Genomic DNA, 110,325 nt, shown 5'->3' with positions numbered 1-110,325 from the left:
GCCAACCGTATCTCCAAAATTTCCTTCGCCTTCAGTCTCTTGCGATCCCTTCCGGCGCCCCGTTGCGGTGTGTGCCGCTTCGGTGAGGCGGTATTTACGGATCACTCCGCGGAGTCGCAAGTGCCTTTTTCGAAAAACTGTCACTTTTCCCGAAAGAACAACGCAACACACTGAAATCGCTATACTTTCAACACCACCGCAAATGCACCCAATTCACCCCAAACCAGCGCAGGGAAGAATCTTGCGCAAATCACCCGCCCCCGCGAAACCTCCTGAGGACCATGCCCCAGGGGCAGCACCCCAAACGCCCCGAGTCACCAGCGAAACGTACGGAATCGAACAGCCATCAACGCGATGAAGACGCCGAGCCAGAGCCACCCCTCGCTGGAAATCACCTTCATCTGCCAGAGGTAGTGAATCACGCCGAGCGCCACCGCCGGGTAAACCAGCATGTGAACCCGCCGCCAGTTTTTCCCCAACTTGCGGATCGAGGCGTTGTTCGACGTCACCGCCAAGGGGATCAGCAGCACAAAAGCCGTAATGCCGAAGAAGAGGTAGGGGCGCTTGATGAGATCCGCCGCGGCTTGTGCCCAGAGCATCCCCATATCCAGCACCACCCAGGCGATCAGGTGCAGCGCCACATAGAAGAAGGCCAGCAAGCCAATCGCGCGGCGATACTTGATCAGGTTAATGCCGAGGAATCGGCGGGCGGGCGTGATGGCCAACCCGCCGATCAGGAACCACAGGGCGATCTTGCCCAGCCGATGCTCGATCGCTTTCACGGGGTCGACGCCGATGCCGCCGGTCAGTGTCAGCCAGACCACCCATGCCAGCGGGATCAGCCCCGCCAGATAGACGGCCCAGCTGGGCACACGACGCAGTGCGGTGTTGATCGGGGCGGAGAGGGTTGCGCTGATCATCAGTAATACTTCGCGAGGTCCATGCCCTTGTAGAGCTGCGCGACCTCGTCACCGTAGCCGTTGAACATCAACGTCTCCTGACGGCCGGCAAAGAGGCCCGCACCCACGCGGCGTTCGGTGGCCTGCGACCAGCGTGGGTGATCCACTTTCGGGTTCACATTGGCATAGAAGCCGTATTCACGCGGCTGCAGCTGGTTCCACGTCGTCGGCGGCTGCTTATCGGTCAGCGAGATCTTCACGATGCTCTTGATCGATTTGAAGCCGTATTTCCACGGCACGATCAGACGGACCGGCGCGCCGTTCTGGTTCGGCATCTCTTCGTCATAGAGACCGGTCGCCAGAATGGTCAGCGGGTTCATCGCCTCGTCGATGCGCAGCCCCTCGACATAGGGCCAGTGAATACCGCCCTGTTTCTGCCCCGGCATTTGCTCGGGACGGTAAAGCGTCTGGAAGGCCACGTATTTCGCGGACGGCTGCACGCCCACGCGGTTAAGAAGGCTGGACAGCTCGAAGCCGATCCACGGCACGACCATCGACCACGCCTCCACACAGCGGAAGCGATAGATACGCTGCTCGAGCGTCACGGGCTTGAGAATATCGTCGAGCGGATAGGAGCCGGGCTTGTCGACCATGCCGTCGATCTCGATCGACCACGGGTCGGTCACCAGTTGGCCCGCATATTGCGCGGGGTCCGACTTGTCCCAGCCGAATTCGTAGAAGTTGTTGTAGGAGGTGATCTCCTTGAGGGTGTTCGGCTTGGCGTCGGTCGAGAATTTCGAGGGCTTGGCGTCGATGCTGGCAAAGCTGGGGCCGGCAATCGAGCCAAGCGCCATGGCCCCCGCGCCGGCCATGATTTGGCGGCGGTTCAGGAAGTCGGCCTTCGGCGTCACATCGGCCCAGCTCGGATCGTTCGGTCTTATCTTGCGCATGGAAATCTCCTCTCTGCCCCTACATATGGGGCGGTGCCCGTCGCTTACACTTCGGAGCTTACAGCGACATTGTTACCTCTAGGCACGTATAAAAATACGCGCCACTATCGAGACTGGATCAACGGACGGCGCAAAGTTGTCCGATCGGGAGACAAGGGAGAGAGAGAGATGAAACGCTTCATCGGCGCCGCACTCGCGGCGGTCATCACAGTGGGGGCGAGCGCGGCAACGGCTGAGGACGCCCATACCTGGACCACCGAAGACACCTTCGACAACGTCACCTTCGCAGTGCAGAACGCAATCATCGGCGCGGGGCTCGTCGTGGATCACGTCAGCCATACTGGCGACATGCTGGAGCGCACGAAAGACGCGGTCGGCAGCACCAAGACGCTGTTCACCGGCGCGGACGTGTTCTCCTTCTGCTCGGCGCAGACATCGCGCGAGGTGATGGAGGCCGACATCACCAACTTCCAGTACTGCCCCTACACGATCTTCGTCTACCAGACGCCCGAGGACACGGATCACGTGACGGTGGGTTTCCGCTCCTATGACGAAGAGTCGATGCAGCCGGTGACCGATATGCTGACCGGGATCGTCAAAGACGCGCTGATGCTCGACTGACGGATATATAGCTCGCGTGCGCACCCGCGCGCGCGAGCACTGCAGTTCAGCTCGCGCCGCGCTCAGCCCGGGCCTCCAGTTGGCTCTTGCGCACATGACGGATCACCTCGACCAGCAGCGCGGTCAGAAGCCCCACATTCAGCAGCCCGTTCGCCGCCGCCATCCCGCCAAGGATGCGCCATTGATGCGAAAGCAGGATGTCGCCGTATCCCAGCGTGGTGAAGCTCACGAGGGAGAAGTAGACCGACTGCTCCATCGTGTTGAACACGCCCAGAATGCGGAAGCAGAAGGCCCAGAGCCAGACGCCCGCCGTGACCATCGCCAAGGCCCAAAGAGCGGCGACGACGACCATCAGCATCAGCTTCGGGCGGTGCGGCTCACGCAGCATCCACCAGTGCAGCCGCGAGAATGTCGCCTCGATCGCCCAAGCGCTGAGCGCGGCGATGCAAACGGTCAGAAGCATCATTACCGAACCGATGGCGATCTGGATGATCATGGGCGTTTCCTCCTGCCCTAGCTATTTCGCGCCGCGGCACGGGCGTCAAGCGTAGCGGTGCCGCACTGGACAGAGCCGCTTGCCTGCCCTATCTCGATGCGACTATGGCAAAGCATTCAGACCCCAATTCCAAGCTGATCGCCGAGAACCGGCAGGCCCGTTATCACTACGCCGTCGAGGACACGCTCGAGGCGGGCATCGTGCTGCAAGGCTCCGAGGTGAAATCGATGCGCGTCGGTCAGACGAACATCGCCGAGAGCTACGCCTCGGTCGAGGATGCCGAATTGTGGCTGATCAACTCCTATATCGCGAGCCTGAACCAAGCCTCGCATTTCGGCCATGAGGAGCGGCGCAAGCGCAAGCTGCTCGTCTCCAAGCGCGAATTGGCGCGCCTGTGGAACGCGACCCAGCGCGAGGGCATGACCATCGTGCCGCTGAAGATGTACTTCAACGAGAAGGGCATCGCGAAGGTCCTGATCGGGATCGCGAAGGGCAAGAAGCAGGCCGATAAGCGCGAAACCGAGGCGAAACGCGACTGGAACCGCCAGAAACAGCGCCTTCTGAAGCAGAATTACTAGGGACACGGGGCGGATTTACCCGCCCTGCCCTTGCGTCTTGCGCGCCGCTGAGTCTAAGCAATCCCGACCGGCAAAAGAGGCGCATGACGATGGATGACCCGAAAACGCTCGTATCGACGGATTGGCTTGCTGCCCATCTGAAGGACCCCGACCTGCGCATTCTGGACGCTTCGTGGTTCCTGCCGCAGATGGAGCGGGATGCGAAGGCGACCTATGACGCCAAGCACATTCCCGGTGCGCGCTTCTTCGACATCGACGATATCGCCGACAACCGCTCGGATCTGCCGCATATGGCGCCGCCGCCCGAGAAGTTCATCAGCCGCATGCGCGCGATGGGCGTCGGCGACGGCCATCAGGTCGTGATCTACGATCAGCACTCGATCTTCTCCGCGCCGCGCGTCTGGTGGACCTTCCGCCTGATGGGCAAGACGGATGTGGCGGTGCTCGACGGCGGTTTGCCGAAATGGGAGGCCGAAGGCCGCCCGCTCGAAGACATGCCGCCGATGGTGCGCGACCGTCACATGACGGTGCAACGCCACCCCGGTCTGGTGAAGGACGTCACGCAGGTCGCCCATGCCAGCAAGCTCGGCGATCACGAAATCATCGACGCGCGCCCGAACGAGCGCTTCCTCGGCAATGGCACCGAGCCGCGCCCGGGGCTGCGTTCGGGTCATATCCCCGGCTCGCGCAACCTGCCCTTCGGCGAGTTGCTGACCCCCGAGGGCACCTTCAAATCCCCAGAAGAGATCAAGGCCCTGTTCGAGGCCGCCGGCGTCGACCTGTCGAAGCCCGCGATCACGACCTGCGGCTCCGGTGTCAGCGCCGCGATCGTGTCGCTCGCGCTGGAGATCATCGGCAAGTCCGACTGGTCGCTCTATGACGGGTCCTGGTCGGAATGGGGCATGTATAACGACCTCAAGGTCGCAACGGGAGAAGCATAATGCTGAACAATCTCAAGCCGCAGGCGCCGGACAAGATCCTCGCGCTGATGGAAGAATACCGTGCCGATGAGCGCGACCAGAAGGTCGATCTCGGCGTCGGCGTCTACAAGAACGCCGAAGGCGAAACCCCGATCATGCGCGCCATCCACAAGGCGGAAAAGCAGGTCTGGGACAACGAGACCACCAAGAAATACGCGGGCCTCGCCGGCCAGCCGGAATTTCACGCCGCAATGGCCGAGATGGTTCTGGGCAAGGGCTACCCGGCCGATCGTCTGGCCTGCCTGTCGACCGTGGGCGGCACCGGCGCTTGCCGCATGGGTTTCGAGCTTGCCCGCATGGCGAACCCCGGCACCAAGATCTGGGTCTCCGATCCGACCTGGCCGAACCACCTGTCGATCCTGAAATTCATGGATCAGGACTTCACCACCTATCGCTATTTCGATGCCGAGACCCGCTCGGTCGATTTCGATGCGATGATGGAAGACCTGAAGGGCGCCAAGGAAGGCGACATCGTGCTGCTGCACGGCTGCTGCCACAACCCGACCGGCGCGAACCTGACGCTCGAGCAATGGGGCAAGGTTGCGGACCTTCTGAAAGAGACCGGCGCCGTGCCGATGATCGACCTCGCCTATCAGGGCTTCGGGGACGGTCTGGAAGCCGATGCGGCAGGCACCCGCCTGATCGCCGAGCGTCTGCCGGAAGTGCTGATCGCGGCGTCGTGCTCGAAGAACTTCGGCATCTATCGCGAGCGCACCGGCTGCCTGATGGTTCTGGGTTCGGAAGAGACCAAGAAGACCGTTCAGGGCAACCTCGCCTATCTCAACCGTCAGACCTACTCCTTCCCGCCCTATCACGGGCAGGCGCTGGTCACCCGCGTGCTCACCGATCCCGAGCTGCGCGCCGATTGGGAAGCCGAGCTGGAAGAGGTTCGCACCGGGATGCTGGAACTGCGCCAGCAACTCGCCGACGAACTGCGCAAGCTGTCCAATTCCGACCGCTTCGACTTCGTGGCAGAGCACCGCGGCATGTTCTCGCGCCTTGGTGCGACGCCCGAGCAGGTCGCTGCGATGAAGGAAGGCAACGCGATCTACATGGTCGGCGACTCGCGTATCAACATCGCGGGCCTCAACAAAAACAGCGTGCCGCTGCTGGCCCGCGCGCTGATCGACGCTGGCGTCTAACCGCTTCCGACAACACGAAAATTCGAAACGGCGGTCCATTCGGGCCGCCGTTTTTCGTCGCGGATTTTTCCGCATTGCGCCCTTGAAATAATAAGCAGGCTCATAATATAGAGGCTTACTTTAATTTCAACGGAGCCACGGATGCCCGATCAGAGCCTAGGTTTTCTCCTGCATGACGCGACGCGGTTGATCCGCCGTCGCTTCGAGGCACGCGCCAACGAGTTCGGCCTGACGACCGCGCAATGGCGGCTTCTCGTCTACCTCAAGAAGGAAGGCGCGCTGCCGCAGGCCCGGCTGGCCGAGCTGCTCGAAATCGAACCGATTTCGGTCTCGCGCCTCGTCGACCGCATGGAAGAAGCCGACTGGGTCTGCCGCAAACCTGATCCGAACGATCGACGCGTCAAGCTCGTGCATCCCTCGGCCAAGGCGCGCAACGCGTTCGAGAATGCGCGCTCCATCGCGGATGACATCTACGAGCAGGCGCTGGCCGGGCTGAGCGATGACGAAGTCGCGACCGCACTGAACACCCTGCGGGCGATCATCCGTAACCTCTCCGAAGACACCTCCTCCACGTCAGAGACAAATCATGAGTGACCAGAACCCGAGCGCGGACAGCGCGGCAAACCAACCGAAACAGAAACAGAAGAAGGGGCCGAAATTCTGGCTCCTTATTCTCGTGCCCGCCCTCATCGTACTGGGCGGCGCGTGGTACTGGCTGAGCGCCGGTGGCTCGCAAAGCACCGAGAACGCCAATTTCCAGATGGCGCGGATTCCCGTGGCCTCGCAAATCTCGGGCCGTGTGACCGAGGTGTTCATGCATGACAACGAGCATGTGAAAAAAGGCGCACCGCTGTTCGAGCTCGACAAGAAGCCTTACGAGCTGGCGCTGGCAAAGGCCGAGGCCGCACTGTCGCAGGCCCGCCTGCAGGTCGAACAGCTTCGCGCCTCCTACAAGGCCGCGCTCGCCGACGAGAAACAGGCGGCGGATAACGCGGCTTATCAGGAGAAACAGCTCGACCGTCAGGAAAAGCTGATCAAATCCGGCACCACGACGCAGCAGGCGCTCGACCAGCAGCGCACGGCGACGCAAGCCGCGCAGAACACGCTGGCCGCCGCGAAGCAGAAAGTGGCGTCGGCCAAGGTTGCGCTCAACGGCAATCCCGAGATTCAGGTGGACGAGCACCCTTCGGTGAAATCGGCGATCGCGGCGGTCAATGACGCCAAGTACAACCTCTCACAGACCGAGGTCGATGCGCCCACTGACGGCATCATCTATCAGGCCTCCTCGTTCAAACCGGGCGAGATGGTCGGTGCCGGTGCCAGCCTCTTCACGCTGGTCGACACCAGCGACGTCTGGGTGATCGCGAACTTCAAGGAAACTTCGCTGACCCATATGCAAGCGGGCCAGTCGGCCACGGTCGAATTCGACGCCTTCCCGGATCGCGAATATCACGCGACGGTCGATGCCGTCGGCGCGGGCACCGGGGCCGAGTTCTCGATCCTTCCGGCACAGAACGCGACCGGCAACTGGGTGAAAGTAACCCAGCGTGTTCCGGTGCGCCTGCGTCTCGACGACGACGCGAAACTCGACGGCCTGCGCGCGGGTCTGTCGGCCAGCGTCACCGTCGATACCGCCTCGCAGCCGCGTTACAAACGCATCCTCGACAAGGCGAACAGCTCGGCCGCAGTCGCTGGCACGACCGATCAGGGGCAGTAAGTCATGGCCGAGGCCGCAGAGAAAGAACCCAAGGGGATCGACCCGCATAACGTGCCGCATCGCGCGCTGATCATGGCGTCGCTGATGCTGGCCGTGATCATGCAGGTGCTCGATACCACGATTGCGAACGTGGCCCTGCCCGACATGCGCGCCGACCTCGGCGCGTCGCGCGATACGATCAACTGGGTGCTCACTTCCTATATCGTGGCCGCGGCCATCGTGACCCCGCTGTCGGGTTGGCTTGCCAACCGTTTCGGACGGCGCGAGATCTTCATGGTCGCGGTGATCGGCTTCGTCGTCTTCTCGATGCTCTGCGGGATCGCGTGGTCGCTCGACGTGATGGTGATCTTCCGCCTCATGCAAGGCGTGTTCGGCGCGGCCATCGTGCCGCTCGCGCAGAACTTCATGCTCGACATCAACCCGCGCGAGAAGCACGGGCAGGCGATGGCGATGTTCGGAGCGGGCATCATGCTCGGCCCGATCATCGGCCCGACGCTGGGCGGCTATCTGACCGAGGTGATCAACTGGCGCTGGGTGTTCTACATCAATGTGCCGCTCGGGATGATCGCGATCGCGGGCTCTGCTTTCTTCCTGCCCGAGACACCCAAGAAGAAGATCGGCTTCGACTTCTTCGGCTTCGCGGCACTGGCGGTGGCTATCGGGTCGTTGCAGATGATGCTCGACCGTGGGTCCGATCTCGACTGGTTCGCCTCGCGCGAGATTTGGATCGAGGCCGCGCTCGCGATCAGCGGGTTCTGGGTGTTTCTGGTGTGGATTCTCAGCGCGAAAAAGCCCTTCCTCGAGCCGAAGATGTTCCTCGACCGCAACCTCTCGATGGGGCTGCTGTTCATCTTCGTGATCGGGATCATCCTGCTCGCCTCGCTGGCACTGCTGCCGCCGATGCTGTCGAACATCTTCAGCTACCCGACGCTGACGACGGGCTTGGTGATGTCACCACGCGGTGTGGGGGCGATGATCATGATGCTGCTGATCGGGCGGTTGGTGAAGGTCATCGACCTGCGCATCCTTGTGGTGGTCGGGCTGTCCTTCACGGCCTATTCGCTGCACATCATGTCGACCTTCTCGCCGCAGATGGGGCCGAAATGGATCATCATCTCGGGCGTGATTCAGGGCTTCGGACTGGGCTCGGTCTTCGTGCCGATCTCGACGCTCGCTTTCGCTACGCTCGCCCCGGAATATCGCGGCGACGGCACGGCGCTGTTCTCGCTTCTGCGCAATATCGGCTCGTCCATCGGGATCTCGATCGTGACCGCGCTGCTCACCCACAATATCGCGGTGAACCATTCCGAGATCGTCTCTGCGATCAATCCGCAGAATCTCTCGGGCGTGATGAACGGCGCGAGCGGTATGTCGCGGGAAGCGGCCCTGACGGTGCTCAACAACCTCGCGACACAGCAGGCGGCGATGATCTCTTACGTGGACGATTTCAAGTTCATGATGTGGGTCACGCTGGCGGCCATCCCGCTCGTCTTCTTCCTGCGCAAGCCGGATTACCAGAACAGCGGCGGAGGCCAGAAGCCGCAAGGCGCTCCGGTCACCGAGTAAGCCGAAACCAGACGCAATGAAAAAGGCCCGGGATCGCTCCCGGGCCTGTCGCTTTGTCTTGGATGCGGCGTCTTAGTTGACGAACTCCGGATAGGCTTCCATGCCGAGTTCCGCCTTGTCGAGACCCATCATCTCGTCCTCGGCCGGGGCGCGGATGCCCATGACGGCTTTGAGGATGAACCAGATGATTGCCGAGACCACGAAGACGAAGATGCCGACGATGATGATCGAGACGATCTGGCCGTAGAAGGTGCCGTCCGGGTTGGTGATCGGAACAGCCAGCGTGCCCCAGATACCAGCGCCGAGGTGGACCGGGATAGCGCCCACGACGTCGTCGATCTTCAGCTTGTCGAGCATCGGAACCAGCAGGACCACGATGATACCGCCGATCGCGCCGATGATGGTCGCTGCACCGAGGCTCGGGGTCAGCGGCTCAGCCGTGATCGACACGAGGCCAGCCAGAGCGCCGTTGAGCACCATGGTCAGATCCGGCTTCTTGTAGAGGATCTGGGTCAGGATCAGCGCTGCGATCGCGCCACCGGCAGCTGCCGTGTTGGTGTTGGCGAAGATGCGCGAGATATCGGCGACGTTGCCCACGGTGTTCATGTAGAGCTGCGAACCGCCGTTGAAGCCGAACCAACCGAGCCACAGGATGAAGGTACCGAGCGTGGCGAGCGTCAGGTTCGAACCGGGCATAGCCTGGACCTTGCCGTCCTTATACTTGCCGATACGCGGGCCGAGGATCAGAGCGCCTGCGAGAGCTGCCCAGCCACCGACCGAGTGCACGACGGTCGAGCCAGCGAAGTCGAGGAAGCCGAAATCGGCATCCAGGAAGCCACCGCCCCATTTCCACGAAGCCTGGATCGGGTAGATGAAGCCCGTCAGGATCACGGTGAAGATCAGGAACGGCCACAGCTTGATGCGCTCGGCCAGGGTGCCCGAAACGATCGACGCGGTGGTGGCGCAGAACATCAGCTGGAAGAAGAAGTCCGAACCGACCGAAGCATAGGTCAGGTCGACCGAATCCGCGCCGACGCCAACGGGCTCGAGCGAGGTGGTCGAGAAGGCACCGAGCACGCCGTTGATCGACCAGCCGTCGCCCGGATACATCAGGTTGTAGCCGATCAGGTAGTACATGATCGCCGCGATCGCGAAGAGCGCGATGTTCTTCAGCGACTGCATGGTCACGTTCTTCGAACGCACGAGGCCAGCCTCGAGCATCGAGAAGCCCGCGCCCATCCACATCACCAGGAAGCCGGTGACGAGGAACATGAAGGTGTTCAGGATGAAGCCGATCTCATTGGCCGGCGGATCGACCGGGGCGGCGTCTTGCGCCAGCGCCGGCAGGGCCACCGCGGTCATCGCAACCGCAAGGCCAGTGATTTTCGAAAGCTTGTTCATTTTCCTACTTTCCCCCTGTCGCGCCTTAAAGCGCGTCGTCATTGGATTCGCCGGTGCGCACGCGAACCGCCTGCCCGACATCGAGAACGAAGATTTTGCCGTCGCCGATCTTGTCGGTTTTCGCGGCTTTCATGATCGTGTCGACAACCTCGTCGGCGAGGCCGTCAGCGACGACGATCTCCAGCTTGACCTTCGGCACGAAGTTCACGGCGTATTCGGCACCACGATAGATTTCCGTGTGACCCGACTGGGCACCGAAGCCTTTGATCTCGGTCACCATCATTCCGCGCACGCCGATGGTGGTGAGCGCCTCGCGCACCTCCTCCAGCTTGAACGGCTTGATTGCTGCAATGATGAGTTTCACCTGACATCCCTTCCTTGTTCAGCCCTTTCGATGCCCGCTTGGTGACATCGCACGGTGTTAAAAGGCCCGCTGTGCCCCTTTCGCACAAGGAAACGAGGTTCCGTCCGAGTGGCAGCCTCAGCGGATTCTGGCTCAAATTTGCACAATTTGTGCGCTTTGCCGCTTTTTTAATCACATTGCAAATCTGAAACGTGATTTTTCGCGGGTGCACATCTCGGGTCGGCCCGTGTAGATTGCGCGCAATTAAAACGCAGGCAGCGGAACAGGCAGATGACTCAGAAAGGCGGAGGGCGCGGGCGCCTCGTGGCCGACAAGCGCTATTCCTCGTCGAAGCAGCCTCCCAAGGCATCGAAACCCACCAAGCCGCGCAAGAATGCGCGCCGGGGTGGCGGTAACTGCGGAGGTGGCGGTGGCGGCCGAGGCAAGCCGCCGCGGCGGAACGGGCCGGTCACCGGTCTGATCATCGGTCTCGCTCGGTTGATCTGGCGGGTCGTCTGGGGCGTCGGCTGGCGCCTCGCGATGATCGTCGCCCTCGTGGTGGGCGCAGCGACGCTGTATTTCTACTCGACCCTGCCTGACTACACGAAGCTGCTCGATGGCCGCACCCGCGGCTCGGTGACGATGCTCGACGATCAGGGCAAGGTCTTCGCCTGGCGTGGCGAGACCTTCGGCGGCCAGATCGACGCGAAAAACGTCTCGCCCTATCTGCGCGACGCCGTGGTCGCGACCGAAGACCGCCGCTTCTACCATCACTTCGGCATCTCGCCGCGCGGCATCGCCTCGGCAATGGCGATCAACATGCGCGAGGGGCGCGGACCGTTCGACGGCAACGGCGGCTCGACAATCACGCAGCAGACCGCGAAGCTCCTGTGCCTCGGCGTGAAGTTCGACCCGAAGAAATGGAAGAACGAAGCCGCCTATGAGAATGACTGCCGTTCGGGCGGGCTGCGCCGCAAGATCAAGGAAGTCCCCTACGCCTTCGCGCTGGAACTGAAATACTCGAAAGATGAAATCCTTTCGATCTACCTCAACCGCGCCTATCTCGGTGCGGGCGCGCGCGGCTTCGAGGCCGCGTCGGAGCGCTATTTCGGCATCTCGGCGGCCAATGTCGATCCGCAGCAGGCCGCGATGCTGGCGGGCCTTCTGAAAGCCCCGAGCTACTACGCCCCGACCTCGAGCCTCAAACGCTCGCAGGAACGCGCTGAGACTGTGCTCAGCCTCATGCATGAGCAAAACTACCTGACGGACCGGCAATATCTCGACGCAAAGAACAACCCCGCCACCCTGAGCCAAGCGGCCCAGAAACGCGCGGGCGGCTATTTCGCGGATTGGGTGATGGACACGATCCCCGACTTCCTGTCGCGCGACACGACCGAGGATGTGGTCATCAACACCACGCTCGATCAGCGCATCCAGTCGGCGGCCGAAGACGCGATGAAATCGGTCTACGACAACAAGGTCTCCAAAGGCTCGAAGGCCGAATCCGCGATCGTCGTGATGAGCGCAGATGGCGCCGTGCGCGGCATGGTTGGCGGTCGGGCCACGAAGGTCTCGGGTGCGTTCAACCACGCGACCATGGCGCAGCGGCAGACCGGCTCGACCTTCAAGCCCTTCGTCTACGCGACCGCGCTCGATCTGGGCTACACCCCAGATTCGATGGTGGATGACGCGCCGGTCACGGTGAAAATGCCCGGCTCACCCGATTGGAGCCCGCGCAACTACGAGCGCAGCTACATGGGGCCGATCACACTGACCACAGCGCTCGAGCATTCGGTGAACGTGGCGACCGTGCGCGTCTCCGAAGCAGTGGGGCGCGAGAATGTCATCAAGGTCGCGGAAGGCTTCGGCTTCGCGCAGGACCTTCCGAACCTCCCCTCGGTGGCGCTCGGCGTTGGGGAATCGGACCTGCTCGACATGACGGGGGCCTATGCGGGCATCCTGAATGGCGGCTCTTCGGTGCAGCCCTATGGCCTGACCTCGCTGACGCTGAAAGGCGACGACCAGCCGCTCTTCGGCAAGCCCGGCGGGATCGGCGAGCGCGTGATCTCGAAGAAAGCGGCGCAGGAACTGACCTACATGATGCGTCAGGTCGTGCTGCACGGGACCGGCCGCCGCGCCAACATCGACGGCTACGAGATCGCAGGCAAGACCGGCACCACGCAGAGCGCGCGCGATGCCTGGTTCGTGGGCTTCACCTCGGATTACGTCGTCGGCGTCTGGATGGGCAATGACGACAACACGCCGCTGAAAGGCACGACCGGGGGCGGCCTGCCCGCCGAGATCTTCCACGAGACGATGAAGCGTGTCCTCAACGGCGAAGATCCCAAGCCGCTGCCCATGGCCCATCCGGGCGACTGGCAGGTGCCGGCTCAGCAATCTCAGGGGCAAAGCCAGAGCGCGGGGCAAGCCCCCGCCCAGCCCCAGCGGCAGCGGCGCGACCCGTCGCAGTCGATCCTCAACGAGCTGCTCAACATCTTCGGCAGCAACTGAGCGACCGACCCGAAACAAAAGAAACGCCCGGGCCACTGGCCCGGGCGTTTTCATTTGGTACGGCATATTGCCGGGCCGAAGCCCGCGCCGGTTACCCCGCCCGTTTCAGATCCTCGATCATCGCGTTGATATTGCCGCGACGCCGGTCGAGCATCGCGCCGATCTCGGCCCGTTCGGAGGCGAGCATGTTCACGCCCTCGACGATCAGGTTGAAGAACTTGTCGCTGCCAGAGCGATCCGAGACCTGCCACAGCACCTCGAACGGCGCCTGCCCCGGCAGGGTCGCGAGCGTCTTCACCTCGTAGAAGGTTTTGATCGGGCGGGCGCCCTGAATCTGGAACTTCGCGCCCTGGAACTCGCGGAACCGCTTGCCGTATTTGCGCGAGAGGTAGCCCTGGAACGCCTTGGTGAAGGCCGCAAGCTGCGCCGGGCTCGCTTGCCGCGCCGCCACGCCCAGCGCCGAACGCGCGATGACGTTCACATCCGCATATCGCGCGAAAATCCGTTCGAACATCGCGTAGAGCGCGGGCCCGGTGCGCCCCGAGGCAATGGCTGCGTTGACCTCGTTCACCGCTTTCTGGATCAGCGCGCGCGCCTGCGCATCGGTCAGCGCATATGCCGACCCCGGCACCATCGCCGCCGCCAGACCCGCCGCGCCGAGGCCCAGAACCTGCCGCCTATTGCGGCAGAAGGTCTTCGTAGGGATCGTAGGCATTCGCATCGGTGGCCTCCTCGCCATTGAGTTCGTAGCGTCGGTTCTGCAGGTACAGAAGCCGGCTTTGAGCATAGCTGTCGGCACTGTCATACAAGATCGAATCGACAGTGGTGCCATACATGTTGCGCTTCGCGACATTGCCTCCGAAGCGTAGCGCCCCTGCGGCGATGCGCTCCTTGTCGGGCAGCGCGCCCAGCGGGTCGATCACGAAATCGACGACCATCCCGACTGTATCACGCGTCGTGGACGGCCCGAAGACCGGCAATTCCTGATAATTGCCTTCGCCCACGCCCCAGACATGCAGCGTCTCGCCGAAATCGGTATCCGTCTCGGGCAACGAGAAATCCGTCCCCGCCGGATCGAAAATCCCTCCCAGCCCGATCGTCGAGTTGATGAAGAATCGGAAAGTGTTCTTCACCGCCGGCTCGGGCCGTCCTTGCAGCAGAGAGTTGAGCACTTTGCCCGGCAAGCTGAGATTGCTGCCGACATTATAGAGCGTTTTCGTCACCGGCCCGGGGCCACTGCCATCGGTCAAATCGGAGCGGAAGAAGGCTGAATCGAGCTTCTTGTTGAACTCGTGCGTCTTGCGATTGGTAGCCTCGTAAGGGTCCTGAATGCCGGTCGCGGGCGGCGCAGGCGCGCAGGCGGCCAACCCCAGCGCAAGCGCCGTCATCGTAGCCACCGCCGACCACCGCACGCCGATGCGCGCCGAGGCCCTCTTTTCTAATTCCTGCGCCAAAGTCGCTCCCCCCTGCGTTGCGGCTTAGGTCCTGAAATAGATAGGGCGCATCCGGTCTTGCCGCAACGCGAGTCGCTCAGAACTCCGGAGTTCCGGAAGAAATGGATCGAATTGACGGGAAAAGGCGCGGGGAAATTAACGCCCCGTTCAGCGCCCTCGCATCACCCTTGCCAAGCGCGGCGCTCCGATCAGCGCCCGTCATCGCGGGGAGAGCACGATGCCATATTCCAACACCGATCAAGCCATCATCAAACGCAACATCGTCAAAGGGCGACGGGAGATGGCCCGGCTGCTGGGCCGGGTACGAAGGCAATTCGTGCTGGTCGCAACATTCGCGGCTTTCATCAATCTGCTCGTTCTCGCGGGGCCGCTGTTCATGCTGCAGGTCTATGATCGCGTGCTGCCCGCGCGGTCCTTGCCGACGCTGAGCAACCTGTTCCTGCTGGTCGCCTTTCTCTTCACGATGATGGGCGTCATCGATTGGGCGCGAGGTCGCCTGCTCGCCCGAATCGGAGCGGATCATCAGCGCGGTCTCGAACGGCGCGTGTTCGACGCCGCCATCATCGACGCCACCATCAACACGCAGGAGCGGTCCTCCAACAACGCCCTGCGCGATCTGGAAATCGTCCAGCGCTATTATGCCTCCCCGGTCGCGGCAGCGGTGTTCGATCTGCCCTGGACGCCGCTCTATCTCGGAGTGCTGTTCGTATTCCACCCGTGGCTCGGCGCTCTGGCCTTCGCCGGGGGTGCCACGTTGATCCTGCTGTCTCTTGCTACGCAATTCGTCACGCGCGGACGTATGGAAGAGACGACGCAGCTCGAGAACAAAGCCCGGTATCTCGGAAACGATTTTCTCCGCCAGATCGAAACGGTCGTTTCGCTCGGAATGCGCGAAAGCGGCTTCAAACGCTGGCAAGCGGCGCGGCATGAATCGATGGACAACGCGATTCGAGCCACCGATCTCAGCGGCAGCTTCCATGCCTCGATGCGCGCGCTGCGGATGCTGCTGCAAACCTCGATGCTGGCGCTTGGCGCCTATCTCGTCCTGCAAGGCGAGTTGAGCGCGGGGGCGATGATCGCCGCCTCGATCCTGATGGGTCGATCGCTCGCGCCGGTCGAGCTTGCCGTGGGCGGATGGACGCAATGGCAGCGCGCCTCCGTCGCCCGCGACCGGCTGGCGGCCCTGCTCGGTGCTCACCCGCCCGAGCAAAAGGGCACCGAATGGGTGAGCCCGAAGGCGCGCCTCGCCGTCGAAGACATCACCGTCCGGCCCGCCAATTCCGACAGAGCGGCAATCGAGATGATCAGCTTCTCGCTCGAACCCGGGGAGGCGCTCGGGGTGATCGGCCCGCTCGGCGCAGGCAAATCCGTTCTCGCGCGCAGCCTGTGCAACTTCTCCCACCCAAGCTCGGGCACGATCCGCCTCGACGAGGTGCCGCTGGATCAATATGACCGCGACAATCTGGGGCGGCTGATCGGCTACCTGCCGCAATCGGTCACCTTTTTCCCCGGCACCGTGGCCGAGAATATCGCCCGGCTCGACCTCGCGCCCGACATGGACCGGGTCATCGCCGCAGCCAAGCGCGCCGGCGCGCACCAGATGATTCTCAAAATGCCCGCGGGCTACGACACGCCGATCGAGTTCGAGGGGGCTTCGCTCTCCGATCGCCAGCGCCAGCTCGTCGCGCTTTCGCGGGCGCTCTATCACGACCCGATCCTTCTCATTCTCGATGAGCCAAACCTTTTGCTCAGTGGAGATGCCGGGGCCTGTCGGCACACGATGCTGAGCGATCTGAAGGCGCGCGGCGGCGCGGCGATCGTGATGACCAACAGTCCCGGCGCGCTCGCCGAATGCGAACGCATCCTCGTACTCGATCACGGGGCGCAGCGCGCCCTCGGCGCGCGTGACGACGTTCTCAAGCGCATGATCGCCTCGGCCACGAAGGCCCGCGTGGTTCCACGCGCGGACAGCGCCGCGTGAGCGACGCCTGCATCCATTCCGGGCAAGGGGGCACCTGCTGCACCCCTTCGCAACATGGCGTCCCGATCAGCTTCGGCCTCGCGGCGATCGTCGCCCTCTTTATCGGATGTGCCCTTTGGCTCACCGTCACCCGGCTTGCCGGATCGATCCAGGCCTCAGGACGGATCGAAGTCGACAGCTCCCGCCATGTGATCGAGCATCCGAGCGGCGGGACCATCGAACAGATCTATGTCAAAAGCGGCGATCACGTCACCCGCGGCCAAGTGCTGATGCGGCTTGCCTCGGACGACATACGGACCGAACTGGCCATCGTCGAAGCCTCGGATTTCGCCCTGCAGGCCCAGCGCGCGCGGCTGCAAGCCGAACGGGACGGCGCGAACACGGTCCCTTACCCGAGGCAGCTTTTGGAGGCGGCCAAGCTCCGCGCGGATGTCACCGATCTGGTCGAGCGGCAGAATTCCCTGTTCGAAGCCCGCAAACAGTCCTTCGCTCAGCAACGCGCCGAAATGGCGCGGCAGCTGCAGCAAATCCGCGCGCAGCGCGACGGGCTCGATGCACAGGTCACAGCGCTGGAACGCGAAGAGCGGTTGATCGAAAAAGAACTCGCCCTCCGCGAACGGCTGAAGGATCGCGGCCTCGCCACATCGGCGCAAATACTCGGCCTCACCCGCGAGCAGGTCTCGCTGGAGCGACAACTCGGCGCGTTAAGCGCCCAGAAAACGCAGCTCACGGTGCAAAGCGGCGGCGTGGTGCTCACCGCGTCGCGGCTGCAATGGCAACGCCGGGAGGAAATCGAGTCACAACTTGAATCCAGCAACGCCCGCGCCATCGAGCTCTCTGCGCGCACCACACATCTGCGCCACGAATTGGCGCGGCGCACCCTACGCGCGCCAGTCAGCGGCACGGTGCACGATGTGCGCCTGCGCGGCGCGCATGCGGTGCTGCGCCCGGCAGAGATGGCGATGGCAATCGTAGAGACCGGGCGGCCACTCATCATAAATGCGCAGGTCGATCCGACCAATATCGACGGGGTGGCGGCAGGCCAAACTGCGATCCTCCGCTTTCCGGGACTGTCGCGGCGAATCTCGAGTGACGTGACAGGCACTATCACGCGTATTTCCCCGGACACACTGACCGATCCGGCGACCGGGAAAAGCTATTTCGAAGTGCGGATCACCTTCGATATGGACGAGCTCGACGCGGAAGAACGCAGGCTGCTCGTGCCCGGCATGCCCGCCGAGGTCTTCCTGCAGACCGCACCGGTCTCTCCGATCCGCTACCTGCTAAGCCCGTTCCTCGATTTCTTCGCACTTGGCGGCGCAGCGGGGTGACCTCCCGCGCCGACGCGGTCACAACCGATCGAGCAAGGCGCGTGTCGGCCATCCATCCGCGGGCAGTCCGAACTTCTCTTGCGCCGTCTGGACCGCGTTGCGGGTGTTGGCGCCGAGGATGCCGTCGACCGCACCCACGTCATAGCCCTTCGCGACCAGCTTCTCCTGCAACCGCTTCATCTGCGACACGCTCAGCCCCGGTTCGGGCGCACCGGGATCAAGGCGCGGCGCCCCTTCGAGGCGCGTCGCGAAATAGGCGGCGCTGGTGACGTAGACGAAGCTCTTGTTCCATTCGAACAGCACACGGAAATTCGGATAGACGATAAAGGCTGGCCCCTTGCGCCCCATCGGCAAAAGGATCGACCCGCGCAGGTTGCGCGCAAGCTGCCCCTGTCGCGCACGCACGCCGCGCGCCGCCCATTCGGAAACCGGCAATTCGGTGGTGAGCCCGGTCTGGGACCAATCGAGATCGTTGGGCACAGTCACTTCCTGCATCCACGGCTCGTTCGGGCGCCACCCCAAATCGCGCAGCATGTTGGCCCCCGACATCAGCGCATCGGGCGCCGAGGTCTTCAGGCGCACATGCCCGTCGCCATCGCCATCGACCCCGTTGTGCAGGATGTCCTCGGGCAGCATCTGCACCTGCCCGATCTCTCCCGCCCAGGCACCGGTGGTTCGCTTGGGATCGAAATCGCCGCGCCGGAACAGCTCGCCCGCGGCAATCACCTGCGGGCGGAACAGCTCGGGCCGGCGGCAATCATGGGCCAGCGTCAGCAGCGCGTCGCGCGTGTTGAAATCGCCCTGCACCGCGCCGTAATCGGTCTCGAGCGCCCAGAAGGCCAGCAGCACCCCGCGCGAGACGCCGTAGGTCTGCTCCATCCGGTCGAAGGTTTTCGCATAACGCTTGGCGTTCTTCGCCCCGTTCACCATCCGGTTCTTGCTGATCACCGCGCTCGCGAATTCGAGAAAGGTTTTGCGAAACACCCCCTGCGCCCGGTCCGCCCGCAACACGGCCTGATTCTGCCGCGCACCGGCGAGGAACGCATCGGCCTGCTGCGCGTTCAATCCAGCCGCCTGCAGATCGCTGCGAATCCCGGACAAAAAACCGGACCAGCTTCCGCCGCACTCGGCATGGGCAATACCGACGTTGAACATGGGCGAGAGAGCGAGGGTCAGGGTGAGCAGAGCTTTACGCATCAGTGCCTCCGGGTTGCGCGGTCACCCTCGACGCTATCTCGCGCGGTCCAGCGCGACAACCCGATGCGGCGGCCATGCAAGCCGTTGCAATTTCAGCACTCTTTGCAGCCGCAGAATCGGATCGTCTGAATGGTTAACTTGCTTTTTACATTGAGGTGATCAGCATGGATCACGGGGAAGCTGTTGGAGGATGTCATGGAATTCCTGCCTAAGGAGGTCCTTGAAGGACTGCGCGCCGCGCAGAAGCGCGATGCGGCGAAAAAGGCACGCCTGCGTGTTCTGGCGGGCGGTCAGATCTGGCCGGTGCTGCGCCGGGTGCCCGGAGGATTCGCGTTGGATGCAGACGAGGTCACGCATTTGCGCGGCCATGTCGATCTTTACGACGGCGCCAAGCACGTCGCGACCTGCCTGATCGTGGCCTCGGAAATTCAGGGGAACGAACTGATCTGCACGGTGAAGCGCGAAACCCCTGTCAGCGATCGCGCGGCGCTCGATTTTGCGCAGGAAGGGCCGACGCTATCGGGCTACCTGACGAAGATCTGAGCGCGACCGAGATTGCAAAGGAAAGGGCCGGAAAACCGGCCCTTTTTCATTGTAGATCAGAGAAAGCGGCCTGCAGGCGATCGACCGCTTCGCGCACCCGCGCACGCGGCGTGGCGAGGTTGAAGCGCAGGAATTTCTCTCCCCCCGCGCCGAAAGTCGCCCCGAAATTCACCGCGATCTTCGCGTCCTTCAGAACACGCGACTTGTATTCCTCGGGCTCCATTCCAGTGCCGGAGAAATCGACCCAAGCGAGATAGGTCGCTTCGAGTGGCATCGAATGCAGCCCCGGGATCTCGGCGATCCCCTGATCGAAAATCCGGCGGTTCTCGTCGAGATAGGCGTTCAGCTCATCGACCCACGCCGCCCCCTCGGGGCTATAGGCCGCCGTCGCCATCGCGATGCCGAAACTGTTGGGCGAGATCCCCAAGGCGGCCATCCGCGTCGCGAATCGGGCGCGCAGATCCGGGTCCGAGATGATGACGTTACCCGTATGCGTGCCGGCAATGTTGAAGGTCTTCGTGGTGGCCGTCATCATCACCAGCGGCAGATCGGGCGCGGCATTCGCCATCGGGATATGAGTTTCGCCCGGCATCACGATGTCATGGTGAATCTCGTCCGAGACCAGCACCAGCCCATGGCGCTTCGCGAACGCTGCCGTTGCCTCAAGCTCCGCGCGGGTCCAGACGCGCCCGCCGGGATTATGCGGCGAGCAGAGGACGAGCATTTTCTCGGAGCCGGTCATCAACCCGTCCCAGGCGTCGAAATCCATCTCGTAGCGGCCATCGACCAGTTTCAGCGGGCATTCGCGCACCTCGCGCCCGGCCGCGCGGATAACCCGCGCGAAGGCATGGTAGACCGGCGTCATCAGAACGACCGCATCGCCCGGGTCGGTATAGGTGTCGACGCAAAGCGCCGTGCCGTTGACCAGACCGTGGGTCGTGAAGATCCAGTCCGGCTCGATTTCCCAGCCGTGGCGCTCGCGCATCCACCACTGGATCGCGGCGCGATACTCATCCTCGCCGCCCCAGTACCCATAGATACCCTGCGCGACCATTTCCTCGAGCGCGCGCTGCACGCAGGTGGGCGGGCGGAAATCCATGTCCGCGACCCACATCGCGATCCCGTCTTCCGGAGAGACCCCGTAATACTTTTCCATCCCGTCCCATTTCTGTGAATGGGTGCCTACGCGGTCGATGATTTCGTCGAAGTCGGGTTTGCTCATCTGGGCCTCTCATTGGTCGGATCGGGCGCATCTGAGCAAAAGCAAAGCCGGGTTACAAACGGCGTTTTGTCACTGGCACAATCACCGCTGCCATTGCACAGACGCATTGCTTCGCCTAAATCCCTGCCCATGACGCTACGACCGATCCTGATCCATCCCGATCCGCGCCTGAAAAAGGTTTGCGAGCCGGTGCCCGAAGTTAACGACGAGATCCGCAAGCTCGCCGATGACATGCTCGCGACCATGTATGACGCGCCCGGCATCGGCTTGGCCGGGCCGCAGGTCGGCGTGATGAAGCGGATCTTCGTGATGGATTGCGTGAAGGACAAGGAAGCGGCCCCCGAGCCGATGGTCCTGATCAATCCCGAGATCAGCTGGACTTCGGAAGAGACCAATGTCTACGAGGAAGGCTGCCTGTCGATCCCGGATCAATATGCCGAGGTGACGCGCCCCTCCGAGGTGCGAATGAAGTGGCTCGGCCTCGACGGGCAAAGCCATGAAGAACAGTTCGACGCGCTCTGGGCGACCTGCGCGCAGCACGAGTTCGACCACCTCAACGGCAAGCTGTTCATCGACTATCTCGGTCCGATGAAGCGCAAGATGATCACCCGCAAGATGGAGAAGCTCAAGCGCGAGCGCGCCCGTGCGGGCGCCGCCAAGGATCCGATCCTCTGATGGCTTCGCGCGCCTTCATCCCCTATGACGACCGCCGCCTGCATCGCCCGGCCGAGCCGGTCGAGACGATCACCGAGACCGTTCGGATGATCTGGGACGACATGGTCGAGACAATGGACGCAATGCCCGGCGTCGGGCTTGCAGCTCCCCAGATCGGCATCATGATGCGGCTCGCGGTGGTCGATGCATCCGACAAGCGCGGTCAGGCCGTGCGGATGGCGAATCCGGAAGTGCTTCATGCGTCGGTGCAGATGCGCAAGCATGAAGAGGCCTCGCCGAACCTGCCGGGCATCTCCGCCCCGATCGAGCGGCCTCGCGCGGTGACGGTGCGCTTCCTCAATGAGGACGGCGAGATGGAGGACCGCGATTTCGTGGGCCTCTGGGCGACCAGCGTCCAGCACCAGATCGACCACCTCAACGGCAAGATGTATGTCGATCATCTCTCGCCCTTGCGCCGCAAGATGCTGGTGCAGAAGTCGAAGAAACTCGCGAAAGGCTAAGCGATGCGCGTCATCTTCATGGGAACGCCGGAGTTCTCCGTCCCCGTTCTGGAGGCGCTGGCCGGCGCGCATGAGGTTGTCGCCGTCTATAGCCAGCCGCCCCGCCCTGCCGGTCGCGGCAAGAAAGAGCGCCCCTCTCCGGTTCATGCCAAGGCTGAGGAACTGGGGATTGAAGTGCGCACCCCGCGGAATTTCAAAGCCCCCGATGATCGCGAGGCCTTCGCCGCGCTGAACGCCGATATCGCAGTCGTGGTGGCTTACGGGCTGATCCTGCCGCAGGCCATTCTGGATGCGCCCGCGAAGGGCTGCCTGAATATCCACGCCTCGCTTTTGCCGCGCTGGCGCGGGGCGGCCCCGATCCACCGGGCGATCATGGCGGGCGACAGCCAGACGGGAATCTGCATCATGCAGATGGAGGCCGGGCTCGATACCGGGCCGGTTCTGCTGCGTGAGGCGACCGAGATCGGCGCGACCGAGACCACCGGCGAGCTGCATGATCGGCTGAGCGCGATGGGCGCGCGGCTGATCCTCGACGCGCTGTCCGAGATCGACTCGCTGATCCTGCAACCGCAGCCCGAGGATGGCGTCACCTATGCCGCGAAGATCGACAAGGCGGAGGCGCAGGTCGATTGGACGCGCCCGGCGGATGAGGTGATCCGCCATATCAACGGGCTCTCGCCCTTCCCCGGCGCCTGGACCGAGATTGCGGACGAACGGATCAAGCTACTGCGCGCCGCCCCGGCAGAGGGAAGCGGCGCACCGGGCGAGATCCTCGACGGGTTTACCATCGCCTGCGGCACGGGCGCGCTGGAAATCCTCGAAGCCCAACGCCCGGGCAAGCGTCCGATGTCCGGCGCCGACGTATTGCGCGGCCTGCGCCTGCCTGCACGCCTAGGCTGAGCGCAACAGCCTTCCCAAATCGCGGAAGTTGCGGCAAACTTGTGGAAAAACCACAAGGAGCAGTCGATGACCCCCAATTTGATGGAATTCGCCTGATGGGCGTGCTGTTCGGCTTTCTCGCAACGGCGAGCAGTCGTATCGTCGGGATAGGCTTCGCGCTCGCGGTCTGGCTCATCTCACGGCCCGGTGGCTGGGCCGTGCTCGTGGTGCTGACGCTGCTCGCCTTGCGCGTCTTTCCCGGTAATCAAGTGTGAGTTCAGAAGGTCGAGGCCCAGATGTATTTCCTTAATTCCCTAACCGGCAGCGATATCGTGATGATCGCCGTCGCGGTTCTGTTGATCCTGTCGGTCTTCCTCGGCGTGCGGATCGTGCCGCAATCCGAGAAGCACGTCGTGGAGCGCTTCGGGCGGCTGCGCGCGGTCCTTGGCCCCGGCATCAACTTCATCGTGCCGTTCCTCGACCGGGTGCCGCACAAGATCTCGATCCTCGAGCGTCAGTTGCCCAACGCGATGCAGGACGCGATCACCGCTGACAACGTGCTGGTGAAGGTCGAAACCTCGGTCTTCTACCGGATCACCGAACCGGAAAAGACCGTCTACCGCATCCGAGATGTCGACGCCGCGATCGCGACGACCGTTGCGGGGATCGTGCGCTCCGAAATCGGGGTGATCGAACTCGACGAGGTGCAATCGAACCGCGCCCGCCTGATCGAGAAGGTCCGCGAACAGGTCGCCGTGATGGTCGACGATTGGGGGATCGAGGTGACGCGCGCAGAGATTCTCGACGTCAATCTCGACGAGGCGACCCGCGCCGCGATGCTGCAACAGCTCAACGCCGAGCGCGCGCGCCGGGCGCAGGTGACCGAGGCCGAAGGCAAGAAGCGCGCGGTCGAACTCGCCGCCGAAGCCCAGCTGTTCCAGGCGCAGAAAGAGGCCGAGGCGCGCCGCATCTCGGCCGATGCCGAAGCCTATGCTACGGAAGTCGTCGCGCTGGCGATTGCGAAGAACGGCTTGGAAGCCGCGCAATATCAGGTCGCGCTGAAACAGGTCGATGCGCTGGCTCAGGTGGCCAAGGGCGAAGGCAAGCAGACCGTGATCCTACCTGCAGCAGCCCTCGAGGCCTTCACCGACGCCTTCCAGCTTCTGAGGAAAGCGTGATGGACCTCTGGCAACTTCCGTGGGTCTGGGTTCTGGCCGGTCTGGTGCTGGGCGGAGCCGAGATGATCATCCCCGGCTTCATCTTCCTCGGCTTCTCGATCGGGGCGGTGATCACCGGCGGCCTGATCTGGATCGGCATCGTCGGAAAGTCGGTGCCGATCACGCTGATCACCTTCGCGGTTCTGTCGATCATCGCATGGCTCGCGCTGCGCAAACTGATGGGCGTGCGGCGCGGTCAGGTGAAGCAATGGCATGACGATATCAACGAGAACTGAGGACCTGTGACGAAACCGCTGCCGGCGACTTCCCGCGCATCGCGGGAACTGGAAGCGGCCTATCGATGTTCTCTCGCCAATACAGAGAGATGAAAATCGACAGGAGATCATCATGTCTGACACGCATAATCACGAACGCTCGGGTCTGGGCGGCATCTATTTCGTTCTGGGCGCGGTCGTCGTCGCCCTAGGCATCGTCCTTTGGCTCATGATGTCGCCCGGGGACGAAAGCGCCAGCACTGCGCCCACCGAGAGCGATGCGAGCGCCACCTCGGTCACGATCGAGAACAACGACAACGCAGCCCCGGCGGATTCGTCGAGCGCCGACGCCTCGGGCGATGCGGCAGCCAGCGACAGCGGCAGCACCGACACGAGCGGCGCGTCGGCTGAGGCCACCACGCAAAGCGGCGGCTCGAACTGATCCCGCTTTCGAAGATCACGTGCAAGTGAAGCGGCGTCCTGCGGGGCGCCGTTTCATTTTGCGCCATGCTCCGCCTATCTGATGACGGGAGGAGGAACGCAGGTCAAAGCCTCGCGTTTCCTTTACCGACGGATCAAAGCGAAGAGGCGAGCAAGAATGGCCAAGGATTCGAACCGACAGAGCAGTATCGGCGGCCTGATACTCACCCTAGTTGCGCTGGTCGCGGCACTGGGTGTCGTGGTCTGGCTCGTTGCCGATACGCCAATCGACGGGGGTGACGACGCCGCCACCGATCCGCCGAGCGAGCAGCAGATGTCCGACCCGAACGCCGCGAAGGTCGACGTGGCGCCCGAATCGAAGACGAGCGGCCCGGCGACAGGCGGCGACGGCCAGTAAGAAATGTTAATCAGCCGCGCAGCTCTTGAAGGATCGCTTCCGCCGCAGCCCGCGGATCGGGCGCGCGGTGGATCGGGCGACCGACGACGATATGGTCGGCCCCTGCGCCCACGGCCGCCGCCGGGGTCGCGATCCGCTTCTGATCGCCAAGATCGGCCCCGGTCGGACGCACGCCCGGCGTCACGATCAGACGGCCCTCCGCCTCGGGCAGCGCGCGGATCATGGCGGCTTCCTGCGGCGAGGCGATCACGCCATCCGCACCCGCCTCAAACGCGCGCCCCGCACGTTCCGCCACGAGATCGCTGATCGCGCCATCCTTGATCAGCGCACCGTTCAGGTCCTCGCGGTCGAGCGAGGTCAGGATCGTCACGGCGAGGATTTTCAGATCGGTGCCCGCCGCGCCTTCCTTTGCGGCCTTCACCACATAGGGGTCGCCATGCACGGTGAGGAAATCGAGGTCGAACTGCGCCAGCCCGCGCACGGCGTTCTCGACCGTCGCGCCGATATCGAACAGCTTCATGTCGAGGAAGATGCGCTTGCCCTGATCCTGCTTCAGCTCGCTGGCCAGCGCGAGGCCGCCGCCGGTGAGCATTCCCAGACCGATCTTGTAGAAGGACACCGAGTCGCCCAGCTGGTTTGCCAGCACGAGGCCTTCATAGGCGCTCGGCACGTCGAGGGCGACTATGAGACGGTCGTCGGCGGGCAGGGTCATGTCGGTCATCGCGGGGCGCTCCTTTTCAAGATCGCCCCCTGATGCGGATCAATCACCGCTACGTCAAGCCGTTCGGGGAATCACAGCCCGCCGATGCCACGACGTTGCGCTTCGCGGGTCAGCGCGCGGGCAAGCTGGCGATGCGAAATGTCGGGGCTGGCTTCTACCCGAACGGGCACCCGCAGCGGCTGCGCGATCCCGGGGGTGAAGAATTCAACGACCGCCTCGAAACGGCGCTGCGCGGCGTTGTAAATCAGGCGCGCGATGCGCGTGGCGCTGGCATGATGCATCCTCGGAGCCTCCTGCGTGGGTGTCCTTGCGTAAACGCTAAACCTTGCGTTTTGGTTTCCACCTGCGGCGAAATGGTCGCCATAAAGCTCTTGAAGCGGGATGCGCCACATCCCATTTTTCATATCGAGACCCGGTCAGGACGGCGCCTAATATAGGGCCAGACACATCCCGGGGGCTTTAAAAAAGGAGAATGCCGATGAACATGGAGAAGTTCACGGAGCGGTCTCGCGGTTTCCTTCAGGCCGCGCAGACGATCGCGATGCGCGAGGGTCATCAACGTGTGGTGCCCGAGCATCTTCTGAAGGCTTTGATGGATGACGATCAGGGGCTGTCGGCCAATCTGATCAAGCGCGCCGGCGGCGAGCCTGCCCGCGTACTCGAAGCCGTCGATCTAGCGGTGTCGAAACTGCCGAAAGTGTCGGGCGGCGACGGGCAGGTCTATGTCGAGCAGAGCCTTGTGCGCGTGCTCGACGAGGCCGAGAAGATCGCCAAGAAAGCGGGCGACAGCTTCGTCCCGGTGGAGCGTGTGCTGATGGCTTTGGCCATGGTGAACACGCGCGCCAAGGATGCGCTCGATGCGGGCGCTGTGACGGCGCAGAAGCTCAACGCCGCGATCAACGATCTGCGCAAGGGGCGCACGGCGGATTCGGCCTCGGCCGAAGAGGGCTACGAGGCGCTCAAGAAATACGCGCGCGATCTGACCGATGCTGCCGAGCAAGGCAAGATCGACCCGATCATCGGTCGTGATGACGAGATTCGGCGCACCATGCAGGTGCTGAGCCGTCGGACCAAGAACAACCCGGTTCTGATCGGTGAACCCGGCGTGGGTAAGACCGCGATCGCGGAAGGCCTCGCGCTGCGCATCATCGACGGGGACGTCCCGGAGAGCTTGCGCGACAAGCGGCTGCTCGCACTCGACATGGGCGCGCTGATCGCCGGTGCGAAATATCGCGGCGAGTTCGAAGAGCGTCTGAAAGCGATCCTCAAGGAAATCGAGGCTGCTGCGGGCGAGATCATCCTCTTCATCGACGAGATGCACACGCTCGTCGGCGCCGGGAAATCCGATGGTGCGATGGATGCGGCGAACCTGATCAAGCCGGCGCTGGCCCGTGGTGAGCTGCATTGCGTGGGGGCGACGACGCTCGACGAGTATCGCAAATATGTCGAGAAGGACGCGGCTTTGGCCCGGCGTTTCCAGCCCGTGATGGTGGAAGAGCCGACGGTCGAGGACACGATCTCGATCCTGCGCGGTATCAAGGAGAAATACGAACTCCACCACGGGGTGAAGATCTCCGACTCGGCGCTGGTGTCGGCTGCGACGCTCTCGCATCGCTACATCACCGACCGCTTCCTGCCCGACAAGGCGATCGACCTCGTGGACGAGGCCGCCTCGCGTCTGCGCATGGAAGTGGACAGCAAGCCCGAGGAGCTCGATGCGCTCGACCGTCAGATTCTGCAGATGCAGATCGAAGCGGAAGCGCTGAAGAAAGAGGACGACACCGCGTCGAAGGACCGTCTCGAGAAGCTCGAGAAGGAACTGGCCGATCTGCAGGATCGCGCTTCGGAAATGACTGCCAAATGGCAGGCCGAGCGGGACAAGCTGGAATCGGGTCGCAACCTCAAGGAGCAACTCGACAAGGCCCGGGCCGAGCTTGATCAAGCGAAGCGCGAAGGCAATCTCGCCCGCGCGGGTGAGTTGAGCTACGGCATCATCCCGAGCCTCGAGAAGCAACTCGCGGCAGCCGACGAGGCCGAAGGCGAGGAGCTGATGGTCGAGGAATCGGTGCGCCCCGAGCAGATCGCCGAAGTGGTCGAACGCTGGACCGGCATCCCGACCTCGAAGATGCTGGAGGGCGAGCGCGAGAAGCTCTTGAAGATGGAAGACGAGCTGCACAAGCGCGTCGTCGGTCAGGATGCAGCGATCACCGCCGTGTCGAACGCCGTGCGCCGTGCGCGTGCGGGGCTGAACGACGAGAACCGCCCGCTGGGCTCGTTCCTCTTCCTCGGCCCGACCGGCGTGGGTAAGACCGAGCTGACCAAGGCCGTCGCGAATTACCTGTTCGACGACGATCAGGCGATGGTGCGGATCGACATGTCCGAGTTCATGGAGAAGCACTCCGTGGCGCGGCTGATCGGTGCCCCTCCGGGCTATGTCGGCTATGACGAGGGTGGCGTTCTGACCGAAGCGGTCCGGCGGCGTCCCTATCAGGTCGTGCTGTTCGACGAGGTCGAGAAGGCGCATCCGGACGTGTTCAACGTGCTGCTGCAGGTGCTCGACGATGGTGTGCTGACCGACGGTCAGGGCCGCACGGTCGACTTCAAGCAGACGCTGATCGTGCTGACCTCGAACCTCGGCAGCCAAGCGCTCAGCCAGCTGCCGGAAGGCACGGATGCGGGCGAGGCCAAGCGTCAGGTGATGGATGCGGTGCGGGCGCATTTCCGCCCCGAATTCCTGAACCGTCTCGACGAGATGGTGATCTTCGATCGCCTGAACCGCGAGAACATGGACGGGATCGTGGAAATCCAGCTCAAGCGGCTGGAGAAACGTCTGGCGCAGCGCAAGATCACGCTGGATCTGGACGAGTCGGCCCACAAGTGGCTTGCCGATGCGGGCTACGACCCGGTCTATGGCGCACGTCCGCTGAAGCGGGTGATCCAGCGCGCGCTGCAGGACCCGCTGGCCGAGGCGATCCTTGGCGGCGATATCATGGACGGTGCGACGGTCGAAGTCACGGCAGGCCCGAACGGCCTGATCGTCGGCGGCCACAGTGCGCCTCTGGGTGGCACGAAGCCCGCCGATGGCGTGCCGCTGCACTAAACCCAGCTGAAAACCGATTGAGAGGGGCGGAGCGATCCGCCCCTTTTTCATCAGCGTCAGGGGCGCTGCCCCTCTTGGCTGCGCCAATTCACCCCGGGATATTTCCGCCAAGAGGAAGAAGGAGTATCTAGGGGATATTCCCCGGATCGAGTCCCCATGCCTGCCCTTTGCCGCGATTGCCTGAAGAGTTTTGACGAGGCGCCGAAGCGTTGCCCTGCCTGCGGCAAGGCGCGGATCGTGGCGCATCCGGAGCTGTTCGACCTGCCCATCGCGCATATCGATTGCGACAGTTTCTATGCCTCGGTCGAGAAGCGCGACAATCCCGAACTGTCTTCGCAGGCGGTCATCGTGGGCGGCGGCACGCGCGGGGTGGTGACGACCTGCTGCTACATCGCGCGAATCTCCGGCGTGCGCTCGGCGATGCCGATGTATCAGGCGCGCAAGCTTTGCCCGGACGCGGTGATCATCAAACCGAGGATGGAGCATTACGCCAGCGTCTCGCGCGAGATCCGGGCGAAGATGGTCGAGCTGACGCCGCTGATCGAGCCGCTCTCGCTCGACGAGGCGTTTCTCGATCTGGGCGGGACGGAGAGGCTGCACCATGCGCCGCCCGCGCCCCTGATGGCGCGGCTTGCGCGTGAGATCGAGACGGAGATCGGCGTGACGGCCTCGGTCGGTCTGTCGCATAACAAGTTCCTCGCCAAGATCGCCTCCGATCTCGACAAGCCGCGCGGGTTCTCGGTGATCGGGCGTGGCGATACGGAAGAGTTTCTCCGCGACAAGCCGGTGTCGATCCTTTGGGGCGTGGGGGCGGCGACGCGCTCGGCCCTGGGGCGCGCGGGCATCCGCACGCTCGCCGATATCCGCCGCGCGGGGCTGTCGCGGATGGAGGACCGTTTCGGCGCATCGGGGCGGCGGCTCTTTGAGTTGGCCAGCGGCCAAGATGCGCGGCGCGTCTCTCCAGACTCGCCGATGAAATCGGTGTCGAACGAGACCACCTTCAACACCGACATCGCCGATCGCGAGGCGCTGATGGGCAAGCTTTGGCATCTAGCCGAGAAGGTCTCGGCCCGGATGAAGGCGCGCGATCTGGCGGGGCGGACGGTGACGCTGAAGCTCAAGAAGGCTGATTTCGCGACCGTGACCCGGCAGACCCGGCTGGAGGAGCCGAGCCAATTGGCCGACACGCTCTATCGCGCGGGCGAGACGCTGTTCGACAAGCTGCCGAAGGGCCAAGCCTACCGTCTGATCGGGATCGGGTTTTCGGACCTCTCGGCGGCCGATGGGCGCGATCCGGCGGGCGACCTGCTCGACCCTTACGCGGGCAAGCGCGCGGGGGCGGAGCGGGCCAAAGATGCGATCCGGGCGCGATTCGGGACGGATGCGATCCGCAACGGGCGCGGCTGGGACGGGGAGTGACTTACTCCGCCGCGTGGCGAAGCGGATGCGCCCCGAGATCGGCGATCTGACGCGCCGCCCGGCTCATCAGCGCCGCGAACGCATTGAAATTCTCGTTCGGCGCGATGCGGTGCTGATCCATGTAGAGGGCGCGGTCGATCTCGATCTGGATCGCGTGATAGCCCTCGCGCGGATGCCCGTAGCGCTGGGTGATATAGGCCCCGGCAAAGGGGCTGTTGCGCGCCACGTTCAGCCCCTCGCCTTCGAAGATCAGTTCGATCTCGCGCACGATCTCGCGGTCGGCACTGGTGCCGTAGCGATCGCCAAGCACGATCTCCGCGCGGCGCGGGCCGGTCGTGGCCAGCGCCTCGGAGGGCATCGAATGCATATCGAGCAGAATCGCCTGCCCGAAAGCCCCATGCGCCTCGGCCATCAGCGCCTCGAGCTGCGCGTGATAGGGCCGCCAGACATGGTTGATCCGCGCCTCGGCCTCGATCATCGAGATCTTGCCGCGATAGATCGCCCGCGCACCGGACACCACGCGGGGAATCACCCCAAGACCGGCAGCGACGCGCGGCCCCGGATGCGCCCGGTCCAGCCCGGCGATCAGCGCCGAATCAAGTTCGTCCTCCGCCCGGTTGAGATCGACCCAGGCCCTCGGATACTGCGCGCAGAGAAGCGGCGCGCCGAATCGCGGAACGTCCGCCAGCAGCTCATCGACGAAAGCGTCTTCGGAAGACCGCAGGCGCAGCATGTCCAGAACGGCCCGTTCCTGCAGGCTATGCGGGTATTGCGCACCGGAATGGGGCGAGGCGAAGACCGCAGCCGTCCGCAACGCCTTGGGGCGAACCAGCCGGAACGGCGGCAAAAGGGCTGGGCTGTCGGACATGAAACCTCTTATGATCGCCTAATATCTTACACTGGAACGCTTTCGCGCCAAAACCCTCTTGAAAGCCGTTTCGACTCTTTATATAGACCCCCAGACCGACGCGACACCGCGCCTTTCGGTTCCCTTCGCGGCCTAGCCGCAAGCGCGAATCAAAGGCATCAAACGGGATCGCACGGGTGTGGGCGGTTAGCTCAGCGGTAGAGCACTACGTTGACATCGTAGTGGCCACTGGTTCGATCCCAGTACCGCCCACCATCTATTCACCGCCCCCGGCTTGCAAGCCCGGGGCATTCGTTTTTCAAGGCGCACCGCGCGCCGCGATACAGGAGAAGGCCGATGAAGGTCCGCAACTCGCTCCGCTCGCTCAAGCAGCGTCATCGCGATTGCCAGGTCGTGCGCCGCAAAGGCCGCGTCTACGTGATCAACAAGACGCAGAAGCGCTTCAAAGCCCGTCAGGGCTGAGGCAGCCGAGCCGAAACGAATAAAGGCCGCGCCAGGGATTTCCCGGCGCGGCCTTTTCCTATGTTCAGCGCGTCGAGGCTGAGAGGGATCGGCGCTTAACGCGCGCCGATCGCCCCGGCCAGAAGCTGCGCCACGGTGGCCTGATCGAGGTAGCCGGTGGCTTCCAGCCCGCCTGCGGTCTGATAGCGGCGAATCGCGCGGCGCGTATCCTTGTCGAACACACCGTCGACCTTGCCGGGCTTGAGACCCATCTGGGCAAGGCGTTGCTCCACCAGCGATTTCGCGACGCCGGGCAGGTTGAGGGCGGCCTCTTTCGCGGCGGCCGCGTCCATCGCGTCGCTTTGCTGATTCTGTTGCTGCAGCTCGGCGATGCGTGCCTCGGCCTCGGCTTTGAAGGCCGGGTCGGAGCGGCTTGCCAGATAATCGCGGTAGCTGGCGATGGTGTCGGCTTTACGCGCGGCGTCCCAGTCTGCGCGATCGGCCGACTGCGCTTCATCGCGGCGATCCGCTTCGATCTTGTCGAGCCGCTCCTGCGCGAGTTCCGCAAACAGCCCGTCGGGATATTTCTTGAGATAGGCGCGCAGCCCGGCCTCGTCACCCGCCTTGCCGGTCTGCTCCCAATAGGCGCGGTCTTCTTGATCAATCTTGGCCTGACGGGCCTCGGCCTCGGCCTTCAGCTCGGCGGCGCGTTTCTCACCCTGCGCCGAGAGCGCAGTCAGCTGGGCGCGGGTCAGATAGCTGGTGTCGTCGAAGCCGTTGGCCTTCTGCCAGCGCGCGATCGCCCCGCGCGAGCCGGGCCCGAAGATACCATCGACGCCTTTCGGGTCGAATTTCAAGATCGTCAGGTTCTGCTGCACCTCGCGACGCTGATCGCGGCTGAGGTTCAGCGCCTCTTCCGCAGCCTTCGCTTGCCGCTGAGGCTCGTCACGCAGTTGCTGGATACGCTGCTTCGCCTGAGCGGCATTGGTGCCATTCGGATAGCGGTCGAGATAGAGCTGATAGGCGGTGATCGTGTCCTCGGATCGCGCCATGTCCCAATACGGGGCCGACGGGTCAGCCTCGGGGGTTTTCACCGGGGCGGGTTTCTTGCCCGTCGGCTCGGTGACAAGTACGAAATCCCGCGGCATGTAGCCACTCGCGCGCAGGTCTTCGGACTGCGCCGACTGCATCAGCGAAGCGCCGGGCTCGGTCAGGTTGCCCGACATGAGGCTGGCCACATCCTTAGGGCTGCCGCGCAGCACCGTCACGCCCTGCGGAATGTCGAGCGTGCCGATCCCAGGCTGGGTGAGGCCCTGGCCGTTGCCCTCTTCGTCCGCCGCGCCGAGAAGCAGCACGGCACGCCCCGGATGGGCGGCGAGCACGGTCATCACTGCGGACAGCGGCAGCGCCTCGCTCACCGCTTCGGGCAGCGAGGTGTCGCGGGCGTCGACCGGCAGATACCATGTCTCCCCGTCGGAATGGACAAAACGGCCCGAGAGCGCCACGACCAGCCGCTCGGCCTCGGGTGCGCGGGTAACGAAATCACGGAAGCGGGACCGGATCTCGGCCGCATCGGCGTCATCCTCGATCAGCACCGAGAAGCCCGCCGTCTGCAGCTTTGCTTCGCTATCGGTCAGGGCAGTGCCCGAGCGAAGATCGTCGATCCGTTGATAATCGGAATTTCCCAGCACCAGCGCCAGATCGGCGGCATGGGCGGGAAGGCCAAGCGCCGCGATTGCGGCACCTGTCAGAAGAAGTTTACGCATGGGTTCCTCCACTCTCTTTCCGGAGAAACCCCTCGAGTGCGCGCGCGGTTCCTCAGTCGTATTTGCGCTGGTCGTCGATGACCTTCCCATCATTGGGCAAAGAGCCGGGCGACACCAGTTCGATCACGCCCTTCATCTTCAGCGCCTCGCGGATACCACCGTCGAAGCGGGCGGGATCGTCGGCCTCGGTCTCGATCTGCACTGTCATCACGTCCATCTCGCCGTCGCGGGTAGCGATGACGCGGGCTTTTTGCACCTCTGCATGGGCCGAGACGAAGCTAGCCACCTGCTCAGGACGGACGAACATGCCCTTGATCTTGGTGGTTTGATCGGCGCGGCCCATCCAGCCCTTGATGCGCATATTGGTGCGCCCGCAGGGGCTGACGCCTTCCATCACCGCCGACAGATCGCCGGTGGCGAAACGGATCAGCGGGTAGTCGGGATTGAGCGTGGTCACGACGACTTCTCCAACCTCGCCGGGGGCAACCGGATCGCCGGTGCCGGGGCGGACGATCTCGACGATCACGCCCTCGTCGACGATCATCCCCTCCATCGCGGCACTCTCATAGGCGATATTGCCCAGATCGGCGGTGGCGTAGCATTGCAGGCATGCGATGCCGCGATCCGCATAATCCTGACGCAGGCTCGGGAAGAGCGCACCGCCCGACACGGTGGCCTTCGTGATTTTCAGCGCCTCGCCCATCTCCTCGGCCTTCTCGAGAATGATGCGCAGGTAATCGGGCGTGCCCGCGTAAGTGGTAGTGCCGATATCGACGGCTGCGCGGACCTGCAATTCGGTCTGGCCGGTGCCTGCGGGCAGAACGGCCGCACCCACCGCACGCGCGGCATTCTCGAACATCATGCCCGCGGGGGTGAGGTGATAGCCGAAACAGTTCTGCACGATATCGCCGGGACCGACGCCCGCCGCATGGACGAAACGCCCCAGCCGCCACCAGTTGTGACTGGCATCGCCGGGCTCATAGATCGGGCCGGGCGACTGGAAGATATGCGCGAAGGCATGGGCGGGTTTCGTGACCAGCCCCCCGAAGGGCGGCGCGCCTTTCTGCGCGGCCCCGAGGTCGGACTTGCGCAGCACAGGCAGCTTCGCGAGCGCCTCGCGCGAGGTGATCGCGCTCGGGTCGACGCCTTGCAGATGCGCCGCAATCCCCGGAGCCTTCATCGCCGCGCCGATCAGCGCCGGCAGGCACTCCGCCAGAGAGGCCTCACGCGCGTCAGCGCTGCGGGTTTCCAATTCGTCGAAATGTTCGCCCATCTCTCGACCCTTTCCGTTCAGCGGACAGACCGCTCCTGTGCCGCGGCGAAAATGCTGCGCAGCAATTCAATTGAATCAATAAGTTACCGTTACGCCAGCCAGCGCTTGCGGCGGCGGTAGCTGCGCACGTCGCGGAAGCTCTTGCGGCCTTCGTCGGACATGCCGAGGTAGAATTCCTTCACGTCCGGGTTCTCGCGCAGCTCGGCTGCGGGACCGTCCATCACGATGCGCCCGCTCTCCAGAATGTAGCCGTAATGGGCGTAGCGCAGCGCGACGTTGGTGTTCTGCTCGGCCAGAAGGAAGGTCACGCCCTCGTTCTCGTTGACCGATTTCACGATCTCGAAGATCTGCTCCACCAGCTGCGGCGCGAGACCCATCGAAGGTTCGTCCAGCAGGATCGTCTCGGGGCGGCTCATCAGCGCGCGACCCATCGCGACCATCTGCTGCTCCCCGCCCGAGGTATAGCCCGCCTGCGATTTGCGGCGCTCCTTGAGGCGCGGGAAGTAGTCGTAGACCATCTCGAGGTCGGCCTGGATCGCGGCGCGCCCGTCCTTGCGGGTATAGGCGCCGGTCAGCAGGTTTTCCTCGACGGTCAGGTGTTCGAAGCAATGGCGCCCCTCCATCACCTGGATCACGCCCTTGCGGACCAGATCGGCGGGGGAGCCGTCCTGCACCCGTTCGCCGCGATAGGTGATCGAGCCTTTCGTCACCTCGCCGCGCTCAGATTTGAGCAGGTTGGAGATCGCCTTGAGCGTCGTCGTCTTGCCCGCGCCGTTGCCGCCCAGAAGCGCGGTGATCCCGCCCTTGGGCACGCTCAGGCTCACCCCTTTCAGCACGAGGATGACGTGATTGTAGATCACCTCGATATTGTTGACCTCGAGAAGGGTGTTATCGGTTTTCGAAGCGTCGAGCATGGTTCTCTCCGGGACGTTGGGGTGGCCCCCGGCGGCGCGCGCCGGAGGCCGTTTTCGATCAGTTACACTGGTCGGTGATGTTGTTTTCCGAAGCGAAGGCTGCGGAATCTTCTTCGATCAGCGGGTTCAGCACGTCCTTGTCGGATTCGATCCAGTCGGAGGCTTCGTTCCACTTCTTCGCACCGGCATCCCACTGGAAAACCTTGGCGGAGCCGGGGCCCCCGTGGTTCTCGCAGCTCGCCTTGATCGGCTGGGCGAAGTTCGGCAGGCCGAGCTCTTCCAGACGGGCTTCGGTGAGATCGAGGTTCTCGAAACCGTCGCGCACTTCAGCGGCGTTGACGTTCGACTTGCCGGCCATCTCCTGCGCCTTGCGGATCGCTTCCGAGATGATCATCGCCGCGTACATGCCGCGCGAATAGAGCATCGTGCCAACCTGATCGCCTGCGCCCGACGCCTTGCCGGCATCGACGACATATTGCTTGAGGTCCGCATAAACCGGGTAATCCATGCCGGTGCCGTGGAACGACAGCGCCTTGTAGCCAGAGGCCTTGTCGCCTGCCGGAGCCACGTCGTTCTCCGAACCCGACCACCAGACGCCGATGAAGTGATCCATCGGGAAGCGGATGTTCACGGCTTCCTGGATGGCGACCTGGTTCATGACGCCCCAGCCCCACATCAGGACATAGTCGGGCTTGTCACGACGGATCTGCAGCCATTGCGACTTCTGCTCTTGACCGGGGTGGTCGACGGGCAGGGTCGACAGCTCGAAACCGTGCTTCTTGGCCAGCTCTTCGAGCGTGCGGATCGGCTCCTTGCCATAGGCGGAGTTGTGATAGACCAGCGCGATTTTCTTACCGCTGATATCGCCGCCTTCCTGATCAATGATATGTTTGATCGCGACCGAAGCGCCGTCCCAGTAGTTGGCCGGAAAGTTGAAGACCCACTTGAACACCTTGCCGTTCGCAGCCGAGGTGCGGCCGTAGCCCGGGGTGTAGAGCGTGATGCCGTCAGCGGTGACCTTCGGGATCAGCTGATAGGTGATGCCGGTCGAGAGCGGGTTATAGGCCAGCGCGCCTTCGCCCTTGGTCGACTCGTAGCATTCCACGCCCTTCTCGGTGTTATAGGCGGTTTCGCATTCGGGAGTGGCAACCATCTCGCCGCCGATGCCGCCGTCACGCTCGTTGAGCAGGGTGAAATAGTCGTTGAAGCCATCGGCGTAAGGGATGCCGTTCGCGGCATAAGGTCCGGTGCGATAGCTGAGGTTCGGCACCACCAGTTCGGCGAAAGCCGGGGCCGTGGTCAGCGTCATCGCCGCCGCGACCAGTGCGGTTAGGGTCTTCTTCATTCGGTTCTCCTCCCAGAATGTTCGAGTGTTGCGCCGGGCGTGTCCCGGTTCTTTGTGTTGGGCGGCCCGGCCGTCAGTGCGGGAAGGGCCAAAGCCGGAGTTTCTCTTTCGCGACGCGCCAGAGCTGCGCGAGGCCATGCGGTTCCGCGATCAGGAAGGCCACGATCAGCCCGCCCACGATCATCAGCTCGATATGCGCGGCGAGGTCCGTCGGCCAACCGAGCGTGCCGACGAGCACGTTCTTGAGGAAGACCGGCAGCAGCACGAGGAAGGCAGCGCCCGCAAACGAGCCGAAGATCGAGCCCAGACCGCCGATGATCACCATGAAGAGGATCAGGAAGGACTTCTGGATGCCGAAGGCTTCGCCCACTTCTGCCGCACCCAGATAGACCGCGAAGAACAGCGCGCCGGCGATGCCGATGAAGAACGAGCTGACCGCAAAGGCCGACAGCTTCGTCGTCAGCGGGTTCACCCCGATGATCTCGGCGGCGATATCCATGTCGCGGATCGCCATCCATTTACGCCCCACCGTGCCACGCGTCAGATTGCGCGCGACCAGCGCCACCAGCGTCAGCATCACGAGGCAGAACATGTATTTCGCCATGGCCGAGGTCTGCGCGCCGGTCACGAAGACGCCGAACACGGTGCGCTCGGGCGCGTTGATCTGACCCGAGGCCGAGTAGTTGTAGAACCACGGCACCTTGTTGAAGAGCCAGACGAGGAAGAACTGCGCCGCCAGCGTCGCCACCGCGAGGTAGAAACCTTTGATGCGCAGGCTCGGCAGGCCGAAGATCACGCCTACGGCGGCGGTGATGAACCCCGCGATGATGACGTGGAAGAAGATGTTGACGTCCGGGAAGGCCGTCATCAGCTTGTAGACGGCATAGGCGCCCACTGCCATGAAGCCCCCGGTGCCAAGGCTCACCTGCCCGGCATAGCCCACGAGGATATTCAGCCCGATCGCCGCGATGGCGTAGATCAGGAAGGGTACCGCGACCGCGTTCGCCCAGTAGTCGTTGATGAACAGCGGAACGATCCCGAAGGCGACCACCAGCACTGCATAATAGCGCAGCCGGTCGAACTTGATCGGAAAGGTCTGACTGTCCTCCCGGTAGGATGTCTTGAAATCACCTGCTTCGCGGTAAAACATCAGCCTCTCCCTTTCGTCAGGGAGAGCGCGTCGTCCCCCGTCAGCAGTTGCCGCGCCGGATCCTCACCCAGGCCCAGAGCCCGGCTCCCGCCCCCAAGGCGGCCAGCACGATATTCAGTGTTTGCAAGGTGGTCGGTTCTTCCGGCGGAGCGGCCAGCGCGATCCATCCGAATGCCAGCGCAGCTCCCCAGCCAATCGTGAACACGGTTGCACAGGTCTTCATCGGTAACGGTCCTCCCAATGATCGTCACATCAGCGCGACGACACTGGGCTCCCCTCCCCTTGACGCCACGACATGTGGCAGCTTGTCGCACCCCTGCGGCTCGATCAAGGAATTTTTCACCGTGGCGTGAAAGCGTCGTGATCATCGGTCAGACCCTCTCGATGATCTTCTCGCCGAACAGGCCCTGCGGCCGGAACACGAGGAAGACGAGCGCGAGGACATAGGCGAACCAGTTCTCGGTCGCACCGCCAAGGAAAGGCGCCCCGATCAGCAGTTCGAACAGTTTCTCGCCGACACCGATGATCAGACCGCCGACGATGGCGCCCGGGATCGAGGTGAAGCCGCCCAGCATCAGCACCGGCAGCGCCTTGAGCGCGATCAGCGACAGCGAGAACTGCACGCCCGATTTCGAGCCCCACATGATGCCCGCGACCAGCGCCACGAAGCCCGCGATGGACCAGACGAGGATCCAGATGAAGCGCAGCGAGATCCCGACCGACAGCGCGGCCTGGTGATCGTCGGCCACCGCGCGCAGCGCCCGGCCCTGCTTGGAGTATTGCGAGAACACGGTCAGCGCCGACACCAGCAGCACTGCAACGATGGCCGCCACGATATCGAGATTGTCGATGAAGAAGCCGTAGCCGAACATGTTGAAGGTGACGGTGTCGATGGTCTCGTTGATGCCCTGCGGCAGCCCCACATCGAGCGTCTTGATGTCAGAGCCCCACATCACATCCCCGAAACCTTCGAGGAAATAGGCCATCCCGATCGTCGCCATGAAGAGGATGATCGGCGCCTGGTTCACCAGATGCTTGAGCACCACTTTCTCGATGATGATCGCGAGCACGACCATCACGGCCGCCGCCAGCAGGATCGCGACGATTGCCGGAACCTCCCACGGGAAATTCGTGTAGTGATTGCCCGTCATCGCGTTGATGAGATGGGCGAAGGGCACTTGCCCCTTCTGGATGCCGACCAGCGTCAGCGCGGCAAAGAGCGCGAGAACGCCCTGCGCGTAGTTGAAGATGCCAGAGGCTTTGAAGATCAGCACGAAGCCCAGCGCCACGAGCGCATAGAGCACCCCTGCCATCAGGCCATTCAGCGTCACCTCGGCGGCATAGAGAACGATATCAGGCATGACGCGCCTCCGATGTCTGAATTGCGATGCGGATGGTCTCAGTCATGGGCCACCCCCAGATAGGCGTCGATCACGTCTTGATTGCTGCGCACCTCGTCGGGCGTGCCGTCACCGATCTTCTTGCCGTAATCCATCACGACGACCCGGTCGGAGAGGTCCATCACGACGCCCATATCGTGTTCGATCAGGACGATGGTGGTGCCGAACTCGTCATTCACGTCGAGGATGAAGCGGCTCATGTCCTCTTTCTCTTCGACGTTCATCCCCGCCATCGGCTCGTCGAGCAGCAGGATCTTCGGCTCGGCGGCCAGCGCACGCGCCAGCTCCACCCGCTTCTTCAGGCCGTAGGGCAGACGCCCCACCGGCGTTTTCCGGATATTCTGGATCTCGAGAAAGTCGATGATCTTCTCGACCTTCTCGCGGTTCTCGTGCTCTTCGGCGGCGGCACCCGTCCACCACCAGCCCGCCTGCGACATGAGACCCTTCTTCATATGGGTCAGCCGCCCGGTCATGATGTTGTCGAGCACCGACATGCCGTCGAACAGCGCGATGTTCTGGAAGGTGCGCGCGATGCCGAGGCGCGCGACCTGATAGGGTTTCATCGGCCCGCGCTTGATGCCCTTGTAGAACACCTCGCCCTCGGTCGGGATATAGAAGCCCGAGATGACGTTCAGCATCGAGGATTTCCCCGCGCCGTTCGGACCGATGATCGCACGGATCTCGCCCTCGCGGATGTCGAAGGAGATATCCTTGATCGCCACCACCCCGCCGAAGCGCAGCGTGATGTTCTTCATCTCCATGATGACCCCGCCGATCTGGCGGCCGTCGGCGGTGACGTAACCTTCGTTCATGTCTTTCATTCCGCCGCCTCCGCCATCTGTTTCGGGGCCACGACCTTCGCGTCAGCGATCTTCAGCGTCGCCTTGATCGAGCCTTTGCGCCCGTCCTCGTAGGTCACTTCCGTTTCGGTGTAGATCTCGTCACGCCCGTCATAGAGCGCCTCGATCAGGTCGTTGAACTTCTCGGCGATCACGTTGCGACGCACCTTGCGGGTGCGGGTCATCTCGCCGTCATCAGCGTCGAGTTCCTTGTGCAGGATCAGGAAGCGATGAACCTGACAGCCCGAGAGCATCGGATCTTCGGCGATGCTTTCATTCACCTCTTCGACATGCTCGCGGATCATCTCATAGACGCGCGGATGGCCCGCAAGCTCCTGATAGGAGGCGTAGGAGATGTTGTTGCGCTCGGCCCAGTTGCCGACCGCGGTGAGGTCGATATTGATGAAGGCCGTGCACCGGTCCTTGCCCGCACCGAACACCACCGCCTCGAGGATCGAGGGGTAGAACTTCAGCTTGTTCTCGACATATTTCGGCGCGAACAGGCGACCGTCGGCCATTTTGCCCACGTCCTTGGCGCGGTCGATGATCCGGAGATGCCCGGTGTCTTCCTCGAAGAAGCCTGCATCGCCCGTCGCGACCCAGCCTTCCGGGTCCTTGGTCGAGGCCGTGCTCTCGGCGTTCTTGTAGTACTCCACGAAGGTGCCGGGGCTGCGATAGAAAACCTCGCCATTGTCGGCGATCTTCACCTCGACGCCCGGGGACGGCACGCCCACCGTATCGGCGCGCACTTCGCCATCGGGCTGCTGGGTGATGAAGACCGAAGCCTCGGTCTGACCGTAGAGCTGCTTCAGGTTGATCCCGAGCGAGCGGTAGAAGGAGAAGATCTCCGGCCCGATCGCCTCGCCCGCCGTGTAGCCCACGCGGATGCGCGAGAAGCCCAGCGTGTTCTTGAGCGGGCCATAGACGAAGAAATTGCCCAGCGCATAGGACATCCGCTTGCCGAAGCTGACGGGCTTGCCGTCGAGAATGTCGGGGCCGACTTCGCGCGCGACCTTCATGTAATGGTCGAACAGCTTCTTCTTCAGCTTGCCCGCATCTTCCATGCGGATCATCACCGAGGTCAGCTGGTTCTCGAAGACCCGCGGCGGGGCGAAGAAATAGGTCGGCCCGATCTCGCGCAGGTCGATCATCATCGTCTCGGGGCTTTCCGGGCAATTCACGGTGAAGCCCGACCAATAGGCTTGCCCGATCGAGAAGATGAAATCGCCCACCCATGCCATCGGCAGGTAGGCGAGAACCTCGTCGTTATGGTTCAGGTGATCGAATTCCGAGGACGCCTTGGCGGTCTCGATGATGTTGCGGTTCGACAGGACAACGCCCTTCGGCTTGCCCGTCGTGCCCGAGGTGTAGAGCATCACGCAGGTGCTGTCATAGGTCAGCTCGGCGATGCGCTTGTCCAGCTCGGCCTCGTAGCGCGAATGGCCCGCGCGGCCCTCGGCCTGCACGTCCTCCAGCGCGTTCATGCGCGAGTGGTCGTATTTCCGCATGCCGCGCTTGTCGGTGTAGGTGACATGGGTGATCGCGTGGATGCGGTCCTCGATCTCGACGATCTTGTCGACCTGCTCCTGATCGCCGCAGACGACGAAGCGCGCGCCGCAATGCTCCATCACATAGGCCATCTCGTCGGCCGCTGCGTCCTGATAGAGCGGCACCGGAATCGCGCCGCACATCTGCGCCGCGACCATCGACCAGTAATGCATGGGGCGGTTGCGCCCGATGATGGCGATATAATCGCCCCGTTCCACGCCGAGGCTCAGGAAGCCCAGCGCCATCGCGCGGATTTCCTCGGCCGCTTCGGCCCAGCTCCAGCTCTGCCAGATCCCGAATTCCTTTTCGCGATAGGCGGGGTAGCCACCATATCGGGCCACGTTCCGCGCCAAAAGCGCAGGAATCGATTGGGCAGATTCCTGCCCCTTCGCGACTGCGTCAGCCAAATTTTCCTCCCTCGCGCCGGTATGTCCGGCGTCCCTCGACCGCCCCGGGCGCTCCTCCGCGCACAGTTCGGCATGGCTCGACAGTCCATGTCAAAGTTTTCGTGATCTTTTCGTGATTGTAACGAATTCTTACGACTTCGCTGCGCAGCGAAACACGCTTTGCCGCGCCGCCTGCCGGTGGTAGCAAAAGCCAAGGAGCGGGAGGGGCGAGGTGAGCGAAACGAGCCGCGAGCGGCTGACACAGGCGGGGCTGAACCTGATCGGACAGGCGCTGTCGATCTTCGACAGCGATCTGCGGCTGGCCGTGTCGAACCGGCAATATCAGCTGATGTTCGACCTGCCCGACACGCTGGCCCAGCCGGGCACTACCTTCGAGGATACGATTCGCTTCCTTGTCACGCGGGGCGAATATGGCGAGGTCGACGATATCGAGGCCGCCGTCCGCGAGCGGGTCGAGACCGCGCGCGCCTTCGAGGCCCATTACATGGAGCGCCAGCGGGCGAACGGGCGCACGATCTCGGTCGAAGGCGCGCCGCTGCCCGAGGGCGGCTGGGTCACGGTCTATACCGACATCACGCCGGTGAAGCGGCAAGAGGCGCTGTTGCGCGCGCGGTCCGAGGAATTGTCGGACCAGCTCCTCGACCATGCCGAGGCGCTGGCGGCGGCGAACCGGGAACTGGCCGCGACGAACATGGCGCTGGAGGAAACCTCGCGCCAGCTGGCGATCACCGAAGCTCGCACGCGGCAGGTGACCGAGATGATGCCCGCCCATATTGCGCGCGTCGATCGCAACCTGATCTACACCTTTTCCAACCGCCGCCTGTCGACCGTTATGCCCGGCTCGCTCGCCAATGCGGTCGGCCATCACGCGAGCGAGGCGCTCGGCCCCGAGACCTATCGCAAGATCACACCCGGCTTTCGGCGCGCGCTGGCGGGCGAGGCGAGCGTCGTCGAAATCACACATGACCCGTCGGGTCGGCGCATCCGCGTCGCGCTGACCCCCGATCTTGCCAGCCAGAACGAGGTGAGCGGGGTCTATATCCTCTCCACCGACGTCACGCATGAGGCGCAGGCCCGCGCAGCACTCGCGCAATCGGCGAAGCGCGAATTGGCCGCGCAGCTGTCGTCGGGGCTGGCGCATGACTTCGCCAATCTCCTGACCATCATCCTCGGACTGCAGGGGCGGCTCGAACGGATGGAGGGGCTGCCCGCCGACGCGCAGGACGCAATCCGGGCGACCCTTGGTGCTGCCCGGCGCGGCGGCACGCTTCTCGACCGGATCGCCGCAATCTCCGGCCCGCGCGAGCTGCGCCCGCAGGCCGTCGTGCTGGACGACCTCTTCGACGATCTCGCCGCGATGGCAGGACCGACCCTGCATGATCCGGTGACGCTCGATTTCGACAATAGCGATCTGAAAGACCCGATCCTGCTCGATCCCGGCCCGTTGCAGGACAGCCTGCTGAACCTGATCCTGAACGCCAATCACGCGATGCGCGGCGAGGGCGGCACGATCCGGATCGAGGCCCGTGCGGTGCGCGATACATGGGTCGAGATCGCCGTGACCGATCAGGGCGGCGGATTCTCGGAGGAGGCGCTCGAACATGCGCTCGATCCGTTCTTCACGACCAAGGGCAATGAAGGCTCCGGGCTCGGCCTGTCGATGGTCTATGACCAGACCAAGCTCGCGGGCGGCACGCTGCGGCTGGCCAATACCGAGGACGGCGCGCGCGTCACGATGCGCCTGCCGCTGAAACCCGCCGCCCGCCAAGCCGAGCCGATGATGGTGCTCTTGGTCGAGGATGACGAGGACATTCGCGCCAGCACCCGAGACATGCTGCGCGCGATGGATCACACGGTCGTCGAGGCGGGCACGATCGCCGAGGCCGAAGCCCTGCTGAACCTGCCCGACATCGCGCTGGTCCTGTCGGATATCCAGCTGCCCGGACCGCGCAGCGGGGTGGATCTCGCCCGCAAAATCCGCAATCAGGTTCCGATGATCCTGATGACCTCGCTGCCGCCGGGCGATGCGCTGCGCGCGCAGGCCCCCTGCCCGGTCCTTCAGAAACCCTTTACCGCCGCGCAGCTTGCGGCGCTGCTTGCGGGAGTGCCTCGATGAGTGCCGACCATCCCCTTGTCGCGATCCTCGACGACGAGCCCGAAATCCGCCGGATGCTTTCCGACGCGCTCGAAGAGGCCGGGTTCCGTACGACCTGCTATGGCCGCGCGACCGAGTTCGAAGCCGGGCTGAAGCGCTCCTCGCCCGATGTCTGCCTCGTCGATCTGGGCCTGCCCGACCGTGACGGGCTGGCGCTGGTGCATCGGCTGGCGCTGGAATCGGGCGCTGCGATCATCATCATCTCGGGCCGCGCGCAGGTGCAGGACCGGGTGACGGGGCTGGAGCTTGGCGCGGATGATTACATCATCAAACCCTTCGATCCGGCCGAGGTCGTGGCCCGAATCCGTGCGCGGCTGCGCAAGGGGCGAAGCGAGGGGCCGGCGCAGGCGCAAACCGCCCATTTTGCAGGCTGGACCGCTCATTTCGACCGCTACCTGCTGGTGGCGGAGGATGGGGCCGAGACGTCGTTCTCCCATGCCGAAGGCGAAGTGCTGCGGCTGTTTCTCGAGAGCCCCAACCGGCTGATCACCCGCGCGCAGATGCAAGAATCTTTGGGTGGTGCCGCAGGCGAGAGCTTCGACCGGGCCATGGATGTGCGGATTTCGCGGCTGCGCACGAAGCTGGGCGAAGATCCGAAAAACCCGCGTCTTATCAAGACGATATACGGCGCGGGCTATATCTTCCTGGGCGAGGTCCGCTGGAGCTGACGAAACCACCTCTAGCGCGGATATCAAGGCGTTAACCTCTTTTCGCTGGCCAAAACCGCCCCGCTCTGATTCACTTCACGAAATCGGGATACAGGGGCACTGCCATGCTCAATCTCCTTCTTCACACGCCGACGTCGCGACGGTTCTATCGCGTGGAAGTCTCCGACAACCTGTTCGGGGAATATACCGTGCTGCGCGAATGGGGCCTGCAGGGCCAGACCGGCGCGTCCTGTCTGCGGTGGTTTTCCAACCTGCGCGAAGCCGTCCATGCGGCCGAGAGGTTTCGCCGCCGGGCGCAGCGACGCGGTTATGCGCTGAGCGAAGCGGGCGCAGGCGAAGCGCAAAGCTGACGCCAGCGACTGCGGCTCAGTCCTCGGGAGTCTCGGACTTCCCGGCCGCCGCGCGTTCTTCGCGCTTGATCTTCGCTCGCATTTTCTCCAGCCGCGCCTTCAGCTTGCTGCGGCGACGGTTTTGATAGGCGGTGATGATCGGCAGCGACACGTAGTAGCAAATCGTCGCCGCGATCACGCCAGGACCGATCCCGCCGATCAGATAGGGCAGCCAGACATCGGTGAAGAACCGCTCCAGCCCGCTCCATTCCGCGTGCTCGGGGGTGAACATCGCCCAGAAGTTATGCAGCAGATCGTGGCTCGCCGCCTGAAAGGTCTGCAGCAGGCTTTCGGGCGCGCCGCCATGGTCGAGGCGATCCCCAAGGATCTTGTGCCCCAGCTTCGTCGAGAAGACCGCGATGATCGGGAAGGTGACCGGGTTGCCGAAGAAGGTGGCGAGGATCGCGGCGAGGATATTGCCGCGCATGATCCAGGCCACGGCCGCGGCGCTGACGAAGTGAAATCCGAAAAGCGGCGTGAACGAGACCAGGACCCCGGCCCAGACGCCGCGCGCGATCCGGTGCGGGCGGTCGGGAAGCCGGTTGACCCGGTGCTTGACGTATTGAAAAGCCCGGGACCAGCCCGAACGCGGCCAGATCGCCTCGCGCAGGTTGGCCCAAACCCCCCGTTTTTCGCGCCGTCTGAAGACCACGCTGCCGTCCTTTCTCCCCCCTGCGCCGTGTGCGTCAGGGTTTGCGCGACAGGTTTCTGATCCGCTCCACCTGCGCCACGTCGCTCTCCGCCTCCAAGGCGGTAAGCAGGCGATGCATATGTTCTGCATCGCACAGTTCGACCTCGACGAGAACCGAATAGAAGTCCGGCTTGCGCTCCACAAAGTCGAGGTCCGAAATATTTGCCTTCTGCTGGCCGATCAATGTGCAGATATGTCCCAGCACGCCCGCGTCGTTCGAGATCGTGACCTTCAGGGTCGCGGTATAGGCGGGCGGGTGTTGCCCGGTCTTCCAATGCAGATCGACCCAGCGTTCGGGCTGATCCTCGAACTCTTCGAGCGCGGGACAGTCGATGGCGTGGATCACCACGCCCTTGCCGCGATAGGTGATGCCGACGATGCGCTCGCCCGGCAGCGGCTGGCAGCAATCGGCGCGGCGGAAGCTTTGATCGGCGCCGAGGCCCAGAACGGCGCGGGTCGGCTCGATCTCGGTGCCTTCGCGGCGTTGGGCAAGCTCCGGATACAGCGCGTCGAGCACATCCGAGGCCGCCAGTTCGGCAGAGCCGAGCCGGGCGAGAACCTCGTCCTGATCGCCGATCCCCAGCGCCTTGCCGGCGGTGCGCAGCGCCTTGTCGGTCACGCGGCGACCGACATGCTCGAAGGCCACCCGCGCCAGTTCCTGCCCCAGCTTGATGAAGCGGTCGCGATCTTCCTCGCGCAGCGATTTGCGGATCGCGGCCTTGGCGCGCCCGGTCGCCACTATATCGAGCCAGGTCAACTGCGGACGCTGGCCCGAGGCGGTGATCACCTCGACCGACTGGCCGTTCTTCAACCGGGTCCAGAGCGGCACGCGGATACCGTCGACCTTCGCGCCGACGCAGCTATTGCCGATCCGCGTGTGGATCGCATAGGCGAAATCGATCGGAGTCGCGCCCTTGGGCAGCTTCACCACATCGCCTTTCGGGGTGAAGCAGAAGACCTGATCGGAATACATCTCGAGTTTGACGTTCTCGAGAAACTCGTCGTGATCGCCATCGCCATCGGGGTCCGAGAACCGCTCGCTGAGCGAGGCGAGCCATTTCGCCGGATCGACCGCGAAGGGGTTCTGCGCCCGCTCGCCATCGCGGTAAGACCAGTGCGCAGCGACGCCGGCCTCGGCCACTTCGTGCATCTGCCGGGTGCGGATCTGCACCTCGACGCGCTTGCCGTCACGCCCCGAAACGGTGGTGTGAATCGAGCGGTAGCCGTTCGTCTTCGGCTGGCTGATGTAATCCTTGAACCGGGTCGGCACCGCGCACCAGCGGTGGTGGATCAGGCCCAGCACCCGGTAGCAATCCATCTCGGTGCGGGTAATGACGCGGAAGCCGTAGATATCCGACAGGCGCGAGAAGGTGAGCTGCTTCTCCTCCATCTTGCGCCAGATCGAATAGGGCCGCTTCGCGCGCCCGAACACGTCCGCGTCGATATCCTCGTCTTCGAGCAGCGCGCGGATGTCGGCGGTGATCTTCGGGATCACATCGCCGGTTTCCTTCTGCAGGCTGACGAAGCGGCGGATGATCGAGGTGCGTGCCTCGGGGTTGAGCACCTTGAAGGCGAGGTCTTCAAGCTCCTCGCGCATCCATTGCATACCCATCCGGCCTGCGAGCGGCGCGTAGATCTCCATCGTCTCGCGCGCTTTCTGCGCCTGCTTCTCGGCCCGCATCGAGCGGATCGTGCGCATGTTGTGCAGACGGTCGGCGAGCTTCACGAGGATCACCCGCAGGTCTTTCGACATCGCCATGAACAGCTTGCGGAAGTTCTCCGCCTGTTTCGAGGCCGCGTTCGAAAGTTGCAGGTTAGTCAGCTTGGTGACGCCATCGACCAGCTCGGCGATCTGCTCGCCGAACATTTCGGACACTTCGCCATAGGTCGAGCGCGTGTCTTCGATCGTATCGTGCAGAAGGGCGGTGACGATTGTCGCATCATCCAGACGCTGCTCGGTCAGGATCGCCGCCACCGCGACCGGATGCGAAAAATAGGGCTCGCCCGAATGCCGGAACTGCCCTTCATGCATGTCTTTTCCGTAGGCATAGGCCTTCCGGATCAGATCCGCATCGGTCTTGGGATTATAATTGCGGACGAGCGCGATCAGGTCTTCGACGTCGATCATTCGCGCTCGTTCCAGCCAATCAGTGGATTACTCGCGCCCCTGCGCGTCCATCAGCGCGCGCAGCATACGCTCTTCGCTCATGTCGTCTTCGACGGCACGATCGGGGGACTCGCCACCCATGAGCATCGCCATCGAGTCCTCTTCGGGCTCGTCAACCTCGATCTGGGTCTGATTGCTCTCGATGAGACGCTCACGCAGATCCTCGGCCGATTGGGTCTCCTCGGCGATTTCGCGCAGAGCGACGACGGGGTTTTTATCGTTGTCACGCTCGACCGTGAGGGGAGCGCCAGCAGCGATTTCGCGGGCACGATGCGAAGCGAGCATCACCAGCTCGAAGCGGTTCGGAACCTTGTCAACGCAATCTTCAACCGTCACGCGGGCCATGAATCTCTCCAGAAGAACTCGGATTGAGGGCCCTACTTAGGCTTTGCAGTGCAGAAACACAAGCGCCCATCCGGCCTGTCCGCAGGGTTTTGACCACGTTACAGAGGGGAAATCGGGGTTTTTTCCGCCTCGGGAAGGGCGGCGAGCATTTCCATCACGCTGTCGCCCGTGATCGGGTGGCGCCAGAGCGGTGCGATTTCGGCAAGGGGAATCAGCACGAAAGCCCTGTCCTGCAAGCGCGGATGCGGCAGGATCAGGTCGGTCGGAGCGTCGCGCTGCTGCGCCTCCGGCGGAAGGTTTTTCCAGCGCAGAAAGCTCTCGCGATCCGGCAGAACCCGATCCTCCGAGGCGATCAGGTCGATATCGACAACACGCGCACTCCAACGACCTTCCCGTACACGGCCAAATTCTTCTTCGACTCCATGAAGTTGCGCGAGCGCATCGCGCGGTTGCAAACTGCTTCGCATTTTGCAACAAGCGTTCACGAAATCGGGACCGGACCCTTCGGGAACGGCAGGCGTCGACCAGAACCGACTGGCGGCAACCAAGGAAAACCCCAATTGCTCGAGCCGCTCGATCGCGGCGCAGAGCGTAGTGCGAGGAGACCCGAATTGGCTTGGTAGATTCGCCCCGAAAGCGACCAAATAGTTAGTGTCCATAAAGACAGATTCCGTTTCCCTCGCGAAATGCGATATGTCCTAGATAAATCTGGTCGGCCCTCCCCGCCTGTGCAACACAATTGATGCGGCTATACTTTCCGTATCGGCACCTGCGCGAACTGGTCCACCCTACCTGTGCAAGAGGACTGTATGTTCTACAAGGACGAACGGCTCGCCCTGTTCATTGACGGATCTAATCTCTATGCGGCCGCCAAGGCGCTTGGCTTTGATATTGATTACAAGCTGTTGAGACAAGAATTCGAACGTCGCGGTAAACTCGTCCGCGCGTTCTATTACACCGCTCTTCTGGAGAGTGAAGAATATTCGCCGATCCGACCGCTCGTGGATTGGCTGAATTACAATGGATTCGCGATGGTCACCAAACCCGCCAAGGAATACACGGATTCCATGGGTCGCCGGAAGGTGAAGGGCAATATGGATATCGAGCTGGCCGTCGATGCGATGGAACTCGCACCGCGCCTCGATCATATCGTGCTGTTCTCCGGCGATGGTGATTTCCGTCCGCTGATCGAAAGCCTTCAGCGTCAGGGTTGCCGCGTCTCGGTCGTCTCGACGATCCGCTCGCAGCCGCCGATGATCGCCGACGAGCTGCGCCGTCAGGCCGACAATTTCATCGAACTCGACGCGCTGCGCGAAGTGATCGGTCGCCCGCCGCGCGAGCCGCGCGAGGACGAGAACGGCGACGAGAGCTGATCCGGGGCCTGACGCGACCCGTAATTCGTGATTGAAGGGGCGTGCAGATCACCTGCGCGCCCTTTGTCTTTCGCGGAAAGCTTTATGCTCGAAAACGTCTCCCTCTTCGGCCTCTTCGTCTCGGCGCTTCTGGCGGCGACGCCGATCCCGTTCCAGTCGGAGCTCGTATTCGTCGCGCTGCAGACGCTTGGCACCCAGAATATCTGGCTGATGATCCTCATCGCCGCCGTGGGAAACACGATCGGCTCGCTCGTCACCTACGTGATCGGACTGGGCGTCACCCACTGGAAAGACCGCAAATGGTTTCCCGCCTCCGAAGCGCAGCTCGCGCGCGGCCATCGCTGGTTCGAGCGCTGGGGGATCGGGCTATTGCTGTTGAGCTGGGCGCCCGGCGGCGATCTGATCTGCCTGATCTCCGGCATCCTGCGCATGTCGCTCTGGCTCTTCATTCCGCTGGTCTTCGTGGCCAAGGCAGGGCGCTACGCGGTGCTGGCCTGGCTGACGGCGGAAGCGATCAAACTCGCAAGCTGATCGCCTCTGGACGCGAGGCGGACGGGGCTTTAGGTCTGAACCCGAACAAAGGAGCGCGCGATGAAACCCTCCCTGACCCTTTATCTGGCGGCCCCGCGCGGCTTTTGCGCGGGCGTCGACCGGGCGATCAAGATCGTCGAGATGGCGATCGAAAAATGGGGCGCACCCGTCTATGTGCGCCACGAGATCGTGCATAACAAATACGTCGTCGACAGCCTGCGAGACCAAGGCGCGGTCTTCGTGGAAGAGCTCGACGAATGCCCCGATGACCGGCCGGTGATCTTCTCGGCCCATGGCGTGCCGAAATCGGTGCCCGCCGAGGCCTCGCGCCGCGAGATGATCTATGTCGACGCGACCTGCCCGCTGGTGAGCAAGGTCCACAAGGAAGCCGAGCGACACTCGAACGAGGGGCTGCAGATGGTCATGATCGGCCATGCGGGCCACCCGGAAGTGCTGGGCACGATGGGGCAGCTGCCCGATGGCGAAGTGCTGTTGGTCGAGACGGTCGAGGACGTGGCCAAGATCACGCCGCGCGATCCCGACCAACTGGCCTTCATCACCCAGACCACGCTCTCGGTCGATGACACCGCAGCAATTGTGGCGGCCTTGCAGGACCGTTTCCCGAAGATCGTCGGCCCCGCGAAGGAAGATATCTGCTACGCTACGACGAACCGCCAAGCGGCGGTGAAGGCGATGGCGCAGGATATCGACGCGCTTCTGGTGATCGGTGCGCCGAACTCCTCGAACTCGCGCCGTCTGGTCGAAGTCGGCAAGGCCTCGGGCTGCGCCTATTCGCAGCTGGTGCAGCGCGCCGCGGATATCGACTGGCGTGCGCTGGAGGGTGTGCAGACGGTCGGCGTGACCGCGGGCGCGAGCGCGCCGGAAGTGCTGATCGACGAGGTGATTGACGCCTTCCGCCAGCGCTATGACCTGACCGTCGACCAGATCGAAACCGCCCGCGAGGACATCGAATTCAAGGTGCCCCGCGTGCTGAGAGAGGCGTCGTGATGCGCGAAATCGGCCCGAAAATCCCCGGCGGCGCGCTGCTCCTTGGCCTTGCCGGGCTGATCCCGTTCCTCTGGGGCGTGCTGGTCGTGCAGACCGGCCAATTCGCCTTCATCGCGGACCCGCGTGTGGCGGTGCTCGCCTATGGTCTGATGATCTTCTGCTTCATGGCGGGCAGCCTCTGGGGCTTCGCCGCGAGCGCGGAATGGGAGACCGGCTATTTCCTCGCCGTCGCTCCGGTCATCTTCTTCATCGCCTTCGTGGCGCTCGGGATGCCGGTGAATTTCGTGCTGATCCTGGGCTTCCTCGCGCTCTTGCCGCTCGACTGGCTGTTCCAGAAATTCGGCCACACGCCGCGCTGGTGGCTCAAACTGCGCATCGGCCTGACCGTCGTCGTTATCGCCTGCCTGATCGCGCTTGTGAGGACATGAACGAGATGAAGCTTTTTTCGATGCCCTCCTCGGGCAACAGCTACAAGGTGCGCCTGCTGATGGCGCTTCTCGGTCAGAGCTACGACCGGGTCGACGTGGAATACAACACCGACGCCTTGGCCGAGGCTCATGAGAGCGGCGCACTGCCCTTCGGCAAGGCGCCGGCGCTGCATCTCGACGACGGGCGGGTGCTCGCGGAATCCAACGCGATCCTGACCTATCTCGGCGAGGGCTCGCGCTTTATCCCCGAGGACCGGTTCGCCCGCGCGCAGATGCTGTCGTGGATGTTCTGGGAGCAGAACCAGCACGAGGGCGTCATCGCCGTGCGCGCCGCGATCCTGTGCTATCCGCATCGCGCCCATGAGCGCACGCAGGAGACGCTCGACGCGCTGGAAGTGCGCGGCCACGTCCTGCTGGGCATCATGGAGCAGCGGCTGGAGCAGGCCGATTGGCTCGCGGGCGACACGATGAGCCTCGCCGATATCTGCCTTTACGCCTACACCCATACCGCCGAGACCCGCGGCGGTTATGATCTCGAGCCCTTCCCGGCGCTGCGCCGCTGGCTCGACCGGATCGCAGCGCTCGACGGCTATGTGGCTCTCGATGCCTGAGCTTTACGCATGGACGGACGGTGCCTGCAGCGGCAATCCCGGCCCCGGCGGCTGGGGCGTTTTGATGCGCGCGATGGACGGCGAAAGCGTCGTCAAGGAGCGTGAGCTGAAGGGCGGCGAGGCCGAGACTACGAATAACCGGATGGAGCTTCTGGCCGCGATCAACGCGCTGGAGACCCTGACCCGCGATACCGCGATCACGATCACCACTGACTCCGCTTACGTGAAGAACGGCGTGACCGGCTGGATCCACGGCTGGAAACGCAACGGCTGGAAAACCGCGGCGAAGAAGCCGGTGAAGAACGTCGATCTCTGGCAGCGGCTCGACGAGGCGCAACGCCGCCATCGCGTGACGTGGGAATGGATCAAGGGCCATGCGGGCCACCCCGAGAACGAGCGCGCCGACGAGCTGGCCCGCGCCGGGATGGAGCCCTTCAAACCGGCCAAGCAAAAATGACCGCCCTGCCCGACTGGCTGGGGGAGTTTCCCTTGGGCGCGGCGCTGGATTATGCCTCGGTGCTGGTCTTCGCGCTGACCGGGGCGCTGGTCGCCTCGCGCCAGCAGCTCGACCTCGTGGGTTTCATCTTCATTGCTGCGCTGACCGCTATCGGCGGCGGCACGTTGCGCGATCTGCTTCTGGGCCGCGACCCGGTCTTCTGGGTCGGCGATCCCACCTATGTGCTGATCGCGGCAGGGGCGGCGGTGGTCGTTTTCTTCACCGCGCATCTTCTGGAAAGCCGCTACCGCGCGCTGCTGTGGCTCGACGCCTGCGCCTTGGCCGTGGCCGTGCCTGCGGGCGTGGCGATCACGATGCGGCTGGAGCATGGGCCGGTGATCGTCCTGATCATGGGCATCGCCACCGGCACGTTCGGCGGCCTGATGCGCGACGTGGTCTGCAACGAGGTGCCGCTGGTTCTCAAACAGGGCGAGCTGTATCTCTCCTGCGCGTTTGCCGGGGCCATGAGCGCGGTAATCGCGACGGCCCTCGGGGCGGACACGCTGATCGCGCTGTTGATCTGCGGCGGCGTGACCTTTGCGCTGCGCGCCGGATCGCTGCGTTTCGGCTGGAAGCTTCCGGTCTACAAGGCGCGCCCGCCGAGGCAGTATTAACCGAAGTAACTCAGCACCACCGGCGCGAGGAAGGCGGTCAGCACCGCGTTCAGCCCCATGCCGATGGACGCAAACGCGCCTGCAGTCTCATGCACCTGAAAGGCGCGCGCCGTGCCGATCCCATGCGCCGCGACACCCACCGCGAAGCCCCGCGCCCGCCAGTCGCGAAAGCCCAAAAGGTTGAGCATCGGCGTTACCGTGATCGCCCCGATCATGCCGGTCAGGATCACCAGCGCAGCGGTCAGCGACGGCTCACCACCAAGCGATTGCGAAATCCCGATAGCCACCGGCGCGGTCACCGATTTCGGCGCGAGCGAGGCGAGCAGTTCCGGCCCCGCGCCCATCGACTTCGCAATCGCCAGAACCGAGACGATGGCCGTGACCGACCCCGCGATCAGCCCCGCCGCAATCGGCAGCAGCGCGCGCTTCACCTTCGGCAGGTTCGCATGCAGCGGCACCGCGAGACAGACCGTCGCCGGGCCCAGCATGAAGTGCACGAATTGCGCCCCGTCGAAATAGCGCTGATAGGGCGTGCCGGTCATCAGGAGCACCGCGCCGAGGATCACCACCGCGATCATCACCGGATTGGCGAAGGGGCTGCGGTTCACGCTTTTGAAGATCGCATCCCCGATCCAATAGGCGATCAGCGTCGCCCACAGCCACAGCAGCGGTTCGGAGGAAAGATAGGACCAGAGCTTGAACGGATCAGTCATCGACATCGCTCCGGGTCAGCTTCGCCACCGCGACGAAGACCGCCGCCCCGACCACGATCGCCAACATCGTCGACACCACCAGCGCCACCGCCAGCCCCATCCCATGCTCGCGCAACGCACCAAGATGCGCGACGATCCCCACGCCGGCAGGCACGAAGAGAAGCGACAGGTGTTGCAACACGAATTGGCCCGTGGGGCGCACGATCTGCTGCACCTTGCCCGAGACGCTCATGAGCAAAAGCAGGAAGATCATCCCCAGAACCGGGCCGGGAAGCGGCAATTGCATAGCGCGGGACAGGATCTCGCCGGCGAGTTGGCAGGCGAGGATCAGGGACAGGGCTGGGATCATCGGACGGCTCCTTGGGACGCATCCGATGCTAAGCCTCCGCGATCAAAAGGAAAAGACGGAGGAGGTGCATACCCGACTGCGTCGACGGGCATCTCGCACCCCCGATACCTGCGCAAGAATGCGCCAATATATTGTGGATAACAGCCCCATCATCGCCAGATGCAGTGTCTTCCCATTGACTCGCAGGCCTGCTCTACGGACACTTCTCAGAACTCGGTCAGATTCGGAAAGTTCGGCAATTGCGCTTCTCTCGGCTACGTCTCAACGGTTTCAAGAGCTTCGTGGACCCCACGGATCTCGTGATCCATGACGGGCTGACCGGCGTCGTCGGGCCCAATGGCTGCGGCAAGTCGAACCTCCTGGAAGCGCTGCGCTGGGTGATGGGCGAGAACCGCCCCTCGGCGATGCGCGGCGGCGGGATGGAAGACGTGATCTTCGCGGGCGCCTCGTCGCGCGGCGCGCGCAATTTCGCGGAAGTCGCGCTGCAGATCGACAATACCGAGCGGCTTGCGCCCTCCGGGTTCAACGACAGCGACGGGCTGGAAATCGTGCGCCGGATCACCCGCGATGCGGGCTCGGCCTATAAGGTGAACTCCAAGGACGTGCGCGCCCGCGACGTGCAGATGCTGTTCGCCGACGCCTCGACCGGCGCGCATTCGCCCGCGCTGGTGCGGCAGGGCCAGATTTCCGAGCTGATCAACGCCAAGCCGAAGAACCGCCGCCGCATCCTTGAGGAAGCGGCCGGCATCTCGGGCCTCTATCAGCGCCGCCACGAGGCGGAGCTGAAGCTGAACGGCGCGGAACAGAACCTGACCCGCGTCGACGACGTAATCGAGCAACTCGCCTCGCAGCTAGCCACTTTGGCCCGGCAGGCGCGTCAGGCCGCGCGCTACCGCACCATCGGCGAAGAGCTGCGCCGCGCCGAGGGGATGCTGCTGTATCGCCGCTGGCGCGAAGCCGATCTGGCCCGCACCACTGCCGAAGAGGCGCATCGCGAGAAGGTCGCAGGGGCCGCGCAGGCCGAGAAAGCCTCCCGCGAGGCGGCGAAGGCCCGGCAGGGCAAAGAAGACGCATTGCCGCCGCTGCGCGAGGAAGAGGCCATCGCGGGCGCAATCCTGCAGCGCCTCACCGTGCAGCGCGACGCGCTCTCGGATCAGGAAGATCAGGCGATCGCGCGGATCGAGACGCTGAAGGCCCGGATCGAACAGCTCGTGCGCGACATGGAGCGCGAAGCGGGTCTCAACCGCGATGCGGGCGAGACGATCGGACGGCTCGAATGGGAGCAATCTCAGATCGCGAAAGCCTCCGAAGGGCATGAAGACAAACTGGCCGCTGCGGTCGATGCCGCCCATGAGGCCGCGCAGATTTTGCAGGAGCGCGAGGCGCAACTGTCGGAACTGACCGAGGATGTCGCGCGGCTCGCCGCCCGCCACCAGTCGTCCCAGCGCCTCGTCACCGACAACCGCGCGACGGCGGAGAAATCCGAAGCCGCCGCGGCGCAGGCGAAGCAGGCTGCCGAAGCCGCTGCTGCCGCGCTTGCGAAGGCGAATGCGGAATTCGAGGCGGCAGAAGGCGCACAGACGCAGGCGCAGGCCGCCGCCGAAGCCGCAGAAGAGGCATTGGCCGCCGCCGATGACGCGCGCGCCGAGGCGCAGGGCCGCGAAAGCGCGGCCCGGGCGGCACGCTCGGAGGCCGAGGGCGAAGCGGGGGCCCTGCGGGCCGAGGTGTCGGCGCTCGCGCGTCTGGTCGAGCGCGAAGCCTCCAACGGGCAGCAAATTCTCGACCGCGTCCGGGTGGATCGCGGCTACGAGGCGGCGCTCGGTGCCGCGCTCGCCGATGATCTGCGCGCGCCGGAAGTGGGCGAGGATGACGCGACCGGCTGGCAAGCCCTGCCCGACTATCCCGCGCCGCAGCCCCTGCCCGTCGGCGTCGAGCCGCTCTCCGCTCATGTGGATGTGCCCGATGTGCTGGTCCGCCGGATCTCGCAGATCGGTATGGTCGAGGATTACGACGAGGGTGTGCGGCTGCAGGACCAACTGGCCCCCGGCCAGCGGCTGGTGTCGACCGAGGGCGACTTGTGGCGCTGGGACGGCTATCGCGCCGGTGCCGAGGATGCCCCGACCGCCGCCGCGCTGCGCCTGCAACAGCTCAACCGTCTGGTGGAGTTGAAGCGTGATCTGGAAGAAGCCGAGGCGCGCGCTTCGGGCGCGAAATCCGCCCATGAGGCGCTGACCGCCGCGCTGGCAGAGGCCACCCGCGCCGATGCCGCCGCCCGCGAGGCGCGCCGTGATGCCGATCGCCGTCTGGCCGAAGCGGGCCGCGCGCTCAGCCGGGCCGAGGCCGATCGCTCCATCGCCAGTTCCAAGCTGGAAAGCGCCCAGCTCGCCGTCGCCCGCCACGAGGAAGAGGCTGGCAGCGCGCGGATGGCGCTGCGCGAGGCGGAGAATGCGCAATCGTCCCTGCCCGATCTGGACGCCGCGCGCGGCGACGTCGAGGCGGTGAAGATGACCGTCGAAGCGGCGCGAATGACGATGATGACCAAGCGCTCCGCCCATGACGAAATCCGTCGCGAGGGCGAGGCGCGGCTGAAGCGTCGGCAGGAGATCACCAAGGAAATCTCGGGCTGGCGGCACCGGTTGGAGACCGCCGAGAAACGCTCTGCCGAGCTGGAAACCCGCAAGATCGAGAGCGAGGCGGAGCTGAAGGACGCCTCCGCCGCACCCGAAGAACTGGCCGCGAAACGCGCCGAGCTGTCGGAGGCCATCGCCACCGCCGAAGCGCGTCAGGCCGAGGCATCAGACAAGCTGTCGGGTGCGGAAAGCGCCCTGCGCGAGGCGCAGCTGGCCGAGCGCGAGGCCGAACGTCTGGCCGGTGAGGCGCGCGAAGCCCGCGCCCGTGCCGAAGCCCGCGTCGACGCGGCCCGTGAAACCGTCGCCTATGCCGCCGAACGTATCCTGGAGGAAACCGAGAAGTCGCCGCAGGATCTTCTGGCAAGCCTCGACGCCGATCCCGAGAAGATGCCCGACGCGGAGAAGCTCGACGCGGAAGTGAACCGGCTCAAGCGGCTGCGCGAGAGCCTTGGTGCGGTGAACCTGCGCGCCGAGGAAGACGCCCGCGAAGTGCAGGAAGAACATGACACGCTGGTGCAGGAGAAATCCGACCTAGAAGAGGCGATCCGCAAGCTGCGCGCCGGGATTTCAGGGCTCAACCGCGAAGGGCGCGAGCGTCTTCTGACCGCGTTCGAGCAGGTGAACGAGAACTTCCGGACGCTGTTCACCCACCTTTTCGGTGGCGGCTCGGCGAACCTCCAGCTGGTCGAAAGCGACGACCCGCTGGAGGCCGGTCTCGAGATCATGTGCCAACCGCCGGGCAAGAAGCTGTCCACGCTGTCGCTGCTGTCGGGCGGCGAGCAGACGCTGACCGCGATGGCGCTGATCTTCGCGGTCTTCATGGCCAACCCCGCGCCGATCTGCGTGCTCGACGAGGTCGATGCGCCGCTCGATGACGCCAATGTGACGCGCTTCTGCGACCTGCTCGACGAGATGACGCGGCGCACCGATACGCGCTTCCTGATCATCACCCACCACGCGGTGACGATGGCGCGGATGGACCGGCTGTTCGGGGTCACGATGCAGGAGCAGGGCGTGAGCCAGCTGGTCTCGGTCGACCTGAAGAAGGCCGAGGCGCTGGTGGCGTAACGGTGAGGGGCTCCGCCCCGCGCTATCGCGCCCCCGGGATGTTTCGATCAAGAAGAAGAGACGCGAATCCGCTTGCGGGGAAACAGGCGCGCGCCTAGCCTCGCCGCGAAATTTCATGGAGGGCGCAATGGCCAAGATCGAAGCACGTCTCGAAGAGCTGGGAATTCACCTTCCCGATGCCCCGGCACCGGCGGCGAATTACGTGCCCTTCGTGCGCACCGGCAATCAACTGTTCGTCTCGGGACAGATCTCGAACGGGCCCGAGGGGCTGATCCGCGGCAAGCTCGGCGACGGGATGGATGTCGAAGAGGGCGCGATGGCGGCGCGGTTCTGCGGGCTGGCGCTGATTGCGCAGGCGAAAGCGGCCATCGGCGATCTCGACAAGCTCCGTGTGGTGAAGCTGGTGGGGTTCGTGAATTCGACGCCTGAGTTTACCGATCAGCCGAAAGTCGTGAACGGCTGTTCGGACCTGATGGTCGAGGTCTTCGGCGATGCCGGGCGTCACGCGCGTTCGGCGGTCTCGGCGGCCTCGCTGCCGATGGGCGTCGCGGTCGAAATCGAGGCGATTTTCGAGGTCGCGTGATGGCATTGCATCCTGATTTTCTCCGGCTTCCGATCGCGCATCGGGCGCTGCACGACTACACGCTCGGGCGGCCCGAAAACAGCCGCGGCGCAATCCGCGCGGCCATCGCGGCAGGCTACGGGATCGAGATCGACGTGCAACTCTCGGCCGATGGCGTGCCGATGGTGTTTCACGACTACGCGCTGGACCGGCTGACCGCAGAGCGCGGCCCGGTGCGCCAGCGCACGTCGGCAGAGCTTGGCGCGATCCATCTGAGCGGCACGCAGGAGGGCATTCCGACCCTCGCCGAAGTGCTGGAGATCGTGGACGGTCAGGTCCCGCTTCTGGTCGAGATCAAGGATCAGGACGGTGCGCTCGGTCAGCAGATCGGCCCGCTGGAAGAAGCTACGGCGCTGTTGCTGCGCGACTATGAAGGCCCGGTCGCGGTGATGTCCTTCAACCCCCACGCGGTGGCGGCTTTCGGCGACCTGGCCCCCGGCGTGCCGGTCGGTCTGACGACCTCGGCCTATCAGCCCAATGACTGGGCGCTGCTGCCCGCGGCACGCGGCGACGAGCTGCGCCATATTCCCGATTTCGAGCGTGTCGGCGCGGCCTTCATCTCGCATGAGGCGAAGGACCTGAACGCGCTTCGGGTGAGTGAGCTGAAATCGCTCGGCGTGCCGGTTCTGTGCTGGACGATCCGCTCGGTCGACGAGGAGGCTCTCGCGCGTCGGGTGGCCGATAACGTGACCTTCGAAGGCTACCTCTCGGCGCTTCCGGCTTGACGCCGCGCGCTCAGGGTACAGATTCAGGCAAAGGATGGCCTAACCACCCGGGATGAAATGGATCAAAGCGTTGAAATCACGCTTTATTCGGATATTTCCGAAATAAGTGAAGAAGATTGGAACGCCTGCGCCTGCCCCGAAATCGGGGATGGGGAGCGGGCGTTCGACCCGTTCACCACGCATCGCTTTCTCGCCGCCCTCGAGGCCTCCGGCTCGGTCGGGCCGGGCACGGGCTGGGACGCACGGCATCTTGTGGCGCGGATGGGCGATCGGGTGATCGGCGTTGCGCCGCTCTACGTGAAATCGCACAGCCAGGGCGAGTATGTCTTCGATCACGGCTGGGCCGATGCGTTCGAGCGCGCGGGCGGGCGCTATTACCCCAAGCTGCAATGCGCGGTGCCCTTCACCCCCGTGGCCGGGCGGCGGCTGCTGGTTCTGCCGGGGCTGGAAGAGGCCGGGGGCCGCGCGCTGCTGGCCGGGATGGCTCAGATCGCCGAAGGGGCCGGGGTCTCGTCGGTTCATATGACATTCTGCACCGAGGACGAGGCGGCGCTTGCCGCCGAGGCGGGTTGGCTGTCGCGGATCGGGCAGCAATTTCACTGGTTCAACGAGGGCTACGAGAGCTTCGACCAGTTCCTCGGCGAACTCAGCTCGCGCAAGCGCAAAGCGCTGCGCAAGGAGCGCCAGCGGGCGCAAGCTTTCGGCGGAGAAATCGTACAGCTGACCGGCGACGATATCCGGCCCGAGCACTGGGATGCGTTCTGGCAGTTCTATCAGGACACCGGCGCGCGAAAATGGGGCCGCCCCTACCTGAGCCGCGCCTTCTTCGACCTGCTGCACGAGATGCGCGAGGACGTGCTTCTGGTGCTGGCGATGAACGGAGACCGCCCGATCGCGGGCGCGCTGAACCTGATCGGGCGCGATGCGCTGTTCGGGCGCTACTGGGGCTGCATCGAGGATCACCCCTTCCTGCATTTCGAGCTTTGCTACCATCAGGCGGTCGATTACGCGATCGCGCACAAGCTGAGCCGGGTCGAGGCCGGGGCGCAGGGCGAACACAAGCTGGCGCGCGGCTACCTGCCCGTGGCCACCCATTCCGCGCATTGGATCGGCCATGAAGGTCTGCGCGGGGCGGTCGCGGAGTACCTTGAAGCCGAACGCGCCGCCGTAGACGAAGATATCGAGATACTTACCGAAATGGGGCCGTTCCGGAGCCCCTCGGGTGGCAGCGATGAGCAGGCGTGATAAGTAGCAGTGTTAAAGGACGTATGACGGGAGCGATGAATGAATTTCAATGACCTGACCGATGTCAGCGCGTGGCTGACGCAGGATCGGATCGATGCAGCCATTATGGTTGCGGTGAATGTGGTGGCTGCGCTGGTGATCCTGCTGGTCGCGATGGCGATCTCGGCCTGGGCCAAACGGCGCATCGTGGCGCTGTCGCAGCGCTACAAACGGCTGGACGACACGCTCTTCGGCTTCCTCGGCAATATGGTGAAATACCTGATCCTCGCGATCGGGGTGATCTTCATCCTCAACCGCTTCGGTATTCAGACGACCTCGTTGGCCGCCCTTGTCGGTGCCGCCGGTCTGGCCATCGGTCTGGCGCTGCAAGGCACGCTGTCCAACCTTGCCGCGGGCGTGATGATCATTCTGTTCCACCCGTTCCGCCAAGGCGATTTCATCGCGGCGGGCTCGGAAAGCGGCACGGTGACCGAAATCCAGCTCTTCTACACGGTTCTGACGACCTATGACGGCATCCAGATCATCGTGCCCAACAGCGACATCTGGTCGAGCGCGATCACCAATTTCTCCGCCAACCCGACACGGATGATGGATCTGACCATCGGCGTCGCCTATGACGCGGACCTGAAGAAAACGCAGGAAGTGCTGGAGAATATCTCGCTCTCCGATCCGCGTGCCCTGCCGGAGCCCGCGCCTGTGATCCGGGTGAAGCAACTGGGCGACAGCTCTGTCGATTTCACCTTCCGCGTCTGGGCCAAGACGGAAGATTTCTGGGGCCTGCAGGCGGAATATACCCGCAAGATCAAGGTGGAGTTCGACGCGAACGATATCGGCATCCCCTTCCCCACGCGCACGCTCGAAGTGGTGCAGGTGCCGAAAATCGAGACCCGCAGCGTGACCCGCGAAAGCGGTGCCGCTTGAACTGGCGGCCCGGGGCTGCAAGGCTGCGGGCCAGCTTAACGCATCAGGGAGTAAGCGATGACATCGAAGCTCGAACCCGAGGAACGCAAAGCGCTGCTCAACGCGCTTGAAGATACCGGATGGCGCGCGGCCGACGGGCAGGATGCCCTGATCAAGCGGCTTCTGTTCAAGGATTTCTCCGCCGCTTGGGGGTTCATGAGCCAAGCCGCGCTCTGCGCCGAGAAGATGGATCACCATCCCGACTGGCGCAATGTCTACAACAAGCTCGAGATCACGCTGACCACCCATGATTGCGGCGGCGTCAGCGTCCTCGATATCGAACTGGCAGGCGCGCTGGATTCGCTGGCCGAGGGCGTGGCCGAGGTCGACCGCGATATCGGACGCCCGGTGATGCGACTGACCGAACCGGTCGAAAAAGACGAAGACTAAACGAAAAACGCCCGGCTCCTTGGCCGGGCGTTTTCGTTTTCGACAGGGCGGATCAGAGTTCCGCGAGAAGCCCTTCGCCTGCCGACGCCTCGCAGGTGCCGGGGCTTTCCTCGACATTCAGGTGCTTGACCACGCCATCCTCGACGAGCATCGCGTAGCGCTTCGAGCGGTTGATGAGGCCCGCGGGCGGCGCGGTGAAATCCATCTCGATCGCCTGCGTGAAGGCAGCTTCCGGGTCGGCCAGCATGGTCAGCCCTGCATCGGTCGCGCCCGTTGCCTCGCCCCAGGCCTTCATGACGAAGGGATCGTTGACCGAGACGCAGATGATCTCGTCCACGCCCTTTTCGGCGAATTGGTCCTTGGTGCGGATGAAGCTGGGCACATGGGCGGTGGTGCAGACGCCGGTATAGGCGCCCGGCACGGCGAAGATCACGATCTTGCGGCCCTTCATCTTGTCGCCAAGGCTCACGGGTTGCGGCCCTTCGTCGCCCACGGCGAGGAAAGTCGCGCCGGGAAGTACGTCGCCGGTCGTTAAGGTCATAGAAAGCTCCGATTTGTTCGCGTTGCACTTGTTCCGCCCGTCGATATAGGGTCAGGCGCGAGCCGGGCCAGTGGAGAAAGTCATGGGTGGAATAGTGATCGTCGGCGCGGGACAGGCCGCAGCCTCTATGGCCGCGAAACTGCGGGCGCTAAAATTTGACGGGGCGATCACCGTGATCGGCTCGGAGCCCATTCAGCCCTACCAGCGTCCGCCCCTGTCGAAAGCCTATCTGCTGGGCGAGATGGAGCTGGAGCGGCTGACGCTGCGCGCCCCGGATTGGTGGCAGGAGAACGATATCGCGCTCCGGCTCGGCGCCTCCGTCACTGCGATCGACACCGAGACGCAGACGGTCACCCTGTCGGATGGCGAGACGCAGGACTATGCCGAACTGGCGCTCTGCACCGGCGCCACGCCGCGCCGTCTGCCCGCGGCAATCGGCGGCGATCTGGGCAATGTCTTCACCGTGCGTAACCTCGCCGATGTCGACCGGATGCAGCCCCATTTCACCCCCGGCAAACGACTCGTGGTGGTCGGCGGCGGCTATATTGGGCTGGAGGCGGCGGCGGTCGCGCGCAAGCTCGGCCTCGAGGTCACGCTGGTCGAGGCCGCCCCGCGCATCCTCGGCCGCGTCGCCTGCAAGGAAACCGCAGACGCGATCCGCGCGCTGCATCTCGAGCGCGGCGTCGAAATCCTCGAAGGCGTCGGCCTGACGCGACTGACCGGCGAGGAGGCCGTCACCGGCGCAATCCTCGAGGACGGACGCGAATTGCCCGCCGATTTCGTGATCGTCGGCATCGGCATCACCCCCGACGAAGAGGTCGCCCGCGAAGCCGGTATCCATTGCGAAAACGGCATCGCCGCCGACGCGCAGGGCCGCACCTCCGCACCCCATGTCTGGGCGGCGGGCGATTGCGCCTCTTTCCCCGGCTCCGAGGGGCGTATCCGCCTCGAATCCGTCGGCAACGCAATCGACATGGGCGAGCTGGTCGCCGAGAACATGCTGGGAGCAGGCCGCGCCTATGCGCCAAAACCGTGGTTCTGGTCGGATCAGTTCGACGCGAAGCTGCAGATCGCCGGGCTCAATGCGGGCTACGATCAGGTCGTCAGCCGCCACGATGACGGCTGCAGCTTCTGGTATTTCCGCGCAGGCCGCCTGATCGCGGTGGACGCGATCAACGACGCGCGCGCCTACATGGTCGGCAAACGCCTGATCGAAGCGGGCAAACCCGTGACGCCCGAGGCGGTCGAGACCACGGCAGAGCTGAAAGCCCTGATGAAATGAGAATTATCGGAGGCGCGAAACGCGGGCTGAAACTGGCGGATGTGGGTGCAGGCGACATGGACGCGCATCTGCGCCCCACGACCGACCGCGTGCGCGAGTCGATCTTCAACCTGCTGATGAATGGCGGGCATGGCAATCCGGTGCCCGAGGCGCGGGTGCTCGATCTTTTCGCAGGCACCGGAGCGCTGGGGCTGGAGGCGCTGTCGCGCGGCGCGGCCCGCGTGGCCTTCGTCGATGAGGGCACAGCCGCCCGCGCGCTTCTGCGCCGCAATATCGAGGCGATGCGCGCGATGGGCGTCACCGATGTCTGGCGGCGCGATGCGACCAATATGGGTCCAAATCGCGGCCCCGGCTATGATCTGATCTTCCTCGATCCGCCCTATGGGATGGGACTGGGCGAACGTGCCCTCGCCTCCTGTCTCGAGAATGGATGGATCGCTCCGGGCGCGATGATCGTTTGGGAAGAGAACACCCCGCCGATCCTGCCCGCCGCCCTCGAACAGCTTGACCAGCGCCGCTATGGCGACACGCTCGTAACCCTTGCCCGGATGCCTGAATGACGCACCACCCGAAGATTCCCCATGCCGTCCTGTTCGATTGCGACGGTGTGCTCGTCGACAGCGAGCCTGCGACCTTCGACCTGATCCAGGAAGAATTCGCCCGCTACGGCGTGCATAAGACGATCTCCGAACTGGAAGACGCCTTCATCGGCTCCACCATCGAGAATGTCTATCAATGGGGCCGCGAGCACGGGGCCGATCTGCCCGAGGGCTGGGTCGACAGCTATTACAAGGCGCTCTACGCCCGGCTGCGCGAGGGGACCGAGCTGATGCCGGGCATCCCGCGCCTTCTCGCCCGGCTCGATGCGGAGGGCATTCCCTTTGCGGTCGGATCGAACGGCCGGCAGGCGAAGATGGAGGCGACGCTCGGGCAGCACCCGGATATCCGCACGCGGCTCGAAGGACTGCTGTTCTCGGGGCAGGACATGGGACTGCCCAAGCCGAAGCCCGATCTCTACATCCATGCCGCGCGCCATCTGGGCGCCGATCCGACCGCTTGCGTCGTGATCGAGGATAGCCCCACCGGCGCGCGCGCGGCGAAAAACGCAGGCATGCGTTGCCTCGGCTATTCGCCGAAAGGCGACAATCCGAAGCTCGCGGCGGAGGGGGCGGAACTGTTCACCGACATGGCCCAGGTGCCGCGGCTCATCGGCCTCGATCCCTGATCTTCGGCTTGGCGAAAGTATCCCGGGGGGGCTGGCGCAGCCAGTGGGGGCAGCGCCCCCACTAACGCCTGAACCTTAGCGCCAGGTCGGGTGGAAACGCCCCGCCGGCGAAGTGGTGAAGATCTCGCAGCCGTCGGCGGTCACACCCACCGAATGCTCGAACTGCGCCGACAGCGATTTGTCCCGCGTCACCGCGGTCCAATCGTCGGCCAGAACCTTGGTCTCGGGACGGCCCAGATTCACCATCGGCTCGATCGTGAAGATCATGCCCTCTTCCAGCATCGCGCCGGATCCTGCGCGCCCGTAATGCAGCACGTTCGGCGGCGCGTGGAAGACCTTGCCGACGCCGTGACCGCAGAAATCGCGCACGACCGACATGCGGTTGCTCTCGACGAATTTCTGGATCGCATGACCGATATCGCCAAAGGTGTTGCCGGGCTTCACCTGCTCGATGCCGACCATGAGCGAGTCATGGGTGACCTGGATCAGACGCTCGGCCTTGCGGCTCAGATTGCCCGCGACATACATGCGCGAGCTGTCCCCGAACCAGCCGTCGAGGATCACGGTCACGTCGATATTGATGATATCGCCGTCCTTCAGCTTCTTGTCGCCCGGGATGCCGTGGCAGACGACATGGTTCACCGAGATGCAGCTCGCGTGCTGATAGCCGCGATAGCCGATGGTCGCCGAGGTCGCGCCCAGCTCGCCCACGCGGCGTTCGATGAAGGCGTCGAGTGCTGCGGTCGTGACCCCCGGCTCCACCAGATCGGCGACCTCGTCGAGAATTTGCGCCGTCACCTGCGAGGAGGCGCGCATTCCCGCAAAATCGCTCTGATCGTAGATCCGGATTCCGTCCTTCGTGGTGCGGCCCTGAGTATCGTCCAACGGTCTGCTCCTTAAGGGTTTCGGCCTTTAGATAGTCACAAAAGCGGGGCTTGGCCAGTGCCCGGGCTTTTCGCGCCCCGTTCCGCGCCCTATACCAAGTCGAAAGGAGCCTCACAGATGCCAAATCCCACCGCAGCGATCCTGATCATCGGCGATGAAATCCTCTCGGGGCGCACCCGCGAGGGAAACGCGCATTATCTGGCCGGACAGCTGGTCGAGCGCGGAATCACCTGCCGCGAAATCCGCGTGGTGCCGGACGATAACGAGGTGATCGTAGCCGCAGTGCGGGAGCTCTCGGCAGCCCATGATCACCTTTTTACGAGCGGCGGAATCGGCCCGACCCATGACGACATCACCGCCGATGCGGTGGCCGAGGCGATGGGCGCCAAGCTCGACGTGCGCGAGGATGCCAAAGCGATCCTCGCCGCGCATTACGCAGCCCGGGATACGGAATTCACCTCCGCGCGGCTGCGCATGGCGCGGATCCCCGACGGCGCGGTTTTGATCGAGAACCCGGTCTCTGCCGCGCCGGGCTTCTCGCTGGGCAATGTCCATGTGATGGCGGGCGTGCCGAACATCTTTCAGGCGATGGTCGAGGGGCTTTTGCCGAAACTCACCGGCGGCGCGCCGATGATCTCGCGCAGCCTGCAGGTGCTGCGCGCGGAATCCTCGGTGGCCGACGATCTGCGCGCGCTGGCGGGCCGCTATCCCGACCTCTCGATCGGCTCCTACCCCTTCGTGCAGGAAGGCCGTTACGGCACCAATCTCGTGCTGCGAGGCACCGATCCCGTTCAGGTCGACGCGGGCTTCGCCGAGCTGAAAACCGCCTTCCCGGAGGGCACATGATCGACGCCTACGCGATCATCGACGCGACTTGGCCCGCAGCCGAATATCGCCGCGCGGGCGGATTTCTGATCCGTGACGGACAAGGCGGCGGCTCGCGCGTCAGCTGCGCGACGCTGGAAGTGCCGCTCGAGCAGGCCGACATTCCGGCCGCCGAAGCTGCGCATCGCGCCTTGGGCCAGCGCCCGCGCTTCATGATCCGCGCAGGCGACGAGGCCTTGGATGCGGTTCTGGAGGCGCGCGGCTACGAATCCTATGACCCGGTGCGGATCTGGTCGGCTCCGATCGCCGCGATGCAGGGCGAGGTGCCGCCCGTGACCGCTTTTGCCCATTGGCCGCCGCTGCAGATCGCCCGCGACCTGTGGACCGAGCTCGATGTCGGCCCCGAGCGTCAGGCGATCATGGATCGCGCCGAGGTGCCGAAAACCTGCGTGCTGGGCCGCAAAGACGACCGGGCCGCAGGCGTTGCCTATATCGCTGTTTATGAAGGGGCCGCGATGCTCCACGCGCTCGCCGTCGCCCCAAAATACCGCCGGATGAGCCTCGCGCGCGAGATGATCCATGAGGGCGCACGCTGGGCCGCCGAGGCCGGGGCGGAGCGGTTCGAGATGATCACGACGCTCGCCAATGACGCCTCGAACACGCTCGCCGAAAGCTTCGGTATGGAAGTGCGCGCGCAATATCACTATCGCCGCGCGCCGGAGGTGGCATGACCCGCCGGGCGACCCTCCTGTTGGCAGGTCTTCTCGCCGCTACCCTGTCCCACGCGGCACAGGCGGCGTCGGATCTGCAACTGCCCGCAGGCGCCACGCAATCGGCGCAGGAAACGAGCCCCGCCACCAGCTACCAGTTGGCAGTCGGGCCGTGGCAGGACGGTCAGCTCGAGACCCGCGCTCTGGAAGGCGCGCGCTCCGATACGGCCTATCAGTTGCGCGCCAATCAGAACACGACGCTGCAAATCCTCGCCCCGCTGCGCGATCAGCTCGAACAGGCGGGCTACGACATCCTCTATGAATGCGACACGCAGGCCTGCGGCGGGTTCGATTTCCGCTACGCGCTCGACCTGCTGTCAGAGCCCGCGATGCATGTCGATCTGGGCGACTTCCGCTATATCGCGGCGCGCAATGGGGCGGATTACTTCGGAATTACCGTGTCGCGCTCGTCCGAGTCGGGCTTCATTCAGGTGACCGAGATGCGGGTGCAGGACGTCACGCCTGCTCAGCCCGATGATCCGCTCGCCCCGCCGCAAACCGCACCGATTCTGCCGCGCGCCGATGCCCCCGCCGTCGCCCCCTCCGCGCTTGCGCAGACGCTCGAGGCGCAGGGCTCGGTCGCGCTCGACGATCTCGACTTTCCGTCCGGGGCCTCCGCGCTCGGTTCGGGCGATTTCGCCTCGCTGCAGGCACTGGCCGAGTTCCTCAAGGCCAATCCCGATTTTCAGGTGATGCTGGTGGGCCATACCGATGCGGTGGGCTCGCTCGCGGCCAATATCGCGCTGTCGAAGAAACGCGCGCAATCGGCACGGCAGAAGCTGGTCGGCGATTACGGGGTCGCGGCGTCGCAGGTCAGCGCCGAGGGGGCGGGCTTCCTCGCCCCGCGCGCAAGCAACCTGACCAAAGAGGGGCGCGAGAAAAACAGACGGGTCGAAGCGGTTCTCACCTCGACCCGGAGTTAGCGCCAGCCGGCGGATTGGCCCGGCGCGGGAGGGAGTTCGCTCTCACCAGTTGTCGGGGCCCTTCTCGGCGAAGGTCTTGGCGAGGAAATCGATGAAGGCGCGCACTTTCGGCTGGGTGAAACGGCCCGGCGGATAGATCGCGTAGATGCCCAGCGTTTCCATCGGCAGATCGGGCATCGCCTCTTCCACCAGCCCTTCGCGCATCGCATCGGCGTAAAGGAAGGACGGCAGGTAAGCGATCCCCAGACCGGCGGTCGCGGCGTGCAGCAGCGACTGGCCGTCATTGACCGTCAGCCAGCCCGCCGAGCGGACCTGACGCCGCTCGCCCGAAGGCGCGGTCAGCTTCCAGACATTGCCCGCCGACTGGTTGGAATAATGCAGCAGCTTGTGATCGTTGAGATCGTCGATCCGCTCGGGGCGACCGAATTTCGCGAAGTAATCCGGCGAGGCGATCATCCGGCGCGAGGTCTCGGTCAGCTTGCGCGCGCGCAGGCTCGAATCCTCCAACTCACCGACGCGGATCGCCATGTCGAACCCTTCGGAGATGAGTTCGACGTATCGATTGTTCAGCACCATATTCACGGTGATTTCGGGAAATTCCTGCAGGAATTCGCCCAGAACGGGCGAAAGAAGATTCACACCGAAATCGGTGGCGACCGAGATGCGCAGCAGCCCCGAGGGCGCCGTCTGCATCGACGTGACCAGCGCATCGGCCTCGCCCGCATCGTTGAGAACACGGCGCGCGCGGTCGTAATAGGCCAGCCCGATTTCCGTCGGCGAAACGCGACGGGTGGTGCGGTTCAGAAGGCGTGCGCCGAGTCGCGCCTCCAACGCCGAGACGTGTTTCGACACAGCCGATTTGGAGATGCCCATCTTCTTGGCCGCATCGGTGAAGCCCCCTTGATCCACGACGGTGGCAAAGGCTTCCATTTCAGTCAGGCGATCCATCCCAAACACCCTTCGGCTTGTAATTTCTGTTTCTTATTTCCCGCTTATCGGTACGAAATCGGGCGCAATTTAGACTTCGCGGCGACAATACGAGGGTAACAATGGGAGAGAATCCCGCAGGTTGGTGACCCCTGCGAAACGGTGGCGCTTTCGCTCTGACGCCGCGTTTGACGTGACAAGCTTGGCCTCGCGCCGCAGAGTGCGGGCCAAATCAGGGAGGGTTACATGAGCCAATATCCGCATATCTTCACGCCGCTCGATCTGGGCCATGTGACGCTGCCGAACCGCGTGCTGATGGGCTCGATGCACACCAATCTCGAAGAGCGCGGCGACTGGAATGCGGTGGCCGAGTTCTACGCCGAGCGCGCGCGCGGCGGTGTCGCGCTGATGGTGACGGGCGGCATGGCCCCCAACAATGAAGGCGGCGTGTTCCCCGGCGCGGCGGGCCTGTTCACCCCCGAAGATATCGCGCATCACCGCATTATCACTGACCGCGTCCACGAAGCGGGCGGCCGGATCGCGATGCAGATTCTTCATGCGGGACGCTACGCCTATGGCCCCGATTGCGTGGCCCCCTCGGCCATTAAATCCCCGATCTCGCCCTTCCTCCCGAAAGAGCTCGACGAAGCCGGGATCGAGAAGCAGATCGCCGACATTGCCACCGCCGCCGCGCGCGCCCGCGAGGCGGGCTATGACGGCGTCGAGGTGATGGGCTCCGAGGGCTATTTCCTCAACCAGTTCCTCGTGCGCCACACCAATAAGCGCGAAGACGGTTGGGGCGGCTCGTTCGAGAACCGGATGCGCCTGCCCGTCGAAGTGGTCAAGCGCGTGCGTGAAGCGGTCGGCCCCGATTTCATCGTGATTTTCCGCATCTCGCTGATCGACCTGATCCCCGACGGCTCGACCTGGGAAGAGGTGGTCACGCTCGCGAAAGCCGTAGAGGCGGCGGGCGCGACGATGCTCAACACTGGCATCGGCTGGCACGAGGCGCGGGTGCCGACCATCGTGACGTCGGTGCCGCGGGCGGCCTTCACCTGGCTCACCGGGCGGCTCAAGCCCGAGGTCTCGATCCCGGTCATCACGTCCAATCGCATCAACACGCCTGAAGTCGCAGAAGAGGTGCTGGGCGACGGCTGCGCCGACATGGTCTCTATGGCGCGCCCCTTCCTCGCCGATGCGGATTTCGTGGTGAAGGCGAAAGAAGGCCGCGCCGCCGAGATCGCGCCCTGCATCGCCTGCAATCAGGCCTGTCTGGACCACACGTTCCAGGGCAAGGTCTCGAGCTGCCTCGTGAATCCGCGCGCCGCCCATGAGACCGAGATCGTCATCGCCAGGACCGAGGCGCCGAAATCGATTGCCGTCGTCGGCGCGGGCCCGGCGGGCCTGTCTGCCGCGATCACCGCAGCCGAGCGCGGCCATGCCGTGACGCTGTTCGACCGCGCCTCGGAACTCGGCGGGCAGCTGACCATGGCACGCGCGATCCCCGGCAAGGAGGAATTCCACGGCCTCACCGACTGGTTCAAGACCATGGTCGAGAAGACCGGCGTGACGGTGACGCTGGAGACCGACGCCACGCCCGAATTGCTCGCGCCCTTCGACGAGATCATCATCGCGACCGGCGTGCAGCCGCGCGACCCGGAAATCCCGACCGAGGGCGGGCAGGTCGTGACTTATATCGACATCCTCAAGGGCCGCGTCACCGCCGGCAAACGCGTCGCAGTGATCGGCGCGGGCGGCATCGGCTTCGACGTGGCCGAATTCCTGACGGTGACCGAAAGCTCGACGCTGGATCTGGAAGAATGGAAGCGCGAATGGGGCGTCGGCGATCCGGCGCAGACGCCGGGCGGGTTGACCAAGCCCGCGCCTGAGGCCCCCGCCCGCGAGGTCACGCTGCTGCAGCGCAAGAAGGAAAAGCTCGGCCGCCGCCTCGGCAAGACCACTGGCTGGGTTCACCGCGCGGCGCTGCATATGAAGGACGTGAAAATGATCGGCGGCGTGAATTACGAGAAGATCACTGCCGAGGGGCTGCATGTCACTTTCGGAGAGGCGCGCGAGACCCCGACGCTGATCGAGGCCGACACGGTCGTACTCTGCGCGGGCCAACTCTCCGACCGCTCGCTAGCCGATGCGCTGATCGCGGCGGGCCGCAGGCCGCATGTGATCGGCGGCGCGGATGTGGCAGCAGAACTCGACGCGAAACGCGCCATCGATCAGGGCACCCGGCTCGCCGCAGCGCTCTGATCACCCTTTCGGCTTGGAAGAAATATCCCGGGGGGCTCGCATCGCGAGCGGGGGCAGAGCCCCCTCATCGTCCTCAGCTGGAACGCCACGCCCCGCCATCCGCGCCGAAGCGCATGGCCAGATCGGCGACCAGCGCCATATCGACCGCATCGAGCGGCCCTTCATCGCGCGGGCGAAAGCGCAGGCGGAAGGCGGGCAGGATCGTCGCGAGCGGCGCTTCCGGATAGCCGAGGCTGGACGCCAGCGCGAGGAAGTTCTCGGAATCGACCGCAGGCGCAGTGGTGCCGCGTTCAGGCCAGATCGCCAAACCCTGCCGCGCGAGGCGCTGCCAATCGAAACGCGGCCCCGGGTCGATCTTGCGCTCGGGCGCGAAGTCCGAATGGCCGATGACGTTCTCCGGCGCGATTGCCCAGCGGCGCATGATCTGCGGCAGAAGCGCCTCAAGCGAGGCCATCAGAGGCTCGGGGAACGGACGGTCGCCTTCATTGTCCAGCTCGATCCCAATGGAGCGCGAGTTCACATCGCCCAGACCCTGCCAGCTCCCCAAACCCGCATGCCAGGCGCGCATCTCCTCGGGGACGAGTTGCTCGACCGAACCGTCACGCCCAATCAGCCAATGCGCGGAGACCTCCGCCTCGGGGAGGCAGAGGCGGGTGCGTGCGGACTCGCAGGACCGCATCGCGGTGTAGTGGATGACGATAAGTTCCGGCACCGCCCCATCGCGGCGCGGGCCGTAATTGGGCGAGGGCCAGTCGGCGCTCACTGACGCGCTTGCTGGAACGGCGTCGGATCCCAACCGCAGGCGAACCCGTCGCCATCGGGATCGAGGTTCAGTCGGTCTTTCTGCGGGCCGCCTGCCGAGAGGAAGGCGCGCTGCGCCTGATCAGCCGAGACGTATTTCGCGCAGGCCTTGTCCGACGAGGTCAGCTTGATGCCCGAGCGCTTGTAGACGGAATCACCCGGCCGGTTCGACACCGACAGCGCATAGGCGGCGAGGTTCGGGCCCGAGCTGTCCTGATTGCTGATCGTGTTCTGTGCGACGGGCGCGGTGGCGAGGCTGCTCGACGCGGTGGTGTCGAAACCCGGCGAGCTGGCCGTGGTGCTCGATCCGGCGGTGCTGTTCGACGCGTCGGTCTGCTGCAGCGCGGCCATTGCATCGGCCCCGATCGCAGCGCCGCTATTGTCGCCGCCATTCGAGCTGGAGGCCGAGGTCGACGGGTCGTCGCCGATGGTGCCGCCTGCGTCGATCGTCGGCGCAGACAGCGCATTGGTCGTGCCCGGCATCGCGGTGCCGGTCGCGTTCAGCGGTGCGCCGGGCGCGTCGGGGTTCGTCGCGCCGTTGTCGGTCGGCAGAACGCTCTGCGCCGAGGGCGGCACGATGGGCTGGCCGCGCAGTTCGGCCTCGCGACGGGCTTCGGGGCCGCTGTCAGGGATCGAAGAGATACAGCCCGAGAGGGCCAGAACGCCGCCGAGGATCGCGAGTGCCTGTTTCATGTTACCACCATTTCTCCGGTTTGGCCGCGAAGCCCGCCGCCTGTTCGAGGACATGGGCGTGATTCAGCAGATCGCCCTCTTCCCAGGGCCGCCCGATGAGTTGCAGCCCCAGCGGAAGACCCTTGCTGCCCAGCCCGCACGGCACCGAAACGCCGGGAAGGCCCGCAAGGTTCACCGTCACGGTAAACACGTCCTGCATATACATCTCGACCGGATCGGCGCCGTCCATCTCGCCCAGCCCGAAAGCGGCCGACGGGGTGGCGGGCGTCAGGATCGAGTCGATGCCCTGTGCGAAGACCTGCTCGAAGTCGCGCTTGATCAACGCGCGGACCTTGCGGGCGCGGTTGTAATAGGCGTCGTAGAAGCCTGCCGAGAGGACATAGGTGCCGATCATCACGCGACGCTGGACCTCGGGGCCGAAGCCTTCTGCGCGGGTCTTCTCGTACATGTCGACGATGCCCTCGCCCGCCGCGAGCTTGGCGCGGTGACCGTAGCGCACGCCATCATAACGCGCGAGGTTCGACGAGGCTTCCGCCGGAGCCACCACGTAATAGGCGGGCAGCGCGTATTTCGTATGCGGCAGCGAGATATCGACGATCTCGGCGCCCGCATCTTTCATCATCGCGATGCCCTCGTCCCAGAGCTTCTGGATTTCGGCGGGCATGCCCTCGATGCGGTATTCCTTCGGGATACCGATCTTCTTGCCGCGAATGTCGCCGGTCAGCGCCGCCTCGAAATCCGGGACCGGAATATCGGCGGAGGTCGAATCCTTCGGATCGTGCGAGCACATCGTGCCCAGCATGATCGCCGCGTCGCGCACCGATTTGGTCATCGGGCCCGCCTGATCGAGCGAGGAGGCAAAGGCCACCACGCCCCAGCGCGAGACGCGGCCATAGGTTGGCTTGATGCCGACGATGCCGGTGAAGGCGGCGGGCTGGCGGATCGAGCCGCCGGTATCGGTGCCGGTCGCGGCAAGGCACAGATCGGCAGCCACGGCGGCAGCGGAACCGCCCGAGGAGCCGCCCGGCGTCAGTTTCCGGTCGTCGATCTTCCACGGGTTCACGGCGGGACCGTAGCAGGCGGTCTCGTTCGACGAGCCCATCGCGAATTCGTCCATCGACAGCTTGCCGAGCATCACCGCGCCCGCATCCCACAGGTTCTGCGTGACGGTGGATTCGTATTCCGGCTTGAACCCGTCGAGGATGTTCGACGCGGCCTGCGTCGCCACGCCCTTGGTGGCGAAAAGATCCTTGATGCCCAGCGGGATACCGCACATCGCGGGCGCATCGCCCGACTTGATGCGGGCATCGGCGGCCTTGGCCTGCTCCAGCGCGATCTCGGGGGTCTTGTGCACGTAGGCGTTCAGCGCGCCTGCACCCTCGATCTCGCTCAGGCAGGACTCGGTCAGTTCGACCGCGGTCACATCGCCCTTCTTCAGCGCATCGCGCGCATCGGCAATCGTCAGTTTGTTCAGGCTCATTCGACCACCTTCGGCACGGCAAAGAAGCCCTCACGGGCATCGGGGGCGTTCTTGAGGATTTTCTCGGGATAACCGCCATCGGTCACCTCGTCGACGCGGCGCTTGAGGCGCATCGGCGTCACGGAGGTCATCGGCTCGACGCCCTCGACGTCGACCTCGTTGAGCTGCTCCATGAAGGTCAGGATGCTCGACAGCTCCTGCGCGAGCTCGGGCAGATGGTCTTCGGGCACCCGGATCCGGGCCAGATGCGCCACTTTGCGGGCGGTGTCGATATCAATGGACATGTGCTTCTCCGCTTGTCTTGGAAGGCGGTTTAGCCCGAGCCACTGGGGCTTTCAAGCGCCGCGCCCCGCATCAGCGGGCCCCTGCCCTGTCACACGCGAATTTGCGCGCTAATCTTGGAACCTGCACAGTGCTGATACGTCACCCTGTCACAATCGAAGTGCCTAACGGAGGAAACCCATATGAAAGTCATTTGGCTCGGCCATTCCGGCTTCCGCATCGAAACCGGCGATGCCGTGATCCTGCTCGACCCGTTCCTGACCGGCTCGCCGGTCTTTCCGGATGACAAGCGCAGCGAAGCGATCAAAGGCGCGACGCATCTGCTGCTGACCCATGGCCACGGCGATCACGCCTCCGATGCGGTGCCGATCGCGAAGGAACTGGGCATTCCGATCTACTGCATTCACGAATTGTCGATCATCCTTGGCGCAGAGGGGGCCGAAACCGTCGGCTTCGGCAAGGGCGGCACCGTCGATCTGGGCGGCGCGAAGGTCACGATGGTGAACGCGACCCATTCCGCCTCGATCGACTACAAGGGCGGCGATCCGGTCTATGCAGGCCAGCCCGCGGGCTTCATGATCGAAGCCGAGGGGCACACGATCTATGTCACCGGCGACACCGACATCATGGCCGACATGGAATGGATGGGCGAACTGCATAATCCCGATATCGGCATCCTTGCCGCGGGCGGCCATTTCACGATGGACATGAAGCGCGCGGCCTGGGCGTCGAAGAAGTATTTCAACTTCAAGACCGTCATTCCCTGCCACTACAAGACCTTCGATGCGCTGGAGCAATCGGCCCAGCCGCTCATCGACGGCTTGCCCGGTGTGGATGTGATCGAACCAGAGATGCTCAAAGCTATCGAGATCTAAGCTGAAGCGCGCCGGGCCGGGGGCGGCATTGCTTGCAGCTTGCAGCCCGGCGCGCTAGCTTCTCGCCCGGATCGGGAGGCCGAATAGATGTCAGACTTATTGTCCTTCAAGGAGATGTGCGAGCGGTTCGACGTGACCCCGCGCACGCTGCGCTATTACGAGTATATCGAGCTTCTCAATCCCCAGAAGGAAGGGCGTTCGCGCTATTACGGTCCGCGCGAGGTCGCGCGGATGACGTTGATCCTGCGCGGTCGCCGGTTTGGCTTCTCGCTCGAGGAACTGCGCCAGTGGCTGATGATCTACGATCAGCAAGGCACGGAAGAGCAGAACCGCGTCTGGGTCGAACTTGCCGATCGGCAGCTTGACGTATTGACGCAGCAGCGTGAAGAATTGGACGCGGCTATCGACGACCTCCGACAATTGCGTGATCAGGTTCGGGACACACTTGATTCTTGACCCTGAAATGCATTCCTTAACGTCAGCGAGGTCGTGAGAGCGCCTTGTGAGCTTGACGATTATGGCGAGTTTCGAGGAAAGAAACTTGCTTTACCGTACGGTAAAAATTCCCTGACATTACGTCATTGGATTCGTGACGCCACGTTACGGTGACGCGAACGTAAAGAAGTCTTGTAATGTGGCCGCAGGCAGACGATTTGCCGCGTCGCATTACGCAAAGGAAACGCGAGGCAGAGAGTATGACCGACACAGTAATGACGATCCGCGAGATGTGCGACGCCTTCGAGGTGACCCCGCGCACCCTGCGGTTCTACGAAAGCAAGGAGTTGCTGTTTCCCATTCGCGAGGGACAGAAGCGGCTGTTTACGCGACGCGATCGCGCCCGGCTGAAACTGATCCTGCGCGGCAAACGTTTCGGGTTTTCGCTGGAGGATATCCGCCAGCTACTGGACCTCTACGAAATGGGCGACAAGCAGAAGACGCAGCTGAACGAGACGATCAAGCTCGCACAGCAACGTCTGGAGGAAATGACGCGCCAACGCGAGGAACTGGGTCAGGCGATCGACGAACTGGCCGGTCAGATCGAGTGGGCGGAGAAGGAACTGGAGAAGGCGCGCCACGACGACGCGGCCTGATCCGCGAAGACGACTAAAGGGAGCGAACCATGTCGAGCTTTATCGCCAACACCAAGGACATGCAGTTTGTGCTGCATGAGCTGCTCAAGGTCTCGAATTCGGATGTGCCGGGTTACGAGGAAATGGACCGCGACTTCACCGAGGCCGTTCTGGATGCGGCCGGGAAGGTCTCGTCCGAGGTGCTGGCCCCGCTGAACGAGGTGGGCGACAAGGAAGGCTGCGTGCTCGAAAACGGCGTGGTCCGCACGCCCAAAGGGTTCGACAAGGCGTTCGAGGCGATGAAAGAGGGCGGCTGGACCGCGCTCGATTGCGATCCCGAGTTCGGCGGTCAGGGCATGCCCTACCTGCTCAACTGCGCGGTGGGCGAGATGTTCGTCTCGGCCAACATGGCCTTCAACATGTATCAGGGCCTGACCCACGGCGCCTATTCGGCGATCCACACGCATGGCACGGACGACCAGAAGCAGACCTATCTGCCGAAGATGGTCACCTGCGACTGGACCGGCACGATGAACCTGACGGAGCCCCATTGCGGCACCGATCTGGGTCTGATGCGCACCAAGGCCGAGCCGCAGGACGATGGTTCCTACGCGATCACCGGCACGAAGATCTTCATCTCGGCGGGCGATCACGACCTGTCGGACAACGTGATTCACCTCGTGCTGGCGAAAGCGCCGGGCGGTGGCGAAGGCACCAAGGGCGTGTCGCTCTTCATCGTGCCGAAGTTCCTCGTCAACGAGGACGGCTCGCTGGGCGAGCGCAACTCGCTCTCGGTCGGCAAGCTCGAAGAGAAGATGGGCATCCACGGCAACGCGACCTGCGTCATGAACTATGACGGCGCGAAGGGCTGGCTGCTGGGCGATCTCCACAAGGGGATGCGCGCAATGTTCACGATGATGAACGAAGCGCGTCTCGGCGTGGGCCTTCAGGGCTACGCCGTGGCCGAAGCCGCCTATCAGGAAGCCGTGGCTTACGCGAAGGACCGCACGCAGGGTCGCGACGTAACCGGCGTCAAAGCACCCGAGAAAGCCGCCGATCCGATCATCGTGCACCCGGACGTGCGCCGGATGCTGATGGATCAGAAGAGCTTCGTCGAGGGCGCCCGCGCCTTCACCTTCTGGGGTGCGCATCTGATCGACCGCTCCCATGCGCTCAACGACGCCGAGGCCGAAGGTCTGATCTCGCTGATGACCCCGGTCATCAAGGGCTTCCTGACCGACAAGGGTTTCGAAACCGCCGTCTCCGCGCAGCAGGTCTTCGGTGGCCACGGCTATACCGAGGACTGGCCGATGTCGCAGCATGTGCGCGACGCGCGCATCGCGATGATCTACGAAGGCGCGAACGGCATTCAGGCGCTCGACCTGGTGGGCCGCAAGCTCGCTCAGGACGGCGGCAAGCACGTCATGGCCTTCTTCGAGATGGTCAAAGCCGAGTGCAAATCGCATGACGATGACGAGCGGATGAAGCCCTTCACCGACGCGCTGAAGAACGCCTCGAAGCAGCTTCAGACGGCGGGCATGTTCTTCATGCAGAACGGCATGAAGAACCCGAACGCGGCGCTCTCGGGCAGCTATGACTTCATGCATCTGATGGGTCATGTCTGCCTTGGCCTGATGTGGACGCGGATGGCGAAAGCCGCCTTCACGGCGCTCGACAACGGCGCGACCGATACGTCCTTCTACGAAGGCAAGATCGCGACGGGCCGCTACTACATGGCGCGTCAGCTTCCGGCCTGCGCGATGCACCTCGCGCGGATCGAGACCGGCGCGGACCCGGTCATGGCGCTCGCCGACGACCAGTTCTAAGGCGACCGGATCCAACGAAAAAATGAACGGCGGGCCTCGGCCCGCCGTTTCAATTTTCAATCACCGCCATGTCAGGCGAAGTGTAGCGCCGGACGATTGTTTTGCGGCCGCGCGGGTCTACCCTCGGAATCTCCAACCAGAGACGATTCCCACCGAGTCCCGCCGTCATGTATCTCGATAATGCAGAAACCAACCGCCGTTACGACGCCGCTCTCGCAGAGCTGCGGGCGCGGGGCGTGTTCCGCTCGACCCGGCCGCCAATGGGCGCACGGGTGCTGCATTGGCTGGGCTTCGAGCCCCGCCCGATTCCCTATCTCGACTGGAAGCAAAACCTGCTGATCTTCGCAGCCGGGTTCGCGGTGGCGCAGCTTCTGGTGGACCACCTGCTGAGCGCGACCGAGGGCATGTCCTTCGCGCCGCATCTGGTGACGCTGGTAATCTCGGCGCTCGCCTTCGGTGCGCTGATGGCGCTGTGGCAGATCCACCGCAAGAACAAGCTCGGGCTGAGCGATTGGGACGACCTCTAGGGGCGGGCTTGAGGCTCGGTCCCAGAGCACCGGCGGTCTGGCCAGCGCGCAGGTTTCTTCCTAAGCTGCGCGCAACCTGACGCGCCTTCCCGCGCTACATTGCCCCGGAGCCTGAATGCCCAAACGCCTGCGCCTGACCCGTCGCTTTCCCGTCGCCATGACCAATGACGCCTATCGCAGACTCAACCGCTTCGCGCAGGAGGCGGAAATCACGCCCGACGAGGCACTGACCTTCCTGTTCGAGCATTTCAACTCCGTCACCCACGAGGAAAATCTCAACCACCGCCTGCGGCTGTTCAAGGCCGAGCTTGGCGAGCGCAAAGCCTGATTTCGAAAGGACATCCATGACCCGCCTGTCTCTCGCTTTCGCTGTCGCGTCCCTCGCCCTCTCGACCCTGCCTGCGCTCGCGTTCGACGCCGCCGACCGCAACGCGGTGACGCAGGAAGTCGCGGGCTTCACCAAGGCGGTGGACGAGAAGGATTACTCGGTCTTCTTCGACACGGTGCCGCCGAAGATGATGCAGGCGATCGCGGATCAGACAGGCGTGCCGAAAGAGCAGCTCGAAGAGATCATGCGCAAGCAGATCAACGATGCGATGGCCTCGGTGACGATCGACGATTTCGAGATGAACATCGCCGCGATGAAGACCGGAGAGACGTCTTCGGGCCGGGCCTATGCGCAGATCCCAACCTCGACGGTGATGGAGGTGCCCGATATGGGCAAAGTGCGCTCGACCAATACCACGCTGGCGCTGCAAGACGGCGAGGAATGGTATCTCGTGCGCATCGACAGCCCGGCGCAGATCGCGGTTCTGCGCAAGGTCTATCCCGATTTCGAAGGCATCGAGTTTCCCAAAGGCACGATGGAAGCGGTGCGCTAACCGCACCGCTTCCATCGCTTTTTCCGCGCTTTCCGTTGACGTCCGTTCACCTCTCGCGACGGAACGTCGCTCTCTCCCTCGCGTTGGACGCGACGTCGTGCTGGAATGACGTTGCGGCGAAATGCTCATGAGGGGCTTACGTTCGCGTCACTTAGGGGTCAGATTGGCCCCGTGATCAGGGAGGACCGCAGCGAATGGCGGCACAACTTTATTGCTTCGGAGAGTCTGGCAACGCCTACAAGGCGGCGCTGACGATGGAACTGGCAGGCTACGACTGGGAGCCTGTCTATGTCGATTTCTTCAACGGCGAGGCGCGCAGCGCCGAGTATCAGTCGCTGAACGAAATGGCCGAAGCACCCGTCTTCAAAGAGGGCGATCTGACCCTGTCGCAATCCTGCGTCATCCAGCTTCACATCGCGGAGCAGACCGGCAAATTCCTCGCCGGGGATCGCAACGAGATGCTGCGCTGGATGTTCTGGGACGCGCAAAAGGGCTCGGGCCAGCAAGGCGGCCTGCGCTTCCTGATGAACTTCCTGCCCGAAGAGAAGCGTCCGCAAGAGGCGATCGCCTGGCTCAAGGGCCGCGTGCTGACCGCGATCAAGACGCTGGAAAAGCATATGGACGGCCGCGACTGGGTCGTCGGCGACCAGCCCAGCTTGGCCGATTTCGCCTGCTGCGGCTACCTCTACTACCCCGAGCCCTTCGGGTTCGACCGCAAGGAATTCCCCAATATCGACCGTTGGCTGGACGGCATCGCCGCCCTGCCCGGTTGGAAACACCCCTATGATTTGATGCCCGGCAATCCTTCCGACCGGGCGTGAGGAGGAACCATGACGGAAGCCTATATCTATGACGCAGCCCGCACCCCGCGGGGCAAGGGCCGCAAGGACGGCTCGTTGCACGAGGTCAGCTCGGTCGCGCTGTCGGCGCGGCTGCTGAACGCGGTGGCGGAGCGTAACAACCTCGAAGGCCACGCGGTCGAGGACGTGATCTGGGGCAACGCGACCCAGGTGATGGAGCAGGGCGGCTGCCTTGCACGCTCGGCGGTGCTTCTGTCGGATCTCGACGAGCGCATCCCCGGCCTGTCGATCAACCGCTTCTGCGCGTCGGGCATGGAAGCCGTGAACCTCGCCGCGAACCAGGTGCGCGGCGGCGCGGGCATGGGCTATATCGCAGGCGGCGTCGAGATGATGGGCCGCGTCGCGATGGGCTCGGACGGCGCGGCAATCGCCGTGGACCCGTCGCTCGCGATGAAGACCTACTTCGTCCCGCAGGGCATCTCGGCCGATATCATCGCGACCGAATACGGCTTTAGCCGCGAAGACGTCGACGCGCTCGGCGTGGAATCGCAGCGCCGTGCAGCCGAGGCGATCAAGGAAAACCGTTTCGCGAAATCCATCGTGCCGGTGAAGGACCAGAACGGTCTGACCATCCTCGACCACGACGAATTCCCGCGGGCGGGCACCACCATGGAAAGCCTCGGCGGCCTCAAGCCCTCCTTCAAGGAGATGGGCGAGGTGATGCCGGGCTTCGACAAGGTCGCGATGCTGAAATACCCGCATCTCGATCACATCAACCACGTCCACCACGCGGGCAACTCCTCGGGTATCGTGGACGGTGCCGCCGCCGTGCTGATCGGCAACAAGGAATTCGGTGAGGCGCATGGCCTCAAGCCCCGCGCGCGCATCCGCGCCACCGCGAAGATCGGCACCGATCCGACGATCATGCTGACCGGCCCGGTTCCGGTGACCGAGAAGATCCTCGCCGACTCGGGCATGTCGATCTCGGATATCGACCTGTTCGAGGTGAACGAGGCCTTTGCCGCGGTCGTGCTGCGCTTCATGCAGGCCTTCCAGGTCGATGCCGACAAGGTCAACGTCAATGGCGGCGCGATCGCGCTTGGCCACCCGCTCGGCGCCACCGGCGCGATCATCATCGGCACGCTGCTGGACGAGCTGGAACGCCGCGACCTGAATACCGGTCTGGCCACGCTTTGCGTCGCGTCCGGCATGGGCGCCGCGACCATCATCGAGCGCGTGTGAGGGAGGAACAAATGGCTGATTTCAAATACGAACTTGGCAGCGACGGCGTTGCCGTCATCACTTGGGACGTGCCCGAGAAGTCGATGAACGTGATGAGCATGGAGGGCTTCGCGCTCCTCGACAGTTTCATCGACAAGGCGCTGGCGGATGACAAATGCAAAGGTGTCGTCATCACCTCCGGCAAGCCCGATTTCGCGGGCGGCATGGACCTCAACGTCATCGCGCAGATGCGCGAAGGCGGCGCTCAGGCGATCTTCGACGGCGTGATGCAGATGCACCACGTCCTGCGCAAGATCGAGCGTGCCGGCATGGACCCGAAGACCAACAAGGGCGGCAAGCCGATCGCGACCGCGATCCCCGGCACCGCGCTCGGCATCGGTCTGGAACTGCCGCTGTCGACGCACCGCACCTTTGTCGCGGACAATCCGAAGGCGAAGATCGGCCTGCCCGAGATCATGGTCGGCATCTTCCCCGGCGGCGGCGGCACCACCCGTGTCTCGCGCAAGCTCGGTGCGATGGCGGCGGCGCCCTTCCTGCTGGAAGGCAAGCTCTCGGACCCCAAGAAGGCGAAAGCCGCAGGCCTGATCGACGAGGTCGTCGAGGATCCGCTGGCCGCCGCGAAGGAATGGGTGCTGAACGCCAAAGACGCCGATCTGGTGAAACCGTGGGACGCGAAGGGCTTCAAGATGCCCGGCGGCGCGCCCTATCACCCGGCGGGCTTCATGACCTTCGTGGGTGCCTCCGCGATGGTGCATGGCAAGACCGCAGGCGTCTATCCGGCGGCCAAGGCGCTTCTGTCGGCGGTCTATGAAGGCGCGCTCGTGCCCTTCGATCAGGCGATCAAGATCGAGGCGCGCTGGTTCACCAATGTGCTGCTGAACCCGTCGTCGACCTCGATGATCCGCTCGCTCTTCATCAACAAGGGCGCGCTGGAGAAGGGCGCGAACCGTCCCGACGTGTCGGACCAGAAGGTGAAGAAGGTCGGCATCCTCGGCGCGGGCATGATGGGCGCAGGTATCGCCTATGTCTCGGCCAAGGCCGGTATCGAGGTCGTGCTGATCGACAACAGCCAGGAGGCCGCCGATCGCGGGAAATCCTATTCCGAGGGCATCCTCGACAAGGGTATCTCGCGCAAGAAGGTCACCGAAGAGGGCAAGGCGAAGACGCTCGGCCTGATCAAAGCGACCACGGATTACGCCGCCCTTGAGGGTTGCGACCTGATCGTGGAAGCGGTGTTCGAAGATCCGGGCGTCAAAGCCGAGGTCACCAAGAAGGCCGAAGCCGTGATTCCGCAAGACGCGATCTTCGCCACCAACACCTCGACCCTGCCGATCACCGAACTGGCCAAGGCCAGCGCGCGCCCCGAGCAGTTCATCGGCATCCACTTCTTCTCGCCCGTCGACAAGATGATGCTGGTGGAGATCATCAAGGGCGCCGGGACCGGCCCGGTGGCCGTGGCGAAAGCGCTCGATTTCGTGCGCCAGATCCGCAAGACCCCGATCGTGGTCAACGACGCGCGCTTCTTCTACGCCAACCGCTGCATCATCCCTTACATCAACGAGGGGATTCGCATGGTGGCCGAGGGGGTGAACCCGACGCTGGTCGAGCACGCCGCCACCATGGTCGGCATGCCGCTGGGGCCGCTGCAGCTGGTGGACGAGACCTCGATCGACCTCGGCGTGAAGATCGCGAAGGCGACCAAGGCGGCGATGGGCGATGCCTATCCCGATGAGGCGGTCGATGATGTGCTGTTCTGGATGGCCGACGAAGGCCGGATGGGTCGCAAGTCGAACGCGGGCTTCTACGACTATGACGAGAAGGGCAAACGCCAGGGTCTGTGGGAAGGTCTCGACGCCAAGTTCCCGCGCGCCGACGAGCAGCCCGACGTCCATCACGTGCAGCATCGCCTGCTGATGGCGCAGGTGCTGGAAGCGGTCCGTGCCTTCGAGCAGGGCGTGCTGGAAGACATCCGCGAGGGTGACGTGGGCGCGATCCTCGGCTGGGGCTTCGCCCCGTGGTCGGGTGGCCCGTTCAGCTGGCTCGACATCCTCGGTGCCGGCAAGGCCGTCACGATCTGCGAGGCACTCACCGCGCAATACGGTCCGCGCTTCGAGGCCCCGGCCCTGCTGCGCGACATCGCAGCCTCGGGCGAGACCTTCTACGGTCGCTACGGCGAAGGTCAGGCCGCGAAAGCCGCCTGATCCGAGAGCGCCAGAGAAACCAGAACGCCGGGACCGAAAGGCCCCGGCGTTTTTCTATGGCCGGGAGGCACTTCAACGCCCGCCTCCCACCTGTCTCCAAGACAAAGGAAAACGCCGCACCCTGGTCATGGGTGCGGCGTTCGGCCTGTCAGTTGATCAGGAGGGAATCAGGCCGGGCTATCACTCTGCCGCGTAAGCGTGCGCGGTCAGATCTTCGTCGATGAGCCCTGCAACGATCGAGCGTGCCATTTCAAGCGACAGCGTCTCGTAGTTCGGGCCTGCATCATCGTCGAAGAGTGCTTCGAGCCGGTGGCTGTTGATCGAACCGCAATGGACCATGCCAGAACCATTCGCGTAGACGATCTCCTCCTCCTCAAACTCCAGCACGATCACGTCGATCGGACGGTGGGGTGTAATCCGATCGATCCCACGATAGCCTTCAAGAGCAGAGGCGGGGATTACGGCGAAGGGGTCACCGTAAATTGCCTCAGCCATGTCGCTTTCCACCATCATGTTCTGTTCAGGCAAAAGCAGCATCGGGGTTTTGTTGCCCAACGCGCCGACCGGCACGGCGAGCGGCTTGCGATGGTCCGGGCAACGCCCGTGACCGAGCCAGAGTTGAGTTCGCTTGACGTCCACGACGGGACGCAGGCCACTGTCGAAGGTCATGACCATGTCACCGACCGCAATTGCTTCCACCGGGCGCCAGCCCATAGCGGTCGCGATTCGCGTTCCGGCAACGATCCCCGAAGCAGCCCCGTTATCGAGCACTCGCCCGGAGGTTGCGCCCGCCAGAGCGGAATCAAAGGCGCAATCGTCGTTCCAAGTCGTCGTTGCACTGCGGGTCATGTCGGTCTTCCTTCTGAAAGTCGGCGAGGCCATTTCTTCGTCCTACCTAGATCAATTGATTCCTGGGGAGTTTCCGGGGCCGAAAGGTGACCGAAATGTGGCAAACCTATACTTTCGGACAGTAAGTTGCTCACGGACCCGTGATTGACCTATCTTTTTGGATAGGGGTTCGCGCGTTTGACCTATCTTTTTGGATAGGGGTGCGCTCACAGACCCGTGAGAATCGCCCAAATTGCGTCGCAAATTGCAATTGCGCGAAAATTTAGAATCGGTAACCGAACCGCGCGATGTCCTCGGCACAGAGTTTCGAAACCACTTCAGCGTCGAAATCTGAAAAATACCCGCGCCAGTTGCGCTTCCGCTCGGAGATGTTGCATCTCGCGAGGGGAGTCACGGAAAACCCGAGATGTGACGCGAGGGGGGCGGCATCGGCCTCTACATCTTCGAGGCGAATATAAAGGTCGCAAGTCTCCTCCCCGTCCGGCAGCCGCATGTAGCTGCCATAGGGGGCCGCCGCGAGCGAGGCTTGCGTGTGCGGATGGTTAAGGAAGTCCGAAAAGCTCAGCGACTTTGCTAACGCCACGGCGGGATGCGCCATCCGCTGCTCGCGCAACCAATGGTAGTAGCTGACGACCCGGTCCCACGGGTTCCGCACCAGCGTGAAGGTGAAATAGGCGCGCGCCTCATCTTCGCTATAGAGCCCCAGCCCGTCGCTCAGCGTGGAATGCTTCCAAAGCCGCCCCCGGGTCTCGCGTCCCTCCAGCCTGCGTTTGCGCCGCCGCGCCTTGGGCGTGTCGCCGATCAGCAGGTCATCCGCCATCGCGCGGTTCTCCAACGAGAGCGTCAGCGCCGTGCCCCCCGTCTTCGGGATATGAACGAAGATGTAGCGACGGCCATGCGAAACGATCATGCGCGCGACACTAGCTGTGACGAAAGATGACGCAAACCCTCTTTCCTTTCGCGCGATGCCGCCTGAAGATGCCCGGACAATTTACGTGGAGGATTTCATGGGCTGGCTTGCCGACGAGACGGGTCTGGAGAAATGCGCGGCGAATTACGCACCGCTTACACCTTTATCGCACCTCAACCGCGCGCTGGAGGTCTTCCCCGAGCGACCGGCGGTGATCTATGGCAGCCGCTCTTATAATTACGTTGATTACCACGCGCGCGTGAGTCAGCTGGCCTCCGCCCTCAAGGCGCGCGGAGTAAAGCCCGGCGACGTGGTGGCGACAATCCTGCCCAACACCCTGCCCCAGATCGAGGCGCATTTCGGCGTGCCCGCCTGTGGTGCGGTGCTCAATGCGATCAACACGCGGCTCGATGTCGATACAGTCGCCTATATCTTCGAACATGGCGGCGCGAAGGTCGTGCTCTGCGACGTGGCCTTCCTGCCGGTGGCCGAAGAGGCCGTGAAGAAGATGAAAGGCCCCGCACCGCAGATCGTCGAGGTCGCCGACCCCGAGCACGGGTTCGAGCCGACCGGGCATTACCTCGAATACGAGGCGCTGGTGGCCGAGGGCGATCCGATGTTCGCCTGGATCATGCCCGAGGACGAATGGGAGAGCATCGCGCTCAACTACACCTCCGGCACGACCGGCAAGCCCAAGGGCGTCGTCTATCATCACCGGGGCGCCTATCTCTCGACTCAGGCCAACGCGATCTCCTGGCGAATGCAGCTTTATCCGGTGCTGCTGACCATTGTGCCGCTGTTCCATTGCAACTCATGGACCCATAGCTGGATGGTGCCGATGATGGGCGGCACGGTCGTCGGCTGCCGCGATGTGACCGCGAAGAATATCTATGACGCGATCGCCGATCATGGCGTGACGCATTTCGGCGGCGCGCCGATCGTGCTCAACACGATCATCAACGCCAAGGAAGAACACCGCCGCACCTTCGATCACGTGGTGGAGGTCTTCACCGCCGGCGCCCCGCCGCCCGCCTCGACGCTGGCCGCGATCGAGCCGCTGGGCTTCAACGTCACGCAGGTCTACGGGCTGACCGAAACCTACGGCCCCGCGGTGGAATGCACCTGGAAGCCCTCTTGGGAGGGCACCGAGGGCGAGGCGCGTGCCGACCTGAAGGCGCGCACCGGGGTCTCGATGCCGATGCTCGAGAAAGTCACCGTCTACGATCAGGGCAAGGAGGTCGCGCGCGACGCCCAGCATCTGGGCGAGATCGTCTTCCGAGGCAACATGGTCATGAAGGGCTATTTCAAGAACCCGCAAGCCACGCGCGAGGCCTTCGAGGGCGGCGTGTTCCATTCGGGCGACATCGCCTTCATGCATCCCGACGGCTACATCAAGATCACCGACCGCGCGAAGGACATCATCATCTCGGGCGGCGAGAACGTCTCCTCGGTCGAGGTGGAGGGCGTGATCTGTGCCCATCCGGCGGTGTCGCTCGCCTCGGTCGTGGCCAAGCCGGACGAGACCTGGGGCGAAGTGCCCTGCGCCTTCGTCGAGCTGAAGGAGGGCAAGGAGGCGACCGAAGAAGAACTGATCAAGTTCTGCCGCGCGCGGCTCGCAGGCTTCAAGACGCCTAAGCGTGTGATCTTCTCGGAACTGCCGAAAACCTCGACCGGAAAGATCCAGAAATTCGAGCTGCGAGCGGTCGCCAAACTGCTCGACGCGTAGGTCTACTTACTACGCGCGCGCCCGCGCGCGAGGGGCGCGCGTGAAATGCTCAGCTTTCGCTCTCGGCGCAGTGCTGACGGAAGGCGCGCGACAGCATGTCCAGCTCGGCGCGCAGAAGGTCGATCTCGGCGCGCAGATCGCCCGCCAGCGGCGCGCCCGCGACCAGCGAGAAGCGGTCGATCACCTCGCCATCCGATTTGCGGCAGACGAGGAAGGTCAGCACCCCCTCGCTCAGCAACTCCGTCGGGATCGGCTGCGCGATGCGCCAGTCGCCGGGAGCGCCGCTGACCGACAGCCCTTCGAGCACCTCGCCATGATGACGCACCTCCAGATCGGGCGCCTCTTTCTCATGGCTCACCGCTTCCCAGCGCCCTGCCTTGATCCGCGTGCTGTCCAGCATCCTCGCCTCCGTCACAGTTCGGCGCGCGGGTAGCGCGCGAAGGTGAGATCGCGGATCACCACCTCGTTCATCCGTGGGTTCTCGAAAATCAGATCGACCCACGCCTTTTCCAGCCGCCGCTCGTTCATCCGCGTATAGGCCAGATCGAATTCGACAGAGCGCGCGCCGTCGCCATGGGGCAGTTCGCGCACCAGCTGCTCCGAATTGGGGCCGTGCTTGATGTTGAGGCGGCAGAACACTTCCAGCTCCCGCTCGCAGTCCAGCTGCATCTCCAGCCGGATGAGATGGTTGAGTTGCAGCCCGCCCAGCGCCGCGTCGGGCAGGTCGAGCACCAGTGACAGGAACGACCCTTCGAACCGCAGCACATCGAGCCGCAGCCCGAACGGGGCGAGCGTTTCGCCCGTCGTATTGCGGATCTGGCGCAGCGTGATCTCGGAGCGCGGGCAGTCATGGAACAGGGTGAGGTCATCGCCGAGCTTGTCGCGGCTTTGCGCCCCCGCGATGCCATGCGGATGCGCCTTCACGCGCCACAGCGGCGGACGCCACGCCCAATCGCTGCCCGACGGCTTGCGCACAGAGCTATCGCTGGGAAAGGCCGTCAGCCGCTGCTCGGTCGCGCGCAGCACCGTGTCGACTTCGTTGCGCAGGGCGCGGGCACGTGCGCGCAGACCGCGAAGCCCCTCCGGATCCAATGCAGGGACCTTGGACGCCGCATCGCGCCAGCGCCGCAAGCTGCGTCGCTCGGCAATCCGTTGCAACAGCGATCCGCCGTTCCGTCCTGCCATGTGCTGCCCTTCTTTCCCGCCTGCCGGTGCCACCTGCGGCATCACAGCAGTTATTCCTTATCATCGGGTTGCGAGAAAGGGGGAATTTCCGCACGAACTCATCGCGTTCCGGGGTTTCGGCCGGGAAGGTGACTGCGCGTCGTCTTGAGACGTCAGTTCGCGGCGCGGATCGCGGCGATGAATGTCTCGAGCAATTGCCGCTGCTGGGCATAGCTCATTTCGCCTTCCTTGAGCGGCATCACCGACAGCGCCGTGATCCGCCCGCCAAGGGCCGTGACGCCCCGCAGATAGGTCTTGGCAATCGGCGGTCCGCCCGTGCCGGAGCGATCCTCGACCCGCAGCAGCAGTGTACCATTCGAGATATCGGTGCCCTTGATCGTCACGTCAGCGGCTTCGCCCGAGCGCGACAGCGCCGCGCGCCCGATTTCGGAATGGAAGAAATCGCCGATCTTCTTGAGCCGGTCCTGCGACAGCTTGCCGGAGCCATCCTCCAAGGCGGGCGGCCCGACCGTAACGCTCAGCAGCGCGGGCTCGGGTGCATGGGCATCCTCGGCATTGCCCGAGATCGCCGCGCAATTGCCAAAGAGCGCAAAGCCCCCCGCGCCGGAATTGCGCAGGCTTTTCGGATCGACGCACCAGCCTTTCGGCGCCGCCACCGTCAACGCGCCATTGGCCAGCGTGGTGCGAGCCTTGGCGACCTGCGCCGTGCCGAAGGCTGTCGGCTGGCAGGCGGCCAGCAAACCGGTCATCCCCAGCGCGAGGGCGAGGGGCTTCAAAAGACGTGACGAGCGGTGTCCGACAGCAAAAATCATGCGCTTGGAGATAGCCTCGGGGCGCTCATCGCGCAAGTCTGCCGGGTTTCGCCGCATTGCGGCTGCGCGGGGTTCAGCCCAACGCGATCCGGCGCGCCGCAGCCGCGCCGTCGTCCGGATCGTGGCTGACCATGAGGCACGGGATACGCTCGGCCTGAAGATGCTGCAGCGTGAAACTGCGGATCTCGGCCCGCAACTCTGCATCGAGCGCGGCGAAGGGCTCGTCGATCAGCACCGCACGGGGCCGCGCCAGCAGCGTACGCATCAACGCCACGCGGGTGCGCTGCCCGCCCGACAGCGTCGCCGGATCGCGATCCGCCATGCCTGCAAGCCCGGCCTGTTCCAGCGCGGCCTCCACCGCCGCGTGCCGGGCGACCTTGCCCTTCACCTGCGCCGACAGACCGAAGGCCAGATTGTCGCCGACCGAGAGATGTGGGAACAGCTGCGCCTGCTGGAACAGCATCCCGATGCCGCGCCTCTCAGCGGGGAGCTGCGTGACGCTTTCGCCATCGAGCCGGACATCCCCCGAAGCCGTGAACCCCCGCGGCAGATGGCCCCCGATATGGGCGAGCAGGCTCGACTTGCCGATCCCGGAGGGCCCCATCAGGCAGACGGTCTCTCCGGGCGCCACGACCAGCGACAGCGGAGCGAAGAGCGGCGCGGAGGCGTCGGACGCGGTCAGGCTCAGATCGATCAGTTCCAGGCTCATGCCACTCCTCCGCGCAAGCCGCGCCGGTTGCGATGCCACCATGCCGGGACCGCGAGCGCCAGCGCGAAACCTACCCATGGCAGCGCCGCCTGCATCAGCGCAAGGATCGCGGCCAGCCGCCGGTCCGCCCCCGAGGCCAGCGCCACGGCTTCAGTCGCCAGCGCCTGAACGCGCCCCGCGCCGGGCAGCAGAACGGCCAGATATTGCGCGACCGACACCGCGACCCCGATCGCCGCCGCCGCACAGATCGGACCCAGCAGCATCGGCAGCTTGATCCGCAGAAGGCGCCGCGTCGGCCCGGCCCCGAGGCTCGCCGCACTGGCGAGATGCGCCCGGTCGAGCGCGCGCCACGGCCCGGCCAGCGCGATCATTACATAGGGAAAGACGAAGAGCAGTTCGGCCCATGTCACCGCGACCGGCCCCGGCGGCAGACCGAGCCAGAGAAACCCGGTGGTCAGACCTTGCAGAAACCCGATCTGCGGCAGCAAGAGCGGCAGGACGATCAGCGCGCCCAGCGGCAGGCGTTTGCCGGAGCGATCCTCGCTTTCCAGCCAGAGCATCGCGAGGATCAGCGCCAGCACGGTCGAGACAAGCGCAAGCGTCAGGCTGGTCAGCGCGGGCCCCGCCCAGTCGGCGCTCGCCCAGCGTTTGAAGGTCAGATCAGCGGGCAGCGCATCGGGAAAACGCCAGAAGCTCGCGAGGCTCCAGAGGATCAGCGCACCGAGCGATCCGAGCGCGAGCGTACCGCCCGCCCCGATCAGGCCAGCACCGCTCCAGTTCCGCCGCGACACGCCGCGATGCCCCGTCCGGATCAGCGCCTTGCCGAGCCTTGCCACCGCGCGCTCGCCGACCATCCACAGCGCCGCGCTCGCCCCCATCACGGCCAGCAAGATCACCGCCAGCGCCGAGGCGGGCACCGCCTGCGCGGGATCGGGCGCGCCGTAGAGCCGCAGGATGCGCACCGCCAGCGTCGGCGGGTTCGACGGCCCGAGGATCAGCGCCATGTCGACGACCGACAGCGAGAAGGCCAGCACGATCAGCACCGGCAACCGCAGCGCCGGGTAAAGCTGCGGCCAGACGATCCGCACCCAGACGCGGCCCGGCGCATAGCCAAGCGCCCGGCCCGCCGCCATCTGCTCCGCCACCGGGCGCTGCGCGGCGGCCACCAGCGTCATCAGGGTCAGGAACGGTACCTCTTTCAGCATCAGCCCGAGGATCAGCGACAGCCCCCACGGATCGCCCAGCGTCACGATCTGCGGCGGCAGATCCCAGCCGGTCGCCCAGGGCGAAACCAGCCGCGCCGCCCAGCCCGAGGGTGCGATCAGAAAGGCCAGCCCGATCGCCAGCGCCGCATGGGGCACTGCCAGCAGCGGCGTCAGCCAGCGCGACGCCGATTGCCGCGTCACCAGCCAGCGCGCCAGCGGGATCGAGGCCGCGAGAGACAGCAGCGCCGCGCCGATCCCCGTCACCAGCGTCAGCCGCAGCGAGGTGAGGATACCCGGTGCGGCCAGCGCCTCAGTGAAGCCCTCCCAGCCCAGCGCGACGCGCCCCAGCCCCGGCTGCCAGCCGAATCCGGTCGCCAGCGTCAGCGCCGCACCGAGCAGTACCGGCGCGCCGATCACCAGCGTCAGGATCGCCCCGGCGAGCCGCATCAAACCCTCACTTCGTGTAGCGCTGCGCCCAGTCCTCGGTGAGCTTGGTCATCCAGCTCGGATGCGGCTCGGGGAGCGTCGGCCCGAGATCGTCCAGCGTCGGCAGCGCGGGCGCGGTGGGCAGGTCCGCGAAAGCCTGTTTCGCATCGGCATCCAGCTTCGCCGGATCGAGCACCGAGAAACTGCCGAGCACACGGATATCCTGCATATGCGCCTGCGTGGCCGGATCGAGCAGGAAATTCGCGACCAGCTCCGCCCCCGCCTGATGCGCGGCATTATAGGGAATCGCAACGTAGGAGATATTCCCGATCGTGCCACCTTCGGGCACCCAGACGCGGACCGAGGGCGGCAGCACACCCTGCTCGATCATCGCGGCGGGCGCGGCCGGATCGAAGAACATCGCGAAATCGACCTCGCCATCGGCCAGCAGTTGCGCCTGCGCGCTCTCATTCTCGGGGAAGGATTTGCCTTCACGCCACATCAGCGGGCGCAGCGCATCATACCACGCCCAGAGCGGCGCGGTTTCCTTGGCATAGGCCTCGTCCGTCACGGGCTGCGACAGCGCCGCCGGATCGGGCGCCAGCTCGACCAGCGCCTGCTTGAGGAAGCTCGCCCCCATGAAATTCGAAGGGTTGGGATGGGTGAAGCGGCCCGGATGCGCCTTTGCCCAGTCCAGCAGCCCCGCCATATCCTTCGGCGGATCGCTCACTCGCTCCGCATCATAGGCGAAGGCGAATTTCGCGAGCCGCCACGGGCTCTCGTACCCTTCCGTCGGGACGGTGAAATCGGTCGTCGCCGCCGAGCCTTCGGACAGGTCGAGATATTTCGCATTGGGCAGATCGGAAACGAACGGCCCATGCAGCAAGCCCGCCTCTTTCATCGCCAGAAAATTCGGCCCGTTGATCCAGATAAGGTCAACCGCGCCGCCGTCATTCTTACCCGCCGCCTTCTCGGCCTGAACGCGCGAGACAGCCTCGGCGGTGTCGGACAGCTTCACCTGCTCGACCGTGACGCCGTATTTCTCCTGCATCTGGTCGGACACCCAATCGATGAACGCATTGGTACGCGGATCGCCGCCCCAGGCGTTGAAATAGACCGTCTGGCCCTTCGCCTCGGCCTGCGTCTGCGCCCAATCGGCGAAGGCGGGGGATGCGAGCGGCAGCGCGACGGCGAGGGCGACAAACAGGGATTTCATACTCTCTCCAATTTCAGGAAAACGCCCGCCAGCCCATCAGCCAGCGGGTCACGGTGGTCACGAAACAGGCGGCGGCGAAGAGGCCCGCGAGGATCGGGAAGACCTGCGGAAACAGGCAAATCGCCGAGAAGAACAGGATCGTCTCGGCCCCTTCGGTCAGCCCGCCGAGGTAGTAGATGCCCTTGGTCGGATAGGCATCGGTGCTCATCCCGCGCTTGGCGGCGATGGAGGCGAAGGCGAGAAAGCTTGACCCGGTGCCGACGAAGGCCGCGATCAGGATGGCAGCGGCCAGCGCGTTGCGCGCAGGATCGGCCAGCGCGAAGCCCACCGGGATCAGCGCGTAGAACAGGAAATCGAGTGCGATATCGAGGAACGCCCCGCGATCGGTCGGCCCCTTGATCCGCGCGATGGCCCCGTCGAGCCCGTCCGCGACGCGGTTGATGAGGATCAGCGCCAGCGCCAGCCAATAGGCGTGGAACGCAAGCGCCGGGATCGCCAGAAGACCCAGTGCGAAACCCGCCACCGTCACCTGATCGGCACGGATACCGCGCGCGGCCAGCGCCTCGGCGGGGGGCTGCATCATGGCACGTTGCAGCGGCAGGAGAGCAGCGTCGATCATCCGCGCCTCCAGGTCATGAAGCGCTCGGCGATCCGCAGCGTGCGCGGGTTCACATGGGTCTGTCGCCAGCGCCCGGCGGCGTTCTTCGCGGCCTCGGACCAGCTGGGATAGATATGCGGCGTCGAGAGGATCTTGCCCAAGCCCAGCCCGTGCCGCATCGCCAGCGCGAATTCTGCCAACACCTCGGCGGCATGTGCCCCGCAGACCGTGGCACCAAGGATCTTGTCGGAACCTTTCGCTGTGACGATCCGCACGAAGCCCTGCCCCGCCCCTTCGGCAAGCGCGCGGTCGAGATCGCCCAGCGGATAGGTCGTGACTTCGTGATGCACGCCGTCAGCCTCGGCTTCCGCAGCTGTCATCCCCACCCGCGCCAGTTCGGGCGAGGTGAAGACCGCATGCGGGATCGGCGCGGCATGAGCCTTGAATCGCCAGACGGGGGAGGCCAGCGCATTGGCCGCCGCGATCCAGCCCTGATGACCTGCGGCATTGGTCAGTTGCAACGGCCCCGCCGCATCGCCTGCGGCGTAGATATTGGGCATCAGCGTCTCGAGGTAGTCGTTCGTCTCGATCACCTTGTTCGCCGGAATGCCCAGCTCCTCCAGCCCGAACCCTTCGAGCCGCGCCTTGCGCCCGACCGCGACCAGAAGCGTGTCGAAGCCGAGTTTGGAGCCGTCCTCCAGCTCCAGCCATTTGCTATCATCCTGCCCGAAACGGATCGCCTTCGCGCCGAGCTTCAGGTCGACCCCATCGGCGCGCAAGGCCGCCGCGATGGCGTCCGAGGCTTCGACATCCTCACGGATCAACAGCCGCTCCGCCGCCTCGACCACGGTGACGCCCGCGCCCAGCCGCGCCAGCGCCTGCGCGATCTCGCAGCCGATCGGGCCACCGCCGAGGATCACCATTCTCTCGGGCGGCGCGGGCATCGCGGCAAGCGCCTCCCACAGCGTGTCCGAGGTCAGCGGCTCGACCGATCCGATTCCCTCGATCGGCGGGATCACCGGGGCTGCGCCGGTCGCAAGCACTACCCCGCGCGTCGTCAGGCGCTCATCGCCCACGCACACCGTCCAAGGGTCTTCCAGCCGCGCGTGGCCCTCGATCACCTCGACGCCCAAGCCCTCATAGCGCTCCACGGAATCATTCGGCTCGATCTGCGCGATCACCTCGGAAATCCGATGCGTCACCACGGGCCAATCGACCGAGACATCCGCGCGCACGCCCAGCGCCTCGGAGCCGCGCGCCACGCCAGCAGCCCGAGCCGAGGCGATCAGCGCCTTTGACGGCACGCAGCCGTAATTCAGGCAGTCGCCGCCCATCGGGCCTTCCTGCACCAGCGTCACCTTCGCCTTCGCCTGCGCCGCGACATAGGAGGCCACCAGCCCCGCCGCGCCCGCGCCGATCACGATCAGGTTGCGGTCGAACTTGGCCGGGCGTTCATAGCCGCGATAGGCCCGCTTGCGTGCCCAGACCCGCAGCGCCGCGCGCGCCACCCACGGAAACACCGCCAGCGCCGCGAAGGCCCCGAGCAGCCCCGGCGAGACGATCCCCGACAGGCTGTCCAGATCGCCCAGTTGCGCGCCCGCCGCGACATAGACGGCGGTGCCGGGCAGCATGCCGAGCTGCGAGACGGCATAGAATTTCCATGCTTTCATCCGGGTCAGCCCGAAGGCGAGGTTGATCACGAAGAACGGCACGACCGGGATCAGCCGCAGCGAGAACAGGTAGAACTCGCCGTCGCGCGCCGCCCCTTTCTCGATCTTCGCGAGCCGCGGGCCAAGCCGTCCGCGCACCCAGTCGCGCATCAGATAGCGCGCGACCAGAAAGGCCAGCAGCGCCCCGATGGAAGACGCGAAAGAGATCAGCACCAGCCCCTGCCAGAACCCCAAAAGCGCGGCACCCAGCAGCGTCAGCCAGACCGCGAAGGGCAGCGACAGCGCCGTCACCACGACGTAAGTGACGAAGAACCCGATGGGCAGCGCCAGCGGATGCGCCTCGCGCCATGCGGCGAGGCTGTCGCGCAGCGCGCGCAGCCGCTCGGGGTCGGGATCGGCCACCAGAAAAGCCGCGATCACCGCCAAAGCGATCAGGCCAAGGAATATCAGAGGTTTGCGCATGGTCCTCCCGTGGGTCACGCCCCAGTGATAGAGGCGATGCGATCTTTCCCCAAGTCGTTTCGCGCGCCGATTTCGTTACGCGCTTTCTCTCGGAGCCGCTATTTGGCACTGTTACGCACAAAACGGAGGCGGGGATGCATTTCATTGCAGTCGATGGCGGAGGCAGCGGGTGCCGGGCGGTGTTTGCCGACGGTTCTGGCCGTGTCATCGGGCGTGGCGAGTCAGGCCCTGCGAATATCGCCTCGGACTATGACGAGGCGCGCCATCACATCTTCACCGCCATCGAAACCGCGATGGGCAACATCGACGCGCGCGAGATTCGCGCGGTGCTCGGGCTGGCGGGGGCGAACCATGCGCCCGCCGCAGAGGCCTTGGCCGCCGAGCTGCCGTTTCCGGCCCGCGTCTTGCAGGACGTGACGACCTCGGTGCGCGGTGCTCTGGGGCCCGAAGACGGGATCGTCGCGGCCATCGGCACGGGTTCGTTCTTCGCGCGGCAGCTGGACGGTCAGCAACACGCGATCGGTGGCTGGGGCTTGCGGCTGGGCGATGAGGGCTCGGGCGCGTGGATCGGTCGGGCACTGGGCATGCGGGCCGGGCGTGCGCTCGACGGGTTCTGCGCGGTGACGCCGCTTCTGCGCGAGCTGCTCGAAGAGATGGATGGGCGAAACGGGTTGATCGCCTTCAGCCTCGACGCGACCCCCGCAGACTGGGCGCGCTTTGCGCCGCGCATCCTGCAATCGACCGACCCCGCCGCCGTGGCCGTGCGCGATGCAGCGCAAGCCGAGATCCGCGCGGCGATTGCGCTGCTGCAACCCGAGGAACCGCTTCCGGTGACGTGGCTGGGCGGGCTTGGGCAGGGTCTAGCGCTGGGCGACTGGCCGCAACGGGCCGCGAAAGGAAACGCGCTGGACGGCGCCTTGGCATTGGCGATGGAGGATGCGTTTTGGACAAGCTGATCCTGACGGGCGCGCGCGTTTTCGACGGCACCGCCTTCCATGAAAACCATGCGATCGTGCTGGAACAGGGTCGAATTTCGGCGCTGTGTCCGATCGCGGAGATGCCCGAGGGCGAGGTTGTCGAGTTTCCGGGCGGCACGCTCGCGCCCGGTCTCGTCGATCTGCAGGTGAATGGCGGTGGCGGTGTGATGCTCGACGGGCACGCGACTCTCGAGACGATCTCCACCATCTGCGCCGCGCATGCCGCTCTCGGTGCGACCACGATCCTGCCGACGCTGATCACCGATACCCGCGCCGCGACACAGACGGTACTGGCGGCAGGCATCGCCGCCGTGACGCGCGTTCCGGGATTCGGCGGGCTGCATCTGGAGGGCCCGCATCTCGACCCCAAGCGCCCGGGCTGCCATCCGCCCGGCTGCATCCGCCCGCTGGACGAGGAAGACATCGAGACGCTGCTCGAGGCGAAGACCGGGCTGCCCGCGCTGATCATGACGCTCTCACCCGCCAATGCGACGCCCGAGCAGATCGCGCGGCTGTCCGAGGCCGGGATCATCGTCAGCCTCGGCCATTCCGAGTGCAGCTTCGCGGAGGCTCAGGAGGCCATCGCGGCGGGCGCGCGGATGGTCACGCATCTCTTCAACGCGATGAGCCAGCTGGGCAGTCGCGAGCCCGGCCTCGTCGGCGCGGCGCTGTCGCAGCCGGTCTCCGCGGGCCTGATCGCAGATGGCATCCATGTGCATCCCGAGACAATCCGGCTGGCGCTGGCTGCCAAACGGCAGGGCGAGGTCTTCCTCGTCTCCGACGCGATGGCCTGCGCCGGGTCCGATCTGATGGAATTCGATCTCGCAGGCCGCCGAATCCTGCGCCGCGACGGCGCGCTGCGGCTGGAGGATGGCACGCTTGCCGGGGCCGATCTGTCGCTGCCGCAGGCCGTGCGCTTCATGATCGAGACGGTCGGCGTCTCACCGGAACAGGCGCTCGCGATGGCAAGCCGCATCCCGGCAGAGGCGATCGGCGCGCCGGTGGGCCGGATAGCGCCGGGCTTCGCCGGGGATCTGGTGCATTTCGATGACGATTGGCGCCTAACGGAAGTCTGGCAGGGCGGTCAGGCGAAATCCTCCACCGCGTAGCCCTGAATGTAGAGCAGCGCGCTCAGATCGCCGAAGTTGATCCGGATGTCGCATTCCGCCGCAACGGAGGGCTTGGCATGCAGCGCGACGCCCGCACCGGCGAGCTTCAGCATCCCCAGATCGTTCGCCCCATCGCCCACCGCCATGACCTGCGCGTGATCCAGTTTCAGCTTTTCCGAAATTTCCAGCAAAGCCTGAACCTTTGCCTCGCGCCCGAGGATCGGCTGTGAGGGCACGCCCGTCAGCTTGCCATCCTCGACCAGCAGCAGGTTCGCGCGGTTCTCGTCAAACCCAAGCGTCTCCGCCACATAGCCGGTGAACGCCGTGAACCCACCCGAGACCAGTGCGCAATAAGCGCCATTGGCCTTCATCGTCGCCACCAGATCATGCCCGCCCGGCATGAAGCTGATGCGCTTTTCGATTACCTCGGAAATCACGCTCTCGGGCAGACCTTTCAGCAGCCCCACACGCTCGGTCAGCGCGCCCTCGAAGTCCAGCTCGCCATTCATCGCCCGCGCGGTGATCTCTTTCACCCGCTCGCCCACGCCCGCCACATCGGCCAGCTCGTCGATGCATTCCTGCTGGATCATCGTCGAGTCCATATCGGCGAGCAGCATCTGCTTGCGAAGCCCCTCCGTGGGCTGCACGACCAGATCGACGCCGAGCCCCTGCAGGCCCTCCCAGGCCTCCCAACGATTCGACGGCACGCGGTCCACCATGAACTCGGCCGCGACATTCGGGTTGAGCCAACGCGCCGCGCCACCGCCCCATGCACCGCAAAGCGCATCCAGCGTGCCTTGATCCAGATTGGCCTCTTTCGGGTCAGCGATCAGCGTGGCGGTAAACATGCGCGCTCCTTGGGGAATGTCGGTTCAAATGTCGTATCCGTGACCTGATGCGGCGCATTAGACCAAAAATTCTCCTTGCACCAGAGCGGGCGCGAGCGTATCTGCGGCGGCGGGACACCCTTCCCCAACGAAGGGCATATATCTGGAAGGATACCAGCAATGGCTATTCAAGCTCCGGCTACGCGGCCGGCAAACCCGCGTTTTTCTTCGGGCCCCTGCACGAAGATTCCCGGTTTCTCCCTCGACATGCTCAATGACGCGCCGCTGGGCCGTTCGCACCGTGCCGCTATCGGCAAGGCGAAGCTGAAAGAGGCGATCGACACCACCCGCGAAATTCTGGGCGTGCCCGCCGATTATCGCATCGGCATCGTGCCCGCCTCCGACACCGGCGCCGTCGAAATGGCGATGTGGGCGCTGTTGGGCGAGCGCAAGGCGACGATGGTCGCTTGGGAAAGCTTCGGCGCGGGCTGGGTGACCGACGTGGTCAAGCAGCTCAAGATCGAGGCCGAGACGAAGACCGCCGACTATGGCGACATCGTCGATTTCTCCACCATCGACTTCAACACCGACGTGGTTTTCACGTGGAACGGCACCACCTCGGGCGTGCGCGTCCCCAATGGCGATGCGATCCCGGCTGACCGCGAAGGCCTGACCATCTGCGACGCCACCTCGGCCGCTTTCGCGATGGATCTGCCCTGGGACAAGCTCGATGTCACCACCTTCTCCTGGCAGAAAGTGCTGGGCGGCGAAGGCGGTCACGGCGTGCTGATCCTGAGCCCCCGCGCTGTCGAGCGTCTGGAGAACTACTCCCCCGCCTGGCCGCTGCCGAAGATCTTCCGCATGACCAAGGGCGGCAAGCTGAACGAAGGCATCTTCAAGGGTGAGACGATCAACACCCCCTCGATGCTCTGCGTCGAAGATTACCTCGTTTCGCTGAACTGGGCGAAATCGGTGGGCGGGCTGAAAGGCCTGATCGACCGCGCCGATGCCAACGCCAAGGTCGTCTGGGATTTCTGCGCTGAAAAGCCGTGGATCGCGAACCTCGCCAATGATCCGGCGACCGCGTCGACCACCTCGGTCTGCGTGAAGTTCACTGACGATCGCATCAAGGACGGCGCAGCCTTCGCCAAGGCCGTCGCCAAGCGGCTCGAGGCCGAAGGCGTGGGCCTCGATCTCGGCGCTTATCGCGACGCCCCGGCGGGCCTGCGCATCTGGTGCGGCTCGACCGTCGAGACGGCGGATGTCGAGGCGCTGATGCCTTGGGTCGAATACGCCTTCGAGGCCGAGATCGCCGCACAAGCGTGATCCGTGACAGATTGGCGGGCCTCCGGGCCCGTCCTTTCCCGATATTCTGAAAATTCAAGGAGCCCAGAAAATGGCCCCCAAGGTTCTCGTCTCCGACAAGCTCTCGGAAACCGCCGTCCAGATCTTCCGCGACCGTGGCATCGAGGTCGATTTCGAACCCTCGCTCGGCAAGGACAAGGAAAAGCTCGCCGAGGTGATCGGCAAGTATGACGGTCTCGCCATCCGCTCGGCCACCAAGGTCACGGCGAAACTGCTCGAAAGCGCGACCAACCTGAAAGTCGTCGGCCGCGCCGGTATCGGCACCGACAACGTCGACAAGGAAGCCTCGAGCAAGAAAGGCGTGATCGTGATGAACACGCCCTTCGGCAACATGATCACCACCGCCGAGCACGCCATCGCGATGATGTTCGCCGTTGCGCGCCAAATCCCCGAAGCCGATGCCTCGACGCAGGCTGGCAAATGGGAGAAGTCGAAATTCATGGGGGTCGAGCTGACCGCCAAGATCCTCGGCGTGATCGGTGCGGGCAATATCGGTGGCATCGTCTGCGACCGCGCGCGTGGCCTGAAGATGAAGGTCGTGGCCTATGACCCCTTCCTGAGCGAAGAGAAGGCGGCCAACATGGGCGTCGAGAAGGTCGAGCTGGACGAACTGCTGCGTCGCGCCGATTTCATCACGCTGCACGTGCCGCTGACGGATTCGACCCGCAACATCCTCTCGAAGGAAAACCTGCAGAAAACCAAGCCCGGTGTGCGCATCATCAACTGTGCGCGTGGCGGTCTGGTGGACGAGCAGGCGCTGGCCGATCTCATCAAGTCGGGCCATGTCGCGGGCGCGGCCTTCGACGTCTTCGCCGAGGAACCGGCGACCGATAACGTCCTGTTCGGCCTGCCGAACGTGGTCTGCACGCCGCACCTCGGCGCCTCGACCACCGAAGCGCAGGAGAACGTGGCCCTGCAAGTCGCAGAGCAGATGTCGAACTACCTGCTGGACGGTGCGGTCGAGAACGCGCTCAACATGCCCTCGATGACCGCCGAAGAGGCGAAAGTCATGGGCCCGTGGGTGAAACTCGCGCAGCACCTCGGCGGCTTCATCGGTCAGATGACCGAGGATGCGATCAAGGCGATCAACATCACCTTCGACGGTGTGGCGTCCGAGATGAACCTCAAGGCGCTCGACGCCGCCGTGGTTTCGGGCATCCTGAAAGCCAGCCAGCCGGACGTGAACATGGTCTCCGCCCCGGTCATCGCGAAAGAGCGCGGCATCCAGATCTCGACCACCTCGCAGGACCAGACCGGTATCTTCGAGGGCTACATCAAGGTCACCGTCGTCTCGGAGAGCAAGGAACGCTCGATCGCGGGCACCGTGTTCTCGGATGGCAAGCCGCGCTTCATCCAGATCAAGGGCATCAACATCGACGCCGAAGTGGGCGAGCACATGCTCTACACCACCAATGACGACGTGCCCGGCATCATCGGCAAACTCGGCACGATCCTCGGCGAGAAGGGCGTGAACCTCGCGAACTTCACCCTCGGTCGCTCCAAGCAAGGCGGCGAGGCGATCGCGATCGCCTATGTCGACGAGGCCGTCGGCCAGGACGTGGTCGACGCGCTGAAAACCTCGGGCGGCTTCAAGCAGGTCAAACCGCTGGAATTCGTTCTCGGCTGATCTAGCTGAACGGTTGAATCCGGGCCCTCCGCCGCGCGCGGGGGGCCTTTTCATTGGAAGGGACAGGCATGCGCACCTATGCGATCGGCGACATTCACGGACATCTCGACAAGCTCAAGCGCGCGCATGAGCTGATCGCGGCGGATCGCGCGGCATGCGGCGAGACAGAGGCCCCGATCGTGCATGTCGGCGATCTGGTCGATCGCGGGCCGGACTCTGCCGGGGTGATCGACTACCTGATGAAAGGTCAGCAGCGCGGCGAGAACTGGATCGTGCTGCGCGGCAATCACGACAGGATGTTCCTCGGCTTCCTAGACGATCCCTATACCGAAGACCCGATCCTGAGCGCGGAGGTCTCCTATCTCAACCCGCGCGTCGGCGGCGAGGCAACGCTGGAAAGCTACGGCATCGAGAACGCGTTCACCCGGCCGCTCGACGAGGTCGCAAAGGAACTATCGGCGATCCCGCAGGCCCATCGCGACTGGCTCGCGGGACAGCCCGCCTATTTCCCCCGCGGCGAGGCGATCTTCGTTCATGCGGGTATTCGCCCCGGCGTGGCGATGGAGGATCAGGTGGAGGATGACCTGCTGTGGATCCGCAAGCCCTTCCTGACCGATCCGCGCGACCACGGCGCGCTGATCGTGCATGGCCATACAAACATCAAGGCGGCCACCCATTACGGTAACCGCCTCAATCTCGATTCCGGCGCGGGCTATGGTCACCCGCTCTCGACCGCAGTCATCGAAGGCCGCGACGCGTGGCTTCTGACGCCCGAGGGTCGGGCCGAGCTGCCGCGCGGCTGAGCGTTACCGCGGCTCGAAATAGTCGAGCGGGATTTTCAGGTAGGATCGCCCGTCCCCCTCGGCCTCGGGCTTGCGCCCGCCGCGGATATTCACCTGCAAGGCGGCCAGCATCAGCTTCGGCAGCGGCAGGGTCGCATCACGCGCTTCACGCGTCTGGATGTACTCCTCGCGGGTGATGCCGTCCTTGACGTGCTTGTTGTGCTTGCGGTGATCGGCGACGGTCGCGCCGGTCTGCGGCTCCTTGCCCTCGCCGGGATAGTCGTGCCCGATGAACAGCCGCGTCTCGGCGGGCAGATCGAGGATCGCCCGGATCGAATCCCACAGCTCGGCCGCAGAGCCGCCCGGGAAATCCGCCCGGCTCGTGCCGCTTTCGGGCTGCATCAGCGTGTCATGCACGAAGGCTGCATCGCCCACGACATAGGTGATCGAGGCCAGCGTATGCCCGGTCGAGAGCATCACCGTCACATCGAGATTGCCGATCCTGAACGTCTCGCCCTCGGCGAACAGGTGATCCCATTGCCGCCCGTCCTGCGGCAGCTCGGGCGTGTTGTAAATCTCGGCCCAGAGGCTTTGCACCTTGCGCACGCGCTCGCCGATGCCGCGCTTCGCGCCCAGTTTCTCGGCCAGCCAGACGGCGGAAGAAAAGTGGTCGGCATGGGGATGCGTATCGAGCACCCACTCCACGTCGATCCCCTCGGCCTTCACGTAATCGAGGATTTTCTCGGCGTTGCCCAGCGTCGTGGCGCCTACCTGATGGTCGTAATCCCAGACCGGATCGACCACGGCCCCCTTCATCGTATCGGGGTCGTGAAAGACGTATTGCCAGCTTCCGGTGGGTTTATCCCAGAACCCTTTGACGATCGGGTTGGCAGTCATGTCGGCCTCCTAGTCATATTCGTTTTCCAGAATGTGTTCCCTCAGCCGAGAGTTTCAACCCACCGCCCGGCCAAATGACGTCTCGTCATAACCGCGTGGCCCTGCTGGCGCGGGATCAGCCCATTCGCTACCCTCGCGCCGACCCAAACATTGGAGGCTACCCATGACCGGTATCGTCATTCTCTCCGGCACCCGCACGCCTATCGGCACGTTCGGCGGCACGCTGTCCGGCTTCGCGCCGATCGACCTCGCCACCCATGTCTCGAAAGAGGCGATCTCGCGGGCGGGCGTCTCGGCGGACAAGATCGGTCAGGTGGTCTTCGGCCATATCATCAACACCGAACCGCGCGACATGTATCTCAGCCGCGTGGCGGCGGTGAATGCAGGCGTCCCGGTCGGTACGCCCGCGATGAACGTGAACCGCCTTTGCGGCTCCGGCGTGCAGGCGGTCATCTCGGCGGCGCAGATGCTGACGATGGGCGATGCCGATTTCGCGCTGGCCGGCGGCGCCGAGGTGATGAGCAAATCGCCCTATATCCTGCCCGCTGCCCGCTTCGGCCAGAAGATGGGCGACGCGAAGATGCTCGACATGATGACCGGCGCGCTGTCGTGCCCCTTCGGCACCGGCCATATGGGCGTGACCGCCGAGAAAGTGGCCGCCGAGTGTTCGATCTCGCGCGAAGAGCAGGACGCCTTCGCGATGGAAAGCCAGGAGCGCGCGGCGAAAGCGATCTCGGAGGGTCACTTCAAGGAAGAGATCGCCCCCGTCGAGATCACCACGCGCAAGGGCACGACCGTCTTCGACACCGACGAGCACCCGAAACAGACGAGCCTCGAAAAGCTCGGCTCGCTCAAGCCGGTCTTCCAGAAGGACGGCTCGGTCACGGCGGGCAACGCCTCGGGCATCAATGACGGTGCGGCGGCGCTGGTTCTGGCCCGCGAAGAGGCCGCGAAAGAGGCAGGCCTGACGCCGCGCGCCAAGATCACCGGCTACGCCATCGCGGGCGTCCGCCCCGAGGTGATGGGCCTCGGGCCGATCCCCGCCGTGCGCGCGCTGCTGGAAAAGACCGGCATGCAGGCCTCCGATTTCGACTGGATCGAGAGCAACGAAGCCTTCGCCTCGCAGGCGCTGGCCGTCTCGCGCGAGCTGGGTCTGGATACGTCGAAGGTGAACCCCGATGGCGGTGCGATCGCGCTCGGCCATCCGGTCGGCGCGACCGGCGCGATCCTGATCGTGAAGGCGCTGCACGCGCTGGAGCGCACCGGCGGCAAGCACGGCCTCGTCACCATGTGCATCGGCGGCGGTCAAGGCATCGCGCTCTCGATCGAGCGTCTCTGAGACCCATCTCTGAGGGTCAAGCGGGTGGGCAATCCATAGCAATTTAAGGATTTTTCCGCCCGCCCCTCATCGCGGTTAACCCGCCTTTCACGCAGCACTGCAACTCTGCCTCCCTGACCATACGGGGGGCTTTGCCGCGTCCATGCACAAGGCGATCGCAGAGAAACTGGCACAGGAACGCCGCGGACGGCTCGCGGCGGAAAAGCTGTTGGAGCAGAAGCGCCAGGAGCTCTTCGCCGCCAACCAGAAGCTGGCCCAGCACGCGCGCATGCTCTCCGATCAGGTGGTGGAGCAGCGCGAAGGCCTCGCCCGTGCGCTCAGCGAACGCGAAACCCTGCTGGGCGAGAACAGCCGCGTGCGCAACGATCTCGAGCGGGCCAATTCGCTCGCCCAGATCGCGCAGGCACGGCTCTGGCATGCGGTCAATTCGATCTCGGACGGCTTCGCGGTCTTCGACAGCGATCTGCGCCTCGTCGCCGCCAACGAACTGTTTCTGGCCTTCTTCGAAGGGGAAATCGCGATCGGCCCCGGCGTCTCCTATGACGAAGTGACGCGCATCGCGGCAGAGAGCGGCTTCTTTGACCTGCAGGGGCGCGACCCGCTCGATTGGCATTTCGAGATGTGCGAACGCATCCGCCGCACCGAAATTCCCCCGATGGAGCTGCGCACGCAAGATGGCCGCTGGTTCCGGCTCAACGACACATGGGGCGCGCAGGGCGATCTCGTCACCTTTGCGCAGGACATCACCGGCGCCGTCGCGCGCGAGGTCGAACTGCGCGAAGCCCGAGACCGGGCAGAGGCGGCGAACCGCGCGAAATCCGCCTTCCTCGCCAATATGAGCCACGAGATCCGCACCCCGATGAACGGCGTCGTCGGCATGGCGGACCTGCTGGCCGAGACCGATCTGACCGAGGAACAGCGCCTGTTCGCCGAGACCATCCGGTCGTCGGGCGAGGCGCTTCTGACCATCATCAACGACGTGCTGGATTACTCGAAGATCGAGGCGGAGCGGATGCGGCTTTACCCCGAACCCTTCGATCTGGAGCGGTGCCTGCACGAGGTGATGGTGCTGTTGCAGCCCTCCGCCAAGGACCGCGAGGTGAAGCTGCTGGTGGATTACGACCTGTTCTTGCCCACAAGGTTCGAGGCCGATCCCGGACGGATGCGGCAGATCCTGACCAACCTTCTGGGCAATGCGGTGAAATTCACCGATGCCGGTCACGTCCTCGCCCGCGTCGTGGGGGTCGAAAGCGAGGCCGGTCATTACGAGCTGCATATCACCGTCGAAGACACCGGCATCGGAATCGCGCCCGAGCTGCTCGATCACGTCTTCGGCGAGTTCAATCAGGTCGAGGCCGAGACCAATCGCAAATTCGAAGGCACCGGGCTCGGCCTCGCGATCACCCGCCAACTGGTGGAGTTGATGGGCGGCGAGGTCTGGGTGGACAGCGCGCCCGGCGAAGGCTCGTGTTTCGGCCTGAAGATCGTGCTGCCCCGCGCCGAACCGGTCGAGCCGATCGACGCCCCCTCCCCGCCGATCACGCTGCGCGCGGCGTTGGTGGTCGACGATCTTCTGGTCAATCGCGTCATTCTGGAGCGGCAATTGCAGACCTACGGGCTGGAGGTGACGCTGTGCCGCTCGGGAGAGGAGGCGTTGCAGGTGATCGAGGATGGCAGCGCCTTCGACGTGATACTGACCGATCACCAAATGCCCGCGCTCGACGGGGTCGCACTGGCGCAGAGGCTGCGGGCGGATGGCGGCGACGTGCCAATCCTGCTGCTCAGTTCCGATCCCGAGGCTGCGAAGACCGCAATGGGTGACGGTATCACCGGCTGCCTGCAAAAACCGGTGCTGCGCTCAGAGCTGTTCCGGGCATTGCAGCACCTGTCGCGGGCGGCCGAAGCGAGGCCCGAACCGCTGCCCCCCGGCCCGCCGCCAGAGCCGACCGAGCGGCGCGCGATGCGCGTGCTCGCCGCCGAGGATAACCGCACCAATCAACTGGTCTTTTCCAAGATGGTGAAAGATCTCGATATCGATCTGCGCTTCGCCAATAACGGCCACGAGGCGGTCGCGCTGTGGCGCAGCTTCCAACCCGATCTGATCTTCATGGACATCTCGATGCCCGGCATGGACGGGCTCGAGGCGGCGCGCGAAATCCGGGCCGCGGAAGGCTCCGCGCATGTGCCGATCTGCGCGCTCACCGCCCACGCGATGGAGGGCGACAGCGAAGGTATCCTCGCTGCCGGGATCGACCACTACCTGACCAAGCCCCTGAAAAAGCGTGAGATTACCGAACGCATCCTGTCGGACCGCCCCGCAGATGCGCGCCCCCCCGCGATCGACCAACTTGTTTAGCGGTAGTCGGCCAGCACCGCCAGAAACGCCTCGGCAAAGCGGTCGAGCTTCGCCTCGGGCAGGTTCGAAATCCGGGCGAGATCATCGCGCGAGCGCGGCTTCGTTTCGGCGATCTTGCGGATCGTCGAGGCCGAGCAGGAGAGCGGGCGATCATAACCATCCGCGCCGCGTTCCAATCCCCGCTGCGCATCGGCCAGCCGGTCGTAAATCTCCCCCTCGGTCGAGCCTGCCAGCTTGCGGCGCAGCGGGTGCATCTCCTCGACCGCGCCCGCGATCACCTCCAGAAACTCCGCGCCATAGCTTTCCAGCTTCTTGGCACCGACACCGCTGATCCCGGCCATCTCGTCGAGCGTTCCGGGGCGTTTCTCGGCCATCTCGATCAGGGTTCGGTCGGTGAAAACGACATAGGCGGGCACGCCCTGCGCCTCGGCCAGCGCGCGCCGCTTCGCCTTCAGCGCCGACAGCAGCGGCGCGTCGTCGTCGCTCACCAGCGTCCGCACCACATGCTTGGTCTTCGCCTTCGCCACCAGATCGCGGCGCAGGGTGATCGACTGCTCGCCGCGTAGGATCGGATGGGCGGTCTGGGTCATCACCAGCGCGCCGTGCCGCGCCGCGTCGGGGCGGATCAGGTCATGCCCCATCATCTGCCGGAACACCGCCTGCCATTGCGGACGGCTCAGATCGCGCCCGACCCCGTAGGTCGGCAGCTTGTCATGGCCCCATTGCTTGATCTTGTCGGTCTGCGAGCCCAACAGGATCTCGATCAGATGTCCCGCGCCGAACCGTTCTTCCGAGCGCAGCGCGGCGGACAGCGCCTTGCGCACGGCCTCGGTCCCGTCGAACACCTCGGGCGGCGTGTCGCACAGGTCGCAATGACCGCAGGGCGCGGCCTCTTCGCCGAAATAGCGCAGCAGCTTCACCCGGCGACATTCGGTCGCCTCAGCCAGACCCAGCAGCGCGTTCAGACGTCCGTGATCGGCCTCCTTGCGCTCGGGCGGGGCGAGCCCCTCGTCGATCTGGGACCGCCGCAGCTTGATGTCGTCGGGCCCGTAAAGCGTTAGCGTCTCGGCGGCAGCGCCATCCCGGCCCGCGCGACCGATCTCCTGATAGTAAGCCTCGATGCTCTTGGGCAGATCGGCATGGGCGACCCAGCGGATATCGGGCTTGTCGACGCCCATCCCGAAGGCCACCGTCGCGACCACGATCAGCCCGTCTTCCTGCTGAAAGCGGGTCTCGACGGCGCGGCGGTCATCGGCCTCCATCCCGCCGTGATAGTGACAGGCCAGATGCCCGGCCTCACTCAGCGCCTTGGCCAAACTCTCGGTCTTCGCCCGCGTGCCGCAATAGACGATGCCGGATTGCCCTTTGCGCGCCGAGGCGAAACGCAAAATCTGTTGGCGCGGTTGATCTTTCGGGGAAAAGGCGAGGTGAATATTCGGCCGGTCGAAGCCACGCAGGAAGCTCTCGGGGGGCTGCCCGTCGAACAAGCGTGTGACGATCTCGGTCCGGGTTTCCTCGTCGGCGGTCGCGGTAAAAGCCGCGAGCGGCACGCCGAGGCTGCGGCGCAACTCGCCGATGCGCAGGTAATCGGGGCGGAAATCATGACCCCATTGGCTGACGCAATGCGCCTCGTCCACCGCGATCAGGCTGACGCCTGCGCGCTTCAGCAGATGCTGAGCCCCGCCCGAGGCCAGACGTTCGGGCGCCATATAGAGAAGCTTCAGCCGCCCCTCGTCGATCGCGGTGAAGACCTCTTCGGTCTCCTCCTCGGTATTGCCCGAGGTCAGCGCACCCGCCTCGACGCCGGCCTGCTTCAACGCGCGGACCTGATCGCGCATCAGCGCGATCAGCGGCGAAATCACCACCGTAACGCCCTCGCGCGCCAGCGCAGGCAATTGATAACACAGGGATTTCCCGCCACCCGTCGGCATGATCGCCAGCACGTTATGGCCGTCGATCACCGCGCGCACGATCTCTTCCTGACCGGGCCGGAAGGCGTCGAACCCCCAGACCCGCGCCAGTAGCTCTGCGGGGGCTTCGGCTGCCGCAGCCGCTGGCATCAGAAGCTGTTGCCGTAGAAGAAGGCCGCGTTGTTGAACAGCGCCTGACGGATGATGATCAGGATGATGAAGGCCACCAGCGGCGCCAGATCGAGCCCGCCCGTGTCGGGCAGGAAGCGCCGGATGCGCCCGTAGATCGGCTCCAGCAGGTTATTCAGGCCGAACCAGATTTGCGCCACCAAGGGTTGGCGCAGGTTCAGCACCTGAAAATTGATAAGCCAGCTCATGATGATATGGGCGATCATGACGAACCAGATGACGTTCAGGATCAGCAC

Annotated in this window: 111 protein-coding genes and 1 tRNA gene (1 of these 112 running past the window's edge); 64 read left to right on the top strand and 48 right to left on the bottom strand. The window is 64.5% G+C overall.

The annotated features are described in order from the left end of the window. Positions 1–314 precede the first annotated feature (314 nt). Entirely contained in the window at positions 315–920 is a 606-nt protein-coding gene (gene msrQ, locus F8R15_RS12210) for a protein-methionine-sulfoxide reductase heme-binding subunit MsrQ (RefSeq protein WP_152844746.1), read from the bottom strand. After that, positions 920–1,849 carry a protein-methionine-sulfoxide reductase catalytic subunit MsrP gene (gene msrP / locus F8R15_RS12205; protein ID WP_152844745.1) on the bottom strand — a complete coding sequence of 310 codons (930 nt, stop codon included), beginning with the start codon at positions 1,847–1,849 and terminating at the stop codon, positions 920–922. Before msrP ends, msrQ begins: the two co-directional genes overlap by 1 nt. Before the next feature lie 168 nt (positions 1,850–2,017). Here msrP and F8R15_RS12200 point away from each other — a divergent pair, with 168 nt between their 5' ends. After that, positions 2,018–2,470: a DUF302 domain-containing protein gene (locus F8R15_RS12200; RefSeq protein WP_078550754.1), complete on the top strand. Its 453-nt coding sequence runs from the start codon at positions 2,018–2,020 to the stop codon at positions 2,468–2,470. A gap of 46 nt (positions 2,471–2,516) precedes the next feature. On the opposite strand, the gene F8R15_RS12195 is transcribed toward F8R15_RS12200, so the two are convergent. Continuing rightward, the gene (locus F8R15_RS12195; RefSeq protein WP_078541739.1) at positions 2,517–2,966 is read right to left on the bottom strand and encodes an ion channel; all 450 of its coding nucleotides are present in this window, start codon (positions 2,964–2,966) and stop codon (positions 2,517–2,519) included. A gap of 104 nt (positions 2,967–3,070) precedes the next feature. Between F8R15_RS12195 and smpB the strand changes: the two genes are divergently transcribed. From smpB to F8R15_RS12165, 6 genes are all read left to right on the top strand, one after another. Continuing rightward, a complete protein-coding gene (gene smpB, locus F8R15_RS12190; RefSeq protein ID WP_078522393.1) occupies positions 3,071–3,544 on the top strand; it encodes an SsrA-binding protein SmpB in 474 nt (157 codons plus the stop codon). An 83-nt stretch (positions 3,545–3,627) separates the two neighbouring features. After that, a complete protein-coding gene (gene sseA / locus F8R15_RS12185; RefSeq protein WP_152844744.1) occupies positions 3,628–4,485 on the top strand; it encodes a 3-mercaptopyruvate sulfurtransferase in 858 nt (285 codons plus the stop codon). After that, on the top strand, positions 4,485–5,666 hold the full coding sequence (locus F8R15_RS12180) for an amino acid aminotransferase (RefSeq protein WP_152844743.1): 1,182 nt from the start codon (positions 4,485–4,487) through the stop codon (positions 5,664–5,666). Before sseA ends, F8R15_RS12180 begins: the two co-directional genes overlap by 1 nt. A gap of 141 nt (positions 5,667–5,807) precedes the next feature. Continuing rightward, complete coding sequence (locus F8R15_RS12175; RefSeq protein WP_083076204.1) at positions 5,808–6,260, top strand: MarR family winged helix-turn-helix transcriptional regulator; 453 nt, start codon at positions 5,808–5,810, stop codon at positions 6,258–6,260. Next, positions 6,253–7,383: an HlyD family secretion protein gene (locus F8R15_RS12170; protein WP_152844742.1), complete on the top strand. Its 1,131-nt coding sequence runs from the start codon at positions 6,253–6,255 to the stop codon at positions 7,381–7,383. Before F8R15_RS12175 ends, F8R15_RS12170 begins: the two co-directional genes overlap by 8 nt. 3 nt (positions 7,384–7,386) lie before the next feature. Further along, positions 7,387–8,949, top strand: a complete 1,563-nt coding sequence (locus tag F8R15_RS12165) for a DHA2 family efflux MFS transporter permease subunit (RefSeq protein WP_152844741.1) — start codon at positions 7,387–7,389, stop codon at positions 8,947–8,949. Positions 8,950–9,021: 72 nt separating this feature from the next. Here the strand turns inward: F8R15_RS12165 and F8R15_RS12160 are convergent, their stop codons facing one another. Continuing rightward, the gene (locus F8R15_RS12160) at positions 9,022–10,311 is read right to left on the bottom strand and encodes an ammonium transporter (RefSeq protein ID WP_078522416.1); all 1,290 of its coding nucleotides are present in this window, start codon (positions 10,309–10,311) and stop codon (positions 9,022–9,024) included. Between the two features lie 64 nt (positions 10,312–10,375). Next, positions 10,376–10,714, bottom strand: coding sequence for a P-II family nitrogen regulator (locus F8R15_RS12155; RefSeq protein ID WP_078522388.1), 339 nt, complete (start codon positions 10,712–10,714; stop codon positions 10,376–10,378). Positions 10,715–10,984: 270 nt separating this feature from the next. On the opposite strand from F8R15_RS12155, the gene F8R15_RS12150 reads away from it, so the two are divergent. Beyond that, positions 10,985–13,204 (top strand): transglycosylase domain-containing protein, encoded by a 2,220-nt coding sequence (locus tag F8R15_RS12150; protein ID WP_152844740.1) that lies wholly within the window; start codon positions 10,985–10,987, stop codon positions 13,202–13,204. A 91-nt stretch (positions 13,205–13,295) separates the two neighbouring features. On the opposite strand, the gene F8R15_RS12145 is transcribed toward F8R15_RS12150, so the two are convergent. Then, positions 13,296–13,919, bottom strand: a complete 624-nt coding sequence (locus tag F8R15_RS12145) for a phospholipid-binding protein MlaC (RefSeq protein WP_078541733.1) — start codon at positions 13,917–13,919, stop codon at positions 13,296–13,298. Beyond that, positions 13,882–14,592: a VacJ family lipoprotein gene (locus F8R15_RS12140; RefSeq protein WP_152844766.1), complete on the bottom strand. Its 711-nt coding sequence runs from the start codon at positions 14,590–14,592 to the stop codon at positions 13,882–13,884. Before F8R15_RS12140 ends, F8R15_RS12145 begins: the two co-directional genes overlap by 38 nt. A gap of 283 nt (positions 14,593–14,875) precedes the next feature. Between F8R15_RS12140 and F8R15_RS12135 the strand changes: the two genes are divergently transcribed. Both F8R15_RS12135 and F8R15_RS12130 read left to right on the top strand, forming a co-directional pair. Then, a complete protein-coding gene (locus F8R15_RS12135; RefSeq protein ID WP_152844739.1) occupies positions 14,876–16,639 on the top strand; it encodes a type I secretion system permease/ATPase in 1,764 nt (587 codons plus the stop codon). Beyond that, complete coding sequence (locus F8R15_RS12130; protein WP_152844738.1) at positions 16,636–17,970, top strand: HlyD family type I secretion periplasmic adaptor subunit; 1,335 nt, start codon at positions 16,636–16,638, stop codon at positions 17,968–17,970. Before F8R15_RS12135 ends, F8R15_RS12130 begins: the two co-directional genes overlap by 4 nt. Before the next feature lie 18 nt (positions 17,971–17,988). On the opposite strand, the gene F8R15_RS12125 is transcribed toward F8R15_RS12130, so the two are convergent. Beyond that, positions 17,989–19,167: a lytic murein transglycosylase gene (locus tag F8R15_RS12125; RefSeq protein ID WP_152844737.1), complete on the bottom strand. Its 1,179-nt coding sequence runs from the start codon at positions 19,165–19,167 to the stop codon at positions 17,989–17,991. A 195-nt stretch (positions 19,168–19,362) separates the two neighbouring features. Between F8R15_RS12125 and F8R15_RS12120 the strand changes: the two genes are divergently transcribed. Next, positions 19,363–19,710, top strand: a complete 348-nt coding sequence (locus tag F8R15_RS12120) for a hypothetical protein (RefSeq protein WP_078522381.1) — start codon at positions 19,363–19,365, stop codon at positions 19,708–19,710. A gap of 46 nt (positions 19,711–19,756) precedes the next feature. On the opposite strand, the gene F8R15_RS12115 is transcribed toward F8R15_RS12120, so the two are convergent. Next, entirely contained in the window at positions 19,757–20,932 is a 1,176-nt protein-coding gene (locus F8R15_RS12115; RefSeq protein WP_152844736.1) for a MalY/PatB family protein, read from the bottom strand. Between the two features lie 129 nt (positions 20,933–21,061). Between F8R15_RS12115 and def (F8R15_RS12110) the strand changes: the two genes are divergently transcribed. The 8 genes from def (F8R15_RS12110) to F8R15_RS12080 all read left to right on the top strand — a co-directional run bounded on the left by def (F8R15_RS12110) (position 21,062) and on the right by F8R15_RS12080 (position 25,256). Next, the gene (def, locus tag F8R15_RS12110; RefSeq protein WP_075775430.1) at positions 21,062–21,607 is read left to right on the top strand and encodes a peptide deformylase; all 546 of its coding nucleotides are present in this window, start codon (positions 21,062–21,064) and stop codon (positions 21,605–21,607) included. Next, positions 21,607–22,107 carry a peptide deformylase gene (def, locus tag F8R15_RS12105; protein WP_078522379.1) on the top strand — a complete coding sequence of 167 codons (501 nt, stop codon included), beginning with the start codon at positions 21,607–21,609 and terminating at the stop codon, positions 22,105–22,107. The genes def (F8R15_RS12110) and def (F8R15_RS12105) overlap by 1 nt, the downstream gene beginning before the upstream one ends. Positions 22,108–22,110: 3 nt before the next feature. Continuing rightward, the gene (gene fmt, locus F8R15_RS12100) at positions 22,111–23,007 is read left to right on the top strand and encodes a methionyl-tRNA formyltransferase (protein ID WP_152844735.1); all 897 of its coding nucleotides are present in this window, start codon (positions 22,111–22,113) and stop codon (positions 23,005–23,007) included. Between the two features lie 95 nt (positions 23,008–23,102). Beyond that, entirely contained in the window at positions 23,103–23,261 is a 159-nt protein-coding gene (locus tag F8R15_RS21465) for a hypothetical protein (RefSeq protein WP_168175220.1), read from the top strand. Positions 23,262–23,282: 21 nt separating this feature from the next. Continuing rightward, on the top strand, positions 23,283–24,164 hold the full coding sequence (locus F8R15_RS12095; protein ID WP_078541726.1) for an SPFH domain-containing protein: 882 nt from the start codon (positions 23,283–23,285) through the stop codon (positions 24,162–24,164). Further along, on the top strand, positions 24,164–24,439 hold the full coding sequence (locus F8R15_RS12090; RefSeq protein ID WP_078522376.1) for an NfeD family protein: 276 nt from the start codon (positions 24,164–24,166) through the stop codon (positions 24,437–24,439). Before F8R15_RS12095 ends, F8R15_RS12090 begins: the two co-directional genes overlap by 1 nt. A 112-nt stretch (positions 24,440–24,551) precedes the next feature. Further along, complete coding sequence (locus F8R15_RS12085) at positions 24,552–24,860, top strand: hypothetical protein (protein WP_078522375.1); 309 nt, start codon at positions 24,552–24,554, stop codon at positions 24,858–24,860. A 156-nt stretch (positions 24,861–25,016) separates the two neighbouring features. Then, positions 25,017–25,256: a hypothetical protein gene (locus F8R15_RS12080; RefSeq protein WP_078541725.1), complete on the top strand. Its 240-nt coding sequence runs from the start codon at positions 25,017–25,019 to the stop codon at positions 25,254–25,256. 10 nt (positions 25,257–25,266) lie between these two features. Here the strand turns inward: F8R15_RS12080 and pyrF are convergent, their stop codons facing one another. Both pyrF and F8R15_RS12070 read right to left on the bottom strand, forming a co-directional pair. Further along, positions 25,267–25,968: an orotidine-5'-phosphate decarboxylase gene (gene pyrF / locus F8R15_RS12075; RefSeq protein WP_078570847.1), complete on the bottom strand. Its 702-nt coding sequence runs from the start codon at positions 25,966–25,968 to the stop codon at positions 25,267–25,269. Between the two features lie 80 nt (positions 25,969–26,048). Beyond that, positions 26,049–26,258 carry a hypothetical protein gene (locus F8R15_RS12070; RefSeq protein ID WP_152844734.1) on the bottom strand — a complete coding sequence of 70 codons (210 nt, stop codon included), beginning with the start codon at positions 26,256–26,258 and terminating at the stop codon, positions 26,049–26,051. Between the two features lie 197 nt (positions 26,259–26,455). Between F8R15_RS12070 and clpB the strand changes: the two genes are divergently transcribed. Then, positions 26,456–29,077: an ATP-dependent chaperone ClpB gene (clpB, locus tag F8R15_RS12065; RefSeq protein ID WP_152844733.1), complete on the top strand. Its 2,622-nt coding sequence runs from the start codon at positions 26,456–26,458 to the stop codon at positions 29,075–29,077. Positions 29,078–29,233: 156 nt separating this feature from the next. Continuing rightward, positions 29,234–30,496, top strand: a complete 1,263-nt coding sequence (locus tag F8R15_RS12060) for a DNA polymerase IV (RefSeq protein WP_152844732.1) — start codon at positions 29,234–29,236, stop codon at positions 30,494–30,496. Position 30,497: 1 nt separating this feature from the next. On the opposite strand, the gene F8R15_RS12055 is transcribed toward F8R15_RS12060, so the two are convergent. After that, positions 30,498–31,364, bottom strand: coding sequence for an N-formylglutamate amidohydrolase (locus F8R15_RS12055; protein ID WP_152844731.1), 867 nt, complete (start codon positions 31,362–31,364; stop codon positions 30,498–30,500). A 180-nt stretch (positions 31,365–31,544) separates the two neighbouring features. Between F8R15_RS12055 and F8R15_RS12050 the strand changes: the two genes are divergently transcribed. Continuing rightward, positions 31,545–31,619 (top strand) — tRNA-Val (locus F8R15_RS12050). Between the two features lie 81 nt (positions 31,620–31,700). Then, complete coding sequence (gene ykgO, locus F8R15_RS12045) at positions 31,701–31,826, top strand: type B 50S ribosomal protein L36 (RefSeq protein ID WP_038074920.1); 126 nt, start codon at positions 31,701–31,703, stop codon at positions 31,824–31,826. A 95-nt stretch (positions 31,827–31,921) separates the two neighbouring features. Here the strand turns inward: ykgO and F8R15_RS12040 are convergent, their stop codons facing one another. The 9 genes from F8R15_RS12040 to F8R15_RS12000 form a co-directional block, all read right to left on the bottom strand. Beyond that, on the bottom strand, positions 31,922–33,571 hold the full coding sequence (locus F8R15_RS12040; RefSeq protein ID WP_172976212.1) for a peptidoglycan-binding protein: 1,650 nt from the start codon (positions 33,569–33,571) through the stop codon (positions 31,922–31,924). A 52-nt stretch (positions 33,572–33,623) separates the two neighbouring features. Further along, the gene (locus F8R15_RS12035) at positions 33,624–34,844 is read right to left on the bottom strand and encodes a phenylacetate--CoA ligase family protein (protein WP_152844729.1); all 1,221 of its coding nucleotides are present in this window, start codon (positions 34,842–34,844) and stop codon (positions 33,624–33,626) included. Positions 34,845–34,933: 89 nt separating this feature from the next. After that, positions 34,934–35,758, bottom strand: coding sequence for an ABC transporter ATP-binding protein (locus F8R15_RS12030; protein WP_078550806.1), 825 nt, complete (start codon positions 35,756–35,758; stop codon positions 34,934–34,936). 58 nt (positions 35,759–35,816) lie between these two features. Then, a complete protein-coding gene (locus F8R15_RS12025; protein WP_078522367.1) occupies positions 35,817–37,103 on the bottom strand; it encodes an ABC transporter substrate-binding protein in 1,287 nt (428 codons plus the stop codon). Positions 37,104–37,176: 73 nt separating this feature from the next. Then, positions 37,177–38,253: a branched-chain amino acid ABC transporter permease gene (locus F8R15_RS12020; protein WP_078550808.1), complete on the bottom strand. Its 1,077-nt coding sequence runs from the start codon at positions 38,251–38,253 to the stop codon at positions 37,177–37,179. A 40-nt stretch (positions 38,254–38,293) separates the two neighbouring features. Beyond that, positions 38,294–38,476 carry a hypothetical protein gene (locus F8R15_RS12015; protein WP_078541717.1) on the bottom strand — a complete coding sequence of 61 codons (183 nt, stop codon included), beginning with the start codon at positions 38,474–38,476 and terminating at the stop codon, positions 38,294–38,296. A 148-nt stretch (positions 38,477–38,624) separates the two neighbouring features. Continuing rightward, positions 38,625–39,614, bottom strand: a complete 990-nt coding sequence (locus tag F8R15_RS12010) for a branched-chain amino acid ABC transporter permease (RefSeq protein WP_078550810.1) — start codon at positions 39,612–39,614, stop codon at positions 38,625–38,627. Positions 39,615–39,652: 38 nt separating this feature from the next. After that, a complete protein-coding gene (locus F8R15_RS12005; protein ID WP_078522363.1) occupies positions 39,653–40,474 on the bottom strand; it encodes an ABC transporter ATP-binding protein in 822 nt (273 codons plus the stop codon). Next, positions 40,471–42,447, bottom strand: coding sequence for a long-chain fatty acid--CoA ligase (locus F8R15_RS12000; protein ID WP_152844728.1), 1,977 nt, complete (start codon positions 42,445–42,447; stop codon positions 40,471–40,473). Before F8R15_RS12000 ends, F8R15_RS12005 begins: the two co-directional genes overlap by 4 nt. 211 nt (positions 42,448–42,658) lie before the next feature. On the opposite strand from F8R15_RS12000, the gene F8R15_RS11995 reads away from it, so the two are divergent. The 3 genes from F8R15_RS11995 (at position 42,659) to F8R15_RS11985 (ending at position 45,620) form a co-directional block, all read left to right on the top strand. Beyond that, positions 42,659–44,563, top strand: a complete 1,905-nt coding sequence (locus tag F8R15_RS11995; RefSeq protein ID WP_368731044.1) for a PAS-domain containing protein — start codon at positions 42,659–42,661, stop codon at positions 44,561–44,563. Beyond that, complete coding sequence (locus F8R15_RS11990; protein ID WP_078541712.1) at positions 44,560–45,270, top strand: response regulator transcription factor; 711 nt, start codon at positions 44,560–44,562, stop codon at positions 45,268–45,270. Before F8R15_RS11995 ends, F8R15_RS11990 begins: the two co-directional genes overlap by 4 nt. A gap of 104 nt (positions 45,271–45,374) precedes the next feature. Continuing rightward, positions 45,375–45,620, top strand: coding sequence for a WGR domain-containing protein (locus tag F8R15_RS11985; RefSeq protein WP_098409733.1), 246 nt, complete (start codon positions 45,375–45,377; stop codon positions 45,618–45,620). Positions 45,621–45,636: 16 nt separating this feature from the next. Here F8R15_RS11985 and F8R15_RS11980 read toward each other — a convergent pair whose 3' ends face one another. From F8R15_RS11980 to folK, 4 genes are all read right to left on the bottom strand, one after another. Continuing rightward, positions 45,637–46,311: a DUF2062 domain-containing protein gene (locus F8R15_RS11980; protein ID WP_368731043.1), complete on the bottom strand. Its 675-nt coding sequence runs from the start codon at positions 46,309–46,311 to the stop codon at positions 45,637–45,639. 34 nt (positions 46,312–46,345) lie between these two features. Next, a complete protein-coding gene (locus F8R15_RS11975) occupies positions 46,346–48,478 on the bottom strand; it encodes a bifunctional (p)ppGpp synthetase/guanosine-3',5'-bis(diphosphate) 3'-pyrophosphohydrolase (RefSeq protein ID WP_152844726.1) in 2,133 nt (710 codons plus the stop codon). A gap of 27 nt (positions 48,479–48,505) precedes the next feature. Next, positions 48,506–48,862, bottom strand: a complete 357-nt coding sequence (rpoZ, locus tag F8R15_RS11970) for a DNA-directed RNA polymerase subunit omega (protein ID WP_078522357.1) — start codon at positions 48,860–48,862, stop codon at positions 48,506–48,508. Positions 48,863–48,960: 98 nt separating this feature from the next. After that, the gene (gene folK / locus F8R15_RS11965; RefSeq protein WP_152844725.1) at positions 48,961–49,521 is read right to left on the bottom strand and encodes a 2-amino-4-hydroxy-6-hydroxymethyldihydropteridine diphosphokinase; all 561 of its coding nucleotides are present in this window, start codon (positions 49,519–49,521) and stop codon (positions 48,961–48,963) included. Between the two features lie 150 nt (positions 49,522–49,671). On the opposite strand from folK, the gene F8R15_RS11960 reads away from it, so the two are divergent. The 7 genes from F8R15_RS11960 to F8R15_RS11930 all read left to right on the top strand — a co-directional run bounded on the left by F8R15_RS11960 (position 49,672) and on the right by F8R15_RS11930 (position 53,923). Continuing rightward, on the top strand, positions 49,672–50,235 hold the full coding sequence (locus F8R15_RS11960; protein WP_078541707.1) for an NYN domain-containing protein: 564 nt from the start codon (positions 49,672–49,674) through the stop codon (positions 50,233–50,235). An 84-nt stretch (positions 50,236–50,319) separates the two neighbouring features. Continuing rightward, positions 50,320–50,766, top strand: coding sequence for a YqaA family protein (locus tag F8R15_RS11955; protein WP_078550823.1), 447 nt, complete (start codon positions 50,320–50,322; stop codon positions 50,764–50,766). Between the two features lie 60 nt (positions 50,767–50,826). After that, positions 50,827–51,774 (top strand): 4-hydroxy-3-methylbut-2-enyl diphosphate reductase, encoded by a 948-nt coding sequence (gene ispH / locus F8R15_RS11950; RefSeq protein ID WP_152844724.1) that lies wholly within the window; start codon positions 50,827–50,829, stop codon positions 51,772–51,774. Further along, complete coding sequence (locus F8R15_RS11945) at positions 51,774–52,202, top strand: DUF3429 domain-containing protein (RefSeq protein ID WP_152844723.1); 429 nt, start codon at positions 51,774–51,776, stop codon at positions 52,200–52,202. The genes ispH and F8R15_RS11945 overlap by 1 nt, the downstream gene beginning before the upstream one ends. Before the next feature lie 5 nt (positions 52,203–52,207). Continuing rightward, positions 52,208–52,813, top strand: coding sequence for a glutathione S-transferase family protein (locus tag F8R15_RS11940; RefSeq protein ID WP_152844722.1), 606 nt, complete (start codon positions 52,208–52,210; stop codon positions 52,811–52,813). Continuing rightward, a complete protein-coding gene (gene rnhA / locus F8R15_RS11935; protein ID WP_078551118.1) occupies positions 52,806–53,270 on the top strand; it encodes a ribonuclease HI in 465 nt (154 codons plus the stop codon). The genes F8R15_RS11940 and rnhA overlap by 8 nt, the downstream gene beginning before the upstream one ends. Further along, positions 53,267–53,923, top strand: a complete 657-nt coding sequence (locus F8R15_RS11930) for a trimeric intracellular cation channel family protein (protein ID WP_078522350.1) — start codon at positions 53,267–53,269, stop codon at positions 53,921–53,923. The genes rnhA and F8R15_RS11930 overlap by 4 nt, the downstream gene beginning before the upstream one ends. Here F8R15_RS11930 and F8R15_RS11925 read toward each other — a convergent pair. Both F8R15_RS11925 and F8R15_RS11920 read right to left on the bottom strand, forming a co-directional pair. Continuing rightward, on the bottom strand, positions 53,920–54,636 hold the full coding sequence (locus tag F8R15_RS11925) for an LrgB family protein (RefSeq protein WP_152844721.1): 717 nt from the start codon (positions 54,634–54,636) through the stop codon (positions 53,920–53,922). The genes F8R15_RS11930 and F8R15_RS11925 overlap by 4 nt on opposite strands. Next, entirely contained in the window at positions 54,629–54,985 is a 357-nt protein-coding gene (locus tag F8R15_RS11920; protein ID WP_152844720.1) for a CidA/LrgA family protein, read from the bottom strand. Before F8R15_RS11920 ends, F8R15_RS11925 begins: the two co-directional genes overlap by 8 nt. Positions 54,986–55,224: 239 nt before the next feature. On the opposite strand from F8R15_RS11920, the gene smc reads away from it, so the two are divergent. From smc to F8R15_RS11890, 6 genes are all read left to right on the top strand, one after another. After that, on the top strand, positions 55,225–58,683 hold the full coding sequence (smc, locus tag F8R15_RS11915; protein ID WP_152844719.1) for a chromosome segregation protein SMC: 3,459 nt from the start codon (positions 55,225–55,227) through the stop codon (positions 58,681–58,683). Between the two features lie 127 nt (positions 58,684–58,810). Continuing rightward, on the top strand, positions 58,811–59,266 hold the full coding sequence (locus F8R15_RS11910; RefSeq protein ID WP_078541698.1) for a RidA family protein: 456 nt from the start codon (positions 58,811–58,813) through the stop codon (positions 59,264–59,266). Continuing rightward, positions 59,263–60,030 carry a glycerophosphodiester phosphodiesterase family protein gene (locus tag F8R15_RS11905; protein WP_368731042.1) on the top strand — a complete coding sequence of 256 codons (768 nt, stop codon included), beginning with the start codon at positions 59,263–59,265 and terminating at the stop codon, positions 60,028–60,030. The genes F8R15_RS11910 and F8R15_RS11905 overlap by 4 nt, the downstream gene beginning before the upstream one ends. Before the next feature lie 57 nt (positions 60,031–60,087). After that, positions 60,088–61,275 (top strand): GNAT family N-acetyltransferase, encoded by a 1,188-nt coding sequence (locus F8R15_RS11900; protein WP_152844717.1) that lies wholly within the window; start codon positions 60,088–60,090, stop codon positions 61,273–61,275. 39 nt (positions 61,276–61,314) lie between these two features. Next, positions 61,315–62,196, top strand: coding sequence for a mechanosensitive ion channel family protein (locus F8R15_RS11895; RefSeq protein ID WP_152844716.1), 882 nt, complete (start codon positions 61,315–61,317; stop codon positions 62,194–62,196). Between the two features lie 57 nt (positions 62,197–62,253). Further along, entirely contained in the window at positions 62,254–62,625 is a 372-nt protein-coding gene (locus F8R15_RS11890) for a 4a-hydroxytetrahydrobiopterin dehydratase (protein ID WP_152844715.1), read from the top strand. A gap of 52 nt (positions 62,626–62,677) precedes the next feature. Here F8R15_RS11890 and F8R15_RS11885 read toward each other — a convergent pair whose 3' ends face one another. Continuing rightward, positions 62,678–63,166 (bottom strand): peroxiredoxin, encoded by a 489-nt coding sequence (locus tag F8R15_RS11885; RefSeq protein ID WP_152844714.1) that lies wholly within the window; start codon positions 63,164–63,166, stop codon positions 62,678–62,680. Between the two features lie 82 nt (positions 63,167–63,248). On the opposite strand from F8R15_RS11885, the gene F8R15_RS11880 reads away from it, so the two are divergent. Genes F8R15_RS11880 through F8R15_RS11870 form a run of 3 tightly spaced genes read left to right on the top strand, consistent with a single transcriptional unit; the run spans position 63,249 to position 65,673 of the window. Further along, on the top strand, positions 63,249–64,448 hold the full coding sequence (locus tag F8R15_RS11880) for an NAD(P)/FAD-dependent oxidoreductase (RefSeq protein WP_152844713.1): 1,200 nt from the start codon (positions 63,249–63,251) through the stop codon (positions 64,446–64,448). Continuing rightward, complete coding sequence (rsmD, locus tag F8R15_RS11875) at positions 64,445–65,008, top strand: 16S rRNA (guanine(966)-N(2))-methyltransferase RsmD (RefSeq protein WP_152844712.1); 564 nt, start codon at positions 64,445–64,447, stop codon at positions 65,006–65,008. The genes F8R15_RS11880 and rsmD overlap by 4 nt, the downstream gene beginning before the upstream one ends. Continuing rightward, positions 65,005–65,673, top strand: a complete 669-nt coding sequence (locus F8R15_RS11870; RefSeq protein WP_152844711.1) for an HAD family phosphatase — start codon at positions 65,005–65,007, stop codon at positions 65,671–65,673. Before rsmD ends, F8R15_RS11870 begins: the two co-directional genes overlap by 4 nt. Positions 65,674–65,748: 75 nt before the next feature. Here the strand turns inward: F8R15_RS11870 and map are convergent, their stop codons facing one another. Then, positions 65,749–66,558, bottom strand: coding sequence for a type I methionyl aminopeptidase (map, locus tag F8R15_RS11865; RefSeq protein WP_078550844.1), 810 nt, complete (start codon positions 66,556–66,558; stop codon positions 65,749–65,751). 117 nt (positions 66,559–66,675) lie between these two features. On the opposite strand from map, the gene F8R15_RS11860 reads away from it, so the two are divergent. From F8R15_RS11860 to F8R15_RS11850, 3 genes are read left to right on the top strand one after another with little or no spacing between them, the layout of a single operon-like run. Continuing rightward, complete coding sequence (locus F8R15_RS11860; protein ID WP_152844710.1) at positions 66,676–67,404, top strand: molybdopterin-binding protein; 729 nt, start codon at positions 66,676–66,678, stop codon at positions 67,402–67,404. Further along, positions 67,401–68,114 carry a GNAT family N-acetyltransferase gene (locus tag F8R15_RS11855; RefSeq protein WP_152844709.1) on the top strand — a complete coding sequence of 238 codons (714 nt, stop codon included), beginning with the start codon at positions 67,401–67,403 and terminating at the stop codon, positions 68,112–68,114. Before F8R15_RS11860 ends, F8R15_RS11855 begins: the two co-directional genes overlap by 4 nt. Beyond that, complete coding sequence (locus tag F8R15_RS11850; protein ID WP_152844708.1) at positions 68,111–69,076, top strand: OmpA family protein; 966 nt, start codon at positions 68,111–68,113, stop codon at positions 69,074–69,076. The genes F8R15_RS11855 and F8R15_RS11850 overlap by 4 nt, the downstream gene beginning before the upstream one ends. Before the next feature lie 42 nt (positions 69,077–69,118). On the opposite strand, the gene F8R15_RS11845 is transcribed toward F8R15_RS11850, so the two are convergent. Beyond that, positions 69,119–70,024, bottom strand: coding sequence for a LysR family transcriptional regulator (locus F8R15_RS11845; protein WP_152844707.1), 906 nt, complete (start codon positions 70,022–70,024; stop codon positions 69,119–69,121). A gap of 225 nt (positions 70,025–70,249) precedes the next feature. On the opposite strand from F8R15_RS11845, the gene F8R15_RS11840 reads away from it, so the two are divergent. Next, on the top strand, positions 70,250–72,265 hold the full coding sequence (locus F8R15_RS11840; RefSeq protein WP_152844706.1) for an NADPH-dependent 2,4-dienoyl-CoA reductase: 2,016 nt from the start codon (positions 70,250–70,252) through the stop codon (positions 72,263–72,265). A gap of 73 nt (positions 72,266–72,338) precedes the next feature. On the opposite strand, the gene F8R15_RS11835 is transcribed toward F8R15_RS11840, so the two are convergent. From F8R15_RS11835 to gatC, 4 genes are read right to left on the bottom strand one after another with little or no spacing between them, the layout of a single operon-like run. After that, entirely contained in the window at positions 72,339–73,028 is a 690-nt protein-coding gene (locus F8R15_RS11835) for an N-acetylmuramoyl-L-alanine amidase (RefSeq protein ID WP_368731041.1), read from the bottom strand. Then, entirely contained in the window at positions 73,025–73,759 is a 735-nt protein-coding gene (locus F8R15_RS11830) for a hypothetical protein (RefSeq protein ID WP_152844705.1), read from the bottom strand. Before F8R15_RS11830 ends, F8R15_RS11835 begins: the two co-directional genes overlap by 4 nt. Position 73,760: 1 nt before the next feature. Continuing rightward, positions 73,761–75,239 carry an Asp-tRNA(Asn)/Glu-tRNA(Gln) amidotransferase subunit GatA gene (gatA, locus tag F8R15_RS11825; protein WP_152844704.1) on the bottom strand — a complete coding sequence of 493 codons (1,479 nt, stop codon included), beginning with the start codon at positions 75,237–75,239 and terminating at the stop codon, positions 73,761–73,763. Further along, on the bottom strand, positions 75,236–75,523 hold the full coding sequence (gatC, locus tag F8R15_RS11820) for an Asp-tRNA(Asn)/Glu-tRNA(Gln) amidotransferase subunit GatC (RefSeq protein ID WP_075775378.1): 288 nt from the start codon (positions 75,521–75,523) through the stop codon (positions 75,236–75,238). Before gatC ends, gatA begins: the two co-directional genes overlap by 4 nt. Before the next feature lie 180 nt (positions 75,524–75,703). Between gatC and F8R15_RS11815 the strand changes: the two genes are divergently transcribed. The 10 genes from F8R15_RS11815 to F8R15_RS11770 all read left to right on the top strand — a co-directional run bounded on the left by F8R15_RS11815 (position 75,704) and on the right by F8R15_RS11770 (position 84,943). Continuing rightward, positions 75,704–76,396 carry a metal-dependent hydrolase gene (locus tag F8R15_RS11815; protein WP_078522330.1) on the top strand — a complete coding sequence of 231 codons (693 nt, stop codon included), beginning with the start codon at positions 75,704–75,706 and terminating at the stop codon, positions 76,394–76,396. Between the two features lie 87 nt (positions 76,397–76,483). Next, entirely contained in the window at positions 76,484–76,852 is a 369-nt protein-coding gene (locus F8R15_RS11810; RefSeq protein WP_078522329.1) for a MerR family DNA-binding transcriptional regulator, read from the top strand. Between the two features lie 239 nt (positions 76,853–77,091). After that, the gene (locus tag F8R15_RS11805; RefSeq protein ID WP_078522328.1) at positions 77,092–77,487 is read left to right on the top strand and encodes a MerR family DNA-binding transcriptional regulator; all 396 of its coding nucleotides are present in this window, start codon (positions 77,092–77,094) and stop codon (positions 77,485–77,487) included. A gap of 29 nt (positions 77,488–77,516) precedes the next feature. Next, the gene (locus F8R15_RS11800) at positions 77,517–79,292 is read left to right on the top strand and encodes an acyl-CoA dehydrogenase C-terminal domain-containing protein (RefSeq protein ID WP_152844703.1); all 1,776 of its coding nucleotides are present in this window, start codon (positions 77,517–77,519) and stop codon (positions 79,290–79,292) included. A gap of 167 nt (positions 79,293–79,459) precedes the next feature. Beyond that, entirely contained in the window at positions 79,460–79,819 is a 360-nt protein-coding gene (locus F8R15_RS11795) for a DUF6404 family protein (RefSeq protein ID WP_078522326.1), read from the top strand. A gap of 115 nt (positions 79,820–79,934) precedes the next feature. Continuing rightward, a complete protein-coding gene (locus F8R15_RS11790; RefSeq protein WP_078522325.1) occupies positions 79,935–80,147 on the top strand; it encodes a hypothetical protein in 213 nt (70 codons plus the stop codon). A gap of 16 nt (positions 80,148–80,163) precedes the next feature. Then, a complete protein-coding gene (locus tag F8R15_RS11785; protein WP_152844702.1) occupies positions 80,164–80,700 on the top strand; it encodes a hypothetical protein in 537 nt (178 codons plus the stop codon). Positions 80,701–80,894: 194 nt separating this feature from the next. Continuing rightward, on the top strand, positions 80,895–81,521 hold the full coding sequence (locus F8R15_RS11780) for a glutathione S-transferase family protein (protein WP_152844701.1): 627 nt from the start codon (positions 80,895–80,897) through the stop codon (positions 81,519–81,521). Between the two features lie 9 nt (positions 81,522–81,530). Continuing rightward, complete coding sequence (locus F8R15_RS11775) at positions 81,531–82,742, top strand: acetyl-CoA C-acetyltransferase (protein ID WP_078522322.1); 1,212 nt, start codon at positions 81,531–81,533, stop codon at positions 82,740–82,742. Positions 82,743–82,753: 11 nt separating this feature from the next. Beyond that, entirely contained in the window at positions 82,754–84,943 is a 2,190-nt protein-coding gene (locus tag F8R15_RS11770; RefSeq protein ID WP_152844700.1) for a 3-hydroxyacyl-CoA dehydrogenase NAD-binding domain-containing protein, read from the top strand. Between the two features lie 180 nt (positions 84,944–85,123). Here the strand turns inward: F8R15_RS11770 and F8R15_RS11765 are convergent, their stop codons facing one another. Together F8R15_RS11765 and F8R15_RS11760 are read right to left on the bottom strand one after the other, a co-directional pair. Beyond that, entirely contained in the window at positions 85,124–85,825 is a 702-nt protein-coding gene (locus F8R15_RS11765) for a Hint domain-containing protein (RefSeq protein WP_078522320.1), read from the bottom strand. Positions 85,826–86,054: 229 nt separating this feature from the next. Then, complete coding sequence (locus F8R15_RS11760) at positions 86,055–86,702, bottom strand: sulfotransferase family 2 domain-containing protein (protein WP_152844699.1); 648 nt, start codon at positions 86,700–86,702, stop codon at positions 86,055–86,057. Positions 86,703–86,799: 97 nt separating this feature from the next. Between F8R15_RS11760 and F8R15_RS11755 the strand changes: the two genes are divergently transcribed. After that, positions 86,800–88,428, top strand: a complete 1,629-nt coding sequence (locus F8R15_RS11755) for an AMP-binding protein (RefSeq protein ID WP_152844698.1) — start codon at positions 86,800–86,802, stop codon at positions 88,426–88,428. A gap of 49 nt (positions 88,429–88,477) precedes the next feature. Here the strand turns inward: F8R15_RS11755 and F8R15_RS11750 are convergent, their stop codons facing one another. The 8 genes from F8R15_RS11750 to F8R15_RS11715 all read right to left on the bottom strand — a co-directional run bounded on the left by F8R15_RS11750 (position 88,478) and on the right by F8R15_RS11715 (position 96,711). Further along, positions 88,478–88,828: a hypothetical protein gene (locus F8R15_RS11750; RefSeq protein WP_152844697.1), complete on the bottom strand. Its 351-nt coding sequence runs from the start codon at positions 88,826–88,828 to the stop codon at positions 88,478–88,480. An 11-nt stretch (positions 88,829–88,839) separates the two neighbouring features. After that, positions 88,840–89,613, bottom strand: a complete 774-nt coding sequence (locus F8R15_RS11745; RefSeq protein ID WP_152844696.1) for a DUF6478 family protein — start codon at positions 89,611–89,613, stop codon at positions 88,840–88,842. 152 nt (positions 89,614–89,765) lie between these two features. Further along, on the bottom strand, positions 89,766–90,362 hold the full coding sequence (locus F8R15_RS11740) for a hypothetical protein (RefSeq protein WP_152844695.1): 597 nt from the start codon (positions 90,360–90,362) through the stop codon (positions 89,766–89,768). 136 nt (positions 90,363–90,498) lie between these two features. Next, entirely contained in the window at positions 90,499–91,134 is a 636-nt protein-coding gene (locus tag F8R15_RS11735; protein WP_152844694.1) for an ATP-binding cassette domain-containing protein, read from the bottom strand. Next, complete coding sequence (locus tag F8R15_RS11730) at positions 91,131–92,786, bottom strand: ABC transporter permease (RefSeq protein ID WP_152844693.1); 1,656 nt, start codon at positions 92,784–92,786, stop codon at positions 91,131–91,133. Before F8R15_RS11730 ends, F8R15_RS11735 begins: the two co-directional genes overlap by 4 nt. Positions 92,787–92,793: 7 nt before the next feature. Beyond that, positions 92,794–93,981 (bottom strand): ABC transporter substrate-binding protein, encoded by a 1,188-nt coding sequence (locus tag F8R15_RS11725; protein ID WP_152844692.1) that lies wholly within the window; start codon positions 93,979–93,981, stop codon positions 92,794–92,796. 13 nt (positions 93,982–93,994) lie between these two features. Next, positions 93,995–94,600 carry a CDP-alcohol phosphatidyltransferase family protein gene (locus F8R15_RS11720; protein WP_152844691.1) on the bottom strand — a complete coding sequence of 202 codons (606 nt, stop codon included), beginning with the start codon at positions 94,598–94,600 and terminating at the stop codon, positions 93,995–93,997. Beyond that, on the bottom strand, positions 94,597–96,711 hold the full coding sequence (locus F8R15_RS11715) for an FAD-dependent oxidoreductase (RefSeq protein WP_152844690.1): 2,115 nt from the start codon (positions 96,709–96,711) through the stop codon (positions 94,597–94,599). The genes F8R15_RS11720 and F8R15_RS11715 overlap by 4 nt, the downstream gene beginning before the upstream one ends. 134 nt (positions 96,712–96,845) lie before the next feature. On the opposite strand from F8R15_RS11715, the gene F8R15_RS11710 reads away from it, so the two are divergent. Both F8R15_RS11710 and nagA read left to right on the top strand, forming a co-directional pair. After that, complete coding sequence (locus F8R15_RS11710) at positions 96,846–97,667, top strand: BadF/BadG/BcrA/BcrD ATPase family protein (protein ID WP_152844689.1); 822 nt, start codon at positions 96,846–96,848, stop codon at positions 97,665–97,667. Next, positions 97,655–98,797 (top strand): N-acetylglucosamine-6-phosphate deacetylase, encoded by a 1,143-nt coding sequence (nagA, locus tag F8R15_RS11705; protein WP_152844688.1) that lies wholly within the window; start codon positions 97,655–97,657, stop codon positions 98,795–98,797. The genes F8R15_RS11710 and nagA overlap by 13 nt, the downstream gene beginning before the upstream one ends. Here nagA and serB read toward each other — a convergent pair. Next, positions 98,773–99,645 (bottom strand): phosphoserine phosphatase SerB, encoded by an 873-nt coding sequence (serB, locus tag F8R15_RS11700; RefSeq protein ID WP_152844687.1) that lies wholly within the window; start codon positions 99,643–99,645, stop codon positions 98,773–98,775. The two genes, nagA and serB, sit on opposite strands and share 25 nt — an antisense overlap. Positions 99,646–99,804: 159 nt before the next feature. On the opposite strand from serB, the gene F8R15_RS11695 reads away from it, so the two are divergent. The 3 genes from F8R15_RS11695 to F8R15_RS11685 all read left to right on the top strand — a co-directional run bounded on the left by F8R15_RS11695 (position 99,805) and on the right by F8R15_RS11685 (position 103,419). Next, positions 99,805–100,950: a phosphoserine transaminase gene (locus F8R15_RS11695; protein ID WP_152844686.1), complete on the top strand. Its 1,146-nt coding sequence runs from the start codon at positions 99,805–99,807 to the stop codon at positions 100,948–100,950. 70 nt (positions 100,951–101,020) lie between these two features. Then, positions 101,021–102,616 carry a phosphoglycerate dehydrogenase gene (gene serA / locus F8R15_RS11690; protein ID WP_152844685.1) on the top strand — a complete coding sequence of 532 codons (1,596 nt, stop codon included), beginning with the start codon at positions 101,021–101,023 and terminating at the stop codon, positions 102,614–102,616. A gap of 68 nt (positions 102,617–102,684) precedes the next feature. Next, the gene (locus F8R15_RS11685; RefSeq protein ID WP_152844684.1) at positions 102,685–103,419 is read left to right on the top strand and encodes a metallophosphoesterase family protein; all 735 of its coding nucleotides are present in this window, start codon (positions 102,685–102,687) and stop codon (positions 103,417–103,419) included. A 3-nt stretch (positions 103,420–103,422) separates the two neighbouring features. Here F8R15_RS11685 and F8R15_RS11680 read toward each other — a convergent pair whose 3' ends face one another. Beyond that, a complete protein-coding gene (locus tag F8R15_RS11680; RefSeq protein ID WP_152844683.1) occupies positions 103,423–104,295 on the bottom strand; it encodes an MBL fold metallo-hydrolase in 873 nt (290 codons plus the stop codon). A 163-nt stretch (positions 104,296–104,458) separates the two neighbouring features. On the opposite strand from F8R15_RS11680, the gene F8R15_RS11675 reads away from it, so the two are divergent. Both F8R15_RS11675 and F8R15_RS11670 read left to right on the top strand, forming a co-directional pair. Next, positions 104,459–105,634, top strand: coding sequence for an acetyl-CoA C-acyltransferase family protein (locus F8R15_RS11675; RefSeq protein ID WP_152844682.1), 1,176 nt, complete (start codon positions 104,459–104,461; stop codon positions 105,632–105,634). A gap of 142 nt (positions 105,635–105,776) precedes the next feature. Further along, on the top strand, positions 105,777–107,990 hold the full coding sequence (locus F8R15_RS11670) for a response regulator (protein ID WP_152844681.1): 2,214 nt from the start codon (positions 105,777–105,779) through the stop codon (positions 107,988–107,990). On the opposite strand, the gene recQ is transcribed toward F8R15_RS11670, so the two are convergent. Together recQ and F8R15_RS11660 are read right to left on the bottom strand one after the other, a co-directional pair. Continuing rightward, the gene (recQ, locus tag F8R15_RS11665; RefSeq protein WP_152844680.1) at positions 107,987–110,050 is read right to left on the bottom strand and encodes a DNA helicase RecQ; all 2,064 of its coding nucleotides are present in this window, start codon (positions 110,048–110,050) and stop codon (positions 107,987–107,989) included. The two genes, F8R15_RS11670 and recQ, sit on opposite strands and share 4 nt — an antisense overlap. Next, a protein-coding gene (locus tag F8R15_RS11660) for a YggT family protein (protein ID WP_075775346.1) crosses the window boundary here: on the bottom strand, positions 110,050–110,325 show its 3' portion. Its footprint extends 24 nt past the window's final position; the window shows 276 of its 300 coding nt (coding positions 25–300); the start codon falls outside the window, past its right edge; the stop codon is at positions 110,050–110,052. Before F8R15_RS11660 ends, recQ begins: the two co-directional genes overlap by 1 nt.

The organism is Thioclava sp. JE_KL1 (assembly GCF_009296265.1).
In the GTDB taxonomy this organism is placed as follows: Bacteria; Pseudomonadota; Alphaproteobacteria; order Rhodobacterales; family Rhodobacteraceae; genus Thioclava.
Note: the sequence above shows the minus strand (reverse complement) of the source record. Positions and strands in the feature narration are given on the sequence as shown.

Excerpts from the sequence above, each read along its gene's own strand:
- msrQ (WP_152844746.1), bottom strand. The coding sequence starts at position 920 with ATGATCAGCGCAACCCTCTCCGCCCCGATCAACACCGCACTGCGTCGT.
- msrP (WP_152844745.1), bottom strand. The coding sequence starts at position 1,849 with ATGCGCAAGATAAGACCGAACGATCCGAGCTGGGCCGATGTGACGCCG.
- F8R15_RS12200 (WP_078550754.1), top strand. The coding sequence starts at position 2,018 with ATGAAACGCTTCATCGGCGCCGCACTCGCGGCGGTCATCACAGTGGGG.
- F8R15_RS12195 (WP_078541739.1), bottom strand. The coding sequence starts at position 2,966 with ATGATCATCCAGATCGCCATCGGTTCGGTAATGATGCTTCTGACCGTT.
- smpB (WP_078522393.1), top strand. The coding sequence starts at position 3,071 with ATGGCAAAGCATTCAGACCCCAATTCCAAGCTGATCGCCGAGAACCGG.
- sseA (WP_152844744.1), top strand. The coding sequence starts at position 3,628 with ATGACGATGGATGACCCGAAAACGCTCGTATCGACGGATTGGCTTGCT.
- F8R15_RS12180 (WP_152844743.1), top strand. The coding sequence starts at position 4,485 with ATGCTGAACAATCTCAAGCCGCAGGCGCCGGACAAGATCCTCGCGCTG.
- F8R15_RS12175 (WP_083076204.1), top strand. The coding sequence starts at position 5,808 with ATGCCCGATCAGAGCCTAGGTTTTCTCCTGCATGACGCGACGCGGTTG.
- F8R15_RS12170 (WP_152844742.1), top strand. The coding sequence starts at position 6,253 with ATGAGTGACCAGAACCCGAGCGCGGACAGCGCGGCAAACCAACCGAAA.
- F8R15_RS12165 (WP_152844741.1), top strand. The coding sequence starts at position 7,387 with ATGGCCGAGGCCGCAGAGAAAGAACCCAAGGGGATCGACCCGCATAAC.
- F8R15_RS12160 (WP_078522416.1), bottom strand. The coding sequence starts at position 10,311 with ATGACCGCGGTGGCCCTGCCGGCGCTGGCGCAAGACGCCGCCCCGGTC.
- F8R15_RS12150 (WP_152844740.1), top strand. The coding sequence starts at position 10,985 with ATGACTCAGAAAGGCGGAGGGCGCGGGCGCCTCGTGGCCGACAAGCGC.
- F8R15_RS12145 (WP_078541733.1), bottom strand. The coding sequence starts at position 13,919 with ATGCCTACGATCCCTACGAAGACCTTCTGCCGCAATAGGCGGCAGGTT.
- F8R15_RS12140 (WP_152844766.1), bottom strand. The coding sequence starts at position 14,592 with ATGACGGCGCTTGCGCTGGGGTTGGCCGCCTGCGCGCCTGCGCCGCCC.
- F8R15_RS12135 (WP_152844739.1), top strand. The coding sequence starts at position 14,876 with ATGCCATATTCCAACACCGATCAAGCCATCATCAAACGCAACATCGTC.
- F8R15_RS12125 (WP_152844737.1), bottom strand. The coding sequence starts at position 19,167 with ATGCGTAAAGCTCTGCTCACCCTGACCCTCGCTCTCTCGCCCATGTTC.
- F8R15_RS12120 (WP_078522381.1), top strand. The coding sequence starts at position 19,363 with ATGGAATTCCTGCCTAAGGAGGTCCTTGAAGGACTGCGCGCCGCGCAG.
- F8R15_RS12115 (WP_152844736.1), bottom strand. The coding sequence starts at position 20,932 with ATGAGCAAACCCGACTTCGACGAAATCATCGACCGCGTAGGCACCCAT.
- def (WP_075775430.1), top strand. The coding sequence starts at position 21,062 with ATGACGCTACGACCGATCCTGATCCATCCCGATCCGCGCCTGAAAAAG.
- def (WP_078522379.1), top strand. The coding sequence starts at position 21,607 with ATGGCTTCGCGCGCCTTCATCCCCTATGACGACCGCCGCCTGCATCGC.
- fmt (WP_152844735.1), top strand. The coding sequence starts at position 22,111 with ATGCGCGTCATCTTCATGGGAACGCCGGAGTTCTCCGTCCCCGTTCTG.
- F8R15_RS21465 (WP_168175220.1), top strand. The coding sequence starts at position 23,103 with ATGGGCGTGCTGTTCGGCTTTCTCGCAACGGCGAGCAGTCGTATCGTC.
- F8R15_RS12095 (WP_078541726.1), top strand. The coding sequence starts at position 23,283 with ATGTATTTCCTTAATTCCCTAACCGGCAGCGATATCGTGATGATCGCC.
- F8R15_RS12090 (WP_078522376.1), top strand. The coding sequence starts at position 24,164 with ATGGACCTCTGGCAACTTCCGTGGGTCTGGGTTCTGGCCGGTCTGGTG.
- F8R15_RS12085 (WP_078522375.1), top strand. The coding sequence starts at position 24,552 with ATGTCTGACACGCATAATCACGAACGCTCGGGTCTGGGCGGCATCTAT.
- F8R15_RS12080 (WP_078541725.1), top strand. The coding sequence starts at position 25,017 with ATGGCCAAGGATTCGAACCGACAGAGCAGTATCGGCGGCCTGATACTC.
- pyrF (WP_078570847.1), bottom strand. The coding sequence starts at position 25,968 with ATGACCCTGCCCGCCGACGACCGTCTCATAGTCGCCCTCGACGTGCCG.
- F8R15_RS12070 (WP_152844734.1), bottom strand. The coding sequence starts at position 26,258 with ATGCATCATGCCAGCGCCACGCGCATCGCGCGCCTGATTTACAACGCC.
- clpB (WP_152844733.1), top strand. The coding sequence starts at position 26,456 with ATGAACATGGAGAAGTTCACGGAGCGGTCTCGCGGTTTCCTTCAGGCC.
- F8R15_RS12060 (WP_152844732.1), top strand. The coding sequence starts at position 29,234 with ATGCCTGCCCTTTGCCGCGATTGCCTGAAGAGTTTTGACGAGGCGCCG.
- F8R15_RS12055 (WP_152844731.1), bottom strand. The coding sequence starts at position 31,364 with ATGTCCGACAGCCCAGCCCTTTTGCCGCCGTTCCGGCTGGTTCGCCCC.
- ykgO (WP_038074920.1), top strand. The coding sequence starts at position 31,701 with ATGAAGGTCCGCAACTCGCTCCGCTCGCTCAAGCAGCGTCATCGCGAT.
- F8R15_RS12040 (WP_172976212.1), bottom strand. The coding sequence starts at position 33,571 with ATGCGTAAACTTCTTCTGACAGGTGCCGCAATCGCGGCGCTTGGCCTT.
- F8R15_RS12035 (WP_152844729.1), bottom strand. The coding sequence starts at position 34,844 with ATGGGCGAACATTTCGACGAATTGGAAACCCGCAGCGCTGACGCGCGT.
- F8R15_RS12030 (WP_078550806.1), bottom strand. The coding sequence starts at position 35,758 with ATGCTCGACGCTTCGAAAACCGATAACACCCTTCTCGAGGTCAACAAT.
- F8R15_RS12025 (WP_078522367.1), bottom strand. The coding sequence starts at position 37,103 with ATGAAGAAGACCCTAACCGCACTGGTCGCGGCGGCGATGACGCTGACC.
- F8R15_RS12020 (WP_078550808.1), bottom strand. The coding sequence starts at position 38,253 with ATGTTTTACCGCGAAGCAGGTGATTTCAAGACATCCTACCGGGAGGAC.
- F8R15_RS12015 (WP_078541717.1), bottom strand. The coding sequence starts at position 38,476 with ATGAAGACCTGTGCAACCGTGTTCACGATTGGCTGGGGAGCTGCGCTG.
- F8R15_RS12010 (WP_078550810.1), bottom strand. The coding sequence starts at position 39,614 with ATGCCTGATATCGTTCTCTATGCCGCCGAGGTGACGCTGAATGGCCTG.
- F8R15_RS12005 (WP_078522363.1), bottom strand. The coding sequence starts at position 40,474 with ATGAAAGACATGAACGAAGGTTACGTCACCGCCGACGGCCGCCAGATC.
- F8R15_RS11990 (WP_078541712.1), top strand. The coding sequence starts at position 44,560 with ATGAGTGCCGACCATCCCCTTGTCGCGATCCTCGACGACGAGCCCGAA.
- F8R15_RS11985 (WP_098409733.1), top strand. The coding sequence starts at position 45,375 with ATGCTCAATCTCCTTCTTCACACGCCGACGTCGCGACGGTTCTATCGC.
- F8R15_RS11975 (WP_152844726.1), bottom strand. The coding sequence starts at position 48,478 with ATGATCGACGTCGAAGACCTGATCGCGCTCGTCCGCAATTATAATCCC.
- rpoZ (WP_078522357.1), bottom strand. The coding sequence starts at position 48,862 with ATGGCCCGCGTGACGGTTGAAGATTGCGTTGACAAGGTTCCGAACCGC.
- folK (WP_152844725.1), bottom strand. The coding sequence starts at position 49,521 with ATGGACACTAACTATTTGGTCGCTTTCGGGGCGAATCTACCAAGCCAA.
- F8R15_RS11960 (WP_078541707.1), top strand. The coding sequence starts at position 49,672 with ATGTTCTACAAGGACGAACGGCTCGCCCTGTTCATTGACGGATCTAAT.
- F8R15_RS11955 (WP_078550823.1), top strand. The coding sequence starts at position 50,320 with ATGCTCGAAAACGTCTCCCTCTTCGGCCTCTTCGTCTCGGCGCTTCTG.
- ispH (WP_152844724.1), top strand. The coding sequence starts at position 50,827 with ATGAAACCCTCCCTGACCCTTTATCTGGCGGCCCCGCGCGGCTTTTGC.
- F8R15_RS11945 (WP_152844723.1), top strand. The coding sequence starts at position 51,774 with ATGCGCGAAATCGGCCCGAAAATCCCCGGCGGCGCGCTGCTCCTTGGC.
- F8R15_RS11940 (WP_152844722.1), top strand. The coding sequence starts at position 52,208 with ATGAAGCTTTTTTCGATGCCCTCCTCGGGCAACAGCTACAAGGTGCGC.
- rnhA (WP_078551118.1), top strand. The coding sequence starts at position 52,806 with ATGCCTGAGCTTTACGCATGGACGGACGGTGCCTGCAGCGGCAATCCC.
- F8R15_RS11930 (WP_078522350.1), top strand. The coding sequence starts at position 53,267 with ATGACCGCCCTGCCCGACTGGCTGGGGGAGTTTCCCTTGGGCGCGGCG.
- F8R15_RS11925 (WP_152844721.1), bottom strand. The coding sequence starts at position 54,636 with ATGACTGATCCGTTCAAGCTCTGGTCCTATCTTTCCTCCGAACCGCTG.
- F8R15_RS11920 (WP_152844720.1), bottom strand. The coding sequence starts at position 54,985 with ATGATCCCAGCCCTGTCCCTGATCCTCGCCTGCCAACTCGCCGGCGAG.
- F8R15_RS11910 (WP_078541698.1), top strand. The coding sequence starts at position 58,811 with ATGGCCAAGATCGAAGCACGTCTCGAAGAGCTGGGAATTCACCTTCCC.
- F8R15_RS11900 (WP_152844717.1), top strand. The coding sequence starts at position 60,088 with ATGGATCAAAGCGTTGAAATCACGCTTTATTCGGATATTTCCGAAATA.
- F8R15_RS11895 (WP_152844716.1), top strand. The coding sequence starts at position 61,315 with ATGAATTTCAATGACCTGACCGATGTCAGCGCGTGGCTGACGCAGGAT.
- F8R15_RS11890 (WP_152844715.1), top strand. The coding sequence starts at position 62,254 with ATGACATCGAAGCTCGAACCCGAGGAACGCAAAGCGCTGCTCAACGCG.
- F8R15_RS11885 (WP_152844714.1), bottom strand. The coding sequence starts at position 63,166 with ATGACCTTAACGACCGGCGACGTACTTCCCGGCGCGACTTTCCTCGCC.
- F8R15_RS11880 (WP_152844713.1), top strand. The coding sequence starts at position 63,249 with ATGGGTGGAATAGTGATCGTCGGCGCGGGACAGGCCGCAGCCTCTATG.
- rsmD (WP_152844712.1), top strand. The coding sequence starts at position 64,445 with ATGAGAATTATCGGAGGCGCGAAACGCGGGCTGAAACTGGCGGATGTG.
- F8R15_RS11870 (WP_152844711.1), top strand. The coding sequence starts at position 65,005 with ATGACGCACCACCCGAAGATTCCCCATGCCGTCCTGTTCGATTGCGAC.
- F8R15_RS11860 (WP_152844710.1), top strand. The coding sequence starts at position 66,676 with ATGCCAAATCCCACCGCAGCGATCCTGATCATCGGCGATGAAATCCTC.
- F8R15_RS11855 (WP_152844709.1), top strand. The coding sequence starts at position 67,401 with ATGATCGACGCCTACGCGATCATCGACGCGACTTGGCCCGCAGCCGAA.
- F8R15_RS11850 (WP_152844708.1), top strand. The coding sequence starts at position 68,111 with ATGACCCGCCGGGCGACCCTCCTGTTGGCAGGTCTTCTCGCCGCTACC.
- F8R15_RS11845 (WP_152844707.1), bottom strand. The coding sequence starts at position 70,024 with ATGGATCGCCTGACTGAAATGGAAGCCTTTGCCACCGTCGTGGATCAA.
- F8R15_RS11840 (WP_152844706.1), top strand. The coding sequence starts at position 70,250 with ATGAGCCAATATCCGCATATCTTCACGCCGCTCGATCTGGGCCATGTG.
- F8R15_RS11830 (WP_152844705.1), bottom strand. The coding sequence starts at position 73,759 with ATGAAACAGGCACTCGCGATCCTCGGCGGCGTTCTGGCCCTCTCGGGC.
- gatA (WP_152844704.1), bottom strand. The coding sequence starts at position 75,239 with ATGAGCCTGAACAAACTGACGATTGCCGATGCGCGCGATGCGCTGAAG.
- gatC (WP_075775378.1), bottom strand. The coding sequence starts at position 75,523 with ATGTCCATTGATATCGACACCGCCCGCAAAGTGGCGCATCTGGCCCGG.
- F8R15_RS11815 (WP_078522330.1), top strand. The coding sequence starts at position 75,704 with ATGAAAGTCATTTGGCTCGGCCATTCCGGCTTCCGCATCGAAACCGGC.
- F8R15_RS11810 (WP_078522329.1), top strand. The coding sequence starts at position 76,484 with ATGTCAGACTTATTGTCCTTCAAGGAGATGTGCGAGCGGTTCGACGTG.
- F8R15_RS11805 (WP_078522328.1), top strand. The coding sequence starts at position 77,092 with ATGACCGACACAGTAATGACGATCCGCGAGATGTGCGACGCCTTCGAG.
- F8R15_RS11800 (WP_152844703.1), top strand. The coding sequence starts at position 77,517 with ATGTCGAGCTTTATCGCCAACACCAAGGACATGCAGTTTGTGCTGCAT.
- F8R15_RS11795 (WP_078522326.1), top strand. The coding sequence starts at position 79,460 with ATGTATCTCGATAATGCAGAAACCAACCGCCGTTACGACGCCGCTCTC.
- F8R15_RS11790 (WP_078522325.1), top strand. The coding sequence starts at position 79,935 with ATGCCCAAACGCCTGCGCCTGACCCGTCGCTTTCCCGTCGCCATGACC.
- F8R15_RS11785 (WP_152844702.1), top strand. The coding sequence starts at position 80,164 with ATGACCCGCCTGTCTCTCGCTTTCGCTGTCGCGTCCCTCGCCCTCTCG.
- F8R15_RS11780 (WP_152844701.1), top strand. The coding sequence starts at position 80,895 with ATGGCGGCACAACTTTATTGCTTCGGAGAGTCTGGCAACGCCTACAAG.
- F8R15_RS11775 (WP_078522322.1), top strand. The coding sequence starts at position 81,531 with ATGACGGAAGCCTATATCTATGACGCAGCCCGCACCCCGCGGGGCAAG.
- F8R15_RS11770 (WP_152844700.1), top strand. The coding sequence starts at position 82,754 with ATGGCTGATTTCAAATACGAACTTGGCAGCGACGGCGTTGCCGTCATC.
- F8R15_RS11765 (WP_078522320.1), bottom strand. The coding sequence starts at position 85,825 with ATGGCCTCGCCGACTTTCAGAAGGAAGACCGACATGACCCGCAGTGCA.
- F8R15_RS11760 (WP_152844699.1), bottom strand. The coding sequence starts at position 86,702 with ATGATCGTTTCGCATGGCCGTCGCTACATCTTCGTTCATATCCCGAAG.
- F8R15_RS11755 (WP_152844698.1), top strand. The coding sequence starts at position 86,800 with ATGGGCTGGCTTGCCGACGAGACGGGTCTGGAGAAATGCGCGGCGAAT.
- F8R15_RS11750 (WP_152844697.1), bottom strand. The coding sequence starts at position 88,828 with ATGCTGGACAGCACGCGGATCAAGGCAGGGCGCTGGGAAGCGGTGAGC.
- F8R15_RS11745 (WP_152844696.1), bottom strand. The coding sequence starts at position 89,613 with ATGGCAGGACGGAACGGCGGATCGCTGTTGCAACGGATTGCCGAGCGA.
- F8R15_RS11740 (WP_152844695.1), bottom strand. The coding sequence starts at position 90,362 with ATGACCGGTTTGCTGGCCGCCTGCCAGCCGACAGCCTTCGGCACGGCG.
- F8R15_RS11735 (WP_152844694.1), bottom strand. The coding sequence starts at position 91,134 with ATGAGCCTGGAACTGATCGATCTGAGCCTGACCGCGTCCGACGCCTCC.
- F8R15_RS11730 (WP_152844693.1), bottom strand. The coding sequence starts at position 92,786 with ATGCGGCTCGCCGGGGCGATCCTGACGCTGGTGATCGGCGCGCCGGTA.
- F8R15_RS11725 (WP_152844692.1), bottom strand. The coding sequence starts at position 93,981 with ATGAAATCCCTGTTTGTCGCCCTCGCCGTCGCGCTGCCGCTCGCATCC.
- F8R15_RS11720 (WP_152844691.1), bottom strand. The coding sequence starts at position 94,600 with ATGATCGACGCTGCTCTCCTGCCGCTGCAACGTGCCATGATGCAGCCC.
- F8R15_RS11715 (WP_152844690.1), bottom strand. The coding sequence starts at position 96,711 with ATGCGCAAACCTCTGATATTCCTTGGCCTGATCGCTTTGGCGGTGATC.
- F8R15_RS11710 (WP_152844689.1), top strand. The coding sequence starts at position 96,846 with ATGCATTTCATTGCAGTCGATGGCGGAGGCAGCGGGTGCCGGGCGGTG.
- serB (WP_152844687.1), bottom strand. The coding sequence starts at position 99,645 with ATGTTTACCGCCACGCTGATCGCTGACCCGAAAGAGGCCAATCTGGAT.
- F8R15_RS11695 (WP_152844686.1), top strand. The coding sequence starts at position 99,805 with ATGGCTATTCAAGCTCCGGCTACGCGGCCGGCAAACCCGCGTTTTTCT.
- serA (WP_152844685.1), top strand. The coding sequence starts at position 101,021 with ATGGCCCCCAAGGTTCTCGTCTCCGACAAGCTCTCGGAAACCGCCGTC.
- F8R15_RS11685 (WP_152844684.1), top strand. The coding sequence starts at position 102,685 with ATGCGCACCTATGCGATCGGCGACATTCACGGACATCTCGACAAGCTC.
- F8R15_RS11680 (WP_152844683.1), bottom strand. The coding sequence starts at position 104,295 with ATGACTGCCAACCCGATCGTCAAAGGGTTCTGGGATAAACCCACCGGA.
- F8R15_RS11675 (WP_152844682.1), top strand. The coding sequence starts at position 104,459 with ATGACCGGTATCGTCATTCTCTCCGGCACCCGCACGCCTATCGGCACG.
- F8R15_RS11670 (WP_152844681.1), top strand. The coding sequence starts at position 105,777 with ATGCACAAGGCGATCGCAGAGAAACTGGCACAGGAACGCCGCGGACGG.
- recQ (WP_152844680.1), bottom strand. The coding sequence starts at position 110,050 with ATGCCAGCGGCTGCGGCAGCCGAAGCCCCCGCAGAGCTACTGGCGCGG.